Here is a 115343-nt window from a genome sequence, read left to right as displayed (position 1 = left end):
TAGGGGCTGCAGTTCGGCCTTACTTGTTCAGCTGCTTGGCGCGGGCGGCCGCGCGCTTGCGGTCGGTGGCAGACAGCTCGACCTTGCGCACGCGCAGGACCTTCGGGCCGACCTCGACGCACTCGTCGTTGCCACAGAACTCAAGGGCCTCATCCAGGGAGAGGGTCTTGGCCTTGGCCAGCGTGACGGTGGCGTCCGCGGTGGCGGAGCGCATGTTGGTCAGCTTCTTCTCCTTGGTGATGTTGATGTCCATATCCTCATCACGGTTGTTGGCGCCGACGACCATGCCCTCGTAAGCCTCCATGCCCGGCTCCACGAAGAAGTCGCCGCGGTCAGCCAGCTGCATCAGCGCGTATGCGGTGATCTGGCCGGAGCGGTCCGCCACGAGGGAACCAGTGGCACGGGATTTGATTCTCGCCGGCCCACACGTCGAGGCCGTCGGAGATGGAGTTGGCGATGCCGGAGCCACGGGTTTCGGTGAGGAACTGGGTGCGGAAGCCGATGAGGCCGCGGGCGGGGACGCGGAAGACCATGCGGACCCAGTCGCCCTCGCGCACGTCCATGGACTGCATCTGGCCCTTGCGGGAGGCCAGCAGCTGGGTGATGGCACCCTGGAACTCCGACGGGGAGTCGATGGTGAGCATCTCGTAGGGCTCCATGGTCTTGCCGTCGATGACCTGGGTGACCACCTGCGGCTTGCCAACGGTCATCTCGAAGCCCTCGCGGCGCATGTTCTCAATAAGCACGGAGAGAGCCATCTCGCCGCGGCCCTGGACCTCCCAAGCATCCGGGCGCTCGGTCGGCAGCACCTTGATGGACACGTTACCGATGAGCTCCTGGTCCAGACGGGCCTTGACCATGCGGGCGGTGAGCTTGTCGCCGCCGCCCTGGCCTGCCATCGGGGAGGTGTTGACGCCGATGGTCATGGAGATGGCCGGCTCGTCCACCTTGATGCGCGGCAACGGCTTCGGATCCTCCACGTCGGCGATGGTGTCACCAATCATGATGTCGGAGATACCGGAGATCGCCACGATGTCACCGGCGATGGCCTCGGTGTCCGGCTGGCGCTCGAAGCCGACGGTGCGCAAAAGCTCCGCCACCTTGACGGTCTTGGTGTGCATCTCGCCTTCGTCATCGTAGTGCATCCAGGCCACCTGCTGGCCCTTCTTGATGGTGCCGGAGTAGATGCGCAGCAGGGCGATACGGCCCAGGAAGTCATCGGAGTCCAGGTTGGTCACGTGTGCCTGCAGCGGGCCGTCCACCGACGCGGAGGGCTCGGGGAGGACGTCATAGATGACGTCGAAAAGCGCCTGCAGATCCTCGGAGGCCGGAACGTTGCCGTCGCCCGGGTTCTCGGTGGATGCCTTGCCCTCGCGGCCGGAGGCATAGAGGACCGGCAGGTCCAGCAGCTCCTCGGCGGCGGCAGCGGCCTCTTCGTCCTCCAGGCCGGCGGCGATCTCCAGCAGCAGGTCCTGGGACTCAGCAACAACCTCGTCGATTCGCGCGTCCGGGCGGTCGGTCTTGTTCACGCAAATGATGACCGGCAGTTTGGCCTCCAGCGCCTTGGTGAGCACGAAGCGGGTCTGCGGGAGCGGTCCCTCGGAGGCATCAACCAGAAGCACGACGCCGTCCACCATGGAGATACCGCGCTCGACCTCACCGCCGAAGTCGGCGTGGCCCGGGGTGTCGATCACGTTGATGATGAGGTCCTGGCCGTCCTTACCCAGGCCCTTGCGGTGGATGGCGGTGTTCTTCGCCAGAATGGTAATGCCGCGCTCGCGCTCCTGGTCATTGGAGTCCATGACGCGGTCCGTGTGCTCGCCATGGTCGCCGAAAGCGCCGGACTGCTCCAGCATTCCGTTGACGAGGGTGGTTTTACCGTGGTCAACGTGTGCGACGATGGCTACGTTACGGAACTCAGTGTTACTCACGTGTGGGGTGCTCCTTAAAGCAGAATGCGATGTGCGTGTGAACGGCCCTTAAATATACCCGCTGGTGCCCTCGCACGCAGCATCGAGGGTTGCGGGCGTCTCGACCGTGTGTAACGAAACGGTATCGGCGGCCGACATACCGGGCAGTAGCACCCATAGCGGGTTGACTACTCCGAAAAAGTGAATATTGTGACACCAGATATTAAAGTGACGGTTGTTGCTTTCTGTGATTCACTTTTCGCCCCCACACAAGGATTCTTCATGCCCATGTTCACCACCGCCCAGCGCTCTTCCAGCTCCGCCCCGCGCGGCGCAGCTGCGATCGCCGCTACCGCACTGATGGCGTTCATGAGCATCTCCCCTGCTCACGCGGACGCGCCGGATCTCTCCTCGCTGGCCGCGCTGAACGGCGAGGCCAGCAGCAATCCGCTCGACGGCCTGGGCCGGCCTACCCCGGAAACGCAGCAGCGCGTCCGGGACTTCGCCGCCCAGCCGTGGGTTCCGCAGGACGCGCGCTCCGCCATCCTGACCGCCCTCAACTTCGCCAGCGGCGGCGGCGAGGGTGGCGCGCCGTTGCCGGAGGGCAATAACCCGGCCTTCCGCCAGTTCTACTGGCCCACGGTCTCCGCGCAGTGCATCGGCGGGCAGGGCAACTCGGTGGGCTCCGCCATCGCAGTGCCCGGCCCCACGGATATGCCGGCGCCGGGCGCCGGGGAAGGTGAAACCGTCTTCCTCTTCACCGCCTTGGGCACCCCCACTGCTGCGGAAGAGCAGGGTTCCATGAACGTGCAGTGGTTCAACCTGGATACCTTCCAGTTTGGCACCACTCCCCTGGTCAACAACGGCATCAACACCGACGGCCCCACCACGGTCTCCGGCCGCGCCGCCACCGGCAAGGGCACCGTCGTCGCCGTACTGAGCGGTGCCGTCAACACCGCAGAATCCGCGTGCTCCTTCCCCCCAACCGCAGCCTTCCTCGAGGTGAACTAGTGAGCGTCGATCTGCACCCAGTCAAGCAAGAGACCTTTAACACCGCCGACAACATCAACGTCGACCCCAAGGGCTTCCTTCGTGAGGTAGACACCTACCGCGTCACCGACTTCGGCCTCTACATGGCCCGCGGGGCGAACCACCCGCGTTTTGGCTACCTCGAATCCTGGCTACTGCCGGAGCTCGGCCTGCGCGCCAACATCTTCCACTTCCGCGAGGACGTGGACGTGCACCAGGACTTCTACATCGACGTGGCCGATATTCACGTGGACGGGCACGTGTGGACCACCCGGGATCTCTACGTGGACCTCGTTACCACCTCCGGCGAGCCGGTGGACGTGCTCGATATCGACGAGCTGGCCGCCGCTACCTCCACTGGGCTTATCAGCGCCGAGGAGGCAGAACGCGCGATGGAGCGCACGCTGACCGCCGTGGAGGGCATCACGCGCTACGGCGATGACGCCATGAGCTGGCTGCGCGCCCTCGGCATCGACCTCACATGGGCTGAGAAGGTAGAGTTAGTTCCTGCTGAATAACTCTTAAAAGGATGTGATCTCACCGTGGCAGGAGGCCTCTTTGCCCTGCTTGACGACGTTGCCCTGATTGCCCGCTCCGCCGCTTCCAGCGTGGACGACGTGGCTGCCCTCGCGGGCAAGACTTCGATGAAGTCCGTGGGCGTCGTCGTGGACGACGCCGCAGTCACCCCGCAGTTTGTCGATGGTGTCAAACCCCAGCGTGAGCTGCCGATAATTTGGCGCATCACCAAGGGCTCCCTGATCAACAAGCTCATCATCATTCTGCCCATCGCGCTCATCCTCTCCTGGATTGCGCCCTGGGCACTGACTCCGATCCTCATGTGCGGCGGTACCTACCTCTGTTTCGAGGGTGCCGAGAAGATCCTGCACTTCCTCTTTCACCGCGGCGAGGAGGAGAAGAAGCCCGTCCGCGAGTCGGGCGGGGATGCCGAAGATTCGCTGGTGCGCTCGGCCATTACCACGGACCTGATTCTCTCCGCCGAGATCATGGTCATCTCCCTCAACGAGGTCATTGACCAGCCTTTCTGGATGCGCCTGGCCTCCCTCATTATCGTGGGCATCATCCTGACCCTCGGCGTCTACGGTGCTGTCGCTGTCTTGGTGAAGATGGATGACATCGGTATGGGACTGCTCAAGCGCAACAACGGCGAGTCCGTCCTCGGCACCGCCCTGGTCAAGGGCATGCCGGTGGTGCTCGACATCATCGGTGTCATCGGCACCGCCGCCATGCTGTGGGTGGGTGGACACATCGTTATCAAGGGCCTCCACGACTTCGGTGCGGAGCAGCCCTACGGCTTCATCCACAGCGTGACCGACAACATCAGCAACGGCGCGCTGACCTGGCTGGCGGATACCGGCATGTCCATGGTCTTCGGCCTCATCCTGGGCACCGTCGTGGCCACCGTCATCATGGCGGTCAAGGCCACCGCAGAGCGCGTGAAGTAGACCCCACTTTTACATAAAGAGCATCAGCGACACCGCCATAATCGCCATACCGGCGATAAGGCCGTAGATAGCGTAGTGATGCTTTCCGGTCTCCTCCGCGGTAGGCAAAAGCTCATCGAGGGAGATGAAGACCATGATGCCGGCGATGGCGGCGAAGCTAAAGCCCATGGTCGCCGGCCCAATAAAGGGCATCAGGATAGCGAAGCCAATGAGCGCGCCGACCGGCTCGGCCAAACCGGAAACGGTAGCCCACCAGAATGCTTTCGTGCGTGAGCCCGTCGCCGCGCGCAGGGGCACCGCCACCGCAATGCCTTCCGGAATATTGTGGATAGCAATCGCCACAGCAATTGGGATAGCGATTTCGGGGCCGTCGAGGCCGGAGAGAAATGTAGCAAAACCCTCCGGGAAATTGTGCAGAGCCAGTGCGAAAGCGGTAAAAACACCCGTCTTCATGAGCCTCTTGCGGCGTGCTTCTTCTTCCGTCGTGGCCGGTTCGTGCGGGTTAATTTCCTCCGGCACCGCGCGGTCAATGATCGCGATGACCCCAATACCGGCGAAAAAGGCGGCTATACCCGCCCACGTTGCGGTCTTGTCCGTCTCGAAGGCTTCGCCAAGCTTGCCAATTCCTTCCGGGAGAATCTCCATGAAGGAGACGTAGAGCATCACTCCCGCGGACAGCCCCAAGGCAGCCGCCATAAACCCGGGCCCAGGTTCGCGCTTTCCTACGGCAAGGGCGCCTCCGATGGACGTCGACAAGCCGGAGAAAAGCACGAGGCTAAATGCAAACGCGAAGGTGGCTAGTTCCATACTGGGAAACTATAGCTTTTCTGCGTCCTCGTCCGAAGACGTCGCCAGAGACTCACCATCCTTCACAGTTGGGTCATCATCTGTGTACTCCCCCGTCTCATAGTCATAGCCAACTGCCTTTCCGTCCTCGTCAGTGCGCGCATACCACTCAGTAATCTCGGCCGCGGTGGAGTCGAACTCGGCACCGGTGGCGTATTCAGAATCGTCGTCCGTGGGCTGAATAGCCAAAGCGAAGTTATCGCCGTGCTCGCGCACGCCGTGGATGACGGCATTAGAGACGGCCTGTTCCTCGTAGAAGGACCGGATCGCGGCGGGATCATGGCGCAATTCCCGGATGAGCGAGATACACATGAGCACAATGATGACAGCGAACGGCAAGGCCGTGACCGTAATGAGGTTCTGCAGTCCCTGCAGCGCGTTGCGGCCACCGGCCAAGAGAATGACCACGGCGATGCCCGCCATGCACAGGACCCAGAAAATGGTCACCGCCGGCTTGGGGTTCGGGTTTCCGCGCTGGGTGAGCTGGGAGTTAACCAGCGAGGCGGAGTCCGCCGTGGTGATGAAGAAGACTACCAGCATGATCAGTACCAGCGGCGCCATGATCTGCGCGCCCGGCAGATGACCTAGGACGGTGAAGAAGATGTCCTCCGCTGGCGGCATGGAGTTGATGGTGCCGTCAGGGGCGATGTCGCCATCGCGGCGCTGCAGCCAGATGGTGGTGCCTCCCAGGATGGTGAAGGCGCACACGATGATGGCCGAAGGAATAAGCAGCACGCCCAGGATTTATTGGCGGATGGTGCGCCCGCGCGAAATCTTGGCCACGAACACCCCGACGAACGGCGCCCAGGACACCCACCAGGCCCAGTAGAAGGTGGTCCAGGAGGATAGGAAGGCCAGCATGTCCTCGCCTTGGCCCATGTTGGCGGAGAGCATGCTCGGCATCTCATCGAGGTATTCGATGATGACGGAGGGCAGCATGTTCATGAGGAAGGCCGTGGGCCCACCACAAAGAAGAAGACGGCCAGCCCGACCGCGAGGACCAGGTTGATGTTGGACAGCCACCGAATGCCCTTGGACACGCCAGAGACCGCGGAGAAGATGGTTCCGATGGAGAGCACCATGATGATCATCGCCGCCGTGTTGCCCGTGGTGGACCAGCCGCTGACAATCTCCACGCCGCGCCCGATCTGCAGGGCGCCGATGCCCAGCGTGGCCGCCGTGCCGAAGAGGGTGGCGATGATCGCCAGGCCGTCGATAATGCGCGCCGGCACGGAATCCGTATCGCGGTTGCCAAACAGCGGCATGAGGATGGAGCTCATCAGCGCCACGCGGCCGCGCCGGTAGGACACATACGCCACACACAGGCCCACGATGGCGTAGATAGCCCACGCGTTGATTCCCCAGTGCATCGCCGCCTGCGCCATCGCTCCCATCACTGCCTCATCGCTGGCGGCCTCGTAGGCGCCCGGGCGGGGCGAAAGGTAGTAGCTCAGCGGCTCAAAGGGGCCGAAGAAGATGATGCCGATGCCAATGCCGGCGCCGAAAAGCATGGCTGCCCAGCTCACGGTGGAGAATTCGGGCTTCTCGCCGTCCACGCCGAGCGGGATCTTGCCGTACTTTGAAAACACAAGGATCAGGAGCACGAACATGAGGAAGGTCGCCCGCGTGGTAAAGATCCACCCCAGGTTGCGCATGACCCAATCCAGCGCCGCGGAGGAGGCGTTAAACACCTGCTCGGGAGCGAAAATTCCCCACGCCACAAAGGCCACGATGAGGCTGCCGACCACGATAAGGATGGGTTTGTCCACTCCGTACTTGACCTTCTGGTCCTCAATGGACACGCCCGGCACCAGCGCCGGGTGAATGTTGTGAGGATAGATTATGTCCTTGAGTATTCGCTTGGCTTCGCGCGTGCGCTTTCTACTCTTGTCAGTATTGTTCACCGAACTTCGCGATTCCCCAGTAATAGCAGGTCACTTCTTCTGGTCGGTTGAAAGGTACTCCTTCGAACGTAACGAAGTTTCCGCTCTCCTGCGTAAGATTGATGTAGTACGTCTCTTCCCACGACCCGCACGAGGTGACTCCCCCGACCATGGCGCTGTACCCACTTGCCCCCTCCTACTTCGGCGTCGAGCACGTGGCGGTATTGGACCACGTCAGCCTCGGTACGGCGCTGAGCATCCCGGGGTTGGCTACGGAGCCCGCGCTTGTCGACGTCTCCCTGCTCCCCAACCCGGCCACCCACGGTTGGCGCGTGCACTCGCCCTTCGGCTTTCTCGGGGCCTTGGACGAGAGCGAGTCCGCCGAGTACCCGTCGCTCGCCCGGCTTCGCGCGGCCGGTTTTCACCCGGCGACACACGCCACGGTCGAGATCGTCGACGGCACGGTTGACGTCGCCGTGGCCCTCGGCCTCGATCCGTGGATGGTTCCCGCTTCCAATCAGCCGGAGGGCTCTGCCTTGCTCGCCGGCGGGCACGGCGCGCTGGTCGATGTCTCCGCGGGCCAGCTCACCGCCCACCAGCTGCGCGGGATGGGCACCCAGCAGTTCTTCGCCACCCTCGTGCGCTTGGAAGGCACAGTCCTCGCCACCCAGGGCGAGCTCGTCCTCGGCCCGTGCTTCTCCCTCGCCCCAGACGCCCCTGCCTCGGCTCCTGTCACTGCTCTCTCCGCCGCCTTTACTGCCGCGTCCCAGTCAGGCGTGTCTGTAGTGGCCCGCGCCTATTCTGCCGCAGGCCGCATCGCTGTCGATCTGCCTCTCGATCCCGCGGCCCCCTTCGCACCGGCGGTTCCTCCCCTGCCCTTGGCAGACAGCCAGCCCGTCATCCCGCCTACGCTCAATCTCTCCGCCGACTGGGAGTTCACCGCCCCGGGCGACCCCCTCGCCGCGCCCCTTCCCACCGGTGCACGCACCTTCGCGCACCCCACGAGCTCCAGGCCCCCAAAGGAACCTTCTCACTAGCACCTTATGCACCAAACCTTACGCACTGACCTGGGCTTTCTCTCCCGAAAGCCTGCACATGGTTCCTGTAGTTTGGTTCCTTTGCCCTCCACCGACTCCCCTATACCGCAGCCCGCGGCGCAGGTAGCCTAGAAGCAGCGCTCTACCTTCTCTCTCCGCGAAAGGCCCCTCCGTGAACCTGCCGCTCAATCCCTACTTCCACGTCACGCTGCAAAAGCTCGGCGACGATGCCATCTCCGCCTGGAACCGAGGCGATACAATAGCCGCGCACGTTCTCAGCCGCGAATTCTGGGAGGGCCTGCCCGCTCCCAAGGGCCGGTGGACAACCGTCGCCTCGGTGCCCGTGCTCTTTTCGTTTATCGCTGCGGTCCGGGGAGATTCCGAGTATGCGCGGTTGTGGCGGGATCGCAGCCGGGCGCTCTATATGGAGCCACATTGCGACATCAGCAATCCCGGTTTCGAAGGGATGCTGCTGTTCGTTGACGGGGTGCTTGCGTACGAGGAAGGCGATGAACGCGCCGCCGTAGCTGCCTTTGCAGAAAGCTACCTTAAGAGCAGCAGGCGGGCGTTTCGCGGGTCCGCTACGAAATACCTTGATCTCCTGCTTCCCCACATCACCCCGGATCTATATGGCATTGTCAACCCCGACGAGCTGTTTGATATGGGTAACGATGAATTGCTCAAGGGTAACTTCGCCGGGGCAATCGCCATCTGGGAGCATGCGCTCGACCTCCTCAAGGCGCCTTCGGTCAGCAGGGACAGCGCCACGTTCCATGCGGCCCTGGCCACTACCTTCTTCGTGCTCGGCCGCTTCGGCGAGGCCATCACTCACGCCCGCGCAGCCAACGACATCGGGGGAAGTAACACGGCCTTTATGTGGCTGCGAATAGGCCAGTGCCATTTTGAACTAGGCGACAACGATGCCGCCGCCGAAGCCCTAGGCAAGGCCGAGGCAGAGGGAGGACAAGGCATCTGGAAGGGCGAAGACCCCACGTACTACTACTTCCTCGCCGGGCGGCGCCAGGCCTAGCGCACCGTCCGCATTCCGTCCGACAGGCGGGTCACCCCGAGAGCGTCCAAGTGCTCCAGCAGCGGGACGGCAACCCGGCGCGTGGTGCCGAGTGCCTGGCGCGCGGCCGAGAGGGTAAAGGGCTGCTCTAACGCGGAGACGACGTCCTGGGCCACGCGCGGAGCCGTGGGCAGGAGCACTACCCCACCGGCCAGGCGCAGCAGGCGCCCGGCGCGCTCGGCGGCGGCCAATTCCTTGGGCCCGAGCCCCAGCTCCTTCAACTCGTGCGCTTCCGGGGCGGCGAAGGGCTGGCTGCGCAGGCGCTTTTCCACCTCGGCAACACCCTTCTCCGCCGGGCCCAGGTCCGCGGCATGGCCGGGCAGCCGCAGCACCCCGTCGACAGCTTCGACCTTAGACGCGGCCACCGCCAGGCCCAACAAGGCGGATTCACTGAGACCAAGCGCATCCATGGCGGCAGCGCGCGGCAAACCTGGAGCAAGCGGGTGCGCCGCCGCGTGCTCGGCCACCGCGCGCAGCAGCGCCATCTTCCACGTGGCTACCTGGCCGGCCGTAATCCACCACTCGCGGAACTCAATGATGCCGGCCGGCCGCTGCTGCACACAGAAGCCGTCGCGCATGAGGTTTTCTAAGCGGTCGTAACCGCAGCGGGCGAGCCAGTCGGAAGGCTCCAGTGGCGACACCTCTGCCAACTGTTCGGCCCTCCGCTTCGCGTCACCGCGCCGGGTGAGCTCTACCGGGTGCACGTCCACCACCTCTACCCCGGCCACGACGTGTCGCCCGCCGGGACTGCGCACCACGAATCTATCGAGGAGAGTAAGCGGCAGCGCCTCCTCCAGGGTTAGCCGAGCGAAGTCGCCTCCCAGCGGGCGCAGTCGCGCGCCCACTCCCGCGGTCCCGGTGTGGACCACGAGGTTCTGCGGGAGCTGCGCCAGTTCAGTACCGAAGGTTCGTCGCACGTCCACCGTGTCCAGCACCTCCCACTGACCGGGGCTGCACAGCGCATCGCCGCGATGGATCTCGTCAGCGTCGACGCCGCGCAGGTTCACCGCAACGCGGGAGACCGGCCCCACCGAGTCCGCGGACGTATTCTCACTCTGCAGGCCGCGGACCACGGCCTTTCGCTCCCCGATCGTGAGCTCATCGCCCACCGCGATAGTTCCCGCAGCCAAGGTTCCCGTCACCACGGTGCCTGCACCCTTGACGCTAAACGCGCGGTCTACCCAGAGACGCACGCGGGCGGTGCTATCCGGCGCTGGCAGGCCGGCGAGCACCGCATCCAGCGAGGCACGCAGCTTATCGACGCCCTCCCCGCTCTTCGCGGAGACGGTGACCAGTGGGGCGTCGGCAAGCGCGGTGCCCGCTAGCTCCGCACGCACCTGCGCAGTCACCTCAGCTCGCCGGTGCTGGTCCGCCCTATCGGCCCGGGTAAGCGCCACGATGCCGTGGCGGATACCCAGGGCGCGCAGGGCGTCGCGGTGGTCGGCGGACTGGGCCTGCCAGCCTTCGTCGGCCGCGACGACGAAGAGCACGACCGGCGCCGGCCCTACCCCGGCGAGCATGTTGCCCAAGAACTTCTCGTGGCCCGGCACGTCCACGAAGGCCACGTCCGCGCCCGATTCCAGCGTGGTCCACACGAATCCTAGGTCGATGGTGAGTCCGCGCCGTTGCTCCTCTTCCCAGCGGTCCGGTTCCATCCCGGTCAGCACCTTGACCAGGCTCGACTTGCCGTGGTCGACGTGGCCCGCCGTAGCGACGACGAACACCTACATCACCGCCCGGATAGCATTGATGAGCTCGCCGTCCTGGGATTCTGGCACGCAGCGCACGTCCACCAGGCAGCGCTCGTGGCTCACGCGCGCGATAACAGGAGTCTCCCCCAGCCGCAGCGGGCGCGCCAGTTCCTCCGGCAGCGAAACAGCCCACCCGGGAAGCGGCACCTCCGGGGCGCCGCCGCCGCCGACGCGGCCGTCGTGTTCAACGACCTGGGCACCCACGGCCGCCGCAATGGCTTCCGTGCGCTCCCTGTGCCGCGCGGGGTTAAGGTGCAGCGCCCGGTGCACCGCGTTGTCAGAGGTAGAAAGTGCCGCTTCCAAGGCGTTGAGACGCAGCTTATCTATGCGCACCGCGCGCGCCAGCGGATGCTTCTTGCACGCAGCGATTGCTTCCTTCGTGCCCACGAGCACCCCGGCTTGCGGGCCGCCCAGGAGCTTGTCGCCGGAGAAGAGCACCACGTCGGCGCCGTCGCGCAGGGCCTCGCTGGCGGAGGGCTCGTCCGGCAACGCCGAGTCTGGCGAGAGCAGGCCCGAGCCAATGTCCACGATGAGCGGCAGGTCCGTAAGTTGACGCAGCTGCGCCACCGTGACGGAGGAGGTGAAGCCGCTGATGAGAAAGCTTGAGGGGTGGACCTTGAGGATGGCACCGGTGTTCTCCCCCAGCGCGTGCTCATAATCCGCCGGGTGGGTGCGGTTGGTGGCGCCGACCTCGTGCAGGCGCGTGGGCGTAGATTCGATGAGCTCCGGCAGGCGGAAGCCCGCGCCGATCTCAATGAGCTCCCCGCGGGAGATGATGACCTCCTTGCCCGGCGCCAGGGCCGCGGTGGCCAGCAGTAGCGCGGAGGCGCCGTTGTTGACCACGAGGGCGTCCTCCGCGCCCGGGCACGCGGCCAGCACCGCCTCTACTGCTGCGCGCCCCCGGTCGCGGGAGCGCAGGCCGCTGCCCAGATCCATCTCCACGTCCGTGTAGGAGGCCGCGGCCACCAGCGCGTCGACTGCTGCCGGCGGCAACGCGGCGCGGCCCAAGTTCGTGTGCACGATAACACCCGTGGCGTTGATGACGGGGTGCAAGGAATACGGGCGCACATCGTCTAGCCGCGCGGTCAGCTCCTCCTCAATGCGGGATGGTGCGAGGGTGCCCGAGCGGGCGTCGGCAAGCACGGCGTCAATTACCGAGCGAACCCTGTGCGGCGCTAGGCGTTCGTGCGCGTGACGTACCGCCGGGTACTGGAGGATCTCATCCATCTTGGGAATGAAACGTCGGGGGTCTGGCGTCATGGGTCCTCCTAGCAGCGCGGATGGCGGAGACGGACAGGAATCGAACCTGCCAGACCGAGATGCTCGGCCTCACCGGTTTTGAAGACCGGGGCGCCCACCAGGACACGTACGCCTCCGAAAGGACACATTACACGGGCGTAAAATAGCACCTATGTCTGACATCAAACTCACGTCCTTTGCCGCCGGCGGCGGCTGCGCCTGCAAGATTCCCGCAGGCGAGCTCGAATCAGCTGTGGAAGGCCTCGTCGGCACCGCAGACCCCAACGTCCTGGTGGGGCTCGATGACGGCGACGATGCCTCCGCCGTGCGCATCCCAAACGGCCTCGCCGTCATCTCCACCGCGGACTTCTTCACGCCGATGCTCAACGACCCTTATGACTGGGGCCGGGTGGCGGCGGCCAATGCGCTTTCCGACGTCTACGCGATGGGCGGCACCCCCATCACCGCCATCAACCTGGTTGGCTGGCCCCGCGAGGTGCTTGGCCTCGACATTCTGCGCGAAGTCCTGCGCGGCGGCATGGACATCGCCACCGAAGCCGGCATCTCCATTACCGGCGGGCACTCCATTACCGCCCCGGAGCCGATGTATGGTTTGGCCGCCACGGGTATCGTCCACCCCGACAAGATTCTGCGCAACGACGCCGCCGAGGCTGGGCTGCCCATCACGCTCACCAAGCCGATTGGCGTGGGCATCCTCAACAACAAGCACAAGGCCACCGGCGAGGTCTCCCAGGCGGCTGTGGAGTCGATGACCACTCTCAACCGCGACGCCGCTGCGGCAGCCGTGGCGGCCGGCGTGCGCGCGGCTACCGACGTCACCGGCTTTGGTCTTTTGGGGCACCTCTACAAGATGTGCCGTGCCTCCGGCATCGCTGCCGAACTGGATTTCTCCGCCGTCCCCGCCATCGACGGTGCCAAGGAAGCGCTGGCGGAAGGGTTCATCCCCGGCGGCTCGCGCCGCAACCTGGACTGGGTCCGCCCCCACCTCGGCACGACCCTGAGTGAGGAGGAGCTCATCTTCCTCGCCGACGCGCAGACCTCCGGTGGCCTCCTCGTCATCGGCGAGGTCCCTGGCTACCCGGTGATCGGCCGCACCGTTCCGGGCGCCGGCATCACCATCCGCCCCTAGAAGCTCTAGAAGCTTAGGAGCGGGACTTCAGGATGTTCGCCACGCCGTCGACGCCGGCGTGCGTGAGGTGGTTGTACAGGTTGTGCGGTACGGCGTACTCGCTCACGCCCGCCACCCAGCGGATATCGTCGGGCGCGCACATGTTGTGGTCAATGCTAGCGCTGCGCAGATCCACGTAACGCGCGCCGGCGGCGTTGGCCGCATCCCACATCGAGGAATTAATACGGTCCTCACCCGCGCGGACGGCGCCGAGCACGTCGACATTGAGGCCGACCTGGCTGCTCTGCCGGGTGCGCACCGGGCACACGGCGCCATTGGAGGCGGAAATGGCCGGGTAGCCCACGAACGTAATGGTGGCGTTCGGTGCAACCTGGCGGATGCGGCGAGCGTTGTTGACCAGGGACTGCTTGTAGGTGTCGCCGTTGAACTCCGCCAGTAAGACTTCCTGCAGGTTGTTGGCGCCAAACTGCACGAAGACGTGCTTGGTATCGCCAGTGAGATCGTGGTTGGCCACGGCGCCATCGATCTGCTGCTGGAAGTTCTTTCGGTTGGAATCACCGATAGCCTTTGCCGAGGAGCAGGCGTAGTTCGCTACGGAGCGGCCCGTGATAGCACCGTACTGGTTGGCCACCGTCTTCTTTCCCTGCGGGCAGCCCTGCGGGGACGGCGCGCCGGGTTCCGATTCGATGTAGTGCTCGCTGCTCATGCCCTGGCGGGCAAGGTCTCCACGCCAGTCCCCCACCTGGAAGTAGGAGGGGTTAGCAAAGAAAGAGTCTCCAAAGAAGACGGCCTCGGTCCCGCCATACGGGGCGGCGGAAGCGGTGGGAGCGGCAACTGCTGCTGAGCTCACGGCCGTCAAGAATGCAGCGACGCCGACGGAGGAGCGCCGGGCGAAACGTAGAGACATATTTTCCTTTTTCAAATCTTAGAAGAGAATACCGTAGGAGAGTATCAACTAGTTTTTAACCGGTCAATTACCTGCGAATAACGCGCACTTTCCCTTCTAAAAATGCCCACGGGCTTCCGCGCATTCTCCCCTACCCGCCGGTTACTACCGACGTACTCAGGTCCGCGCGCGCCTGAGCGCGTCGCTTCTGCGGCCCAATCGTCGTCGACGGGTCCTTGACCGCCTCGCGCCCAGCATTGAGCACGCCGAATCGCGTGCAGGCCGAGCCCGCCATAAGCGCCAATCCCGACGCCACCGACACGGCACGGGACTTGGTCACCGCAGCCACCGCAGTTCCTACCCCGCCCGCGGCGATGAGCCACTCAGAGGCCCGCATGAGCGTGCCCGGCACGCCCTGGTGCAGCGGGCGCTTGGGCTCGGGCTCCATGTGGTCTTCCATGATGCGGGTGGCGGCGAGGTCACTGACCGCAGCCCCCATCCCCAGCGCACGGGCCGGACCGGCGTTCTCCACTGGGGTGAGAACCATGGCCGCGCCTGCCGACGCCGCCGCAGCCGACGACACGAACACATACGGCAGGTGCCGGCGCGCGTCATTCCACGTGGGATTCGAGGTATTGGCCAAAAGGACTGCGGTATAGCCGGCCAGCGGGCCGCCGAGGAGGCCAGCCAGCACTCCGGCCGGGCCCGCGGCGGCGTCGACAAGCCGGCGCCCCGGGAGCACCCCGCCTACGAGATCGTCTGCCTCTACCAGCGCTGGAAGCGCCGCCGAGCTGGCAAACGCGCCCAAGATCCACGAGCCGATGGACATCGGCGAGGTCACCTTGAACACGCGGAACATGTTGAGCAGGCGCTCGGGGCGTCCCAGGTCCAATACCAAGAACACCGAGCCTGCCGACGCCGCCGTGAACGCCGTCAGCCGCGTCGATCGCCGCAGCGCACGGTTCCCCGTTGCCTGCGCGCCCGCAGCCAGCAGCGCCGAGCCGCCCGACAGACCACCGAGGAACAGGTAGGCGCCAATGGGCCACTCCCACGGCGGGGCTTTGACCACGGGCTTTCCGTAATAGGAAGAGAACTCAAAGTCCTCTGCCATGCGCTCCTCTTTGGAACCGTCGACAGCACCGGCGCCTCGACGTTTCCGCTTACCGCGCTTCTTCTTTCCGTAGCGCCGCGGCTCCTGCGGCGGGCGGTACTCATCAAATTCGCTCACTTGCGTCCTCCCAACACAAACGCTCCGGCCACAGCCAACGCCATGCCACCAATTGCCTTGGCAGCGGTCTTGTACATCTGCGGAAGATCCGCTGTGGGCACGCGCGGATCCGGCGGCAAGCCGTAGACCTCGGGCGAATCCAGCAGCAGGAAGATGGAGCCGGTGCCGCCCACGCCGTCGTTGTGGTTCGCGCCGTAGAGGCGCGCCTCCGTCAGCCCCTGCTCATGCAGTACGCGGACCCGCTCCTGCGCCGCGGCGAGCATCTCCTCATAGGGCCCAAACTGGATAGAGTCCGTGGGACAGGTCTTGGCGCAGGCGGGCTGCTCACCGATCTTCAGGCGGTCATAGCACATGGTGCACTTCTGGGCGACGCCCAAATTCTTAATCGGCATCGTCTCCCCTGGCACGTGGTCCGGGCCCTGCGGCTTGAGCTGCTTCAGCTTGGCCAGCACGTTGATGCCGGCATGATCCGGGACGTCCTCCAGCGCGGTCTTGTCTTCCTTGAGGGTCACGCCACCGTCGTCGCGGCGCTCGATCACACCGAAGGGACACCCAGCGACGCACGTGCCGCAGCCGTTGCACACATCGTCCTGTACCACGACGGTGCCGTACTCGGTACGAAACAGCGCACCCGTCGGGCACACGTCCAAGCAGCCGGCATTGGTGCAGTGCTTGCACACGTCGGAAGACATGAGCCACCGAAAATCGTCGGTATCCGGCGGCGTCGTCGAGGGCGCTACCGTGGGCATGCCGAGCGAGATAAGCTGGCGGCCTTCCTCGCGGGCGCGCTCGATGCGCTCGTTGTTCTGCTCAATAAATGCCACGTGCCGCCACGTATTCGCGCCGAGGGAGCCGGTGTTGTCGTAGGAGTTTCCGGTAACCGCATAGCCCTCGACGGGGTTGCGGTTCCACTCCTTGCACGCCACCTCGCAGGCCTTGCAGCCAATGCAGATCGACGTATCGGTAAAGAACGCCATCCGCTCATAGTGCTCGTAGCCGTGCTTATCGGCCTTTTCCGTCAATGCATTCGCCACGGTTGCTAGCCTTCCTTACCTTCGTAATCAGCCACGTTGCCCGCGGTCGAATCGTCGCCCGTGTTTTCGTCGACAGACTGCGCGTGAGTGGTGAACTCATCAGAAACATCGAGGATCTGGTTACCGGACTCCACGGTCAGTTTTGCCCGCTTCTGGTACTCACGCAGAAGCTCTAGGCGTGCCTCTCCGCGCGGGCGCCGGCCCGGCTGGATATCGCACGCACCGACCTTGGAGTTCTGGATGAACACGTTCGGCTCGAGGGTCAGTCCCAGCAAATCGTTGGCACCGTCTCCCGCCACCGCGGTGGTGTCGGACTCGCCGTAGTGGTACGGCAGGCCGATCTGGTGGAACTCCTGGCCATTGATGGTGAGCATCTCCATTCGCTCCGTCACCAACACCTGCGCCTCGATAACCCCGCGCGGGGAAATGATGGTGGCCCACTCGCCATTAACCAACCCGCGCTTGGCGGCAAGATCCTTGTCCACCTCGCAGAACAGCCCCGGCTGCAGCTCCGCCAAGAAAGGCAGCCGGCGAGACATCGCACCCGAGGTGTACATCTCCGTCAGGCGGTACGTCGAGAAGACGAACGGGAACACGTCAGCACCGAATTCTCCCGGCTCTGGACGCGAGAGGTTATCCGCGCGCTTGATGGTCAACCGAGTCGGCGATTGCTGCTGCTTGTACAGTGCGTTGAGCACCGGGGACTCTTGGGGTTCGTAGTGGGTGGGCAGGGGTCCGTCGGAAAGCCCCTGCGGGGCAAAGAGCCACCCTAGGCCGTCCGCCTGCATGATGAACGGATCGTCGCCATCGAGTGCATCGGGACCCACCGCGTCCACGTCCGCTACGTAATCCGGGCGCTTGGTTGCCGGGAAATCGGGCACGTCATCGCCGACCCACTTCCCCTGGGCCTCATCCCACCAGATGTACTTCTTGCGCTCTGACCACGGAGTTCCGTCCGGCTTTGCGGACGCACGGTTGTACAGGATGCGGCGGTTCGCCGGCCACACCCAGCCCCAGTCCAAGGCAACCTCATTCTGCTCCGAGCCTGGCACCTTCTTGGCTGCGTGGTTGATGCCGTCCTTAAACACGCCGGTGTAGATCCAGCAGCCGCCGGAGGTAGTACCGTCGCTGCGCATTTCTGTAAACGCCGGCAAGAGCTCGCCCTTTTTAGGCCCATCGAGGTAGTAGCCGTTGATCTCGCGCAAGATCTCTTCAGAGTCCGGATCACCGTGCTCATCCTCGGTGTAGTCCCAGGTCACTGCCTGAACCGGCAGATCCCGCGGATCCGTGGAGTCCGCCAGGCGCTCCTTAATCTTCTTGCCCAGCTGGTAGAAGAACCACGCCTCGCTGCGCGCCTGCCCAGGCGGCGGAACCGCTTGGAAGCGCCACTGCACCATGCGCTGGGTCTGGGTAAACGTGCCAGACTTTTCCACGTGGGTAGCAGCTGGCATGAGGAAAACCTCGGTGGCGATGTCCTCAGTCTTGAGCTCGCCATTCTTGATCTCCGGCGAATCCTTCCAGAAGCTCGCGGTTTCAATTTCTTGGAAGTCACGCACCACCAGCCACTTCAGCGCAGCGAGGCCGCGACGCTGCATGCCACCGTTGGACTGCGCAACCGCCGGGTTCTGGCCGAAGACGAAGTACCCTTCCACCTCATGGCGCAGCATGGCCAGCAGCGTCTCATAGGTCGAGTGCGCACCGGAGAGCCGCGGCATGAGGTCAAAGCCCCAGTCATTCTCAGCGGTTGCGGCGTCACCCCAGTAGGACTTCATCAAGGACACCGCGTAGTTCTCGCCCTGCTGCCAAAAGCCCTTCTGGTCTTCCTTGCGGAAGGAATCGAGATAGTCGCTCCAGCCATCCTGGCTCACGTGCGGCATGGGCAGGTAGCCCGGCAGGGAGTTAAACAGCGTCGGGATATCCGTCGAGCCTTGGATCGAGGCGTGGCCGCGCAGCGCCATGATTCCGGAGCCCGGACGGCCCACGTTGCCCATGAGAAGCTGCAGGATCGCCGCGGTGCGGATGAACTGTGCGCCTAGGGTGTGCTGCGTAAAGCCCAAGGCATAGGCAAAGCAGGTGGTGCGCTCCGGCGTGGAGTTTTGCGCAATGGAGTCTGCCAAGTAGTAGAAGTCCTCCTGCGAAATACCGCAGGTTTCCTCCACCAATTCCGGCGTATAGCGCGAGTAGTGCCGCTTGAGAATCTGGAACACGGAATGAGGATGCTCCAGCGTCGGGTCCTTCTCCACGTTCCACGACGATCCCTCTGGCTTTCGCACATACTGCCACGAGTCGGTGACGTACTTACCCGTCTCCGAGTCGTAGCCGGAGAACAGACCCTCGAGGTCCTCGGTGTCCTGGTAGTCCGACGAAATGATCGACGCCGCATTGGTGTAGTTCACCACGTAATCACGGAAGTACAGGTCGTTGTCCAACACATACTTGATGATTGCGCCCAGCAGGACAACGTCGGTGCCTCCACGAATACCGATGTGACGGTTCGCGAACGCCGAAGTACGCGTATAGCGCGGGTCAACGTGAATGATGCGCGCACCGCGCTTCTTGGCCTCAACCACCCACTGGAAGCCCACCGGGTGACATTCCGCCATGTTGGAACCCTGAATGACGATGCAGTCCGCATTCGCCATATCCTGCAGCGGTTGGGTTGCGCCGCCGCGGCCAAACGATGTTCCTAGACTAGGAACAGTTGCGGAGTGTCATATGCGCGCCTGGTTTTCCACCTGAATCGCACCAGTGGCGGTAAAAAGCTTCTTAATGAGGTAATTCTCCTCATTGTCCAGCGTCGCACCACCCAGTCCGGCAATGCCCATGGTGCGGTTGAGACGACGCCCCTGCTTATCGACGTCTTGCCAGTGCTTCCTCCGCGCCTCCACGTAGCGATCCGCAATCATGTTCATCGCGGTTTCTTCATCAAGCTCCTGCCACTCAGTGGCATAGGGCGCACGGTACTTGATGGTGGTGATGCGTGAAGCCGAGTTAATCAGCTGTTCCGAGGCCGACCCCTTGGGGCACAGACGCCCACGGGAGATTGGCGAATCCGGATCACCCTCCACCTGGATGACCTTGTCGTCCTTGACGTAGACGCGCTGCGAGCAGCCCACAGCGCAATAAGGGCACACGGATTGCACTACGCGGTCAGCATCGACGGTACGCCCCCGCAGCTCTTCGCTCTGTGCCGACTGCGTAGACAGGTCGCGGCCAAAGGCATCTTTGCTTCGGATCTGGCGCACGACCGGCCAGTTCAGCGGACTAAAACGAGACATGCCTATTAATCTACTGGCTTCCGCCCCGCTTCGCTAGCAAACCGCCAAAACGGCCGAAAGGGCCTGGAGCATTTAAGCTCCAAGCCCTTTACGCTATCCCGAATTACTTGCGGGTGTCAGTGATACCGTCGGTATCGATCTGCTCCTTGCGCAGCTCCTCGGTGTGGGTCTCGGTGTCCTTGATGGTCTCCTTGGAGAGGTTGACCTTCTCGACCGGGACGGTCTTCTTGTCAACGTTCACGCGCTCCTCGTGCAGGGTGACGGAAGCCTCTTCGGTGTCGTTGTCACCGATGGTGCCGTTGAAGTTAGCAGCCTCGGCCTCAGAGATCGGGGTGCGCTCGACGCGAACCTCTTCACGCTCAACCGGAACCTCAACGGTCTCGGTGTCGGTCACGACGTACTTGCGCAGACGAGCCTCACCGGTAGCGACGCGCTCCTTGTTGACGTCCAGGCGCTCCTCGGAACGGATGATCTCACCGTTGTTGTCGGCAGCGTTGTTGCCGGTAGCAGCACCGGTACGAGCGGTGGTGTCGGTGTGGGTAGCGGTGGTGTCGGTGTGAGCAGCGCCAGCACCAGCAACGCCGGCACCTGCAACGCCAGCGCCTGCAGCACCGGTCTTCAGGTCAGCGTCACGACGCTGCTCAGCGTCGACGTTGCCGTCCTGGTAGGTGGTCACGTCCTGTGCGTTCTCCAGCTGGTAGTGCTTGAAGATGTCGGACTGTGCCTCCGGGGTCAGCGGCTTGTCGGAATCGAAGTCCGGAGCGTTCTCAATGCGGTCCTTGGAGAAAGCCAGCTTCAGGTCATCACCGTTGAAGTCGTGACCACGCAGCGGAACCAGGCTGGAGCTCATGCCGAACAGGCCGTGGTTGACCTCAACGAAGGTCGGCTGACCGGTCTGCTCATCAACGAAGACCTCCTTGACAGAGCCGAGCTTCTCGCCAGCCTTGTCGTATGCGGTTGCGTTGAAAAGATCCTTGATGTTCTTACCCATTGTTTCGCTAAACCTTTCTTTAATTGGTCTATCTTCGAGCGGCAAACCCTTCATAGCTTCAGCCACCCCCGAAGATCTTCATCCGGGGCGGGCGATTTGCTATTTCGTTTGCTCTGGTTCCCACGATACGGACAAATCAACATTTCGCCACCGGGCTACCCACACTTGCCACTATTTGCCCGCCTTAGTGCAGGTCATCACACTGATAACAATCTTATAACGGAAACGTTTTGCACCTTAGGGCGTTATCGCCCGTCGATGCCACCCATTTCGACACCACGCAGCCGCCGCCTGCACAACCCAAACCAAAGCGCATTCATAACACCTATCATCGCCACTCAAGGCGAACCGCCACCCCACTCACAGGCTCTTCTAATACAAGCTCGCTACCCCCGCCCCCTCCCAATCGAGAAAAAGGTCTAAACAACTTTCCGTTGTCGAATGTGAGCGGACAGGAATGACGTCGCCAAGCAGCGCCGCGTAACCAAAAAGTTCCTAGAGTTGTACAGGAATTTCCAGAGGACGTAACGTGTTGAGGTCTCTAGCGAACCGATCAGTTCAGCGCAAACGAACTATCCGGTTCATTTCTATACCACACTGTCTAGAAGGAATATCCCGTGTCCAACATTTCCTCTCGCGCACTGCCGAAATGGGCCACTGGCTTCGGCGCGCAAGTCATTGCCGGCCTCATCGTCGGCCTTATTCTCGGCTTCATCGCCTCCGGCATGGAGTCAACCTGGCTTTCTGACACACTCACAGGCGTCGGCGGCGCCTACGTTCAGCTCCTCAAGGTCATGGTTCCGCCGCTGATCTTTGCAGCGGTCGTTACCTCCGTGGCTAACCTGCGAAAAGTCACCAACGCGGCGTCACTCGCCATTTCCACCCTCGTATGGTTCGCCATCACCGCCTTCTTCTCGGTGCTGGCAGGCATCCTGGTTGCGGTGGTCATGAAACCCGGCGTGGGCACGACTGTCGACGCCTCCACGGCCGCCGACCCCTCCCACGTCGGCTCCTGGACCGCATTCCTCCAGGAACTCGTACCGTCCAACTTCATCGGCCTTAACGCTTCCTTCAGCGACGGCGAGGTATCCCTCGGCTTCGGCGCACTCCAGCTGCTGGTCATCTCCCTCGCTCTGGGCATTGCAGCCGTCAAGGCCGGCAAGGCTGCCGATCCGTTCCTGCGCTTCACCGAGTCCTTCCTCAAGGTCATCCAGGTCGTTTTGTGGTGGATCATCCGCCTCGCTCCAATCGGTACTGCAGCGCTCATCGGAAAGGCTGTATCTACCTACGGCTGGGATGCCCTGAGCTCCCTGGGCAAGTTTGTGCTCGCCATGTACGTCGGCCTCGCTCTGGTCATTGTCGTCATCTACCCGGCGGTGCTCGCGTTTAACCGCATTCCCGTCATGGGCTTCTACAAGCGCGTGTGGCCAGTCTTCTCCCTAGGCTTCGTAACCCGCTCCTCCATGGGCGTTATGCCGGTCACCGAGCGCTTTACCGAGCAGGCAATGGGCGTTCCGCGCGAATACGCTTCCTTCGCCATCCCCCTTGGCGCTGCCACCAAGATGGACGGCTGTGCATCGGTCTACCCTGCCATTTCCGCCATCTTCATCGCCCAGTTCTACGGCGTTGATCTCTCCTTCACCCAGTACCTGCTCATCATCTTCGTCTCCGTTATCGGCTCCGCCGCTACGGCAGGCACCACTGGCGCTACCGTCATGCTGACTCTAACGCTATCCACCCTGGGCCTTCCGCTGGCCGGCGTCGGTCTACTGCTGGCCATCGAGCCGATCATCGACATGGGCCGCACCGCCGTCAACGTCACCGGCCAGTCCCTCTGTGCCACCATCGTGGCCAAGCGTGCCGGCATCCAGGACCAAGCCGTGTGGGATGCTGCCGAAAACGGCGTCGCCGACATCATGCACGACGACGAGAAGGAGCACGTAGGCATCTCTGCCTAGCTTCTCCCCTTCGTCGTTCTCAACGACGACGAACTCAGTTGGCTCCTTCCTTAAGTCCTCCGTTGTGTGCGGGGGATTTTTTGTGTTTTCGTTGTGGCGGGCGACGTCGTCTTCTTCGACGTCGTTGTTTTCGACGGTGGTTTAGAAGGGGATGTCGTCTTTGGTGTCGGTGCCGGCTTCCCCGTCGGCTTCCTTTTCGGTGTTGGCTTGTTCTTCGGCTTGTTGTTCGGCGTGGTAGTCATCGAGTTGCTGTTTGAGGTACTGGGCTTGCTCGCGGGCGAATTTACGGTAGGCGGTGATGTGCTGGCCTACTGTTTGCACCCACCTTTTCATCCCGTCAGACAGCGGGCCTTCCGGGCTGGTGGTTGCCCAGGTGCTGTCGTCGAAAAGCCAGACAATATCCCCGGTATCCGGGTCCATGACATAGCCCAGCCGCCCATCGGTCTTCATGTTGTGATGATGCTGACACAAGCACGCCATATTCGACGGATGCGTCTTTCCACCCTCGGCATAGTTATGCCGATGATCCAACTGCGAATACATCGCCGGCCTGTCACACCCGCTCAACCGGCAGGTCTCATCACGGCCCTCAACAACGCTACGAATCATTCCCGATGGTTGGTAAGAATCAGACTCTTTCACCGGTGTAGTTAAGTCCCGCTTCTTCGTGTGTGGGATAGGCGCACTGCGCCACCCATAGCCGTTGATGTAGGTCGGGGCATTCTCTACATCACAGGCTTGGTAGGTGTGCAGCACAATGGTTGCTGGTGGTTCAATCGCCCCGGTCAGAAGCTTCTTTATCGCATCAGTAAGCGAAAGAACATGCTTGGTGGCGGTTTCCCGGATGAAGGCATCGATAGCAATGCCGGTTGCTTCATCCACGCCGAGTTCTAGCCAGGCTTTCGTGCCGTTGGACGAAAACGTGTAGGTGTCTTTCGGCCTAGTATCGCGAAAGGCAATGCTCGGGTCCAGGGTTTTGGCTAGGTCGCGGACCCGGCGGCGGATTTTGGCGGTGGTGGGAAAAACCTGATTCGGCTGGGTCGGGGTGAAGTAGGACACCAGGGTGGCATCGATCAGCGCGAGTGTTGCCGCATCCAGTCCGGCCAGGGCAGACAGGGGTTTATCGATGGCGATAAGCCCGTGGATATCGAGCAGGCAGTGGGTGTCCTGGAGGGCTTTGAGCCCGGGCAGGGTATCGAGGCGGAAAAGGGCGCGCAGCCCGGCGGTGATCAGTCCTTCGCCGAGGCCCCAGGTGTTGACTAGGGACAAGGCGGTGGTGTCGATGTCGGCATCCAACTGCGGTTGGGCGGCGCGCCAGCAGGCGAAGTCCGCGCGGCGGACGTCGTGACGGGCTTGGGCGAGTGGGTTGGTGGGGTTGGTGTGAGCGAAGAAGGCTGGTGGTGCAGGTGTAGTGGTGGTTGTCATTGTGCCCCCGAGGCAACTATAGAATAGGTGTTCTACCAACAACTATACCGGCACACCATCTAAATGACTATGGCCTGCAGTATTATTCTTTTCTGGTTGCTCATTTCGGGGGTGTTGAAGATTAGTTTAGGGTTTGTGTTCGAACCAGATCGAACAGGCACTTTACTACACCCCCTCCCTAACCACCACGGGGGTAAAACTGCGCGAAGGACGGCCAGCACCATGCCAACCGCCCCAAATTGCAGCCCGAATTATTCGTAGCGCACATCCCCACGAGCAACATCTTTCCGCCCATGCACAATAAAGTAGACCACCGCAGCTACGACCATAAGCGCTGCTAGGAGCCAATACATCATCGAGAAGCTGGTGGCAGAAATGATCTGGCCGAGGAGGATGGGGCCGAAGCCAATGCCGACGTCGAGAAGCAGGAAGAAGGTTGAGATACCTGCACCCATCTCATGCACTGGCACGAGGCGAACTGCAATGGCCTGCCCCGCCGGAAGGATGGAGCCGTAGCCGATGCCCACGAGCGCACCGGCCAGAACCACCTGCCAGTCCGCCGCAGCGGCGGCGAGAACACACAAGCCCGCGATGAAGAAAACCAGGGAGCTGTAGATAATAATGTTGTCACCGCGGCGGTCCTGGACCTTGCCCAGCACAAAGCGCAATACCAAGCTCACGAGAGCATAGGTCAGGAAGAAATAGCTCGCACCCTTCTCCAGTCCAGCGTCGGCGGAGTATCCATTCAGGTAGGTAATGATGCCGGTGTAGGCCACGCCCACGAAGAGGATAAACACGCCGAAGGGCGCGACACCCGGGTGCATGATGTTTCCCAAGGAGAAGGTCACGCTGCGAGTCTCGTGGGCCGGCGCCTTCACAATAAGCCCCAAGCACAGCGCCACCACAGTCAGAGTCAGAGCCACAACAAAGACGCTGTTGTAGCCTGCAGAATGAACAATTGCCAGGCCCGCCGCGGGACCAAAAGCGGTGGCCAGTGTGGTACCCAACGCAAAGTAGCCAGTACCCTCAGCACGGCGATGATCCGGAATGACCGACTGTGCCACCGCCATAACAGCTGTCGAGGCCACTGCATAGCCCAGACCGTGCAGAATGCGCACGCCGAACAATAGCGGCAGGGACTGCGCGGGGAAGTACAGCGCCATCGCAATGGTCACGACGATAAGGGAGACCACCAGCGAGCGCTTGCGCCCCATCGCGTCCACGATGTAGCCCGAAAAGAGGCGGGCAATCGTCGCGCCCACCACAAAGGCACTGGAGGCAAATCCGCCGGCAGTGTCTGAGGCCTGGAACTGCTCAACCGCGTACAGCGCCATGATGGTGACGAGCAGATAGAAAACCGAGAACTGTGCAAAGTTCACCAACCAGGCAAAAATAAAGGTCGGGGTAATGAGGGACTTCTTTTCGGCGGACGTTTCGGACACCTTCTTTGATAAACACTATGGAATTTGGACTTCAACACGCTATCAAAGATCAGAGACACTTTCGAATTGAGGAACGCTCCCCCTCCGGTTAGAACCACCTAGGAATTGAAGCAATATAGCAGGTTAAAAGTCACAAACGACGCCAGAAATCCTACAAACAACACCGTACGAGAAACCATAGAATCCTTTACAAAGTTGAGAAAACTCCTCCCCCGCGAGGTGCGCAACCAAGCGCCTCTAATGTAGACAGCATGAATGAACTCTCCCGGGACGAGCTGCTCGCTCGCCGGCTTATCGCCCAAGGTCTCGCGCCGTCGCAGGCGCGGCCTTCCATGGCGACGGCGGAAGACGTCGCCAAGCAGCTGCTTGCCCTACAAGGCCAAACCTACGACGCCGGTATCCGCGCACTCGCACTGCGTGCCGGTTGTACGGACGACGACGTCCTGCACGACATCGCGCGCTACCGGGTGGTGCGCTGCTGGCCGCAGCGCGGCACACTGCACTTCATGCCGGCTGCCGACGTCCGCTGGATGTCCCGCCTGCTGTATCCCCGAGTGGCCACCAGCCAGAAGTCCCGTCGGCCACAGCTGGGGCTAACGGAAGAAATGGTCGCTGCCAGCTCGGAGGCCCTCCACGCAGCGGCGACGAAGCCACTGACCCGCGCGGCGGTCTACGAGCTCTTCGCTGAATCGGGCGTGGACCCCACTGAAGGCCGGGGCTCGCACCTGCTGCGCGCTTTCGGCGGCGCCGGCGATCTAGTCCAGGGCCCCAAGGAGGGAAAACAAGAGACGTTCCTGCATGTCGATGCCCTACCCGTCGTCCAGCACAGCCCCGACGAGCCCCTGCGGGAGCTCGCCCAGCGGTACCTCACGGGCCACGGTCCCGTCTCAGTAGCAGACCTGCAGGCGTGGTCGAAGCTGAGCAAGTCCCAGGCCACCAAGGCCCTGGCGGCGGCCGATGGGATTAAGGCCCGCCACGCCGGCCACGACATCTGGATGGCGCGCTGGCAGGGCGACGTCACTGAGAAGGAAATCCGGGCTGCCCTCGCGCTGCGCATCGAACTGCCAGCGTTCGACGAGTACTTGCTGGGATATTCCCACAAGGATTGGATCGTCCCCGATGAAATTCGGGCACACGTTCTCACCCGAAACGGACTGAGCTGGCCGTGGGTGATGGAGGGCGGCCGCGGGGTGGCCAGCCTGCGCTAAATCACTAGGGCATCCGCAGGATGCGGCGGTGCACGGTGCCGGCGGGCTCGACATGGATAAACACCTCGGAGCCGGAGAAGAGCTCGTCGATGGCGTCCTCGATCCGGTCAGCGATGGTGTGGGAATGCACCACCGTCCACTCCCCCGGCACGTCCATGGTGAGATACACCAAGCGGTTGCGGCCGGAGGCTACGGTGCGGCGAGACGTAAACTCCACGTCGTGACGCTCTTCGAGCTCGTTGAGGAGGGCATCCAGCCGCGCGTGCTCTTCCTTCGGAAGGGATTCCGACAGCAGGGAGCTCAGGGATTCGGACAACAGCTTGTAGCCGGTCCACAGAATGTTAAGCCCCACCGCGAACGCAATGACGGGGTCCAGCCAGAGCCAGCCAGTCAGAGCTACGGCGGCGATGCCGATGAGGACGCCGACGGACGTCCAGACGTCGGTAAGCAAGTGCTTTCCATCCGCCTGCAGAGTGGCCGAGCGGGACTTCTTACCCGCACGCAGAAGGAGCAGACCAACCGCAAGGTTGAGCAAGGAGGCGAGCAGCGAGAGTAGGAGGCCAAGGCTCGGCTGCTCCAGCGGCTGCGGATCCAGAAGTCGACGAATGGCCGTATAGATAATCATCGCCGCAGCGACGAAGATCATTGCGCCTTCCACCAACGCGGAAACATATTCGGCCTTGCCGTGGCCGAACTGGTGATTCGCATCCGCAGGTTTGGCTGCGATCTTGATGGCCACGAACCCCACGACGGCAGCGACGAGGTTCACACCAGATTCCAGAGCGTCAGAGAGAAAGCCCACCGATCCCGTCACCGCAGCAGCGACAATCTTGAGCGCGATCGTAGCCACTGCAGTAGCGATGGAGAGCTTCATAAAGCGCTCGAGCAACAACTGCTCACTTGAAAGAGACATGTCCAGCCTTCGAGGAGAGATTTGTACAGCCCTTTAGAGTACCAAAGCCAGATGTGCACGCACTGTTCACTGAATGTTTACCGCGTGCGGTCGCGAAGTACATAAACCGTCGTTAGTTTGTACTTCATGTCCATAGACATAACTAGCCCAGTTCTTCTCTTCGATTTTGACGGGACCGTCAGCCTTGGCCACGGCCCCGTGCTGGCCTATGCGCACTTTATTGCAGAGAAAGCCGGGCACCCATCCATTGCTCATGACGCCGAAGCGCTGCTGAACTCCGATAACGTTGGCTCAGCACGCGACGGTTACCACCTCGTCCGTACTCTCGCCGCTGAACTCGACGTGCCGGAAGAGACCTGCCAGGAGGCATATATGGCTTCCCGGGAGAACCTCGCTGACACCGGCATCACCGCCCCTGAGGGGCTTGCCGAGTTCCTTGCTTCCTACCCCGGCCGCGCCATTCTGGCAACGAACTCTCCAGAGATTGGCCTGAGCGCTGCCCTTCACACACTGGGCCTCGACAGGTCCTTCGACGCCATCTACACCAGGGTAGGCAAACCCGAAGGCCTTACCCGCATTCTGGACACCGACCTGACCGGCACGGATCCGACTCACCTCATCTCCTTCGGCGATATTTGGGAATTCGACCTCGCACCCGTGGCCGCCGTGGGCGGACGTACCGTGCTCGTTGACTCCCCCTTCGCAACCTCGCCTGAGGCACACCCGACGTGGCGCGTCACCCGCGTCACCGACATCTTTCCCGAACTGACCTCCGCTTTTTAGAACACACGCACAGAAAGACATTCCTCATGCGCCGTTTCACCGCTCTTGCTACCACCGCCCTTGCCCTGTCCCTCTCCCTCACCGCCTGCTCTTCCGACTCCGACAACGGTTCCGATTCTGCCCAGGGCTCCGATGAAAAGCTCACCCTCGCGCTGATCCCAAACGAAAAGGTCAATGACCTGGTGACCACCGCGAAGCCGCTGACCGATTACCTCTCTGAGGAGCTCGGCGTGGAGGTTGAAGGTGTCGTCACCAAGGATTACCAGGCCGCTGTCGAGGCCATCGGCTCCGGCCAGGCTGACATCGCCATTGCCTCCGCTGCACAGCTAGCGTCCGCTGAAGACATGTACGGCGCCCACGCTGTGCTGCAGGATGAGCGCTTTGGTGCAGATTCCTACGCCGGCCAGTTCGTCACCAACAACCCGGACAAGTACTGCGAAGATGAGCCGGTTGCCTCCACCTACGCTGCCAACGGCGCTGAGTACCTCTACTGCAACGGCACCGCCACCGCAGACGACAACAAGGGACAGGGGCCGAAGGGCCTCGAGGCGCTAAAGAAGATCGATGGTGAGACCACTGTCGCGATGCTCGGCGCCACCTCCCCGGCCGGCTACCAGCTGCCCGTCATGGCGATGGAGTCCCAGGGTATCGACGTCGATGGCCTCAAGAAGGTCCCGGTAACCTCCAACGATGCGTCCATCATGGCTGTCTACAACGGCGACGCTGAGGTTGGCTTTAGCTTCTGGGACGCACGCTCCACCATCGACTCGTCCGAGGCTCCTGACTTGGCTGAGAAGCTCGTCGTCTTCGGCTACACCGAGATGTACCCCAACGGCGGCGTCGTCATTTCGGATGATGTCCCGGAGGAGCGCCGCAAGGAAATTACCGACCTCATGGACGGCTTCTCCGAGGTGGATCCAGACACCATGTCCGCCATCTTCGATATCACCGACTGGGTTCCGGCCAAGAAAGAGTCCATCGACATGGCGCGCAAGGTCAACGAGCGCTTCGCCCAGTAGGTTCGCGCTCCTCCACTGTCCATTTCCTACTCAGAAAGGTTCGCCATGACGGAGGAGAAGGCGTGGGGCATTCGCTTCGAGAATGTCTCGGTGCGCTACCCCAACGGAACGTTGGCGCTTGACGACGTCTCCGTGGACATCGCCCCCGGAGAATTCGTCGCTATCGTCGGTCTCTCTGGTTCCGGTAAATCCACGTTCATCCGCAGCATTAACGGGCTCGTTCAGCCAACGTCGGGAAAAATCTTCGTTGGTCCCCACGAGATATCCGCTGCGAAAGGCTCGCAGCTGCGTAAACTCCGTGGCCGCATCGGCATGATTTTCCAGGAGTTCAACCTGGCAGATCGCGCGAGTGTTTTCGCCAACGTGCTCGTTGGCCGCTTCTCCCACAACCCTGGCTGGCGCACGTTGCTGGGCGTCTCCACCTCGGAGGACAAAGCGATTATCGCCGAGGCATTGGAATCCGTGGGCATCCTCGATAAGGCATGGAACAAGGCCGGCGCCTTGTCTGGTGGACAAAAGCAGCGCGTGGCCATTGCCCGCGCCCTCTCCCAGAAGCCGGCCATTATGTTGGCCGATGAACCCGTGGCGTCCCTCGACCCGCCCACTGCGCACTCCGTCATGAAAGATCTACGCCGCATCAATACCGAGCGTGACCTCACCACGTTGGTGAACCTGCACCTTGTGGACTTAGCCCAAGACTATGCGACCCGCATCATCGGCATTCGCCACGGAAAGATCGTCTTCGATGGCCCCGCACACGGGTCCACCGTGGAGGATTTCGAGGCTATTTATGGCCGCCGGATCCGCGAAGAGGACCAGCTGGGGAGCCAAGGGAGCACAGTATGACAGCCGTGCTTCCTCCTCGTCAGCGCAACTGGCCCGGCATTCTCGGTGGGCTCGCCGCGTTCATCGCGCTGACCATCGCCACGTGCATCCCCGCCTGGGGTGGTATCGAGATTAACCTGGGGCAGATCGCGCGCAACTGGCGCAACGGCGCCGACCGTTTAGCGCTGATGCTCAGCCCAGATTGGTCGATCCTTCCGCGCACGTGGGAGCCTCTGCTCGAGACCCTAGCCATGGCCGTGGTGGGTGCCGCCATCTCCGCGGTGATTGCCCTTCCGCTGTCGTTGTGGGCCGCACGCCCAACGAATCCATCGACGCCGTGGCGCACACTCGTGCGCGGTATCGTCAACGTTGTCCGCGCGGTGCCCGATCTCGTGTACGCCACCATTCTCGTCGCCATGCTCGGAGTGGGTGCCCTCCCGGGCGTCATTACGCTGGTGCTTTTCGACGTCGGCATCGTGGTCAAACTCGTCTCCGAAGCCATCGACTCCGCCGATGACTCTTACATGGAGGCCGGCCGTGCCGCCGGCGGCACGCAAACCCAGATCAATCGCGTGACTGCTCTCCCCCAAACCTGGCCCGCCTTTGCCAGCCAGGTCATCTACTCCCTCGAGCTCAACGTCCGCATCTCCGCGGTCCTGGGCCTCGTGGGCGCGGGCGGTATCGGCTTACTGATCGACGAAGTCCGCGGTTTCTACCGCTACGATGCTCTCTCCGCCATCGTGCTGGAGTTGCTCATCGTGGTCATCGCCTTAGAAATCGTGTCCGTCAACCTGCGAAAGAAGCTGCGATGAGCACTACAACGATGACCACCGCCGTCCCCACCAGCACTCTGTCGCGGCGTTCTCGTGGCTGGGCATCCTACGCCTCCTGGGCCGGAATTCTTGTCATCTTGGCCTTGTCCTTTGGGTACATCGACGTCAACCTCTCGGCGTTAAAAGATCTGCCCACCAACATTTGGCACTACCTCGTGCTCATGTTCTCCAACCCGGACTGGTCAAAACTAGGCGAGGCCCTCCTCCAAACCTGGCGCTCCGTGGCTATGGCCTGGATCGGCGCCATCCTCGGCGTGGTGCTCTCAACTATCTTGGGTGTGCTGGCCGCCAATACCGTCTCCCCCGGCTGGGTATGCCTTCCATTACGTGCGCTTTTCGCCATCATCCGCGCGGTGCCGGAGATCATCATCGCGATCATCATCCTGACCGTCACCGGCCTCACGCCCTTCACGGGCGCGTTGGCCCTTGCCATTGGCGGTATTGGAACGCATGCCAAATGGACCTATGAAGCAATTGAGACCGCGCCGACCGGCCCAGCCGAGGCCGTCAAGGCGTCTGGCGGAACCCTCGCGGAAATGGTGCGCTGGGGAACCTGGCCCATCGTCCAACCTGAGTTGGCTTCCCTGGCGCTGTACCGCTTCGAGATCAACGTCCGCACGTCGGCCGTGCTGGGCCTCATCGGTGTGGGCGGCATCGGTGACATGCTCACGGGCTACACGCAGTACCGTCAGTGGGACGTCGTGGGCGTTCTCCTCATCGTCGTCATCGTCATCACCATGTCGATCGACGCGATCTCCGGAGCCATCCGCCGCCGGATCGTCGCCGCCAAGTTTGCCTAACACCTATGACAGATTTCGCCCCACCCTCTGCACACATCACTACACGCATGCCGAGCTTGCAGCCCATCGAGCAGCGCGTGGCTCAGTCCATCTTGGAGGACATGGACTTTGTCCTCCACGCCACCGCGGATCAGCTCGCGGCTAAAGTCGGTACCTCCCGCACCTCAGTCATCCGTACGGCGCAGGCGCTGGGCTACGACGGCTACCAGCAGTTGCGCGTAGCTCTCACGCAGGAGATTGCGCAACGCCCACGGCAGCTTCCCGGTGTCGATTCGACCTACGTCGGCCGCATGTCCGCCGAGATTGCCAGCTTCAGCAATTATCTGCACGGACTCACCACGCTGCTCAATGAGAAAGAACTGACGACAACGGTTGAATCACTTGTGGGAGCGAAGCGCGTCCTCATCGTGGGCAACGGACTATCGGCTCCACTTGCCCAAACCATGGCGCTGCGCCTTACCAGTATCGGACGCCCTGCAGAGTTCGTGGGAGAGGCCACGGGCCAGCACATCGCAGCAACGCAACTGGATTCCGAGTGCGTATGCCTCGTGGTCTCTGGATCCGGCTCGACCACGCTCACGCTCAAAGCTGCGACCGCGGCCCACGCGTCGGGCGCGGCCATCATCGCATTGACGTCGTTTACATCTTCGCCCTTGGCGGATCTTGCCACCTACACGCTGGTCATTCCCTCCCCCGATGGAACGTTCCGCGCTGAACTCGCGGATGCCTCTCGCGTGGCCTTCCTGCTGGTTTTGGAGGCACTCGTCACGCTGGTGGATTCCCACCTCGATGATTCCGCGGCGCGGCGCACGGTGCTCACTGTGCTGCAATCGGCGATGGAGAATTAATTACCCAAGTACGCGTAGGCCGCGGCGATGAGCGCCTGGGTCGCGGTGTTCAGCGTCGGCTGCAGCTCCGGCGCAAATCGCGGGTTGTGGTTGGGAATTGATGCGCCATCAGTTCGCCCGCCGAAGCCCCAGAAACAATAGGGGGCTCCGAAGGCATCGGGGATGCGAGAGAAATCCTCGGACGCCGTCCACGGCTCCATGTCGAGGACACTATCGCCACCGAGGACGTCGATAAGCTGCGCGCGCACTTTTTCGGTCGCGTCTTTATCGTTGACGGTGAGGGGGTAATTATCACTCTGTACAAACTCCGGCTCGCGCGGGGACATCGCTGCTTGGCACTCGGTCTCGATAATGCGGTGGATAGCCTCCACGATCTGTGCTCGGATGTTCTCGTCATAAGCACGAATGTTGATGCGCAGAGTGGCCGAATCCGGGATAATGTTGGCCTTGGTTCCTGCCTGCACGGCGCCGACGGTGAGCACCGCAAATTCGTGGGGATCGACCTCGCGGGAAACAACGGTCTGCAACCGCAGCACAATGGAGCTGGCCAGCACCACCGGGTCGACGCTCAAGTGCGGCATCGAGCCATGCGAGCCGTGCCCAAAGACCGTGACGGTCAGAGACGTCGCCGTGGACAGCACCGGGCCGGGAGCGATGAGGACGGTGCCGGCTGGGGCGTTTTCGTCGATGAAGATGTGCTGGCCTAGAGCCACGTCGGGAGTGGGAATTGTGTCAGTAAGACCTGCCTCCACCATGGACTGCGCGCCCTCAGCGGTTTCCTCGCCCGGCTGAAACAGGGCGATAAAGGTACCGGACCACGCATCGGTAGCCTTCGCCAGCGCCTCGGTCGCGCCCAGCAATCCGGTGACGTGGGCGTCGTGCCCGCAGGCATGCATGGCCTCACCCGTGGCGGCGTACTCCAACCCCGTGTCCTCCACGATGGGAAGAGCGTCAAAGTCGGCGCGCTCGAGAACCGTCGCGCCCGCGCCATTGCGCAGGATGCCAACTATTCCCCCGCCGAGCTCCAGCACCTCTACGCCGGGAAACTCGCGGAGTTTCTCCGCGATGACACCGCGGGTGCGCTCCTCTGCCATGCTGAGCTCGGGGTGCTGATGCAGGTCCTTGTACAGGACTTCTTGCCACTCAGTGGCGTCGGAGGCGTGGGCGAGAATATCGGCAATACTCATGCCCACAGGCTACACGGGACGGCGGAGGCTAGCCGCCGATCTTGAAGTCGCAGACGTCGCCGTCCTGCATGATGTATTCCTTGCCCTCCTGGCGGACCTTGCCGGCATTGCGGGCCTCAGCCATGGAACCGGCGGCATCGAGGTCATCGAAGGAGACGATTTCCGCCTTGATGAACTTCTTCTCGAAGTCGGTGTGGATGACACCGGCTGCCTGCGGCGCGGCGGAGCCCTGCTTGATGGTCCACGCACGGGCCTCCTTCGGGCCCGCGGTCAGGTAGGTCTGCAGGCCCAGGGTGGCGAAACCGGCCTTCGCCAACGTCGCCAAGCCCGGCTCTTCCTGCCCCACGGACTCCAGCAGCTCCAGCGCCTCGGCCTCGTCAAGCTCCAGGAGCTCGGTTTCGGTCTGCGCGTCGAGGAACACGCACTCGGCCGGGGCGACGAGCTGGCGCAGCTCGTCCTTCTTAGCGTCGTCGGTAAGCACTGCCTCATCGGAGTTGAACACGTAGAGGAAGGGCTTGGCGGTCATCAGGTGCAGCTCGCGAAGCAGCGACAGGTCGATCTCATTGCTCTTGGACGCGGCGAAGAGGGTGCGGTCATCCTCCAGGATGGCCTGCGCCTTCTTGGTCTCCTCCACGGTCTCGCCCAAGTCCTTGTTCTTCTTGGCTTCCTTCTCCAGGCGCGGCAGGGCCTTCTCAATGGTCTGGAGATCAGCCAGGATGAGCTCGGTGTTAATCACGGAGATGTCATGCGCTGGGTTAACCTCGCCGTCGACGTGGATGACGTTGTCATCGGCAAAAGCGCGCACGACCTGACAGATGGCGTCTGCCTCGCGGATGTTTGCCAGGAAGGCGTTACCCATTCCCTCGCCCTTGGATGCGCCTTCGACGATGCCGGCGATGTCCACGAAGGACACCGTGGCCGGGAGGATGCGCTCGGAGCTGAACATCTCCGCGAGGCGGTCCAGGCGGGAATCGGGCAGCTCCACGAGTCCGACGTTCGGCTCGATGGTGGCGAACGGGTAGTTCGCAGCCAAAATATCGGAACGGGTCAGGGCATTAAACAAAGTGGACTTGCCCACGTTGGGCAGGCCGACGATTCCTAGTGTAAGACTCACGGGGCCAATCCTAACGCACCCCGGATTTTATAAGGCAAGATGGTGGGGTGAGTTCCGAACAGCAATCCCCCCAGGCGTCCTCGCCAGAACTCGACGGGCGCTTCGACAGTACCGTTGACGCCGCCGCGCTTGACGACGTCTCCCCGCACCCGCCCGGCAACCAAGTCGACCGCTCCGTGGTGGTCGGCGAGGTCATCAAGTCCGCCTCACTCTGGGCGCTGCGGCTCTTTATCATTGGCCTCTTCCTTTATGCCTCCTTCCGTATGCTGGGCAACTTCTGGCGCGGCATCCTGCCCGTGCTCATTGCACTCATCATCTGCACGGTGCTGGCCCCCGTCGCCGGCTGGATGCGCACGAAGGGGCTACCCGCTGCTCTGGCGGCGGTGGTAACCATCCTGGTGTCCTTTAGTGCCGTAGGGTCGCTGTTTTTGTTCATCGCGCCCGACTTCGCCCGACAGTCCCAGACGCTCTACCTGCAAACCGTCGAAGGTATCCAGCGGCTGCAGCTGTGGGCCCAGGGTCCACCGCTCAACCTTGACCCGGACGACATGGGGCACTACATCGACGAGATCGCCCTGTGGCTGCAGCGCCAGGCCGGCTCCATCGCAGGCTCGGTCTTTACCGGCATCGGCACGGCGACCTCCATCATCGTCACGCTGCTCATCATCATGGTGCTGACCTTCTTCTTCTTGAAAGACGGCCACAACTTCCTCCCGTGGCTGCGCGCGGCCACGGGCCGGCGCACCGGCTGGCACCTCACCGAGCTGCTCACCCGCGCGTGGACGACCCTGGGAGGCTTCGTGCGCGCCCAGGCCATGGTCTCCTTCGTGGATGCCATCTTCATTGGCTTCGGTCTCGCCCTCATCGGCGTTCCCCTCGCCATGGCGCTGGCGATCATCACCTTTATTGCCGGCTTCATCCCCTTCGTCGGCGCCATCGTGGCCGGCGCGCTGTCCGTGACCATCGCACTGGTCTCGCTGGGAGTCACCAAGGCCCTGCTCGTCTTGGGTCTGGTGATCCTGGTGCAACAGCTCGAGGGCAACGTCCTCTCGCCGTGGCTGCAGTCCAAGGCGATGAACCTGCACCCGGTGGTCGTCCTCATCTCGGTGACGGTGGGCTCCGCCCTCTTCGGGCTCATCGGCGGCTTCCTGGCGGTGCCGACCGCCGCCACCATCGCCGTGGGCTACCGCTATTTCCAGGACATGATGATGCTGCAATCCGGCGAGAAGACTGCCGAGGACCTGAAGTTCTCCACGGTGGCTGGCTTCCTCATTGGACGCTATACCCAGGAACAGGGCGATCGTAAGCGCGAACAGTGGCTCGCCATCCCTGACCATGCCGCCCCCGGCGGCGCCGCCGAGGACGTAGCCACCGACGGCTCGAGCGAGCTGGACCGGCGAGTCGACGTCGACGCCGACCTCAGCGATAGCGAGTCCAGTGCCCGCGCGGGAATTCGCCGAGCCATCGGAACTCTCGAACAGATGTTGCAACCTAAGGACAACGGCAGCAAGTAGGTGTCCAAGGCGCATGCCAGGATGTGAGGCATGACGTCTTTCCTTCCCGTGTTCTTGATGTTTGTGGGCCTGATCTTGGGTCTGGTGCTGGGCTGGCTCGCCCGCGCCCACACCAACCAGCCTTCAGAGGAGCATCGCGCCCTCCAGGAGTCCCAGCGCCGACAGGCGGAACTCGCCCCGCTGGAAAAAGCCATGGACCGCCTCGGGCTGCAGCTCCAGGAGCTGGAGGCGGACAGAACCTCCTCCCTGGCAGCGCTGAGCAGTCAGGTGCAGGCAGTCACGCGTACTTCCTCGCAGCTCTCCGACCGCACAGACAAGCTGGTCGGCGCGCTCCGCTCCCCCAATGTTCGCGGCCGCTGGGGCGAGGTGCAGTTGGAGCGCGTCGTCGAGCTCGGCGGGATGCGCAAGCACGTCGACTTCGATTCGCAGGTCACCGCGTACCTCAACGGCACTGCCGTGCGCCCCGACCTGGTGATCCACCTGGCGGGCGGACGCAGCGTCATCGTGGACGCCAAGGTTCCGCTCAGCTCCTATCTGGACGCCATGGAGAGCGAGGACCCGGAGGATCGCGCGGGCTTCCTCCGCCACCACGCACACCTCATGCGCAGCCATGTTCAGGCCTTATCCGGCAAGGAATACATCGATGCCTTCGCCCCAACCCCGCAGTTCGTCGTCCTCTTTGTGCCGGCGGATACCTTTGTCGATGCCGCCTTGGGCGTGGACCCCGAACTGCTGGAGTTCGCCTTTGAGCGCAACGTCGTCATCGCCACCCCCAGCACCCTCTTTGCCCTGCTGCGCACAGTAGCGGTGAGCTGGCAGCACGAGGACGTGTCCGAGAAGGCCCGAGAGGTGCAGCGCTTGGGGCGTGAGCTCTACACGCGGCTGGGCACGCTCAATCAGCATTATGACAAGGTGGGGCGCAGCCTGGCCAAGGCCGTGGAGGCCTATAACGCGAGCCTGGCCAGCCTAGATTCGCGCGTCGGCGTGACTGCCCGGAGGCTGAAGGAGATGGACGTACCGGGGCGCGTGGACCGTCTCCCCATAGAGCCGCAGAGTGTGGATTCTTGGCCGCGGCGCGCGAGCAATGAATAACGTTTTGGTCACCGTAACCGGTAGACTCGTTCGGCGTGTCACTTGCCAAATTTCGAAGCCGCCCGCCCCGCCGCGGAATGCCGCTCGTCAGAGCGCTCCTCGTGGCGCTCGTCGTCGCGCTCGTGGCCATGGCGGTTTCGGGCGTCATGGGCAGCGTGGGGATAGCCTTCGCGCTGATTTTTGGCATCGGTAGCCTCGCCGCCACCTGGCTGGTGGAGACCCGCGGCCTGTACATGCTGGTCATCAGCTTGCCGCTTTTTTACGCGGTAGCCACCGCGGGCGCAGGCTTTATCAACTCTGCCTCCTCCCTTCCGGAGGGCGCGTCGCCGTTTTCTAAGACGGCACTGTTGACGTCGTTCTTCCCCGTGGTCCAGCACTTCCCCGTGCTCATTGTCACCGTGCTGGCTTGCGCACTGTTGGCCGTCATCCGCCTCTGGGGCAGCTCCGCCCAATCTAAAAACCGTCAGGCCGAGGCCCAGAAGAAGCGCCGCAACGACGCCGCCGCGGACGAGCGTAACCGCTCGGAGCGGCTCTCTGTGGCCGACCTAGTGGCCCGCGAAGGTGAGCGCAGCGGGCGCGTACGCGAGCGCGACCGCGAGGAACGACGCCGCGAACAGGCCGCCGAGTGGGACAAATACGAGAACGTGGAGTTCCCGGAGCCCCGCGAGAAGCGGCCGCCGCGGCTGGAGGAAAACCTCTACGACGAGGATTAAACCTCTTAGCGCGCGGTGCGTGCCGGGCGCAGGTCGCGCGGCAGCGAGAAGGTGATGGTCTCCGTAGAGGTGGTGACCTGCTCTACGTCGGAGTAGCCACGCTCATCCAAAAATTCGAGAACCTCGCGCACCAGCAATTCCGGAACCGAGGCGCCGCAGGTCACGCCCACGGTGTTCACTCCGTGCAACCATGCCTCATCGATCTCGGAGGCGAAGTCCACCAGATGGGAGGCCTTCGATCCAGCTTCCAGGGCAACCTCCACGAGGCGCTTGGAGTTGGAGGAATTCTGCGAGCCCACGACAATCATGAGATCGCAGGCTGGGGCGATATTCTTCACCGACTCCTGACGGTTCTGGGTGGCGTAGCAAATATCGTCTGACGGCGGGTTCTCCAGGTGTGGGAAACGCTCGCGCAGCTTGTTGACGATCTCAATCGTCTCATCCACCGACAGCGTGGTCTGGGACAGCCAGATGAGCTTTTCCTCCTGGAGAAACTCCGGCAGCTTGTCCACGCCTTCGACGCCGTCCACCAAGTGCGTGACCTCCGGGGCCTCTCCGGCGGTGCCCTCTACCTCCTCGTGGCCTTCGTGGCCGACGAGGAGGATGTGGTAGCCGTCGCGGTGGAAGCGGCGGGCCTCGTTGTGGACCTTGGTCACCAGCGGGCAGGTGGCGTCGAGCGTCAGCTGCTTGCGCTCCTGCGCTTCCGCGCGCACCGTGGGCGCAATGCCGTGGGCGGAGAAGACCAGGTGCGCACCTTCCGGAGCCTCGGAGGCTTCTTCAACGAAGACGACGCCGCGCTTTGCCAGGGATTCCACGACGTAGCGGTTGTGGACAATTTGCTTGCGCACGTAGATGGGTGCGCCGTACTTTTCCAGGGCCTTTTCAACGGTTTCCACCGCGCGGTCCACACCGGCACAGTAACCGCGGGGAGCCGCCAGGAGCACCTTCTTGGCAGTTTCAGTCATGGCTCCTAGAGTAACGAAAATTGTCCGCATACTGTAGTTACGTGCCCGCCACTACGCGTGTCCGAGCCACCTCATAGACTGGTCTCATCGGCTAACTCACCAGCCAACTGACAACTCGGTGGAAAGAGCCGGGCAGAATACCGTAGAGAGAAAGGACCGCGCGTGAACCAACCAGCCAATTCTGCGGAAACGCCGTGGCCCGTTGGCAAGGTCAACGAACAGGTCAAGGGCTGGATCGAACGCCTCGGCTTCTTGTGGGTAGAAGGGCAAATCACCCAGCTCAACATGAAGCCGACGTGGAAGCTGTCCTACATCACTTTGCGCGACGTGGAGCAGGAGAAATCGGTCCAGCTCACCTGTGCCACCTCACTTATCCGCAACGCGCCGTCCCCGTTGAAGGACGGCGACCGCGTGGTGGTCTACGGAAAGCCGGCGTTTTATGCCGGCCGCGGCAGCTTCTCCCTCTGGGTCACAGAGATCCGCCACGTCGGCATCGGTGACCTGCTGGCCCGCGTGGAGATGCTGCGCCAGCGCCTGCGGCAGGAGGGCTTGTGCAATCCGTCCCGCAAGCTCCCGCTTCCCTACCTGCCTAAAAAGATTGGTCTCATCACCGGGCGCGGTTCGCACGCTGAGCGGGATGTGCTCTCCGTGGCCGAGGACCGCTGGCCGGCCGTACAGTTTGAGGTCATCAATACCGCGGTACAGGGCGCTACGGCGGTCACGCAGGTAGTGGACGCACTACAGAAGCTCGATGCCGACCCGGAGGTCGATGTCATCATCATCGCCCGCGGCGGCGGTTCGGTGGAGGATCTGCTCCCCTTCTCCGAGGAGGCACTCCAGCGTGCGGTCGCGGCGGCGCGCACGCCGGTGGTGTCCGCTATCGGCCACGAGCCGGACCACCCGGTGCTGGACGACGTCGCAGATCTCCGCGCCGCCACCCCCACCGACGCCGCCAAGCGCGTCGTCCCGTCTGCTGCCGAAGAATACGCACTGATTGATGAGGCCCGCTCCCGGATGGCCGCCGCCCTGCGCGGCTGGGTCGAGCGCGAGCGCCGCGGGCTAGACAACATTCGTTCCCGCCCGGTGCTGGCGGATCCGATGGTGCCCATCACCGCGCGCCGTGAAGAGTTGGAGCGCAACGTGGTGGCCATTCGCCGGGTCATCAACCACCAGATCGATGGCGAGACGAACCAGATCGCATCGCTGCGCGCGCGAGTGTCCGCCCTGGGCCCCTCGGCCACGCTCGAGCGCGGGTACGCCATCGTGCAGGTGGTACCGCGCGATGGGAGCGGGCCAGAGGTGGTCACAAGCTTTGAGCAATCCCCACCGGGCTCGCAGTTGCGCATCCGCGTGGGCGATGGCTCCATCACCGCCGCAGCGATGGCCTCCCAGGCGGCCGACTAGCCCCAGAACACTGACTCTAACCACAACCCCCGTAGAAAAACCCTAAAAGAAGAGGAACACTATGACTAACACCATCGGAGCCGGACAGCCCGGCCAGGACGCCTTCCCGCCCATTGCGGAGCTGAGCTACGAGCAGGCGCGCGACGAGCTCATTGAAACCGTGAAGATCCTCGAACTAGGCCAGATGGGCTTGGACGAGTCGCTGAAGTACTGGGAGCGCGGCGAGGCCTTGGCCAAGGCCTGCGAGGAGCACCTCGACGGTGCCGCCAAGCGCGTGGAAGAGGCACTGAACAAGAGCGAGCAGAGCGAGGAGGCCTAAGTGAAGATTTACGGCTACCCGAAGGAACGCGTGGACTTCGTCTCCAAGTCTGGCGGCGCCGGATCCTTGGTCTTCGGGGATTCCCGCCAGTTGGCAGAAGAATTCTTCGGCACCCCGCACGCAGTAGAGGGCACCGACATCAGCTACTTCTCTGGTTCTCTCGTGCTTAGCTTTAGCGACGACGCACTGTCCGGCGTCACGATCTATCCGGCCAGGTCCCGGCACGAAAAGGTCGACGTCTACGTCGGCAAGACGCGGTTGAGCGAGGTAGATCCGCAGGACCTCGCCGCGGGAGTCGATGCCGTAGTCCGCGACGGCGCGGTGGAACAGGTCTCCTTTACTGGCTAACCACGCTGCCGTCTTCGGCGATGCGCAGCGGTGCGGCGTCAACGAACGCGGCCAGCGCCGTCTCGTAGTCGGCGTCAGCGGCTGAGCCCGTCAGCATCAGGCGGGCATCCCCCAGGTCGGTGATCCACAGCGGGCGCACGCCCTTGTCGTCACTGGTGAGCACCAGGACGTCGTGGCCGGCAACGTGGCGCTGCTCGGAGTTAGCACGATAGGTGGAATCGTAGGCCGCTGGGACGTCGTCAAGCGCTACCTGCGTCTGCACGGACTCGACGTAGCCCTCGTCCGGGGTGAGCCAGCTTACGACTGCGCCGGACTCCGCGCCCATCTGCATACGGCGCGCGGCGGTGGGCTGCCAGCCTTCCGGCAACTGCGGCTCCCGAATCACCGCGCCCTGTGTGCGCGCCTCCATCTCCAGGAAGGTCGAGGCGTCGACGTCCTGCACCGGCCCCGTCTTTTCCGGGTTGACGGTACATAGACCGGTCGCCCCCACGACGAGGAACATCATGATGAGGATGCCGCCTACCGTCAGGATGATGTCGCGCGCGCCCTCAAAAATCTTGGGTTTCTCTTCAGCTGCCACCCGCCCAGTATTTCACGCCGCCTATTCCCCGCGCGACACCGCCAGCCACCAGCGTTTTCTGCCCACACCACCCCCATCCCACATCTGGGGGAGCCATTCGGGCTTGAATCCACCACAAAAGTGGAACAATAGTGTGTGTATTCCGGGTTCACTACACCCCGGGTAGAGCCCCTCCTTACAAGAAAGGCATCGAGCACACATGTCCGATAACACGTCATCCATCCCAGACCGCAACCTCGCTATGGAGCTGGTGCGCGTCACGGAGGCCGCGGCCCTGGCCTCCGGTCGCTGGGTAGGCCGTGGAATGAAAAACGAGGGCGACGGCGCGGCGGTGGACGCCATGCGCAAGCTGATCAACTCCGTTGCGATGAACGGCGTGGTCGTCATTGGCGAAGGCGAAAAGGATGAGGCGCCGATGCTCTTCAACGGCGAGCAGGTTGGCACCGGCGAAGGCGCCGAGATGGATATCGCGGTCGACCCCGTGGACGGCACCCGCCTCATGGCGGAAGGCCGCCCGAACGCCATTTCCGTCATCGCCGCCGCCGAGCGCGGCACCATGTACGATCCCTCTGCAGTCTTCTACATGCAGAAGATTGCCGTCGGCCCCGACGCCGTGGGTTCCATCAACATCAACGAGTCGGTGGAATGGAACGTGCAGTCCGTGGCCAAGGCCAAGGGCATCAGGCCGGCTGATCTCACCGTCGTCGTATTGGACCGCCCGCGCCACGAGCAGCTCATCTCTGAGATCCGCCAGGCAGGCGCGAAAGTGCGCCTCATCATGGACGGCGACGTCGCCGGTGCCATCGCCACCTGCCAGGACAGCAACTCTATTGACCTCATGATGGGCATTGGCGGCACCCCAGAGGGCATTATCACCGCCTGCGCCATGAAGTGCATGGGCGGGGAAATCCAGGGCAAGCTGTGGCCGAAGGACGACGCTGAGGCAGAAAAGGCCCGTCAGGCCGGCCACGATTTGGATCGCGTGCTCACCACCGATGACCTGGTTTCCTCCGAGAACTGCTACTTCGCCGCCACCGGCGTGACCAACGGTGACATGCTGCGCGGTGTCTCCTACCGCAAGAACAGCGCGACCACCCGCTCCTTGGTCATGCGCTCCAAGTCCGGCACCATCCGCTACGTCGATTCCGTCCACCAGCTGCCCAAGCTGCAGGAATACTCCGTGGTGGACTACACCAACCCGCACGAGAAGTAGCAGTGCTACCGTGGCATGCAGCGCCGTGTCACGGCACACAAATCAAACAGTGATTCATTAGGCATCACAATTCATCACTATTCATCACAGAAAAGGTGACTTCATGACTGAATACCGCATTGAGCACGACACCATGGGTGAGGTCAAGGTCCCGGCAGACGCCCTGTGGCGCGCCCAGACCCAGCGTGCGGTGGAGAACTTCCCCATTTCCGGCCGCGGCCTCGAGTCCGCGCAGATCCGCGCGCTCGGCCTGCTCAAGGCAGCCTGCGCTCAGGTAAACAAGGACTCCGGCAAGCTGGACGCCGACAAGGCCGATGCCATCATCGCCGCCGCTACCGAGATTGCTGAGGGCAAGCACGATGATGCTTTCCCGATTGACGTCTTCCAGACCGGCTCCGGCACCTCCTCCAACATGAACACCAACGAGGTCATCGCCTCCATTGCCCACAACAATGGTGTGGAGATTCACCCGAATGACCACGTGAATATGGGCCAGTCCTCCAACGACACCTTCCCCACCGCCACGCACGTCGCGGCGACCGAGGCCGCAGTCAACGACCTCATCCCGGGCCTCAAGGTGCTCCACGAGTCCCTGACGAAGAAGGCCAAGGAATTCGCGGACATCGTTAAGTCCGGCCGTACGCACCTCATGGACGCCACCCCGGTAACCCTGGGGCAGGAGTTCGGCGGCTACGCCCGCCAGATCGAGCTGGGAATCGAACGCGTCGAGGCGACCCTTCCGCGTCTAGGCGAGCTGGCCATCGGCGGCACCGCCACCGGTACCGGCCTGAACACCTCCGCTGACTTCGGCGGCAAGGTGACCGAGGAGCTGAAGAAGCTCACTGGTGTCGAGCAGCTCACCGAGGCGAAGAACCACTTCGAGGCACAGGCGGCCCGCGACGCACTCGTGGAGTTCTCCGGCGCCATGCGCACCGTGGCGGTTTCCCTCAATAAAATTGCCAATGACATTCGTCTCATGGGCTCCGGCCCGCTGACGGGGCTGTCCGAGATTCACCTCAAGGACCTGCAGCCGGGTTCCTCCATCATGCCGGGCAAGGTCAACCCGGTGCTGTGTGAGGCCGCCACCATGGTGGTCAGCCAGGTTATCGGTAACGACGCTGCCGTGGCCTTCGGCGGCTCCAACGGCCAGTTCGAGCTCAACGTCTACATCCCGATGATGGCCCGCAACGTGCTCGAGTCCTCCCGCCTGCTGGCAAACGTCTCCCGCGTCTTCGCCGAGAAGTGCGTCGATGGTATCGAGGCCAACGAGGAGCGCATGAAGAAGTTCGCGGAGTCCTCCACCTCTATCGTGACCCCGCTGAACTCCAAGATCGGCTATGAGAACGCAGCGAAGGCCGCCAAGCACGCACTGCACGAGAAGATCACGGTGCGCGAGGCAGTCATCGACTTGGGCTTCGTCGACGGCGAGAACCTCACCGAGGAGGAGCTGGATGAGCGCCTCAACGTTCTCACCATGACCAACCGCGACCGCGACGAGTTCTAAACCCCGCCTCCTCCGCGCACGATACCGCTCTCCTATCGGAGGGCGGTTTCGTCGTTTTGAGCAGCCCCACCCCTCCACTGTGATCTCCTACATATATTCAATGACGCGTCTCTAAAATCACCGAACTTGCACTTGGTGCAAACTTGCACCGGGTGTAGTCTTGCACTCTGTGCAAGAAGAAATGTCATTACGCGAGCAGAAGCGCCTCAAGACGCGCTTGCGAATCGAAGACGCCGCCACCCGACTGGTGGACGAGCGTGGATTCGCCGACGTGACAGTAGAGGAGATTTGCGACGCAGCGGGTATTTCTCGGCGCACCTTTTTCAACTATTTCGATTCCAAGGATTCCGCCGTGCTCGGCGCCCCGAGCCACGAATTCACGGAGGATCAAAGAAGTACTTTCCTCGCCACCCCGACGGACAGCGTCTTCGGGTTGGCCGTAAACCTCGTGAAGGGCCACCTCGTTGGCCAACACGTCGATGACGTGATTACACAGCGCCGGCGCCGGATTTCCTCCGACGCTGACGCCGCGGCGGCGTCGTTAAGCCGAAAGCGTGCCAAGTCCAACGAGATCTTGAGCCTCATCACTGAGCGCCTTCATCAGGATCCCAGCTTGCGACAGTTGCCCGCGGTCTCGGCGGAGACGGAGGCCATACTCATCGCCTCCACCATCCGGGAAGCCTTCTGGATAGCTACAGCGTCGCCGGATTTCAGCTGCGACATTCCCTTTGAGCAACGCTTCGAATCTGCGCTCACACTCATTAACGATTTTTCGAAAGGACTGACATGGTAGATACCGCGGCTAAGCCGGTCTCACAGGCCGACGACGGCAAGCCCGATAACAACCTTGCCCTCGTTTTCTCCGCCCTTGTGCTCACCATGCTGATGAGCTCCCTGGGCCAGATGATTTTCTCCACCGCTTTGCCCACTATCGTGGGCGAGCTCGGCGGCGTGGACCACATGAGCTGGGTCATTTCCGCCTTCCTTGTCATGATGACGATTGCGATGCCGATTTCCGGCAAGCTCGGTGACATGATGGGCCGCAAGTGGCTCTACATTGGTGGCATCTGCATCTTCGTCATCGGATCCACACTCGGCGGCTTTGCCCACACCATGAACCTGCTCATCATCGGCCGTGCCGTGCAGGGCTTCGGCGCTGGCTTCATGATGATTTCCTCCCAGTCCATCATTGCGGAGGTCACCACCTCCCGCGAGCGCGGCAAGTTCATGGGCATCATGGGTGGCGTGTTCGGCCTGTCCTCCGTCCTGGGCCCGGTCCTGGGCGGCTGGTTCACGGACGGCCCGGGCTGGCGCTGGGGCATGTGGATGAACATCCCGCTCGGCCTGATCGCCATCACTGTGTGCACCCTGGTGCTCCACCTGCGCGTGGGCGACACCGATCTGCGCAAGTTTGACCTACTCGGCGCCATCTTCATCGCTATTACCACCGCTTCCCTGATCCTCATGACGACCTGGGGCGGGACCCAGTACGAGTGGTCCGACCCGATCATCATCGGCTTGGGCATCACCGTGGTCATCGGCGCCATCATCACCGTCTTCGTCGAATCTAAGGCCAAGGAGCCGCTCATCCCGGTGCAGCTGTTCAAGAACCGCAACATGGTTCTCACCACCGCAGCCGGCATGGTGCTGGGCCTAGCAATGTTCGGTGTCCTCGGCTACATGCCGACTTACCTGCAGATGGTCCACACCCTGACCCCGACCAAGGCGGGTCTCATGATGATCCCGATGATGGTCGGCATGATCGGTACCTCCACCGGCGTCGGCTTCATCATCGCCCGCACCGGTCACTACAAGCGCTACCCCATCATTGGCCTGGCCATCACCGCCGGCGCATTGTTCTGGATGTCCCGCCTGACCGCGGATACCTCCCTGTTCCACCTGGGTTGCGAGTTCCTCGTCTTCGGTATCGGCCTGGGCTTTGTGATGCAGGTTCTGGTTCTCATTGTCCAGAACTCCTTCCCGGTCTCCCTGGTGGGTACCGCAACCGCAGCGAACAACTTCTTCCGCCAGATCGGTTCCGCCATCGGCGCTTCCCTGGTGGGTTCCCTTTTCATCCACAACATGAAGGACGAGATGGCCGCCAACATGCCTGCCGCTATCAAGTCCATGGGTGAGGCTGGCAAGCCCTTCGCGGAGAAGTTCGCCAGCGCTGAAGGTGGTTCCTCCAACCTGACCCCGGCCCTCGTGGCGCAGATGCCGGATCCGATTAAGGACGTCATCCTCAACGCGTACAACGACGGCCTGACCCCGGTCATCCTGCTCATGGTTCCGATGGCCATCATCGCGCTCCTCCTCATCATTCCGGTCCGCGAGGAGCACCTCAAGGAGACGATTGACTAAATGTCACTCACTGCAGCTGGGACGTCCCGGCGGTCTAAACCTCGCTCGATGTGAGTTAAAAACTATCCTCGCCACAGCGCCCATAGCAGGCTGCGTGGCGAGGATATTTTTATGCGCTCTCTAGCGCATCAGCCCGAACTGGCGCACCACCTGGGAGGCCACACCGATGAGTGCAAGCACGGCAGAAATGATGCCAACGATGGTGCCGATATCGCTGCCGCTTGAGCTTCCGCCAAGAGACTTCTTGGTCACGTTTACGGTCTTGCTCACCTCTTTGCCCGACAGCTGCGGCTGGCCGTTGACCATGTCAAACGTCTTCAGCGTCACCGTCGCGGTGCCCTCGGACTTGGCCTCGTAGGTCCCGTCAGAGTTGACTTCGAAGACCTCCGGATCGGACGAGCTTGGCGACGCCACCGGGATACCAACCTGACCACCCCAGGCAAGCCCCAAGCTGCCGGTGCTCCCAAGGTTCGTGCCGCCAGAGGTAATGAGCTCTGCACGGTCAAGGCTGTCTTCCGGGATAGCGATGGGGAAGGCGTACCGGCCGTCCTGGAGGGGTTCCGGTTCGCCCGAGATATCGTCCCAGGCGTAGAGACCCGCAGTGGCCCCGCCCACCTGAGCCTGGGCGAACTTCGTGTGCGTGGGCTCCAGCATGTTCATGATGTGGCCAGTGCTCATTGTCCACGCACCATTGCGGGCAATGAGCTCATCCCACTCGCTGGAGCCGCGGGAACCTTGCGTGGACCACGAGGCCACAGCGTGCTCCATGTCCTCGTGCGTGAGATTCTCCGCTGCCACCATGTGGTCGATGACTTCCGGCGTATCTACCCCAACGGCGCGCACATGCGCGAACTTATAGTTCGCTTCCGCGGCTCGCTGGAGGGCGGCGTGCTCCAGCCCCGAATCCCAAGAGATGGCGTTGGCGTATGCCTCGCGCGAGGTTAGGCCGTGGGCCCGCGCCACGGACTGCACGGTGCTGTTCTTATAGGGAAGGTTCGCTTCCCAGGCCTCGGCGCGGAGAGCGCGCACCTGGCGCACAGCCAGGTCACGCTTGGATTTCATCACCGGGTCTGCGAAGACGTAGGCCAACGCACCGTCGGGCTGGTTGACGTCGAGCTGGGCCACCGGGACAGAGCCGGCCGACGGATATGATGCAGCCGTGGCGACAGGTGCGGTAAAGGCACCGGCCGTCACGGCTGCAGCGGTAGTAAGGGAAAGGATAGATGTACGAAGAGACATGTGACACCTTGCGAGAGAGTAGGAACGGGAACAGTCCTTACTCTAGCGCCACACGCTCCCCTATCCCGAAAATGTGAGGACTATTTCACGCTCTCGGCGGCGCGCGCCCGCTTCTCCTCCGGCTTCGGAAGGAGCAGTTCGTACACGTCCGTGTCGCGCCACTGGCCGGCCAGCTCGCCGTAGGTCATCTTCGCCATGTGAGAGTAGGTCCCCACCTTGACGAAGCCGCGGGACTTGTGCAGCCCAGCAGAGCCGGCATTCTCCGGGAAGATCCACGAGTGAATGGCCCACTTGTGCAGGTCCTGACACACCTCAATAAGTCGGTCCAACAGGGCGCCGCCGATGCCGCGGCCCTGGGCCTCCGTACCCAGATAGATAGAGTCCTCCACCACTCCGTGGAACACGGTGCGCGAAGAAATCGGCGCGGCGGACACCCAGCCCAGCACCTTGGAGTCGTCGTCTTCCTCGACGGCGACATGGACGGAGGCCATGATCTTCGCGGACTTAAACTCGTCGAAGGTCAACGAGCGGGTCTCATACGTGGCGTGGCCGGTGTTGAGGCCCTGCTCGTAAATTTCGCGCATCTGTGGGTAATCCGCTGCGGTGAACGGGCGGATGCGGAAATCCTTCTTTTTGTCTTTAGCGGTTTCGCTCATGCTCACCATTATTACTGGGCTAGTGGCATTTCTGCCAAGCTACACGGGGCGATGATCGCCACGTGCGAACGCGCTAGTTCTCGCCTTCCAGAAGGTCGGTGACCAGTTCCGCGATGGCAGAGCGCTCAGAGCGTTGCAGCGTCACGTGGGCGAACAATTCATGGCCCTTGAGCTTCTCAATGACCGCCTGCACGCCGTCGTGGCGGCCCACGCGCAGGTTGTCGCGCTGTGCGACGTCGTGCGTGAGCACCACGCGCGAGCCGCGACCCAGGCGGGACAGGACGGTGAGCAGCACATTGCGCTCCAAGGACTGGGCTTCATCCACGATGACGAAGGAATCATGCAGGCTGCGGCCGCGGATGTGCGTCAGCGGGAGCACCTCGAGCAGCCCCCGGTCCTGGACCTCCTCCATGACGTTGTCGGACACGAGGCCCTCCAGGGTGTCGTACACCGCCTGCGTCCACGGATTCATCTTCTCGCTCTCGAGATCCCGGCAAATAGCCCAAGGACTGCCCGCCCACCGCGTACATCGGGCGGAAGACCACGATGCGGCGGTGTTCACCGCGCTCCAGCACCGCTTCCAGTCCGGCGCACAGCGCGAGCGCCGACTTGCCGGTTCCTGCGCGCCCGCCGATGGACATGATGCCCACCGAGGGGTCCAGCAGCAGGTCGAGGGCAACGCGCTGCTCCGCGGAGCGGCCTTGCAGGCCGAAGACGTTGGCGTCCCCGCGGACGAGGCGCACGGCACCGTCGGCAGTAACGCGTCCCAACGCCGACTGCCCACCCGCCTGCAGCGTCACTCCACAGTGCACCGGCAGCTCCTCGGCGGCGGTCCCGGCATCGGTCACAGCGCCATCGATGAGGACTTCCCCATCGCGGTACAGCGCATCAATAACATCGGCCGAGGTCTGGACCGTGGCCATACCGGTGTAACCGGTGAGGACGACGTCCTGCGCGTGATACTCATCGGCCTGCAGGCCCACGGCCCCGGCCTTAACGCGCAGCGGCACGTCCTTGGTCACCAGAACGGTGTCTTTGCCCTCGTGCTGCAGGTTCAGCGCGCAGGCCAAGATGCGGTGATCACCCTCCGGACCGCGGAAGGCCGCCGGCAACAGGGACTGGTCCTGGTGGTTGAGCTCCACGCGCAGCGTGCCGCCCTCCTCCGTCACCGGTACGGGCTGATCCAGAGCCTCGTAAGTAGAGCGCAGGTCCTCCAAATAGCGAAGAGCTTGACGGGCGAACCAGCCAAGCTCCGGGTGATGACGTTTTCCTTCCAACTCGGAAATAACAACGATGGGCAGCACCACATCGTGTTCTGCAAACTTGCGCAGTGCCCAGGGATCGGAAAGGAGGACGGAAGTATCGATGACGTAGGTCTTAGTGGCCACGGCGGCCTCGTACGGCTGCTCGGTCAGGACGGAAGGAGTGGTCATAGCGGCAGGGTTCTCCCTTGTGGTGCCGCCCCAACTCATCGACCCGGGGCGGCGTGGTGAAGCTGGTGGTTTTCGAACTATCCGAAGAGGCTGTGGAAACCTCCGGACACGACCCAAACTAGAGACCAAAGGTTGAAATTACATGGGTGGAAGATGAACAGTACTAAAACGACAATCCCCGGCGTCACACCTCTCCCACGCGTTAAACGCGGGGGACGGTGAAGCGCCGGGGACAATCAGTGGGCAGATGAAGCCTTACTCGACGGTAGCCTCGTACTTGCCGGACTCACCCTTCATCCAGGAAATGGTGCCGTTGGTGAATTCCTGCACCCAGCCGTCGCCAGATTCCTGCTCCGGACCAGTCGGCAGACCAACCTTGTTCTGCAGGCCGCCGTCCTCAGTCCAGGTCTCAGCAATCTTGCCGATGATCGGCTGGGCACCAGCGTCCTTGCTGTAGGTCATCAGCTTGTCCTTGGCGAAGGTAGCAACGTCGCCGTCAGCGGAGGTCTCGATGGACTGCGGGTCGCCCCACTCGCCAGCCTTCTCCTTGATGGCGTCTGCGAAGTCAGAAGAGACCTCTACCTCACCGTCGGCGGTGGACACGCCAACCATGTCGCCCTCAGCGTCGGCGGACTCGGAGGAATCAGCACCCTCAGAAGAATCTGCACCCTCGGAGTCAGAAGCCTCAGCGGAATCGGAGGACTTCATGGAGTCCTTGGCATCGTTGGCAGCGGAACCAGCGGCGTCGGTGGCCTCGGTGGCGGCGGACTTGGCGGCGTCGCCAGCATCCTTAGCAGCGTCCTCAGCATCGGAGCAGGCTACAACGCCCAGGGACAGGGTTGCAGCGGCGATACCGGCAGCGAAACGACGAGTCATCTTCTTCATTACTTAAATCCTTTCTCAGTAACTTACGAGAACGGAACCCACCGTAAACACCCCACCACGCTATTCGCCACCAGCAACCCTATGATTCGACAACAAAATGTGGCCACTAGCGACGTTCACGCTGCTTAGAGGGCTTGTATCTTTTTGATAACGGTTTGGGAATCGCGCCTTTGTTCCCCTGTTTGTGGCTGGCGGCGCGTCGTGCTTGCTTGTCTTTCGCCTTCTGGCTGGCACTGCGTTTCGGCGCCGAATTGCGGGAGGAATTCTTAGTGCGCCCCTTCGTTACCCCAACAAAATCCTGAATTTCATCGTTGTCATCGACTTTGCGCCAGACCAAGGCGATCTCAGTGCGCGCCACCGTAGGATCAGCAAACCCTAACGGCACCACCTGCTTCTTGCTCAGCACCTTGAGCAGTGGACGTGGAGCAATGGCCACACCCACGTTGGCGGCCACGACTTGGAGGGCGGTGCGGACCGCGGCGACGTCGACAAGTGCGTCCAGCCCTATCCGATAGTTCACAATCTCATCCGCCACGTCTGCCGGAGCTACCTCCTCCCCGACCTCCGCGTAGACGGAGTCCTTGGGCACGGCGATTCCAGGGGCTTCCTCGTACAGGCGCACGGTGTGAAAGGACTCGTCGATGCGCGCATCCGGCAAGCGCATCAGCGCTAGATCTGCGTCACCGGAGAGGAGAACGGCGGCGGCATCGTCGGCGTCGACAGTCTGTAAAGCATCAGGCGCGTGCGAATCGCGGTAGCGGCGGAACCACTTTCCCGGTTCAGTTCCGGTGCAAAAGACGAGGCGAAGCATGCATCTCATAATACGGGGCTGCTACCGTGGTGGGCGTGACTGATACCACGAAAAATGACACGCAGCAGCCCTCCGGCACCGCAATGCGTGCGCAAACCGCCGCCAAGAAGCTAGGCATTTACCTGCCCGCGACGCCGGAAGAGTTTCAGGCCAACGCCGTAACCCACGCCGAGCTGCGCAACCTGCAAGACAACCCGCCCGAGTGGCTCGCCACCCTCCGCCGCGAAGGACCCCACCCCCGTCCCGTGGTGGCGCAAAAACTGGGTATTTCCGTGACCGCTCTGAAGAAGAACGACATGGACCGCCCACTGACCACCGCTGAGATCAAAGAACTCCTCGACGCGATGCCCGAGTGGCTCGAGGCCGCCCGTAAGGCTCACGCCGAGGAGCGCACGGAAAACACTCCGGGAGAGGCTTAGACCAGCTTCCAGTCCTCGAGGCCGTCATAGAGCGGGAAGTCCGCGGCAACCTTATCCACGCGGGCGCGCAGGGCCGCCACATCGGCATTCTTGCCATTCGCCAGCGCAGTTCCGATGATGTCCGCGACCTCGGTAAAGGCGGCGGAATCAAGACCGCGGGTAGCCAGCGCCGGGGTACCAATGCGCAGGCCGGAGGTCACCATCGGCGGACGCGGGTCATTCGGCACGGCGTTGCGGTTGACGGTGATGCCGACCTCGTGGAGGAGATCCTCTGCCTGCTGGCCATCGAGCTCGGAGTTACGCAGATCTGCCAACACCAGGTGTACGTCGGTGCCGCCGGTGAGAACGTCGACACCGGCCTTCCTGCAATCCTCCGCGGTCAGACGCTCAGCCAGGATACGAGCGCCCTCCAGCGTGCGCTCCTGACGCTCCTTGAACTCCTCCGTCGCCGCGATCTTCAGCGCAATGGCCTTGGCAGCCACGACGTGCATGAGCGGGCCGCCCTGCTGTCCCGGGAAGACGTTGGAGTTGATCTTCTTAGCAAAATCCTGCTTAGCCAGGATCATGCCGGAGCGCGGACCGCCCAGAGTCTTGTGCACCGTGGTGGAGACAACGTCGGAGTACGGGACTGGGGAGGGGTGCACACCGGCGGCGACGAGTCCCGCGAAGTGAGCCATGTCAGTCCACAGGTACGCGCCAACCTCATCAGCGATGGACCGGAATGCCTCAAAATCGATGGTGCGCGGGTAGGCGGACCAACCTGCGATGATGACCTGCGGCTTCTCCGCCAGGGCCTGCTCGCGGACCTTGTCCATGTCGATGCGCATGGTCTCCGGGTCAACCTCGTACGCGGCGACGTCGTACAGCTTGCCGGAGAAGTTTAGCTTCATGCCGTGCGTGAGGTGACCACCGTGGGCCAGGGACAAGCCCATGATCTTGTCACCCGGGTTGATCAGGGAAGCAAGCACCGCAGCGTTGGCCTGTGCGCCGGAGTGCGGCTGCACGTTAGCGAACTCGGCACCGAACAGGGACTTGGCGCGGTCACGGGCTAGGTCCTCCACCACGTCGACGTGCTCGCAGCCGCCGTAGTAGCGGCGGCCCGGGTAGCCCTCAGCGTACTTGTTGGTCAACACGGAGCCCTGCGCCTGCAGCACGGCGCGCGGAACGAAGTTCTCCGAGGCGATCATCTCGAGGGTGCCGCGCTGGCGGGCGATCTCGCCAGAGATGGCGTCGAAGACCTCGGGGTCAAGCTCGCGCATCTCTTGGTAGCGCACGTCAGCAGAGTTCGAAGTGGTCATGGAAGCGTGGTATCCCTTCTGGAGAATTGTCGCCTACAAAAGCTTGCTCCTCATCCTAACGCCCTCCTCCCCCGGCCGGGGGAATTTAGAGTCCCTTTAATTACATGGGCACGGCGTCACAATGGAACAATGACGGCATGGCGCGAATGACCGATGCGAGCCCGTACCTCGACTTCGACCGCGATACGTGGCGCAACCTGCGTAAATCCATGCCCCAGGTGCTCACGGAAACGGAAGTAGAAAAGCTCCGGGGCATCGGTGACCGCATCGATCTTACGGAGGTGGCGGAGGTCTACCTGCCGCTGTCCCGCCTCATCCATATGCAGGTCAAGGCGCGACAGAATCTCACCGCTGCCACCGAATCCTTCCTGGGCAACCCGCCCAGCCATGTACCCTTCGTCATCGGCGTGGCCGGCTCCGTAGCGGTGGGCAAGTCCACCACCGCGCGCCTGCTTCAGGTGCTGCTTCAGCGCTGGGAATCGCACCCCAAGGTGGACCTAGTGACTACCGACGGATTCCTCTACCCCACCGCGCACCTCAAAGAGCACGGACTGATGAAGCGCAAGGGTTTCCCAGAGTCCTACGACCGCCGTGCACTCATGCGTTTTGTCACCGACGTCAAGTCAGGCAAGCCCGTGGTCAAAGCTCCCCTATATTCGCACGTGACCTATGACATCGTGCCGGATGAGTTCCAAGAAGTGCACCAGCCCGACATTCTCATCTTGGAAGGTCTGAACGTTTTGCAGACCGGGCCCACCCTTATGGTCTCCGATCTTTTTGATTTCTCGGTCTATGTCGATGCGCGCGTGGACGACATTGAGCACTGGTACATCGACCGCTTCCTACAGCTCCGGCACACCGCCTTCCGCGAGCCCGGAGCCCACTTTGCCTCCTACGCCGACATGACGGATGAGGAAGCCTTCAATCAGGCGCGCGAAATCTGGCAGTCCATCAACCTGCCCAATCTCATCGAAAACATCCTGCCCACCCGCGTCCGCGCTTCTTTGGTGCTGTGCAAGGGTTCGCACCACTTGGTGGACCGGGTGCGGATGCGCAAGATCTAGCGGCCGAAGCGACGGGAGCGCTGCGTATAGTCGCGCAGCGCGCGAAGGAAGTCCACGCGCCTAAACGCCGGCCAGTAAGTGTCCGTGAACCAGATTTCGGAATAGGCCGCCTGCCACAGCAGGAAACCGGACAGGCGCTGTTCTCCCGAGGTACGAATAACCAGGTCTGGGTCCGGCAAGCCCTTGGTGTACAGGTTGCTGGTGATCGCTTCCGCCGTCACGCCTTGGGCGATCTCCTCGGCGCTGAGTCCCTTGCTGGCCTCGCTGCGGATGAGGTTTTGGACCGCGTCAACAATCTCTTGGCGTCCGCCGTAACCCACGGCGATGTTGACGATGACACCCTTGTGGTCCTCCGTGGCTTCGGCGGCGCACCGCATCTTAGCTGTCACTTCTTCCGGCAGCAGATCTAGGTGGCCCACCAAGCGGATTTGGCAATCGAGATCGCCCTCAGACAGGTGCGTGACCACGTCCGAGATGATGTCGAAAAGCAGCTGCACCTCTTGCTCGCTGCGCTTGAGGTTCTCCGTAGACAGCAGGTAGATGGTGACAACCTCAATGTCGGTGCCCTGGCACCACGAGATCATCTCACTAATCTTCCGCGCGCCTTGGCGGTGGCCGTGGCTGATATCCGTAAAACCAGCCTCCCGCGCCCACCGGCGGTTACCGTCCGCCATGATGGCCACGTGCCGTGGCTGCGGCTTGCCCTTAATTTCGCGCGCCAAGCGGGCCTCATAGAGGGGGTAGAGCGCTTGGCTCAAGAACTTCACGGTGCGTCAGCCTCCCCTCGCGCCTAGAAGATGGACTTCTTGCTGGTGTCGAGGATACCGGCTTGCTTCATCGCCGCGTCCACTGCGGCGTCGTCGAAAGGATCGATGCCGTGGTCCTGCGCAAACATGGTGCGACGGCGGAAGCGTGAATAGCGGCGGTGAAAATTCCACCCTGCAAAGATGACGGCCACGCCCATCAGAGCGAGGATGAGCAGGCCGATGGGTGAGGCCTTACCAAATTCCGGCCCCACCGGACCGCCTTGAGCTCCCTGTGCCAGCAGGGCGACGTCGTGCGCCGCAAGGTAATAAGCAGTCATGCTTTAAGACTCCCCTACTTCCGGGATTCCCGCAAATAAATCGTTTTCTGGGAGCTCCGTCGCCACGCGAGTCTTCGCCAGTTCGAATTCCTCGGTAGGCCACCGCTCCTGCTGAACACTCACCGGCGTAGCAACGAAGGCACCCGCCGGATCGATCTGCGTGGCGTGTGCGCGCAGAGCATCCTCGCGGTTCTGGAAGTACTCCGCGCACTCCACCTGGGTGGTCACGCGCGCCATGATGTCTCCCGAACGTGGTGTCCCACCGCGCCAACATAGGCTCATACGGGCTGGTCTTGCCCTCTTCCAGAAGGAGATCGTGGAAAATCTTCATCCGCTGGTACACAAAGCCATGCGAGTAGTAGAGCTTCTTCGGCTCCCACGGCTGACCTAGCTCCGGATGATAGTCGGCGTCCCCGGCCTTCTCCCACGCGATCATCGACGCCCTGTGCACCATCAAGTGGTCTGGGTGCGGGTAGCCGCCGTTCTCGTCATAGGTGACGATGACCTGCGGGCGGAACTCGCGGATGACCTTCACCAGCTCCTGGGCCACCTCGTCATCCTCCATGAGGGCGAAACAGCCCTCCGGTAGCAAGTCCTTGATATTGGGGGCCAGCGGATCGCCCGGCAGGCCGGAATCGACGTGGCCCAACCACTGGTGGTCCACCCCCAGCGCCTGCGCAGCCTTCGCCATCTCTGAGCCGCGGACGCTGCCGATGTTCTCCAATACGCCGGGACGATCCATCGCCGGGTTGATGATGTCGCCACGCTCGCCGCCGGTGCAGGTCACGATGAGGACCTCGCCGCCCTCAGCGGCGTACTTGGCGGTCGTGGCCGCACCCTTCGAGGACTCGTCGTCGGGGTGCGCGTGAATAGCTAGAAGCCGCTTGCTGCTCACTCGGTGAAACATCTCCCTCAGTCTGATCTAGAAACAGTGGCCCAGTGTAGTAGATGGCGCGGGTTTCCCTGCTGTCGGACGGACTGGATAGACTAAAGCCCATGACTTCTGCAGGTTCTGCTCGCCCCTCCTCGCGCTACGGCTCCGCCCCTTCTTCCAAGGGATCGTGGACCAACCGCGCCCTCGTCCTCGTCTTTGCCGCCATGCTCATCGCACTTGTCGTTTTCGGTGTGCAGTACTTCCGCTCCCAGCAGAAGGTCAACGCCAACATCTCGTACGTCACCCACGAGATCCTCTCCGATGACACCACGCGGGTGTGGGCGGACATCACTCGCAACCGCGTGGAGGAGCCCGCATACTGCATCGTGCAGGCCTTCGACTATTCCAAGGCGGAAGTAGGCCGCCGCGAAATCGCCGTCCCTGCCGGTGGCGAGGAGGCCCAGCGCATTGCGGTAGACATCCCCACCAACCACCGCGCCGTCGCCGGCGGCGTCTATGGCTGCTCCGGCAAGATCCCCGCTTATCTGGACATGAACACAATGGATACGGCGGACGTATCCGAGGACGCTTCGCAGGACGCTACGGCCGAGTAAACGCCCAGCTATGCTAGTATGTTGAGCGTTCAGAATAGGCCGCGCCACCTGCGTTTATGAGGCCTATTCTTCGAAAGATAGACCGTTACACGGAAGGTTGCACCATGGCTGAGCAGCAGAAGCAGTACATCACCCCGGAAACCAAGGCCAAGCTCGAGGCCGAGCTGCAGTCCCTCATCGACCACCGCCCGGTCGTCGCCGCGGAGATCAATGAACGCCGCGAGGAAGGCGATCTGAAGGAGAACGCCGGCTACGACGCCGCACGTGAGATGCAGGACCAGGAAGAGGCCCGCATCAAGCAGATTTCCGAGGTCCTGGCGAACTCCACCACCGAGCGCACCGCCGTCCAGGAGGGCGTTGCTCACATCGGTTCCGTGGTTCACGTGTACTACAACGGCGACGAGGAGGATCGTGAGACCTTCCTTATCGGTACCCGCGCCGCCGCTTCCGACAACAAGGATCTGGAGACCTACTCCGAGCAGTCCCCGCTCGGCGCTGCACTGCTGGGCGCTGCTGAGGGCGAGACCCGCGAGTACACCGCGCCGAATGGCAAGACCATTTCCGTCACCGTGGTCTCCGCCGCGCCGTACGATTCCGCAAAGGCCGCGACGCCGCGCGAGTCCTAATTTATACTGCTCTATATCACCGTATTTCTGAGAAAGAGTTTCATCCATGAAGAAGTTCACTCGTTTCGCTGCCGCCGGCCTCGTTTTCTCCGCCGGCCTCTCGCTCGCTGCCTGCCACCCTCCGAACCAGAAGGATTCTGAGGAAAAGATCGACACCGGTGCTACCTACACCGGTGAGGCCCCTGGCGCCGGCGCCGAGTCCAGCGTCGCCCCGGTCACCGAGACCGAAACTGAGGTAGCAACCAACACTGAGGTAGCGACCGACTCTGAGGTGGCCCCCTACACCACCCCGGTTCAGCAGTAACTCTCAAGAGCAGAGTCGAAACGGCGCCACGGTTATTTTCCGTGGCGCCGTTTCTTACTGTTCCCGTGCCCAGTCACCAATGACACCGGGCACCACCGCGGGCGACTCCCCCAGCAGGTCTCGTCGGTTCGGATCGCGCTCTACCTGCGTTGTCACCGATTTGATCCGCTTCTCGCCGTCACCGCCTCGGCCCGCGCCGCCCATCATGGGCATCATCCCGCGCATGCCACCGCCCCGCGCACCAGCCGCGGCGCTACCTCCGACAACGCTCTGCCTGCCACCGGTTACGGGAAGTGCAGCGCCTCCACCAGAGCCCGTGCTTGACGACGCCTTGCCTTCCTTCTGCCCCGCACCACCAGCCGCAGCACCGGGCAAGCCTCCGACGATGGGGTGAGTACCAGTACCTGCGGAAGCACCCGCAGCCCCTGCACCACTTCCTATTCCGGCCGCAGCCGTCGTCGGATTCGACGCCGGGTGTGCAGGTGCATTCACTGTGCCGCCAGGCAAGCGCCCTGCACCCCTCCCGATTACCCCGGCCCCGTCTGAAAGTCCGGCCGCACTCGGCGTTCCCACCGCACCCATAGACGTTGCACCTCCCGCCGCCCCCGCGACACCGTTCATCGGTCCGGGTGACAATGTTCCCGCAGTGGCGCTGGATGTGCTGAGCGACGAGGCGTCGATTGGCGCCAGCTCATCCCCAAACCCCAGTTCACTCAGCAGCGCACGCCCTTGGTTGCGCAGATCCGCGTGGAATTGGGCAATGTCTTCCGCACTCATCCCCAGCTTGTGCAGCCCCTGAATTTGGCCATTCGCCACGTCAAAGGAACCGGGCCCCATCTGGCCGCTCTTCATTGCTTCTTGGATTTCCCGCGGCCACGTCACGCCGTCAGTTGTGAAACGGGTGCCGTCGCCAGCCACCGCGCCAAACTCAGCGCTGGCGTCACCGCCGCCGCTCGGTGGCGCCGACTCCATAAGCGCATGCTGATAGGGCATCGCCGCAATCGCACCCCTTTGCAACATAGCCTGCATATGGGCCAGCGCCGCCTGCTCGGCTGCAGTTCGCACCGCGGGGTCTGGAATTGCCGTGATCTCCAGCGCCATCGCCCACGCCTTCGCTTGCGCGCCGATAAGGTGCGAATGGAAGCCAAACAGCTTTCCCTGCATCACCTGCGAATTCGCAATGAAGTGCGTGCCCGCCTGCGCGACTTCCCTAATCTTCTGCGCCGCCCGAGTCGTCGTCTCACTGTCATTGTCAGATTCGAGCGCCGTTGCAGACTCCTGGAGCCCCGCAACAATATCCATCACCTCGGCGCTCAGCTCATTCCACCGTGCCTTCGCCGAAGACACATGCCAGTAGTTGGTATTCGTTAAGTCAACCGCCAGTTTCACCATGTTGGTCCCCGGCTGCACCACCGGCACCACAAACCCGAAGGGGCTGTATCCAGGGTCCGGCTGGTTCATGATTGGCATTGATTCTTGTCCCCCGCCTCCCCCGGCGTCTGCTACGTCCAACCCCCGACTATTGAGCTCGTCCTGTGCTTCTAACCCCGCAAGCTCTCTTTGCAGCGTATCCCCCAGCCACGCTACCTGTTCCCGAAAGCGCTCCAGCGAATTCCGCGCTGAGCCTGGGTCGGTGGCGAGCACCCTTTGGTGAATCGTACCCACCTCGCTGAGCCCCGCGACTGGTGAGTATCCGCCGTCTAACGGGCTAACCGCTTGATGCGCGGCAGTTTCAAGCTTTTTGCCTTGCTCCGAAATCTTACCCACTTCCCGACGCAGTGAGTTCTGGTCAATTATCATCTCGTTAATACCCCACTTAGATTAAAGAATTCATCAATTTCTTCGACTCGATGCATTTCTCTTTCATAGACATATCAATTCCCAATTGTGTCCATGAGACCGAAAAAAGCCCCCTGGATGTTTCAACGTACGACGTACAACTGACGTTACGGATAAACGTATCCTCTACTGTGTAAACAACGTCAGCTGAAGAAGTTTCATCGACAAACTCATCCGGATAAGTCTCACGAATCGCATCCAACGTATGTTGTTGCGAAACCAACGCCACATCTGCCGGCTCTCCACTGGCAGATACAGCATCAAAATGACACGAGCGATAGCCACTCTCCCTCTCGGGCTCAGAGTTTGGCTCCAAACCCAATTCGGCGAGCACCTCGCTCGGTATCTCACTACACGGGTCAAAGACCCGAAACCCCGGTACAGTGCGGTCAAATGTGCCCAAAGGCGGCAGCACCCCTCTGCCTGTGTCGGCGTCGTCAGCCGCAGCGTCCGACTCCTCCACGGTCGTGGCGGTGACATCAGCGACCCCCGAGTCCGCTGAGCCACCGCCACTTTGCCCGTCGGCGAAATCATGAAGTCCCCCGGATTCACCACCATGAACGCGAGCACCCAGTCCACCTGGCAGCGCGCAGCTCGCTAGCACCCCTGTGCAAGCCACGGCTCCCAGCACCAGGCCCCCGATTCGCTTCATGGTTTCCCTTCAATACATTTCACCAACTTTTCGAAACCAGCTCTTGGAGTGTGACTCCGCCAGTGGCTTCTGCAACAAGAATGCACGAAACTTCCCGGCTTGTCGCGCCAAATTTTGACGCTTCGATGCAACCGAAATTTCACGCATCCTCACATATAAGAACTGTCTGTTAGAAATTTTTTAAATACCCGCTGGTTACACCCTGTGCGCCGACTGGATGCAGATTGGGAAAATTTTTCCAAATTTCGGTGAAAAAAATTTCATGGGTACACCCGAAATTACAAGCTTGTAAAGCTGTATCCTGGGGTTTTGTAAATTTACTACCGTCAACTTTGAAGCCAATTCGCCCACAAAATTCCCCGGTAAGTTACAGATCGACCCTGCAAATTCGTTAGCACCTTGTGGGTCAGAACGGAATATCTTCGCCGCGCTCCTTTCCGGCGTCGCCGCCGTCGACGCCACCCTTCACACTTGGCTTCGCCACCTCCTGCTCAATCTCCTCCTTGAGAGCCTGAGCCCGTTCGTGAGCCTTCGTACGGTTCGCGGTAATGAGCTGACCCACGGTCTGCGCCCAGCGCTTTACTTTCGGTGCCAAGGGCCCTTCAGCCTCGGTAATAAGCCACGTTCCGTCCTCGAACAGCCACACCACATCACCGGTGTCCGGGTCCAAGATATAGAACGCGCGGCCGTCAGTTTTCATATTGTGGTGGTGCTGGCATAGGGCCACCATGTTCGATGGATGCGTCTTTCCACCATCCCGGTAGTTGATCCGATGATCCAATTGCGACAGGTAGGCCGGCTGGTCACAGGTAGGAGCACGACAGGTTAAATCCCGTCCTTCAACGTATTTTCGCACGTCCTCGGACGGACCGTACCCTGCCGTTTCCTTCGGTGCTTCGCTAAAGTCCCGGTGCCGCTCTCGCTTGGCGGGGATATCTCCAATCATCCACCCATGGCCCTGCACGTACGTAGGGCCATTCTCAACGTCAGACGCACGATAGGAATAGATGACCACCTTCCCGGCCTCCGGTGTGACCGAGCCCGAAATCAGAAGCACGAGCGCTTCGGCGAGTGTTACCTGATGCTCCTTAGCCACCTGCGCCACAATCTCGTGCAACACCACCCCGTGAGCGGCTTCCACGTCAAGTTCAATGTAGGCTCTGCTGCCACTTACCGTGCACCGGTACGCATCTTTTTTCTGGGGATTATAGAAGGCAATGGTCGGGTCAAGCGCCCGGCAAATATCCCGCAGACGACGGCGAATCTTTCCCACAGTCGGGAACACCTGGTTCGGCTTGGTAGGCGTCAGATAAGCCGCTAGCAGGTTATCGATCTGCTCCAGAATATCCCCCTCAACCTTCCCCAACTTCGCCAGCACTTGGTCGATAGCCACCAAGGCTTGCATGTCTAGGATGAACCCCGCGTCCTGCAGCGCTTTGACTTTCGGCAGCTCCCCGAGCCGAAATATCGCCAAGACATTACGCGCTACCTGACTTTGTGTCTTCCCCGTCTTGCCGGCGATGCGACTAAAGGCAACGTCGGCGTCGTCGTCAAGCACTGGCACAACCGAACTCCAGAATTCGTACTCCACCCGACGCATGGCTATCCCTGCCGTGCAGACAGGATCCCGCGGATTCGAATGTGAGAAGTAAGGCGGTGGGTCTACCGCTGTCGTTGACGTTGCCACAATCGTGACACCCCCTTGAAGTCGGAGTCTCCCCAATAGAGAGTAGAACAGATTTTCTACCCTCGAGTTTAAACATCAACCCGGACATGCACCAGAGGTATATTTTTCACGCCCTCGACAGGCCCCCTAGACCAAATACACATTCGAACTTGAAACACACTTTTCCCAACTGGATTTATAAACGGCGGATTATACCCCACGATACCGCCAAAACGTGTTTAATATCACAATCGAGCCGCCGGAAGAGCATTCTTAGCAGCCTCCTTCAGCACGCCCCGCACAGCAAAAGCCCGCTCCCCTTCCCACAAAGTAGGAGAAAGAGCGGGCTCTACTTAAGTGTCGCTACAAGAGCGAATCCTAGTCCCTGAAGTAGCTCAGGAACCGCAGAATTTCGGTGTACAGCCACACCAGGGTCACGGCCAGGCCAAGGGCCACGCCCCAAGCGTACTTAGCCGGAGCACCCTGACGGATCAGGCGGTCAGCCTGGTCAAAGTCAGTCATGAAGGACAGGGCCGCGAGCACGATGCAGACCAGGGAGAAGATGATGGACAGGATGCCACCATCGCGCAGCGGGCTCATGCCAAAGAAGATGGCCAGCAGGAAGTTACCCAGCGCCATAATGGCGACACCGGCGATGAGGCCGAACATAATCTTGTTGAACTTCGGGGTAACCTTCACCGCACCGGTCTTGTAGACCATGAGCATGCCGATAAATACGCCGACCGTACCCATGATGGCCTGGCCAATAATCGCCATGCCATCGGAGTTACCGAAGGCCACGCCGGCAAACATCAAGGAGAAGCCGCCCACGAAGAGGCCTTCGAACACCGCGTAAATCAGAGTGACAGCGGCGGAGCCGTACTTCTTGCCAAAGGTCGATACCAGAACCGTGACAAAGCCACCGATTGCACCCACCAGAGTGAGAAGCATGGCGATTCCGGGATTGATCAAGGTGCCGATAGCGAAGTTCAGCACGGCCATCACAATGATGACGCCGAGGGTGATGCCGGTCTTGGTCACCACATCGTCAACAGTCAGCGGACGCTCCGAGGAACGGCCCTGTTCAGAAAATGGGTTATCGGCCTGTCCAAAAGGGCTGCCATCCTGGCCAAAGGGGTTGTTTCCCTGAACCTGGCCGTTGTTCTGATTGGAGGTGAGGGAACTCATGACGGGGTTGCTTGAACGCACGTGAATCCCGATTCCTTTCACAGTCTTTGTACATTTGTGGCCCGCACGCGGGCCGTCGTGATCATGGTCTCACAAGTGTTAACGCCTTGTACTCCAAGGAAGTTCCCACAAACTCCAAAGAAAGCAGTTTTTCTTAGCGGTACGTTGGCGGCGTCGCCAGTCATGGTCGGCAGCGGTTTATCCCAGCCGTCGGAAAGCACCGTGTCGCTGCGCAGAGAGACACCAGCCAGATTGTCCGGGGTGCCGACGTAGCACGAATCCTCTTATACATCCTGCGCCACCCGTCTGGGCAAGGCGATCTGTGAGGGCAGCACGGTGGAGGCGAGTCCGTGACCTGCACGCCGCGCAACCAGGTGTGGTCGGTAGCGCCGTCGGCCGTCCCCGGGGTAGCGACCGGTGGTCTCCGTAGCGAGCTCTTCGGCATCGGAGGAGGCAGTGCTTGACGACGCCTCCCCGGTCACCGTTGAACAAGCCGGCCAGGATGCGGCGACAGGAAAGCGAAAATACGAATGTGAGACCTCACGTCACTTTACGTAGGTGCCAAGAGTGTGCTTCCGCGCAAGGTAACGACGCATTTCCAGGGCGTTTACTGAGCACTTCCTGTACGTCCTGAGCTGGAGCAATGGTGCCCCCAGTGGGACTCGAACCCACACTGAATCGATTTTAAGTCGACTGCCTCTGCCGATTGGGCTATAGGGGCCAAGCGGCGCCCTATCATCTTAGGGCACCGCGGCTAGGGGCCTGACAATAGGGTCAGCCAGCGGCAAGGCCGGCGATAATGCCATCCAGGATGTCCTTCTCACTGATGAAGAAGGAACGGGCATCGCTGTTGCGCTCAATCATGGTCATGATGCCCTCCACGGCGACACTCCCACCACCAATGACGTCGGCGCGGCCGGGGTGAATCACCGGATTGAGGGCGCGCTCATCTGACGACATGCCGATGAGCTGCCGGGTGAGCACGCGCAAAGCGTCGAAACGCAACTCGGAGCCGTGGATAGAGTCGGCGTCGTAGCGCTCCATCCCCTGGGCCAGCGCGGAAAGTGTGGTAAACGTGCCGGCGCAGCCAACGAACGTGACCGCCTTGTCGATGGGGACGATCTTTTCCACATCCGCCATGCGCTCCGCCACGTAGTCCGTGGCGATCTCGATCTCCGCCTCGGTGGGCGGGTCGCTGCGCATGATGCGTTCGGTCAACCGCACGCAGCCCATCTGGGCGGAATGAGAGCCCAAGATGTCGCCGTCGATGGTGCCCACGACGAACTCGGTGGACCCGCCGCCCAAGTCAATGACGCAATAGGGCCCCTTCTCGGAGCTGAGGTCCGCCACTGCGCCGGTAAAGGACAGTAGCGCCTCCTCCTCGCCGGAAATGACCTCCGCGCGGGCGCCCTGCTGGACCTGGCCCAGCAGCTCCGAGGTCATGTCGAAGAACTCGCGGTGGTTCTTCGCATCGCGCGTCGCGGAGGTGGCCACCATGCGCACGCGCTCGACCTTTTCGAACTTCATCTGCTTGACGTAGCCCTCCAAGGCCACACGGGTGCGCTCCAGCGCATCGGGGGCAAATTCACCAGTGGCGTCGACGCCTTGGCCCAGTCGGACGATTTCCATGGTGCGAGAAATATCGCGAATCTTCCCGTCCTCCTGAATTTCGCTGATCAGGAGGCGGATGGAATTGGTTCCACAGTCGACAGCTGCAACACGAGTCATCTATGAGCCTTTCTGTAGTGCCGCTTCTTAGCCGGCGTTGGAAAAGTCGAACTGGGACATGTCGATCCCCAGGTCCTCCACGGTGGGCCAATCTTCCGGAATGGCGCTTCCCCGCAGGTTACCGTGCTCCGCTGCCATGGCGACGGCCTCGGTGCCGAAGCGTACTCGGCTCGGGCCCTCAGCCAGTGCGTATGCGATGAGCACGTGCAAGCACTTCACGCGCTCCGGCATCCCTCCCCCGGAGAACTCGGTGCCCAAGTCTTCCATGTCGTTGCGTACGGCCAGGTAGTGCTCGTGTGCGGCACGATAGTCTGCGGCCAAAGATTCATCCTCCCCTAACCGCTTTTCCATCCACTTCATCACGTGCGCGACCTCGAGGCGGGAAGCCTCCGCCGTCAGACGCGGGTCGGTGAGGTAGTACAACGTGGGGAACGGGGTGCCGTCGGGAAGCTTGGGCGCGGTCTTAATCACCGCGGGGGCACCGTCCGGGGTGCGGTAGGCAATGTCCACGACGCCGCGTGGGGTGCGGCCCAATTGCTCGCGGACGACGTCAAGGTCTGCATCAGTCACGGTCATGGAACCATTGTGACACGACGGGAAGGGCTTGACCTATTCAGCTGGTTGTTCCGCCGTCGGCTCCGTGGGCAGCTTCATCGACGTCTCCGGCGGCTCGACCTGCTCGTCTGGGTCGGCAACAGAATCCCACAGGACCGCATACCAGTCTCGGTCGTCCGTCTCTTCGCGGTGGTCCGACGTCACGGTGTCGCCGGAGTCCATGCGCGGGTCCATGATGCGGTAGGCGATCTCGCCCTCATCCATCACGCCGAAACGGCGGCGCGCCTCCTGCTTGATGTACTCCTCGGATTTGTACTTATCAATCTCCGTGAGTAGTTCATTCTTCTTTACCTGCTTTGCGACGATGGAAGATTCCAAGCGCGCAATCTCCGATTGCCCGTGGTAGTAGTTGCGCAGCGGCACCGCGATGGCCAACAGCACCAAGAGGAGCACGCCGATGATGACGCCTACGCCAAGGATGTCCAGACCCTTTGGCTGGTTCGGGCCACCCTTAGCCTTCAGAGACTTGTGGGATTTCGCACGCTGAGCATCTCGCGCACGCGTATGAACCGGAACGGTGGTCCGGCGTGTGCTGCGGGTGGAGGTAGTGCGTGCCATTGTTGTGCCATTCTATCGCCCGTGCGCTCGCTGACTAGACGGCGCGCTCACAAGTCACAAAAATAACAGGTGTCACAGTTTCCCGTGACACCTGTTATCTCTAATGCGAATCTAGGGAATTAGCCCCGGAAGCGCGGGAAAGCGGAGCGGCCGGCGTAGACGGCAGCCTCGCCCAGCTCCTGCTCGATGCGCAGCAGCTGGTTGTACTTGGCAACGCGCTCGGAACGAGCCGGTGCACCGGTCTTGATCTGGCCGCAGCCCAGAGCGACAGCCAGGTCAGCAATGGTGGTGTCCTCGGTCTCGCCAGAGCGGTGGGACATCATGGTGCGGTAGCCGTTGCGGTGAGCCATATCGACGGCGTCGAAGGTCTCGGTCAGGGTACCAATCTGGTTAACCTTCACGAGCAGAGCGTTAGCGGCCTTCTCCTCGATACCCTTGGCCAGACGCTGCGGGTTGGTGACGAAGAAGTCATCGCCGACGATCTGGACCTTGTCGCCGATGGTCTCGGTGAGCTTGGTGTAGCCCTCCCAGTCATCCTCCTGCAGCGGGTCCTCGATGGAGACGATCGGGTAGTTGGCAATGAGGTCCTCGTAGACCTTGGCCATCTCCTCAGCGGTGTGCTCGCCGCCCTCGAAGTGGTACTTGCCGTCCTTGAAGAACTCGGAAGAAGCAACGTCGAGCGCCAGGGCAACGTCCTTGCCCGGCTCGAAACCAGCCTTCTTAATAGCCTCGATGATGAGGTCCAGAGCAGCCTTGGTGGACTCAGCCTCCGGGGCGAAGCCGCCCTCGTCGCCCAGACCGGTGGACAGGCCCTTTGACTTCACCACGGACTTCAGTGCGTGGTACACCTCAGCGCCCATGCGCAGGGCTTCCTTGAAGCTCTCTGCACCGATCGGTGCAATCATGAACTCCTGCACGTCAACGCCGGAGTCAGCGTGTGCGCCACCGTTGACAATGTTCATCATCGGAACCGGCAGGACGTGAGCGTTCGGGCCACCAACGTAGCGGTAGAGCGGCAGGCCAGCGGACTCAGCGGCAGCCTTTGCAGCGGCGATGGACACGCCGAGGATGGCGTTAGCGCCGAGGCGGGACTTGTTCTCGGTGCCGTCCAGGTCAATGAGGGCCTGGTCGATGAGGCGCTGGTCATCAGCCTCGAAGCCAGCGATCTCGTCGGCGATCTCCTCGTTGACGTTCTTCACCGCGTTGAGCACGCCCTTACCCAGGTAACGGTCGCCACCGTCACGCAGCTCGTGAGCCTCGTGAACACCGGTGGAGGCGCCGGACGGAACGCCAGCGACGCCGTGTGCGCCGTCGTCCAGGAAGACCTCTGCCTCAACGGTCGGGTTACCTCGGGAATCAAGAATTTCGCGTGCCATTACGTGGATGATGTCAGCCATGCTGCTTTCACTCCTATTGAGCCAAATTGATTTTGGGTTTGTGCTTCGGGAGTTGGTCCCAAACCACTTGGAGCCAATTGTTCCAGAAAATCTCGGACCGTGTCGGGCAGAAACGGGCAACGTGACAAAGATCTAGGCTGCGCTAGGACGTCGCCGGCTGCTGGATGGCATAAGAATTCGCCGCAGCAGCCACTTTACGCAGGTAATCCTCGGATTGATTGTAGTTCATCACCGCAGCACGCCAGCCCTCTTCGGTGGACAAATCTCGGTCCCCGAAACATAGTAGGGCGGCCGCACCTAGTGCAGCATCGTCGATTTGGTTGGGATCGGCGTCGCCGTCGCCGTTGGCATCGCGCCCTAAATGTTCCCACGAGGAGGCGATGAATTGCATGGGGCCGACTGCCCGATCAAACTCGGTGTCGCCGTCAATCGCGCCGCCGTCGCTATCCGGAACGACGGTGGTGTTGTTCGAGCCATCGAGGGCAATTCCCACAATCGGCGGCTGGGGGTAGCCCCCTTCATCCAGTGAAGAACGGTGGAAGAGGTTTCCGTTATATGTGCCGTGCCGGGTTTCCACCCAGCCGATTCCGGCCAGGGTATTCCAACGCAGGTTACACTTCGGCCACGACTCACGCGCGATGAGCTCGGCGTTGCCGTACGCGCGCAGCGCCTGGTCAGGAATGCTGGTGTCATTCGCCAGCCGCTGCGACCACCACGTCAGCTTGTCCGACGTACGCCCCGGGGCATCGACGTTGATATCCGGAACCTCTGCCCCACCCACCGGCGGCAGCGCCTCCGGAACGGGATCAAGCTGCTGGAATGGCGTGGGCTTATCCAAGAAAGAAAGCGCCCATCCCACCATGGAGATGATCAGGATGATGGCCAGAACGATGGCGAGGCCACAGCCCCCGATTCTTCGCATCCCCTTGGTCATACCGAGGAATAGTACAGGCCAACCCTGCAGCCGACGGGATGCGACACCGCCCAATGTTGTCAAAACGTTATGTCATAGAATTCCCATCCTTAACACCATGGATTAGACTGCTCCGGTGAGCGGCGCCCTACGTCCTCGCCGTTCGCACCTTAAAGTCATCTGTCGTTTCACGTCGGGATCCGGAGTATCCCCCCGCAAGCACCAAGGAGTTCTATGTCCATCCGCCGAATTGCCGCCACCGCGGCCGCAGCCCTCACCCTGGGCGCCGCTGCCCCTGCTTCCGCCTCTGCCGCGTCTCTCGACGAGCTGGGCGGCGTCCTGTCCCAGGGCATCGAGACCGTAGACTGCAACACCCTGCGCAGCACGCTGAACCTGATTGACGCCTCCACTGAGGGCGAGCTCCTCACGGCGGACACCACCCGCAACCAGCTCTCTCAGAACCTCTCCGGGCTGGGCGCCACTCAGGATCTGGGCCCGCTCGGCTTCGTCGCTATCAAGTACGCGAGCCAGACTGCTGACCGCGCTCAGGAGTGCAAGATCGTCAAGGAAGATACCCTCCTCACCGGCGGCACCGGCCTGTCCTCCAAGATCGCGGACTACGCCCCGATGCTCTCCTCCATGCTGACGAAGAACTAAGCGTTCTCTCGGGCCTTCCCCTCGACCCACAGGCGCTCCTGCTCCTCTACCCCGACGACGTCCTCCGTACCGTCGAAAAGGTAGGGCGCGCGGGAGCGCATTTTTGTTACAAAGGCCTGGGCCACGTCATCAAGCGTGAAGGCGCCACGCCGTGCGGCGATCTCGGCGTGGAACAGCACCTGCAGAAACACATCCCCCAGTTCCTTCACCAGTTCGGCCTCCTCGGCTCGGCCCCGGACTGCCTGGATGAACTCCGCGGATTCCTCCTCTAGGTAAGGCAGGAGGCTCTCATGAGTTTGCTCGCGCTCCCACTCACCAATGCTCCGCGCCCGCGACATCACCGCGCGCGCCTGCCACAGCGGATCCTGCCGAGAGGGCGCCTCGATAACGTCCACGTTGGCGTCGATAAGCGCCCGCACCTGCGGATCAGTGGCGTCTGTGCTAACCAGCACACCCTCGCCCTGCGGATCCTCACCGCACAATAAATCGTCGAAATTCCAGCGCACTTTCACCGGCACCTCGCCAGTAAAAACCACAGGTCCGCGCAGCTTTCCGTAGGCTTCCATGGGGATCATCGTGGGCCAGCGCGGATCGAGCAACAGCACAGTCATAAGCCCTTAGTATAAGCTGTGCCCTACCGAGGCTTCCCCACGGTTACGCACCAGCCCGCCATAAAGGGTATTTTTGACCCATGACCACTACACCCATCACCGAATCGCCGCGTCCGCACTCCGTGACGCTGTGGACGCTTGTTGCGCTCATCATCGGTTCCACTGTGGGCGCCGGCATTTTCTCCCTGCCGCAGAACATCGCCTCCGTGGCCGGCCCCGGCGCCATGCTGCTGGGCTGGTTTATCGCTGGAGTGGGCATGCTCTCTGTCGCCTTCGTCTTCCAGATCTTGGCGCACCGTAAGCCGCACCTGGATTCCGGCGTGTACTCCTACGTGCGCGCCGGCTTGGGAGACTTCATTGGTTTTACTTCCGGCTGGGGCTACTGGCTTGGTTCTGTCATGGCGCAGGTGGGCTACGCCACCCTGTTCTTCAACACCATCGGGCATTACGTTCCCTTCTTCGATGCCGACCACCAGTGGGTGTCCGCCATCGCCGTCTCCCTGCTATCCTGGGGAATCTTCGCCGTGCTAGCCTGCGGCATTAAGCAGGCCGCCATCATGAATATGGTGACCTCGGTGGCCAAGATCGTGCCCATCTTGGCGTTTATCGTGCTCATCGCGTTCATTGGGTTCAGCTGGGACAAGTTCACTCTGGATTTCTGGGGCGAGCGTTCCGGAAAGCCCCTGTTTGAGCAGGTCCAGGGCATCATGCTCTTTACGGTGTGGGTGTTCATCGGCGTGGAGGGCGCGTCCGTGTATTCCAAGCAGGCGCGCACGCGAGCCGACGTCGGACGCGCTACCGTCATCGGCTTCATTAGTGTGCTCGCCCTCCTAGTTTCCGTCTCTACGCTGAGCTTCGGCGTGCTCACCCAGGAAGAGCTGGCGGCGCTTCCGGATAATTCCATGGCCTCCGTGCTCACCGCTGCCGTCGGTTCGTGGGGCGGCGCGCTCATCTCGCTGGGCCTGTGCCTTTCCGTGCTCGGCGCCTACGTCTCGTGGCAGATGCTCTGCGCGGAACCGATTGTCATGATGGCCATCGATGGCCTGCTCCCCCGCAAGATTGGCACCATCAACGTCGCCGGCGCGCCGTGGGTGGCCCAGCTGATTTCCACTCTGGCTATTCAGCTCCTCGTGCTCGTCTTCTTCCTCAACGAGACGTCCTATAACGCCATGGTGCAGCTGGCTACCATCATGTACCTGCTGCCCTACATCTTTTCTTCCCTGTACCTTCTGCTGCTCACGGTGCGTGGCACGGGGCTCAGCCACCCGCAGGCGGGAGTGCAGTTTGATCTGTCCGGACCGGAGATCAGCCGCCGCGACAATCGACGCCACCTGGGCATCGCCATCATCGCCTTCGTCTACTCCCTGTGGCTCATCTACGCCGCCGATCCGGTCTACGTGCTCCTGGGCGCGCTGGCCGTCGTACCGAGCATGGTGCCGTACGTGGCCACGCGCCTATACAAGAAGGAGCGGGTGTTCAACTCCTTCGAGTGGGTCGTCGTCGTCCTCGTCATCGCCGGTGCCGTCGCTGCCGTCTGGGGCTTGAGCACCGGCCGACTTACGCTCTAGCTCCTAGTAGCGAATGACGCGACGGCAGGCCGTTGAACACGATGGTGCTGCCCTTGCGCGCCATGCCGATGGCCTGGCCAAAGGCCTGCGGGTGGACCGCGGTCACCAATACGCCATGAGCGCCGCCCTGGGTGTAGGCGGTGACCGCCTCAGCCGGGTCCTGCTCCTTCGCATTCACCACAAACTCCGCGCCGTGTTCCTTGGCCAGGGCCAGCTTGTCCTCGGCGATATCTACCGCAATGACGCGCATGCCCATGGCCACCGCGTACTGCACCGCCACGTGGCCCAGACCGCCGATACCGGAAATGACCATGAACTCGCCGGGGCGGGTATTGGCTTCCTTCAGCCCCTTGTACACCGTCACGCCGGCACACAGAATGGGCGCGACCTCAAGGGGGTCGGAGCCTTCCGGGATCCGGGCGCAATAGCGCGTGTCCACGAGCATGTACTCGCCGAAGGAGCCGTTGACGGTGTATCCGCCGTACTCCGCGTTGGGACAGTAGGTTTCGCGGCCGGTGCGGCAGAATTCGCAGGTACCGCACGCGGACCACAGCCACGCGTTGCCCACCATGTCACCGACCTTGACGTCGTGCTCACCGGGGCCCAGCTTGACCACTTCGCCGACACCTTCGTGGCCGGGAATGAAGGGCAGCGGGGGGCTTGACGGGCCAATCTCTCCCCCCGGCGGCGTGCACGTCAGTGTGGCAAATTCCCGACGCCACATTCTTGACCAGTGCCCGGAAGCGGCCAGGCTCGGGAAGATCCTCTTCACGGATGGTGAGGGTGGGGCCGAATTCCTCCACGACTGCCGCGGTGAGTTTCTCAGACATGTGATGTCTCCTTTCCAGAAACGACCCTGCGACCCCGTTCTTACGCCGCGTTGTCCCAGCTTTCGGGCGTTTTCGGGACTCGGCGCGACTGTACGGCCCACATCACACAACAGACCACCCACCCCAGATGGCCCGCCACCGACACCGCGAGCCCGACGTTGACAAAGGCCCCGCACGTATCCGGTCCACACCACGGCGGATAAAAGGTGGTCGGCATGTCACCGGCGTCCGGCATGCTGGTGATAAAGACCAGAAAACCTAAGAAGGACAGCGCGCAGAAGAGATAGCCCACGCGCGGGCGAAACACAAAGCCGCTGCGGATAAGAAACGGCAGCGCCGACAACGCCACCCAGAACGCGACAGGGATAAATGCCCCCAGCCCGAGGAGGAGCCACAGCCAACCGCCGTTCTGTGTCAGCAACTTGATGAGAAGGGCGAAGGGAATGACAACCAGGGAGCACACTAACCAGGTGATAAACAGCCACAGTCTGTGGTTAACAGGTCTCACGCCCTTAGTATGTCATTCCCTCGACACTGAGGGCGTTCTTTTTCACCTTTCCACCGGCCACGTCCACGCGGTCCAGCCATCCACAGGCGGCAGTGAAGTTCGAACTCGACGGCCCGGGGAACAGCTGCCGCGACAATCGACGACGCCTGGGCGCACTAAAGGGGATGCTCTACAGCGCTTCTGGCTTGGAGCGCGAGCGGACCGCGTAGAAGAGACAGGAGCCAATCCACAGAAGGTGGCCTACGACGCTGATCCCCAGGCCAACGCAGGCTGTGACAACAGCAGCCTTCTCATTTCCAAACCACCAGGCAGGAACCGAGACGGGTCCATAATCACCAAAATCAGGCATGTTCGAGTAGAACACCGCGAAGCCGATGAAGGTCATGACTAGCCCCGCCCACGCCCACGCAAGCTTGCTAGGGAATTCTCTACGAATAAGTAAGGGGAGTAAGCCCAGAGCAATCCAGATGCCTACGATAAACAATCCGTAGAACAGCACAACGATGACTAGCCATCCCCCACTTTTACCCAACAACTTCACTGCAATCGAGAGCGGAATAGTCAACACAGCTGCAACCATCCACACTGCCAGCAACACGATGCGGAGGTTGGCCGCCTTCATTACTTCTCCCCTACGCTAATGACGTTCTTCTCGGCTTTTCCGCCGGTCACGTCCACGTGGTCCTGCTCAAACATCGAGCTCAAGAAGTTCGCCATCCACTGCACCAACTCGACGTCGCGCAGCTTCGGGTCGGTGACGTTGCGCCCGGCCTTGGGGAAGCTGAGCTGGATCGCCTTGGCCGCCGCGCGGTAGTTGGAGCCCGGGAAGAGGCGCTTGAGGCGAATCTGCTTGGAATCCGCCAGCTCCACTGGGTGGACCTTGATGCGCGTGCCCTGCACCGTGATGTCGGAGACTCCGGCCCGGCGTGCCTGGTGGCGCAAGCGGGCCACGGCCAGAAGGCGCTGCACCGGCTCTGGAACGGGACCGTAGCGGTCCTCCATCTCCTCCACTGCCTGTTGCAGGTCCTTGTCGTCCTTGGACGCCGCCAGCTTGCGGTAGACCTCGAGGCGCAGGCGCTCGGAGTTGATGTAAGACTCCGGAATGTGCGCGTCAACAGGCAGGTCGATGCGGATTTCCTTCGGCCCCTCGTCCGTGACTGCTGGGGCTTCTCCCCTGGCCAGTGCTTTGAAGGTCTCCACGGCTTCGCCCACGAGGCGAACGTAGAGATCAAAGCCCACGCCGGCAATGTGGCCGGACTGCTCCGCACCTAAGACGTTGCCGGCACCGCGCATCTCCAAATCCTTCATGGCCACGGCCATGCCGGCGCCCAGGTCGTTGTTCTGCGCGATGGTGGCCAGGCGGTCGTAAGAGGTCTCGGTCAGCGTGGCGCCCTTGGGGTACAGGAAGTAGGCGTAGCCGCGCTCGCGGGAGCGGCCAACGCGCCCGCGCAGCTGGTGGAGCTGCGACAGGCCCATGTGGTGGGCGTTTTCCACGATAAGCGTGTTGGCGTTGGCAATGTCCAGGCCGGTCTCCACGATGGTGGTACAGACCAGCACGTCGAACTCGCGGTCCCAGAAGCCCTGCACGGTCTGCTCCAGGACCTCCTCATTCATCTGGCCGTGCGCCACCACGATGCGCGCCTCCGGCACGAGATCTCGTAGCTCGCGGGCCTTCTTTTCAATGTCCGCGACCTTGTTGTGGATAAAGAAGACCTGGCCATCGCGCAAGAGCTCGCGACGAATGGCGGCGGCTACCTGCTTGTCCTCGTAGGCACCCACGTAGGTGAGGACCGGGTGGCGGTCCTCCGGCGGGGTGAGGATGGTAGACATTTCGCGGATGCCCGCCATGGACATCTCCAAGGTGCGGGGAATCGGGGTGGCGGACATGGTGAGCACGTCGACGGACGCCTTGAGCGCCTTGATGTGTTCCTTGTGCTCCACGCCGAAGCGCTGCTCCTCATCGACGACGATGAGTCCTAAATTCTTCCACTGCACGCCGGTCTGCAGCAGGCGGTGGGTACCGATGACGATGTCCACGGAACCATCCGCCAGGCCGGCGAGAATCTCCTTGGACTCCTTGGTGGAGGTAAAGCGCGAGAGCACCTCGATGTCTACTGGGAAGCCCTGCATGCGCTCGCGGAAGGTGTCGGTGTGCTGCTGCGCCAGCAGCGTGGTGGGCACGAGCACCGCAACCTGCTTGCCATCTTGGACAGCCTTGAAGGCAGCGCGCACGGCCACCTCCGTCTTGCCGTAGCCCACGTCGCCCACAACGACGCGGTCCATGGGCACCGTCGATTCCATGTCGTGCTTGACCGCATCGATGGCCAGCATCTGGTCCTCGGTCTCGACGAAGGGGAAGTTATCCTCCATCTCCGCCTGCCACGGGGAATCCGGGCTGAACTGGTGGCCAGGCGCGGCTTGGCGCTTGGCGTAGAGCTCCACCAGCTCGCCGGCGATTTCGCGCACAGCGGCGCGCGCCTTCTTCTTCGTGTTCTTCCAGTCGGAGCCGCCCATCTTAGACAGCGTCGGTGCCTCGCCTCCGGTGTACTTGCTCAGCAGATCCAGCGAATCCATGGGGACCCAAAGCTGATCGGCCGGCTGGCCGCGCTTGGAGGCGGCGTACTCCAGCACGATGTACTCGCGGCGCGAGGTTTCATCACCGGATTGGATGGTGCGCTCGGCCATCTTGAGGAATTTGCCGATGCCATGTGTCTCGTGCACGACATAGTCACCCTGCTTGAGCGCCAGCGGATCGACGCGGTTGCGGCGCTTGGCCGGGCGGCGCTTGGCACCGGCAATATCGCCCACGCGGTTACCGGTGAGATCCGTCTCCGTGACGACGACGAGCGGGAGCGCCTCGGCGTCCTTGAGCTTGCGCACCTTGGGGAAGACCAGACCCGCGTGACTCAGCGCCTGGTAGAGGGTGACCTCGCCGGGGCTGGGCTCCCAGCCGGGGGTGGCCACCTTGGTGGGAATTCCCTTCTCCGCGAAGCGCTCCACCATGCGCTTGATCGCACCTTGGGCGGGGGCGATGAAGGCGGCGCGCCCACCCGCGGTGGTGTGGGCAAGCAGCTGCGCCATCATGGCGTCGATCTGCTCGATGTCGCCGCGCGGGGTGGGTCCTGGCTCAAAGTCCAGCGGCAGGGTTTCGGACTCGGCGGCGGCGAACATCCCCGGGGGCGCGAAAGTCCACAGCGGCGCATTGATGGCAGCGCACGTGGCCTCCAGGGACTCGTAGGAGCGGTAGCTGGAGGCCTCAGTATCCAACCCTTCGGCAGCCAGCGGGCCGTCCGCACCCATAGCCGCGGCTTCCCAACCGGCGGCCAGGAATTCGGAATCGGTGGATTCCAGATCTGCGATACGGGTACGGATCTTCTCCGGCGCCACGAGCAGCACGTGCGTGCCGGTGGGAAGCAGCTCGGGGAGGGTGACAAAGGAGCCTTCGGCCAGCACTGCCAACAGGGCCTCCATGCCATCGGCCGGAATGTGCTCGCCTACCTTGGTGAGCAGCTCCGCCAGCGCCGCGTTGCCGCCAAACTTCTGCGACAGCTCGCGCGCGCGGGCTGCGACCTCGTTGGTGATGGGCAGCTCGCGGGCCGGGTAGATGGCTACCTCGCCGACCTCAATCTCACTGAAGGCGCGCTGGTCCGCCACGGAGAATTGACGGATATCCGTAATCTCGTCGCCCCAGAACTCCACGCGCACCGGGTAATCCGAGGTGGTGGGGAAAATATCGAGAATGCCGCCGCGGGTGGCGTACTCGCCCCGCTTGGCCACCATATCCACGTGTTTGTAAGCACGAAACTCCAGCTCAGAGACGATATGGGAGAACTCGTGCTCCTCTTCTTCCTTGAGGAAGATGGGAGCGCGGCCCTCGACCTCACTGAGAACCGGCTGGCAGTAACCGCGCGCGGAGGTCACCACCACTTGGGCTTTGCCTGCGCCGACGAGGTCCAGCACACGCGCGCGCTTGCCGACGATATCCGGAGCCGGCGAAAGCCTCTCATGCGGGAGGGTCTCCCATGCGGGGAAGTACGCCACCTTATCCCCCATCATCGCGGACAACTCAGCGGAGAGATCCTCTGCTTCACGCCCAGAAGCGGTGACGACGAGGACGGGCGCGTGGTGCGCCACGGTGCCAATGGCCCAGGGACGCGCCTGGTCAATGCCCGTAATGTGCAGGGACTGGGTGCCTACCTGCGAAGCCAGTCCCTTCAGCTTCGGATCGGAGGCGGCGACTTTCAGCAGCCCGCCCAGCATCGGGGTGGTCATTTAGTTTTCTCCCTTCAGCTTCGGCGCGGCTTGCATCCCGGACAGGCCGTTCCAGCACAGATTAACAATGTGCGCCGCGACAGTTTCGCGCGACGGTTCGCGCTCATCCAACCACCACTGCGAAGTAGTGGCAACCATGCCTACGAGCGCTTGGCCATACAGCGTGGCCAGCTCTGGGTCCAGACCGCGGTGTTCGAAGGCTTCTCCCAGAATGTGTGCGACCTGATTGACTGCGGTATTAAGCAGCGTAGAGAAGCTGCGCTCATCCCCCGGCTTGGAATCCCTCACAAGGATGAGGAAGCCATCCGTTTGTTCCTCCACGTAGGTGAGGATCGCCACCACGGCGCGCTCGATGCGCTCGCGCCACGAGCCGGTTTCCAGCGACTCCGTAATAACCTTTTCCAAGGCCACCAGCTCGCGGTCGATGACAACGGCATAGAGGCCTTCTTTGCCTCCGAAGTGCTCGTAGACGACGGGCTTGGACACGCCCGCCCGCGCAGCGATTTCTTCCACGCTGGCGCCATCGAATCCGAGCTCAGCAAACGCCGCCCGGCCGACGGAAATCAACTGTTCACGGCGCTCGCGGCCGGTCATCCTCTGTCGAACCATGCCCCTACTGTATATCCCCCGCCGGACGCGCCCTGTGGGGTGGAGGCGTTTAGGTCTGTTCGCCCCGCGTCAGGTAACATGTCCCCCAGCGCTCGCGCAGAGTGCTGTTTCCCCATGGTGTAATCGGCAACACTACGGTTTTTGGTACCGTCATTCTAGGTTCGAGTCCTGGTGGGGAAGCTTTTTGCGTTTTCCATGCCCCCGCCGAAAGCCCTTACGCTCCGCTTTCTTCGCAATGGCAGCGACCTGGGCCGCTGTGTAGTTCACCGGCGCCACGCCCGCGCGCGGCAGCACCCACCCGCGCCAATAGGACGTGATGGCCATGCCGCTGCCCACAATCGGCGCGATAACCATGCCCAGGGCAAAGTGATCAAAGTGCGCGAACCCGACCATCACCACGCCGGTGAGTACGGCGGGAACGGCGTAGAGCGGCGTGCCGCCGAAGACGGCGGGGATCATCCCGGAGGCCACGTCCCGCACCATGCCGCCGCCCACCGCGGTAAGCACGCCTAGGAAGACGCAGGCGATGAGCGGCATGCCGTTGGCCAGCGCCTTCACGCAACCGGTGGTGGACCACACGCCCAGGATGATGGCGTCGCCGTGCTCGCGAAAGATCTCCCAGGCCTTACCCTTCAAATCCGTAAGGAAGGCAATGAGCGCGCCCACACAAGCAAGCGTGAGGTAGAGCGGGTCGGAAATAGCCGCCGCCGGACCGCTGGCGATGAGCATGTCACGAATCATGCCGCCGGCGAGGCCAGAGAAGAGGGCGAGGAAGACAAAGCCGATGATGTCGAACTCCCGGCGGCGCGCAATGGTGCCGCCGATGATGCCGTTGAGCACCACGCCGATGAGGTCAAAGGCTTGGTAGAGAGAGTTGATGAGTGGGTCGACGTCCTGAATCACAGGTATTGACCATAGCGTAATTATGGCTCCGCGCGGGAGGGTGACAACCGGCGAAAACTGCCGAGTAACGCCAAAGATCCACCTTTCGCGCGTGGTCTCCTCGGCAGGTTTCTGCGCTGGGCTAGGCCCCACCCTCCGGGGAGGCATACGGGCTGCGGGAAGAATCCACGACCTGGCTGGCGTGTCCGGCGTGACCGCCGGCGTCCTTGTCGAAGACTAGGGCTCCGGGCTTGACGCGCACGTCGGGTTTCTCGCCCTTGTCCACGATGACGTACTGCCCCATCATCCCCTGGTCCTCATGCAGCAGCATGTGGCAGTGATACATGTAGGAGATGGTCTTGTCGGGGAAGTGCCCGAATTCCACCAGCAGCCGGGCAGTGACCTTGGGCGGCAGGTTGACAATGTCCTTCCAGCCGGAGTTGAAGACCTTCATCTTCTCCTCCCCATCCCAGTCCAGGACCTGGAAGCGGGCGTTGTGGATGTGGAAGTTGTGCGGCCAATCGGAGTTTTCGTTCGTGACGGTCCAGACTTCCGGGTCGGCGTGGTCAATGACGGTATCGACCCGCGTCATGTCCATCTGTTCGCCGTTGATCATGAAGGTATTGAGGACGAACTCGCGCTCGGTGAGTCCCTCCGGCGAGGGAGTTTTAGCCGCTGCGGGGTCCAGCTGGGTAGGCAGTTCTGGCGGCTCGGGAGCGGTTTCGTCGGGCCCGGCAATGCTGAGCAGATCGAAGGAGTCGCGGAAGCCGAAGTCGGCGGCGTTGTCGTCCTTCGGAACACCGAAGTTGTCCTTGCGCGGAACCGAGCGCAGCTGCACGTCCTTCCCCGGCTCCAGGTCCACCACCACCTCGGCGCGCTCGCCGGGGCCGAGCAGAAGGGAGTCGACCTCCACGGGGGCGTCGAGAAGCCCGGCGTCCGTCGCAATAACGTGGAATGGCTCCTGCCCCAGCTCCAGGGTGTAAAAGCGCATGGACGCACCGTTGAGCAGCCGCAGGCGCACCCGGCGCGTCGTTGCTTCGAAGCGGGCGTTGGTGATGCCATTCACCAGCGGGGTCGTGCCCAGAAGCCCCAGCGTGCCATCGCTTTCCTCATCCAGCTGGCCATCGTCAGTGAACTTCGCGTCCATGATGACCACGGGGATATCGTCCACGCCGTACTCGTGCGGCAGGTCAAGGCCGTCGGAGACGTCGTCGTCAAGGATGAACATGCCGGCGAGCCCGCGGTAGGCGTGGGTGGCCGTGGCCAGGTGCGGGTGCGGGTGGTACCAGACCGTGGCGGCCGGTTGGATTATCTCCCACTCGGGCTTCCACGTGTCCCCTACCTGGATGGGCGAATGGGGGCCGCCATCGCAATAGGCAGGCAGCTGGATCCCGTGCCAGTGGACTGTGGTCATCTCTTCCAGGTCGTTGCTGATTTCCGCGCGAATCTTCTCTCCGCGGCGCGCCCGCAGCGTTGGGCCGAGAAAGGGTCCGTTAAAGCCCCACGTGCGAGTGCTGTTGTTGCCCGGCAGAATCTCCGAGTGGCCAGCTTGTGCGGTGAGGGTGAAGACTCGGATATCACCGTCCATCACTCCCTCCTCAACAGGTGGGATGGGCAGGGCGCGCGGCTCGCCGTCGAACCCTTGGGGAGCAGGCTGATCCGCGGAGCTCGAGCACGCGGCGAGGGCGACGCCCGCCGCGCTAAGAACCGTTCCCTGGACAAATACACGACGTGAGACAGACATGTCTCCCACGTTAGGCGGTCAGGTAATCCTTAATCCACGCTTTGACCGCACCGGGCTTAAGATCACAGCCATGTCTCTTCCTGCACAGGAATCCGCCAATGCCCGTCGCTTCATTTGGTCTAACGGCCTGCAGGGCGTGGGTGATCAACTTCTCTCCGGCAAGACAGTACTGCCCTGGCTGTTCAGTGCTGCGGGCGTGCCTGGCTTCTTCACCGGCCTGCTCGTCCCCTTGCGCGAGTCCGGGTCCATGCTGCCCCAGGCTGCACTGACCCCGTGGGTGACCTCGCATCCGGCACGCAAGCGCCTGTGGATCCTGGGTTCGGTGGGCCAGGGCGTGTGCGCAGCCGTGATTGCTGCGGCTGCAGTGCTGGTCAGTGGTCCACTGCTCGGCGTCATCGTGTGCGTCGCGCTCGCCGTGCTCGCTCTGCTGCGAGCCCTGTGTTCCTTGACCGGCAAGGACGTGCAGGGACGTACCATTTCCAAGGGCAGCCGCGGCCTGGTTACCGGGAGGGCTACCCAGTTGGGCGGCGCCGTCACTCTGGTGACCGGCGGCGTTTTGGCCTTCCTGGGGAGCTGCCCCGCTGGGGCCTGGCACTACTGCTGGCCATTGGCGCGGTCACCTGGATTATTGCGGCGGCGGTCTTCCGCCACATTGACGAGCCCGTGCCGGAGGACGCAAGCCACCAGGGCCTGGATAAGAGCTGGTGGAAGGACACGTGGCAGCTTTATACCGAGGACGCGCGCTTCCGCAACTTCGTCAACGTGCGCGCGCTGCTGCTGGTTTCCGCGCTGTCGACGTCCTTTATCGTGGTGCTCTCCCAGTCCGTTGGTTCGCAGACGCTGAGCGGGCTCGGTGGCTTCGTCTTGGCCTCCGGCCTGGCCAGCCTTGTCGGCGGGCGCGTCTCAGGCGTGCTCTCTGATAGGTCCTCGCGCTTGGTGATGTCCTTCGCAGCTGGAGCCGCAGCGCTCATCCTCCTGGCAATTGTGGCGTGTGCGGCGTGGGCGTCGGCGTCGGTAAGCGCCTGGGCCTTGCCCGTGGGATTCTTCCTGGTAAACCTCGCCCACGCCGCTATCCGCGTAGCCCGTAAGACCTACGTGGTGGACATGGCCGGTGAGGACAAGCGCACCCGCTACGTGGGCGCGGCGAACACCATGATGGGCGTCATCCTGCTCGTAGTCGGCGGTATTTCCGCGGTCATTTCGCTGGCTGGCCCATCTGCCGCCATCCTCTTTCTGGCCATCGTCGGGTTGCTCGGAGCGTGGCGTGCCCGGGCCCTGCCGGAGGTCTCGCACGGAAAGTGATACATACGCGTTATGATGTTTGTTTGTAAGTCCTGACACCCAACTACAGGAGACGCACACACCCGTGGCTGAAACTACTGACTGCGCCGCACTTGTCCTTGCTGCCGGCGCGGGCACCCGCATGAAATCCTCGACCCAAAAGACGTTGCATGAGATTGGCGGGCGGTCCCTGCTTGGCCACGCGCTCCATGCCGCGGCGGGTCTAAACCCGCAGCACCTCGTGGTCGTCGTTGGCCACCAGCGCGACCAGGTCTCCCCCGCCGTCGAGGCCATCGCGCAAGAGCTGAACTGTGAGGTATCCCAGGCCGTTCAGGAAGAGCAGAACGGCACGGGCCACGCCGTCCAGTGCGGCCTGACCGCCCTGCCGGATTTCACCGGCACCGTCATCGTCACCAACGGTGACGTCCCGCTGCTGCGCCCGGAGACTCTGCGCCAGCTGCACGAGGCTCACACTTCCCAGGGCAACGCGGTCACGGTGCTGTCGATGTCCCTGGAGGATCCGACCGGTTACGGGCGCGTGCTGCGCGCCGAGGATGGCTCGGTGACGGCCATCGTGGAGCAGAAGGATGCCACCGAGGAGCAGCGCGCAGTGCGCGAAGTTAACTCCGGCGTCTTCGCGTTCGACGGGGCTGTGCTGCGTGACGCCCTGACCAAGCTCAACTCCGACAACGCACAGGGCGAGCTCTACATCACCGACGTGCTCGAGATTGCCCGCGAAGGCGGCCACAACGTGGGGGCACACGTCGCCGCGGACCCGGATGAGCTTTCCGGCGTCAACGACCGCGTGCAGCTCGCCGCTGCCGGCCGCATGCTCAACCGCCGAGTGGTGGAAGAAGCCATGCGCGGCGGCGCCACGATTGTGGATCCGGAGACCACCTGGATCGGCGTCAACGTCACCATTGGCAAAGACGTTGTCATTCACCCCAACACGCAGCTGTGGGGTGCCACCTCCATTGCTGATGACGCCGAGATCGGCCCCGATACCACCCTGACCAACATGCAGGTGGGCAAGGGAGCCAGCGTCGTGCGCACGCACGGCTTCGATTCCGTCATTGGCACCGACGCACAGGTTGGCCCGTTTACCTACATCCGCCCGGGCGTCATCGTGGGCCAGGAAGGCAAGCTCGGCGGCTTCGTGGAGGCCAAGAAGGCGCAGATCGGCCGCGGCACCAAGGTTCCACACCTCACCTACATCGGTGACGCCACCGTGGGTGACTACTCCAACATCGGCGCGTCCTCCGTCTTCGTCAACTACGACGGCGTGAACAAGCACCACACCACCATTGGCAGCCACGTGCGCACCGGCTCCGACACCATGTTCATTGCGCCGGTCACCGTGGGCGATGGCGCGTACTCCGGGGCGGGTACAGTAATCAAGGACGACGTTCCTGCGGGAGCGCTCGCGGTCTCCGGTGGCAAGCAACGCAACATCGAGGGCTGGGTCCAGAAGAAGCGCCCGGGCACGCCGGCGGCGGAAGCCGCCGACAAGGCACAGGGTGCTGCAGCAGACGACGAGACCACTAACTAACAACAAGCAAAGGGATATGTACTGATGACTGGCAAGGTTACCGGCAGCAGCAAAAACATGAAGCTCTTCACCGGCCGCGCACACCCGGCGTTGGCTGAGGCTGTGGCTAAGGAGCTCAACACCGAATTGGTTCCGACCACCGCCCGGGACTTCGCCAACGGCGAAATCTTCATCCGCTTCGAGGAGTCCGTGCGTGGCGCCGATTGTTTCGTGATGCAGTCCCACACCCAGCCGCTCAACAAGTGGCTGATGGAGCAGCTCATCATGATTGATGCGCTCAAGCGTGGTTCCGCTAAGCGCATCACCGCCATCCTGCCGTTCTACCCCTACGCCCGCCAGGACAAGAAGCACCTGGGCCGCGAGCCCATTTCCGCCCGTCTGGTGGCAGACCTGCTCGCCGCCGCCGGCGCGGACCGCATTGTGTCCGTGGACCTGCACACCGACCAGATCCAGGGCTTCTTCGACGGCCCGGTGGACCACATGCACGCGCAGCCGATCCTGACGCGCTACATCAAGAACAACTACTCGCTGGACAACCTGGCGGTGGTCTCCCCCGATGCCGGCCGTGTCAAGGTGGCGGAGAAGTGGGCGCACGAGTTGGGCGATGCCCCACTGTCCTTCGTTCACAAGACCCGTTCCAAGACCGAGGCCAACAAGACGGTGTCCAACCGCGTGGTCGGTGACGTTGAGGGCAAGGATTGCGTGCTTCTCGACGATATGATTGACACCGGTGGCACCATCGCCGGCGCGGTCCGCGTCCTCAAGGAGGCCGGCGCAAAGTCCGTCATCATCGCCTGCACCCACGGCGTGTTCTCCGACCCGGCACGCGAGCGCCTGTCCGAGTGCGGCGCGGAGGAGGTCATCACGACCGATACCCTGCCGCAGTCCACGGAGGACTGGAGCAACCTCACGGTGCTCTCCATCGCCCCGCTGCTGGCAAAGACCATCCACGAGATCTTCGAGAACGGTTCTGTCACCACCCTCTTCGAGGCTCACTAGTTACCACCGTGGTGGCTGCGGCTTGTCACTGCGCGGCTAGAATTTAGTGAATTTTTGAGCCAAAAAGTGTCCACTACCTTCACCAGTAGTGTTAGATTAAGCACATGCTCACTTACGCTAAAACCTCGCTGCGCACAGCTCTCATTGCCGCAGCCACCACGTCTCTCTTTGCTGGCGCAGTCGTCGCTGCCCCGGCAGCGCACGCCGCCGAACCCTCCACCGTGTCCACTGGGTGCAAGGTCACCCAGTCCCACTTCAACGACTACGGGGTCGATGTCACCGCTTACGACACCCCCGACGAGCTTCTCCAGGCCACGCTCGACGCCGTGGGCTACACCGAAGGCAAGGTTGGCGCCAAGGTCCAGCTGAACTGGTGGACGGCCCGCGTGGGCGAGGCCACCTCGTGCGGCTTTGTCACCGACCCCTCTACCCCGCCGGAGGACGCGCCCACCGAGAAGCCCACCGAGAAGCCCACCGAGAAGCCGGCGGACAAGCCAGCTGATAAGCCTGCCACCCCGGCTGAAGATGAGCCGGCGCTCAAGCCGCTGTGCAAGCTCAACAAGAGCCAGTTCTCCGCCCACGGCGTGGACGTGGATGACTACACAAACGATTCCGCCCTGCGCACCGCCATCCTCGACGCCGTGAACTACCAGCGCGGCGAGACCGGTTCCGCGGTACTGCGCAACGTCTGGGAGGACCGCCTGAACAAGGCCGTGGACTGCGGCTTCGTCACCACCGACGTGCCAAAGCTGAACAAGCCGGGCCTCAACGCAATCGTCCCGTGCGGCACGCTCGATGACGCCCTGCGCAAGTCCGGTATCGATACCGCCGAGTACAACCACGCAGAACTCTCCAAGAAGCTGCGCCGCACGAACATGTCGGAGGAGCCGATTGGCAAGCTGATCGGTGCCGAGTACTTCGATGACATTGCGGACCGCGCCCAGGATTGTGGCCTGGTCACGGCTACCCCGCGCGGATCCCTGGCTGGCAGCTCCAAGGGCTTTGATCAGGCGGCGGCTGGCGCTGACCTCATGAGCTCGTTGAGCTCCAAGGACGGCGATCCGGATAAGCCGGCCTCCAGCGGTGACGATCTGCAGACTGGCGTCATCGTGGGCGGCGTCATCGCCGCCATCCTCGCCCTCTTCGGTATCGGCTCCGTCGTTGGCCCGCAGCTGGTCAAGTTGCTGCCGCCGCAGCTGGCTGGCCTGCTGCCGCACTAGAGAGAAGTTTGCTTCTTTCCCCTCGTCCGTGCTAGATTTTTATGGTCTCGGCGAGGGAGAAATCCGTTATCGACGCGATTACATAAGTTAAGCAGTGAATTCTTGTTGAGGAATTCTTTTCAAGCCTGCGATGACTCGTCCAAGACGTCCATCGGCAGGCTTTTGTCGTATCTATACGGCTTTAAAAGCCCTCGCCGCACCGAATACTTCAAGGAGATTACACATGGCTAACACCCGTCCTGTTCTCAAGGCTGAAGCTCGTACTGAGTTCGGCAAGGGCTTCGCTCGCCGCCTGCGCGCTGCCGGCAAGATCCCGGGCGTTGTCTACGGCCACGCCGTCGACGTTCTGCACTTCGCCGTTGACCGCCTGGAGATGACCGCTCTGGTCCGCAACAACGGTGTCAACGCCGTCTTCGAGCTGGAGCTCGAGGGCGAGCAGCACCTCGTCATGGTCAAGAACATTGACCAGAATGTTCTGACCTTCAACATCGACCACATCGACCTGCTCTCCATTAAGCGTGGCGAGAAGGTTGAGGTTGAGGTTCCGGTCGTCCTCGAGGGCGAGCCGGCTCCGGGCCTCATGTCCATCCAGGATGCGGACGTCCTCCTCGTCGAGGCAGACGTTCTCAACATTCCGGAAGAGCTCACCGTGTCCATCGAGGGCCTCGAGGATGGCGCTGTCGTCACCGCTGCCGATGTCACCCTGCCGGAGGGCACCACCCTGGCCGCCGAGGAAGACACCGTCATCGTCTCCATCTCCGAGCCGGAGGTTGATGAGGAGCTCGAGGCAGCTGCTGAGGCCGCCGAGGACGGCGGCGCTGAGGCTGGCGCCGAGTCCGCTGACGACGACGCAGAGGCTTCCGAGGAGAAGGGCGACGAGGAGTAAACCTCTCCCCTCCTACCCGCACCGCGCCGCTGCTTCCCTATCGTGGGAGGCGGGGCGCGGTTCGCCGTTTTCACCCACCCGCTGTTTAGAATGGGCGGCGTGAGTGATTCTTCTTTCCTTGTCGTAGGCTTGGGCAACCCCGGCCCGAAGTACGCCGGTACGCGCCACAACATTGGCTTCGATGTGGTCGATGAACTGGCCCACGAACTCTTCGCGTCCTTCTCCGTGCACAAAAAGACCAACACGGACGTTGCCGAGGCACGCCGCGGTGCGGCCAAGGTCATCATTGCCAAGCCGCGCAGCTTCATGAACCTCTCCGGCGGGCCTATCAAGGCCCTCGCCCAGTATTTCCACATCGCCCCAGGACACATCATCGTGGTGCACGACGAGCTGGAGCGCGACTTCGCCACCATCAAGCTCCGCGTGGGCGGCGGCGACCACGGCCACAACGGCCTGCGTTCCACCACGAAGTCCCTGGGAACCAAGGACTACCAGCGCCTCTCTGTGGGCATCGGCCGCCCGCCTGGCCGCATGGACCCGGCCTCCTTCGTGCTCAAGCAGTGGACCAAGCAGGAGTCTCAGGAGATTCCCATTATGTGCGCAGACGCGGTCGATGAGATTCTGCGCGCGTTAGACTGACCGCTATGAAGCTTGCTACCCTACGCACCAGTTTTGGTACCTCCGCAATCCGCATCGACGGCCCGAATGTGGGCACGGAGTTGGACTACGAGGACGTCGGCAAGCTCTTGGCCAGCCCGGACTGGCGCAAGGCCGCGCAACTGTCGGGCGAGCCCGTCGTGTTCGACAACGCCGACCTTGCCCCCGTCGTTCCGAATCCCGGGAAGATTATCTGTGTGGGCGTCAATTACGCCAAGCACGCCCGGGAAATGGGCCGCGAGCTTCCCACGCAGCCCACACTGTTCATCAAGTTCCCGGAGGCGCTCACCGGGCCTTACAACGATGTCTATGTGCCCGACTTTGCCACGCAGAAGCTGGACTATGAAGGCGAGCTCGCCGCAGTGATAGGCACCCGCGCGCACCGCGTGCGCGTGGCGGAGGCGCTGCACCACGTCGCCGGATACGCCATTATGAATGACTACACGCTGCGTGACTATCAGCGTGCCACTACGCAGTTCCACGCCGGGAAGTCCTTCTACCGCACCGCTGGTTTTGGGCCGTGGCTTACTACTGCCGACGAGTGGGCACCTGGGCGCGGGGCACGGCTCACCACGACTGTCGATGGCGACGTGCGCCAGGACGATAACACCGATGACCTCATCTTCTCCGTGGCCGAGCTCATTGCCTTCTGCTCCTCGCTGTACCCACTCAACCCGGGCGATGTCATCGCCACCGGCACCCCGGAGGGCGTAGGTTTTGCGCGGGGCGAGGACGCGCTGCTGGGCGACGGCTCCGTGACCCACATCAGCATCGAGGGCCTAGGCGCAATCGAGAACACCACCCGCTTTGGCGAGCCGCCCGCCGGCGGATGCGGCCCGAACTGCACCTGTACAACGGACTAGACCTTTTATTAATTCTGCGGCACACGAGAAGTATCGATACTGTAGGGAACCACATTTTCCCCGATCTAGAAGGATGAGCCTTTTATGACTCTTCGCACGAGCTTCACCGCTATCGGCATCGCTGTCACCGCCGCGGCTGCCCTCTCCGCGTGCTCCTCGCAGGACTCCTCTGACGCCACGACGGCGGCCACGACGACGGTGAAGGAAACCGTGGCTGAGCAGAACACCACAGCCAACACCGCCACTGCTAACACCGACGACGCTGACGACACCAACGACACCGCAGCTGCTGCGCCAGCCGGAAATGACCAGGCGGCACAGAGCTCGCCGCAGGTTAGCCGCGAGGACGCCCTTGCCAAGGCCTACGCCCAGGCCGGTGTCCAGGAGTCTGATGTTTCCGAGCTGGAGCAGGAACTGGATGACGGCGACGACGGATTCGGCCCGCACTGGGAGATCGAATTCAAGGCCAATGGCCAGGAGCATGAGTTCGACGTGGACGCCGCCACCGGTGAAGTCCGCAACCACGAGATTGACTAGGTAGCCCAACCGCCCCCGTGTGGGAGAACCCCCACGTACCGCACTCCGACGGTTTAGGGATTTTCCCTGGTAGGGGGTAGCGTTGAGGGTATGAGTTCAACGTCAAAGAAGTCCCCCTCTACCCCTCCGAAGCTCGACAAGGAGGCCTACGAGCGCGAGCTCAAGCGCCTGCAGGCGGAGCTCGTGGAGATGCAGCAGTGGGTGGTAGAGACCGGCGCGCGCGTGGTCATCATCATGGAGGGCCGCGACGCCGCCGGCAAGGGCTCTGCCATCAAGCGCATCACGCAGTACCTCAACCCGCGCTCCTGCCGCATTGAAGCACTACCCAAGCCCACGGACCGCGAGGCTGGCCAGTGGTACTTCCAGCGCTACGTCGAAAAGCTGCCCACCGCTGGCGAGATCGTCATCTTTGACCGCTCCTGGTACAACCGTGCCGGTGTAGAGCGCGTCATGGGCTTTTGCTCCCAGCAGGAGTACGTGCGCTTCCTCCACCAGGCCCCCATCCTGGAGCGCATGCTGGTTGAGGACGGCATCATCCTGCTTAAATACTGGTTCTCCGTTTCCGATGAGGAACAGATTGCCCGCTTCAAGTCCCGCCGCAATGACCCGCTGCGCCGCTGGAAGCTCTCCCCTATGGATCTGCAGTCCATCACCCGTTGGGAGGACTACTCCCGCGCCAAGGATGAGATGTTCGTCCATACCGATACCCCGATCTCGCCGTGGTACACCGTGGAGTCAGAAGACAAGAAGCGCTCCCGTATTAATGTCATCAACCACATCTTGAAGACTGTCCCCTACCAGCACGTGGAGCAGGACGTCCCGAAGATCCCTCAGCGCCCCGACCTGGAGGCCGAGTACGTGCGCCCGCCGCGCAACGAGTTCGCCTACGTTCCGGATGTCGCTGCCGACTTGGAGCGTGCCAAGGTCAACGGCGACGGCAAGAAGCAGGGCAAGAAAAAGAAGTCCAAGAAGGACAAAAAGAAGAAGTAGTACTTTCTGTATGTACTACCATGGCCGTCTATGAGCTTTTCCCGCACCGCGCGCGCCTTCCTGTCCTCGGTGCGTTTGGGTGACGCGCTGCTCGCAGGAGTCGCGGGGCTCGTAGCGGCCTTTTATTGTGCCTTGGCGTTTCCCTCTGCCGGAACGGTGGAAATTCTCCAGGCTCTCTTGTCGCTGCTGTTCATACCGCTTTTCTTAGTGTGGCGCTCGAGGCCAATCGTGAGCGCAACAGGCTTCTTAGTTCTTCTCCTGGCCTGGGCTGTCATATGGATGAGCCAGCTTCCTACTAATAGCGGCTTGACGCCTTGGGCATTAACCGCCCCGATGGCCGTGTACACCACCTCACGGTACATAAACCACAGGCTACTTCCTCGGGCGGTCCTCCTCATCACTGCGCTCGGTACCTTCATCTCCCCCTTCATGTGGCGGATCGATGCTGAGTCCTATCTTCTGCGCTATGAGGTTGACACACCCTTCCTTGCTATGGTTGTGGCTCACTGGACGGTACTAGGAAGCACATATTTCATTGCTGCCCGCTATTTCGACCGTGATCGCCAACGAGAAGTACTGGCCCGCGAGCGCTTCCACCAGGCACAAGAAGAAGAACGCCTCCTCATTGCGCGGGAGTTACACGATGTCCTCGCCCATTCCCTCACATTGATTAAGGTTCAGGCTAATGCAGGCATCGTTGCAGCGACTGCGGACTCCGGCGCGGCTGAAGAAGCACTTGTTTCTATCCGCGATAATGCGGATACCGTCCTGGGCGAGGTTCGCGGAATCGTCGCTGCCTTGCGCTCACCCGGTCCCACGGCTCTTGAGCCTGCTCAACAGCTTGAGCACATCGAAGGGATCCTCGAAGGCTTCCGCGCTGCAGGGCTAAAGGTGGACGCCAACCTCCCGCCTGAATACGCCGTTCCATCGTTGGTGCAGATGGCTTTGGTACGCATTATCACGGAAGGATTGACGAATGCTCTGCGCCATCAGGGCGTCGGCACGCGCGTCTTCGTTGAGCTTGTACTTGATGACGCCGCCACGCTCACCCTCACCTCCACCAATCCTCATCCCACACCAAGCAACGTCGCGGGAAGCGGCGTGGGCTTAGTCGGAGTGGCGGAACGAGCCCGTTCGCTCGGCGGTCGCCTCGACTATTCCGGCGATGCTCATTCCTTTTCCTTGCATGCACAGATACCGATGAAGGAGACCAAGGATGCATCCCAGCAGCTCTAGAATCCGCGTCTTATTGGCCGATGATCAAGCAATGCTGCTCTCAGCGTTGTCTACCATCCTCACTGCGCAAGAAGACATCGAGGTCGCGGCCACCGCGGCCACGGGGGCGGACGCCGTGACAGCAGCGCTGAGCCACCACATTGATGTGGCTATCCTCGACATTCGCATGCCCGGTATGGACGGCATTGCAGCGGCTCAGGCCATACTCGAACGCAAGCCCGAGTGCCGCATCATCATGCTCACCACATTCAATGATGAAGAGCTCGTGGCGCGATCCATCTCCGCTGGCGCCCACGGTTTCCTGCTGAAGGATGCCGACCCAGAGGTTCTTGTGTCCGCCGTTCGCAACGTGGCGCAAGGAGAATCGGTGCTGGCCGCCGAGGTAACCGGCCCAGTGCTGGAAGCTTATCGCTCGGCGCTGACGCGCGAAAACCTCAGCGCCCAGGAACGCCAAGGACTCAGCCTCGTAACGCGCCGCGAGATGGAAGTGCTTTCGCTCATCGCGCGTGGTGCTACAAATGCGGAGATAGCCGCCGACATGGTCATCGCAGAAACCACGGTGAAAACTCACGTCTCCGCACTCATGTCTAAACTCGCCGCACGTGACCGAGTGGCCCTCGTTCTCTTAGCGCAGCGTGCTGGGGTTGCCTAAGCTCCTACCACGGTAGGAGGTCTGCTCACTGAAGACCATCATGCAGGCGGATTACTTTATGATGCGCCCCGGCGATACTGCATTCTATGAATTGCGATATCTCTTTTGAGCACATTTCGAAATCTTTTGGTCGGCAACGAGTCCTCGATGATGTTTCCTTCCGCATCTCCCCGGGCCGCGTGCATGCACTGCTCGGGCGCAACGGGGCAGGAAAATCGACGCTCTTTTCCATCCTCTTAGGTCTCCTGCCGCCTGACTCGGGCTCCATCAACGTGGCGGGCCAACCTTGGAACCGCAATGTGCTTCGCCGTATTGGTGCCACTGTGAACGGGCCAGCTTTTTATGGTCATCTGTCTGTCACGGCGAATCTTCGCGTTCACGCTCGACTTCTGAGCCTTCCTGATTCCGAGATTGATCGGGTTCTCTCCATCGCTGGGCTCAGCGGCGTAGGCACTAAGAAGGCGAAATCCTTTTCCACCGGTATGAAGGCCCGCTTGGCTTTGGCACAAGCACTCCTCGGTGATCCAGAGATTCTTGTCCTTGATGAGCCTCAGAATGGCCTCGATCCCCAAGGCATCATGGAGTTGCGGGAGCTACTACAGCAACTGGCCGCGGCTGGGCACACCGTTATCGTAAGCTCCCACCAGCTTGGTGAAGTTTTGCATCTTGCACATGACATCACGGTCTTGGCCGAGGGCAGGATTCGATATTCCGGTTCCCTGCACCAGCTAGCACCCCGTGGCCAGTTGGAAGAGGAATTCTTCCGGCTTACCTCACCGGGTCATGCCTCCCAAGCACCTACCTCTCGGGAAGGGGAATCACGTGCCTAAGCACACCACAGCACCTCGCCCGAGTTACCTTTCGGCAGAACTACTACGCAGCCGCGGAAGTGCCCTACAGTGGTTGCCTTTGCTGGCGCTACCGCTGGTCATCATGACAATCATTTTCTCCTTAATGGCCTCAGCACGCACTGATGCCACGGGCGTCTTGGCTTGGCAATCCTTGTTTGTTACCGGCATGTATGCCCCTCTTACTGGGCTGTTCGCTGCCATTCCAGAACGCCGCGAGACCATCACTCGCAGCGGCGGAACGCAATGGAGAAACCTCAACCCGCGTCTCGAGAATGCTGCCCGCTTTATCGTTGTCATTGTCAGCCTTGCGGTCTTCCATATTCTGAACTTTGGTGTTTCCTGGTTCGTTGTCGCTGCCCAGGGGCGCGAGAATCATGAACTTATCCTCGTAGCTGGGCTCTACTCCTTCCTTGGTGCGCTTGGCATTGCTGGGCTTTCCGCAGCCTGTGCCCGTCGACTGGGCTTCGCATTAGCACTCGTGGCAGCGGTCCTGTGGCAAATAGTCAGCGTCCTTCCGAGCACTGTCGAAACAGGCAGGTGGTGGGCCTTTCCACCAGCATGGCCGCAACGGCTTCTTTTGCCCGCACTGCGTATTCATCAGAACTCGGTGCCTCTTGAGCCACACGACCCACTACTGACCAGCAGTCCGTTTCCAGCTCTCGTTTTGTGTGTCATCCTTGCCCTGCTTGGGTCATTAGCTGCGGTCTTCACGCCGCGTCGATACCGGCCAGTGTTCCCGCTGCGTTTCACCGTCGCACGGTCTACGGCGACGCGGACTAATGCCACCGTGGAAGAAGCCCAATCATGGAAACCAACGGAACATTCCCGTGCCGCAGCGCAGTCCTCGCCGTGGTCCACATTGTTGGGGCTGCACCACGCGGCTTTTAGCCCAGCGGTGTTATCTTGCCTGTTGCTCAGCGTTTCCACGCTCGGTTTTGTAGCTCTGCATCCCGCTAACTACGTCGAAGGTTTCTTTCACTTCTTTCTGCTTCCGGTCGGCGCAGGTATCTTGCCGGTCCTCGTTTGGCCCCGTGTAGCTGATTCATGGCCGTTGGTCCATATGGAAACACGGTTCGGCACATCCGGGATTCTCCTCTGGTTCCTGTGTGTCATCCTGGCGGTATGCGCTGCCGCTTACCTGGCCAGTGCGCTCGCAGGTGGCAATGTCGCTGCCCAGCTTTCGGCATTCCCCCTTGCAGTTGGGGTGGGCTTTGTCATCGCGGCTGTGTCACTCGTTTTGGTTATTCGCTTCGGCACCGTGAGCGCTATCGCCCTCACCATCGTAGGCACGATCGTCTCCGTCACCTTGGGCGGCGATGTCTTGGCAGAAACCAGCCTCTGGCTCCTTGCCTTCCCTGCTTGGCCCTTAGTTGCGCACTCGCCTCTGCGCTACGCCATCGCCATGGCGCTGACCGCGGTGCTCTGTGTGGTTGCCGCGTTGCTCGCACGGCGTCTGCTCCACACGCGTGCGCTGTCTCCCCGCTAAAACTGACGAATCTGACAAAAGCAGTCTAGATTTTTCGATCTTGGCCCGTACTTTTGGCAGATCGGGCAGTTGCGCGTTTGAAGCATCCTGGCAAAGCTAGCTCGCAGACCGAGCAGGACCCTAAAACAGCGAAACACCGCCCGCGCTGCATGGTGTGGGCGGTGTTCGTTTTCTAGCGCTTAGAGCTCAGAGACGTCAACGCGCTTGGGGTAGACCTCCGGGCGGGCACCGGCGATGTCCTCCACAATGCGGATGACCTGATTGGAGTAGCCGAACTCGTTGTCGTACCAGACGTAGAGCACGAGGTGCTTGCCTGAGGCAATGGTGGCCAGTCCGTCAACCACGCCGGCGTGGGTAGAGCCCACGAAGTCGGAGGAGACGACCTCCGGGGAGGCAATATAGGAGATCTGCTGGCGCAGGTTGGAGTGCAAGGAGACGTTGCGCAGGAAGTCATTAACCTCGTCGCGGTCTGCTTCCTTCTCCAGCTCCAGGTTGAGCACCGCCATCGACACGTCCGGGGTAGGAACGCGGATAGCGTTGCCGGTGAGCTTGCCCTCAAATTCCGGAACGGCCTTGGCCACGGCCTTTGCTGCGCCGGTCTCCGTGAGAACCATGTTGAGGCCGGCGGCGCGGCCGCGGCGATCTCCCTTATGGAAGTTATCGATGAGGTTCTGGTCGTTGGTGAAGGAGTGAGCGGTCTCCACGTGGCCGTGGACAACACCGTAGCGGTCATTGATGACCTTGAGTACTGGGGTGATGCCGTTGGTGGTGCAGGATGCGGCAGAGAGGATCTGATCGGTGTCGTCGATGTCACCGTGGTTGATGCCGTAGACGATGTTCTTCAGGTCGCCTTTGCCCGGCGCGGTGAGCAGCACTCGGGACACGCCCTTGGCTGCAAGGTGCTGGGACAGGCCCTCACGGTCGCGCCACACGCCGGTGTTGTCGACAACGATGGCGTTGTCGATGCCGTACTGGGTGTAGTCGATCTCCGCCGGGTCGTTGGCGTAGATCATCTGGATCTTGGTGCCGTTGGCCCAGATGACCTCGTTCTCCTCGTCCACGGCGATGGTGCCGTTGAAGGCACCATGGACGGAATCGCGGCGCAGGAGGGAAGCGCGCTTGAAGATGTCAATGTCGCCCTTCTTGCGCACCACGATGGCACGCAGGCGCACTCCACCGTAGGCGGCCTCGCGGGCGATGAGGATGCGGGCGAGGAGGCGACCGATGCGGCCGAAGCCGTACAGGACCACGTCGGTGGTCTCCTTGTCTACGCCGGCACCGACGAGATCCACGAGGGTCTCCTCCAGGTACTTGCGCAGGTTGTCGGAACCGGACTCGGCAAAGCCTGTGGCCAGGCGGCCCAGGTCGACGGACGCGGTACCCAGGTTCATCGCGCACAGTTCTTTGAGGATGGGCAGGGTCTCCGCGGTGGAAAGCTCACGCTCGGCGATACGGCGGGCGTATCGGTGCGCCTTGATGATGTCGATGTCCGTCACGCCGATGAGGAGGCGACCGTAGATGGAGGTCACGACATTGTTGTTGCGGTGCAACTGGTGGATGAGCGGAATCATCTCCTGGGCCAGCTCCAGGCGCTCGTTCCAGTCCTCGTGTCCAATGTGCGCGTTCGCAGTCACGTGTTGTGTTTCCTTTTCTAATTAATAAGGGGGTGTATAACTCTGTCCAACCGTAAATATTAACCATTAAGGATGTCCGTTTGGGCACAGTTGCGCGAGGATCTGCGCCACACTACCCCCGTTGATTTTCTCCACCTCGGTGCCGACAAGGCAGTAGTCCACCTCCGGATCGTGGGCGGCACGACGCGGCTTGAGCAGCGCGTTGAGGTAGGGGTACACCAGCGGCAGCTCCGCGTGGGCGCGGGTGTAGGGGGTCTCTAGGCCGCGGGCATAGCGCCCGGAGAATGCGCGGGTAGATACAGTGGCGCCACCCCGGCGCAGCAGCGCGCGGTTGTGGGGGCTGGTTCCGGCCTCGTCGGCCAGCAGGAAGGCCGAGCCACAGCTAACCGCACGAACTCCACTCCACGACAGGGCGCGGGCCACGTCCTCCCTGGTCCGCAGCCCACCCGCAGCAATGAGCGGCAAGTCCACCACTGCGTGCACGGCGCTCACGAGCTCTGCCAGCGGGCGCTGGTCCGGCTCCGCACCCGGGTCCCACACTCCGCGGTGGCCGCCGGCCTCCGGGCCTTGAACGCACAACGCGTCGACGCCGCGCTCGGCGGCACTACGCGCCTCCTCCGGGGTAGTCACCGTGGTCCACGCCTCCGCGCCTTGTGCATGGATGCGCTCGACCTCCTCGGCGCTGAAGGTGCCGAACATGGACCACAGAACCGCTGCCCCACCGGTGAGTGCCGCGGTGAGCTTGTCGTGCCAGCCGAAGTCCAGGGAGACGTTGCCGGGCACGGCGCCCTCGTGGTCCGCTAGGTCGCGCACGGCCGCCATCTCTGTAGCAGTAAGCGCGCGCTGCGGGTGGAAGAGGTTGACGCCGAAACGAGTACCCCCGCAGGCGTGAATGGACTCCTGCGCCGAGGCTACGGTGGCGCTTCCCAGCCCCAGAGTGCCGAAGGAACCGGCGGATTCCGCGGCGCGCACGAGCGCCGGTGTGGTGGGCCCACCGGCCATCGGGGCAGGTAGGACGGGGCAGGTGATAGTCTCAAGAAGCTGGCTCATGGCCCCAAGCTTAAAGACAATCCCTGAAGGGAGTAGTTGTGTCCACCCTCCGTGACTTCTTCACCCGCCTCTTCGGCGGCTCCGCTGGTTCCGCTGGATCCACGGCGTCCTCTCGGCGCGCAGATTCGGGCATCGATCCGGCGTCCCTGAGCGCCGAGTGGATCGTCGTGGGCCTGGGCAACCCCGGCGCGAAGTACGCGGCGACCCGCCACAACGTGGGTTACATGGCACTAGATGATCTGCTGGCGGAGACGGGCGACGTGCTCGAGCCGGTCACGGGCCACCAGCTCAGTGCCGCGCGCATCGATGTCGCCGGCACCCCCGTTGTCGTACTGCGCTCGCACACCTACATGAACTTGTCCGGGGATCCCATCGCTCCCCTAGCCCAGCAGCTGGGAGTGCCAGCGGAGCGCATCATCGTCATTCATGACGAGCTGGATCTGCCCGCCGGCACGGTGCGCGTGAAAAAGGGCGGAAACGAAAACGGCCACAATGGGCTCAAGTCCCTCACCGAGCGCCTGGGCACCCGAGACTACCTGCGCGTGCGCGTAGGCATCGGCCGCCCGGCCAAGGGCGGCTCCATTTCGGACTGGGTGCTAGCGCCTGTCGACGCCACCCCGGAGTTCGATGCCTCCATCGCCACTGCCGCCCAGGCCGCGCGGTTTATCATCGCCCAGGGGCTGGGCAAGGCCCAGAACGAGATCCACTCGCGGCGTTAAAGCCGTCAAAGCCGTCAAAGCGCAGTAAAGCCACGGCGAGTTCGGTGAGTTCGCCCTAAACTGGACAACTATGAGCCACCTCCCATCCTCCCCGCACGAACCCCGCACCATCGTCATCACCGGAGCCTCTGGCGGCATTGGAGCATCCGCCGCGCGCATCCTGCGCCAACGCCGCCCGCAGGACACGCTCGTGCTCGTTGGCCGCAACCCGGAGAAGATTCAGGCCGTGGCAGATGAGGTTGGCGCCAGCTATCACGTGGCGGACTTCGAGTCCTTGGGCCAGGTGCGGCGCTTGGCTGAGGAATTGGGCAGGTACGACCGGATCGATGCCATGGCTAACAACGCCGGCGGCATTTTCGACGGCCCCTTTGCCACCGCCGATGGCTTCGAGCGCACCTGGCAGGTCAACGTGGTGGCCCCGTTCCTGCTGACGTCCCTGCTGCGGGATACTCTGCGGGATAGCGACGCCACCGTGGTGCAGACCTCCTCGGTGGCGAACATGCTCATGTCCTCTTTCGATCCGGGTGATCCCAACACGTTTGAGAAGTTCACTGCGGAGCGCGCCTACGGCAACGCCAAGCTGGGAGATATTCTGCTCACCCGCTACCTGGATTCGCACGGGTTGACCGCCGTGGCCTTCCACCCGGGTGTGCTGAAGACGGGGTTCGGGACGACGTCGACAAGCGCCACCAGCAAGCTCTACGCCAGCGTGGTGGGCAAGCGCTTTGGCAAGGCCGAGGAGGGCGGCGAGAACCTCGCGTTCTTCCTTACCGGCACTCCCGGCATCCACTTCGAGTCCGGTGAGTACTACACCAACAAGCGCAAGCCGGGACTGCGGCGCCCGATTGCGAAGAAGCTCTCCGTGGCGCGCCGCATCTTTGATGATCTGGGACGCCAGCTCGATGTGGAGTGGTAGCACCCAGCGGCTAAACTAGCCCGCATGAGTATTGCCTCCGAAGCTTCCCGCCGCCGCACATTCGCCGTCATCGCCCACCCGGATGCTGGTAAGTCCACGCTGACGGAGGCGCTGGCGCTGCACGCCCACGTTATTAATGAGGCCGGCGCGGTGCACGGCAAGGGCAACCGCAAGTCCACGGTCTCTGACTGGATGGAGATGGAGAAGGACCGCGGTATTTCCGTGGCCTCCTCGGCGCTGCAGTTCGAGTACGCCCCGGAGGGCCACGAGGGCGAGCCGTACATGATCAACCTCGTCGATACACCGGGCCACGCGGACTTCTCAGAGGATACCTACCGCGTGCTCACCGCAGTCGACGCGGCGGTCATGCTGATCGACGCCGCGAAGGGCCTCGAGCCCCAGACCCTCAAGCTCTTCCGCGTGTGCAAGGCGCGCGGGCTGCCCATCATCACCGTGATCAACAAGTGGGACCGTGCGGGCCGGGAGCCGCTGGAGCTTGTCGACGAGATCGTGAACGAAATCCAGCTGCAACCTACGCCGCTCTACTGGCCGGTGGGTATCGCCGGCGACTTCCGCGGGCTAGCCCACATCAATGATGACGGCGAGGCCGACGAATACGTTCACTTCCTACGCACCGCCGGTGGTTCCACCATTGCCCCGGAGGAGCACTACGCGCCCGCTGCGGCCGCGGACAAGGAAGAGGACGCGTGGGAGACCGCCGTGGAGGAAGCGGAGCTGCTGGCTGCCGATGGCGCTCTGCACGACCAGGAGCTCTTCGAGCAGTGCGTGACCTCCCCGCTCATCTTTGCCTCCGCCATGCTCAACTTCGGCGTGCACCAGATTTTGGATACGCTGTGCGCCATTGCCCCGCAGCCGCACTCGCGCGAGTCTGATCCGAAGGCCATTGAGGCCGCGTCCTCCGCCATCGATGAGACCCGTGAGGTCACCGACGAGTTCTCCGGCGTCATCTTTAAGGTGCAGGCGGGCATGGACCGCAAGCACCGCGACAACCTGGCGTTTATGCGCGTCGTCTCCGGTGAGTTCGAGCGTGGTATGCAGGTCAGCCACGCCCAGTCCGGCCGCAGCTTCTCCACCAAGTACGCGCTGACGGTCTTCGGCCGCACGCGTGACACCGTGGAGTCCGCCTACCCGGGTGACATCGTGGGCCTGGTCAACGCCGGCTCGCTGGCCCCGGGTGACACCATCTACACGGGCAAGAAGGTGCAGTTTAAGCCGATGCCGCAGTTCGCACCGGAGGCCTTCCGCATTCTGCGCGCGAAGTCCTTGGGCGATTACAAGGCCTTCCGTAAGGGCCTGGATCAGCTGGCCGCCGAGGGCGTGGTCCAGATCCTGCGCAACGACACCCGCGGCGACGCCGCCCCGGTCATGGCCGCCGTCGGCCCCATGCAGTTCGAGGTCATGCAGGCCCGCATGGAGGTCGAATACAACGTGGAGACCGTCACCGAGCCCATCCCCTACTCCGTGGCGCGCCGCACCGACGCCGAGTCCGCCCCCGAGCTGGGTCGCCAGCGCGGCGTAGAAATCTTTACCCGCAGCGATGGCGAGCTCATCGCCCTCTTCGGCGATAAGTGGAAGCTGGCCTTCGTGGAGAAGGAGCACCCGGAGCTCACCATCGACACGCTCGTGGCGGACTAGTCCGCCACCGAGGGCGTACTTATCCGCTACAGCGTCAGCATGATGGGAATAATCGCAATCTTGACTACCTGCGCCACCACGATGGTGGCGGCGTAGCCGGTCATGATGCGGGAATCGGAGCTTATCTCTGTGGCGTAGTTGACCACGGCGGGCTGACCAAAGACGCCGGAGATACCGCCAGCGGTGCGGGTCTCCGACTGGCCCAGCACGCGGCTGGCCCCCGCAAAGATGGCAATGGCTGCCACCGTGATGATCGCGGCGAGCACCATGCACTTCAGGCCCGTCATGGAGAAAGCCGTGGAGAGGAAAGCCTCACTGGAGGCAAGGCCCACAGAAGACAGGAAGATCACCAGGCCCCACTGTTGGAACGCGGTGTTAATGGAGGCCGGCACCTTCCACGGCACACGTCGCGTGCGATGCAGCGCGCCGAGGATGAGGCCGACAATGAGCGGGCCGAGCGCGAAGCCCAGCTCGAAGGACGTGCCGCCCGGAAGGGGAACCACGACGAGTGCGAGAAGGTAGCCCAGGAACAGGCCGCCGCCGACGGCCACCCAGTTCAACTGCGAATAGGCCTGGACCGAGTCACCAAAGTAATCGCGGATATCGCCCAAGCGATCCTGCTGCACAATGAGGTCGACGCGGTCACCGGCGTCCAGGTGGGTATCCATGGAGGCGAGGAACTCGTCGTCGCCGCGGTGGATGCGGATGATGCGGCCGCCGTAGCGTTTAAATAGGTCGAGCTCCTCCACGGTGTGTCCGGCGATATCCGTGTTGGAGACGACGACGGTTTCGATGGTGAGACGCTTGTCCACGAAGGGCACCTGCGGCTGGCGCTTGCCCAGGGCGTTGGTAAGCTCATGCCGCTTGGCCTTGGTAACAAGCACGCGGAGGATATCTCCCTTGCGGATCTCCGGGTGATCACCGGCCACGCGCACCGAATTGCCGCGGCGAATCGTGGCGATGACAAAGTGATCCTCAAAGCGCTCCACCAGCTCCTCGTAGGAAATGTTCTTCGTCACGCGAATGGTCCGCGAGCGGAAGATCTCTTCTGCAGAGGTGTCCTTGTCCTTGGTGCCGGGCCAGGACTGCTTGAGCAGTACTGCCACGAGCAGGATGGCCACCGCCACGCCCACGGGGTAGCCCAGGGAGTAGCCCACGGCGGGAAGATCCTCGCCGGTCTGCTGCTGAGCCACAGCGAGCGACGCCGTCGACGTCGTGGCGCCGGAGAACACACCGACAGACGCCAGCGGCGATAGCCCCAGCCAGCCGCCCGCGAGCAGGGCCATACCGGCGGCGGTGACGACCGCGACTGCCGCAGTGATCATGTGCTTGAGCTGCTCCGAAAAGCCCTTGAAGAACCTCTCGCCGGCAGCCAGGCCCTGCATGTAGATGAAGAGGCCCAGCCCCATCTCCTGCAGGCTGCTTAGGATCGTGCCATCGAGGTCTATAAAGGCGCCGATGGCCAAGCCGACAAACAGCGTGCCCGCCGCGCCAAAGCGCAGGGGGCCGAAGGGAATCATTCCAAATAGCGTGCCGAGCAGAGCAATAAAGAAGATGCTCAGCCAAATATTTCCATCAAATATTGACAACACGGAATAATATTCTAGGAAATCCGCCCGCCCCCTCCACACTGGCAGGCCCCACTTGGTTTTCTGCTAGGAAGTGAGGAACTCCCGCCACGCCGGCCACTCCGCATAGGTCTGCGCGCGGCCGGCTTCAAAGTTGGAGCGGAGCTTGGCCACGTCGCGCTCGGTGGAAGCAACCTGCATGTCCTCGGGGAAGAAGAGCTGGGCCTTGCCCTGCTTCTCCAGTTCCACGAGCCGGTCCTTGGACGCGTTGTACTTGGCGGGGCGCGCAATCATGGCCTCCGCCACGGCCGGATACTTGCGGAAGATGCGGCGCAGCGCGGTGGGGCGGCCCGCCTTCGGGCGGACGTAGCCGCGGGGCTTGGTGCCGAGGAAGAGAAACTTCTCAAAGCCGGCCTCCTCCGCCTGCTCGATGAGGAGTCCCCCGGATTCGCCCATTGCGCCGTCGACGTACGGGGCGCCGTCGATAATGCGCATGGGCATGATAAGCGGCAGCGTCGAGGATGCGCGCACGCGCACCATAAGGTCGTCCTGCGTTGGCATGTCCTCGCGCCCCCAATAGACCGTCTCCCCGGTATCGGCGCGGGCAGCGGAGATGCACACCTGCGCCGGATTGCTGCGGAAGGCCTCCCAGTCAAAGGGCATGTCCTGATCGGCGGCCTTCTCGTAGATGTATTCGGCATTGAAATAGCCGGTGCCGCGCAGCAGCGAGCCGAGGCCGCCGAAGCTGGGGTTCTTGGCAAAGTCCACGAAGGAGTCCTCGGAGCGGATTGGGTCGCGCGAGAGGAAGTTCACGGTGTGGGAGGACCCGGCGGATACGCCGCCGACCCAGCCGAACTCCACCTCTTCCTGCAGAAGCTTGACAATGCAGGCGGCGGTGTAGGAATTGCGCATCCCGCCGCCTTCGATGACCAGTGCTGTATCTTTCGCGTCAATCACAGTCAACGATGGTACCCGCGGGCTAGGATCGCGCCATGGGTCTCTTGTCAGCTCTGAAGAATCTGGTGTCCACGCCCGGCGCACGCTTAGCCTCGCCCGATCCGCATGCGGTGCAGGTGGAGGTGGATTCTTTGACCGTGCATACCGCAGAGGACCTCATCATCCTGGTGACCTCCCCGGCCGAGGCCCGGGTGCTGGCGGAAGTGGGGCGCGCTGGCGAGCCAGCGCGGCTGCGCGGGCCGCAGACCACCGTGCATCTCTCCCCCACCGGCGCACAGGAGCGCGCGGTGCATGATCCGTCAAAAGGCTGGGTCATTCCGCTGAACGCCGGCGAGCAGCAACGGCTGGCAGAGCTTAGCGCTGCACCCGGCGACTATGAAATCTCTAACACCCTTGCCGTATCGATCGAGGCCGCCTAGGCCGTCAGGAGGGACACCACACCCATGATGATGAGGAAGGCTGCCACGCCGTAGCCACTCCACAGCGAGACGGCGGTGGAGTTCTCACGCGCCCAAGAAAAGGCGCGCCCGGCCCAGGAGTGCGGCTTGGCCCGCACCACCGCGATGAACAGGCCGCACAGGGTGGGCAGGGAGAGCGCGAAGGTGGCGTAGAAGAAGAGCCCGCCGTATTTCACGGTGCGGCTAAAGTCCCCGGCGGCCAGGTGCATCAGCCCGTAAAAGAAGGGCACGGAAGTCAGGGACTGGATAACGCCCATGAGGTAGCCCACCACCACGGTCTTCGGGGACGGGGTGCGCAGCGGGCCGAGGAGTTTGTGCACCATCTCGTTCGGCTCGCCCTTCGAGCGCCAGGCCAGAAGGCCCAAGGCCGCACCGATGACGATAAGCCCAAAACCAATGAGCGGTGACCCCAAGGCGGCGGCGACCTTGTCCTGGATGCCGACGAAGATGAACATGACCACGGCGGCGGCGGTGAGCACGCCGAACCAGTCCCCCACGATGACCAGGGCGGCGATCTTCCGGTAGCTGCCGCGCGGGAGCATGATGCCGATGGCCACGAGGATGCCGATGAGCAGCGCGTTGACGGAATCGGCAAAGGCATTGAGCACGGCTTCAAGCATGCGGGCCAGTCTACAGCGCGACCGTGACGTGCCGGCACGGGGTCCGAGCAACCACGTTCAAGTTGCACCCACCCCGCAAACTTACATATACTGCGCAAAGTTTCATTGATACTGAAATTTCCCATCGCGTCTGCAAAGGACTATCCAATGTCAACCTTCCTCTACCGCCTGGGCAGCTGGTCATACCGCAAGGTATGGCCCTTCCTTGCCTTCTGGTTGGTACTACTCATCGCCCTCGGCGGCCTCGCCGCGGGTTTTGCCAAATCCCCTAACCCCAACTTCTCCATGCCGGACATGGACTCCACCGTCACCCAAGAGGAGATGATGGAGCGCTTCGGCACCGAGACCGATGCCATGAGCGAGCCGTCGGGCTCCGTGCTCATCCAGGCTCCCGAGGGAAAGACTCTGGAGGACCCGGAGGTTGCGGGGGACGTCGACAAGCTGCTCGGTGAGCTCAAAGACACCGGGGTTCTCACCGATACTGACGCTCTGGTCAGCCCCGTCATGGCGGCCGCCGGAATGCAGCAGCAGATGAGCGAGAAGATGGCCGCGCAGGGCATGCCGCAGGAGCAGATTGAGAAGAACCTGCAGCAGCTCTCCCCGCTCAGCGCGGACAAGCGCACCGGCACCGTGTCTGTGACCTTTGATTCCGAGAATGTCATGGACATTCCGGACGAAGACCTCACCGCAGTCACCGACGTGCTCAAGGACTTCGATGGCGAGGGCAGCGATCTCACCGTGAAGTACTCCGGCAACGCCTTCAACGGCGCGGCCGAGGGCATGAACGGCTCCGCCGAAATCATCGGCCTCATCGTCGCCGCCGTGGTGCTGCTCATCACCTTCGGCTCCTTCGTCGCCGCCGGCATGCCGCTGCTCTCCGCCGTAATCGGCGTCGGCGTGGGCATCCTGGGCGTGCAGCTGTGCACCCTGTTTACGGATTCCATCTCTGATATGACCCCGACCCTGGCCTCCATGATCGGCCTGGCCGTGGGCATTGACTACGCCCTGTTCATTGTGAACCGCTTCCGCAACGAGCTCATTACCTCCTCTGGCCTCAATAACCTGAGCCCGAAGGAACTGGCTCAGGAGCTGAAGAAGATGGATAAAGCCACCCGCGCGCACGCCATGGGCATCGCGCTGGGTACCGCCGGTTCCTCCGTGGTGTTCGCCGGCATCACCGTGGTCATTGCTCTTGCCGCCTTAATTATCATCGGCATCCCCTTCCTGTCCACCATGGCGCTGGCCGCGGCCGCCACCGTCATCATCGCGGTGTGCGTGGCGCTGACGTTCATTCCGGGCCTGCTCGGCCTGCTGGGCACGAAGATCTTTGCTGGCCGCGTTCCCGGCCCCAAGGTCCCGGATCCGGAGGACGAGAAGCCGACCATGGGCCTGCTCTGGGTGCGCCGCATCCGTGCTCACCCGTGGCTGCATCTCATCGCGGGCGTGGTCCTGCTGGGTATTCTCACCATCCCGGCCGCGCAGCTGCGCCTGGCCATGCCCACGGACGGCACCGCGAAGCTCGGCACGCCGCAGCGCGACGCCTACGAGATGACGGAGGAGGCCTTCGGCCCTGGCCGCAATGCCCCGATGATCGCGTTCGTGGACGTCGCCAACGTGGCCGAGCAGGACCGCATGCCGGCCTTCCAGGAGCTGCTCACCAAGATTCAGGGCACCGAGGGCGTGGAGAACGCCCAGATTGTCCAGACCACGGAGAACGGCGACGCCGCCCAGGTCATGATCACCCCGACCACTGGCGCTACTGACCCGGCCACCACCGAGACCCTCAACCACCTGCGCGACTACCAGCAGGAGTTCGAGGATTCCACCGGCGGCAGCTACGGCATCACGGGCATTACCCCGATCTTCGACGACATTTCGCAAAAGCTGAGCGACGTCCTGGTCCCCTACATCGCCATCGTCCTGGGCCTGGCCTTCCTCGTGCTCATGCTCGTCTTCCGCTCCCTGTGGGTACCACTCATCGCCGCGGCTGGCTTCGCTATGTCCATGGGTGCTGCCTTCGGCGTGACCGTGGCCATCTTCCAGGAGGGCATGCTGGGCATCATTGACGACCCGCAGCCGCTGCTGTCCTTCCTGCCCATCATGCTCATCGGCCTCACCTTCGGCCTGGCCATGGACTACCAGGTCTTCCTGGTCACCCGCATGCGCGAGGGCTATGCGCACGGCAAGACGGCGGGCAACGCCACCTCGAATGGCTTCAAGCACGGTGCCCGCGTGGTGACCGCCGCCGCCCTGATTATGATTTCGGTCTTCGCCGCCTTCATCCTCATGGATGAGCCCTTCATCAAGACCATGGGCTTTGCCCTGGCGGTGGGCGTGCTGTTCGACGCCTTCGTGGTCCGCATGCTCATCATCCCGGCCACCATGTTCATCCTGGATTCCCGCGCGTGGTACTACCCGAAGTGGCTGGACAAGATCACCCCGAACCTCGACATCGAGGGCGAAGCCCTGTCCCGCAACCGCGACGAGCTCCTGGCCTTCCAGCAGGAAAAGGTGCGCAATGGCTAGCCTGCGCGAAACCAAGAAGGAGGCAACGCGCCGCGCGCTGGCCGATGCCGCCGCAAGCCTCGCACTGAGCGGTGGCAGCGATTCGGTCACCGTCGGCGCCATCGCCGAGGCCGCCGGGGTGTCTGCGCGCACTTTCCACAACTACTTCACCTCCGCGGCCGACGCGCTGCTGTATTCCACCGCGGACGTCCTTGAGCAGTTCAGCGCTGAGGTGCCGGACCTCTTCCCGGAGGCACGCGGTATCACCGAGCTCTTCGAATCCATCGTCCTCGACTCCCTCGGCGACCAACAGACGGAGCTGCATTCTCTGCCTTCCCTGTTTCGCGTCGGCGAGGCCCTGGAGAACCTCAGCACCTCTAGCGAGGAGAAAAGGAAGTACGACGCTGTGGCGCACGGCGTCCTGGATGCCTTCCACGCACGCTTCCCCGCGCGTGACTCCTTCGAGGTAGCAGTTCTCCTGCAGGCCAGCGCCGGTGCCGCCATCGTGGCGCTGAAGGAATGCACCACGCACCAGCTCACCAATGACTCGGTCGGTGCCGAAGAATTGGTCAAGCGAGCGTTCTCGGCCCTGCGCACTGTCTCTCCTGCGCCCTAGGCGCACGTATTTTCTACACCCTTAGGAAACATTCACTCACTGTTTACCCGCCGGGCCCTCTCAGGAGGCGCCCGGCGGGTATCGTTTCTAAAAGTGTGCCTGCCGCCGCGGCGTGGATCTTCCACATCCGGCGGCTAGTTCTGTATCGCCCCACTCCCCTCTGTCCGGGAGCAAAACGGCGGAGCACAAGGCGCCGTAGGTAATGCCCCCCGACCAAGTGATGTGGAGAAAACAAACAGTGAAGGTAGCGATTTTCGGCGGCGACGGTTTCTGCGGCTGGCCCGCCTCCCTCTATCTCTCCGACCAAGGCCACGAGGTTACAATCGTGGACAACCTCTCCCGCCGCGCTATCGACACGGAGCTGGGTGCTGAGTCCCTCACCCCCATCGTGGGCATCGACGAACGCCTTGCCGCGTGGAATGAAGTGACCGGCAAGACCATTAGTTTCCGCAACATCGACGTAGCGCAGGACTACGATGCCCTGCTGGATTTCTTGTCCACCGAGCGCCCTGACGCCGTTGTGCACTTCGCCGAACAGCGCGCCGCGCCGTACTCCATGAAGTCCTCTCGCACCAAGCGCTACACGGTGGATAACAACATCAACGCCACCCACAACCTGCTCGCCGCCATCGTGGAGTCCGACCAGGACATTCACGTTGCGCACCTGGGCACCATGGGCGTCTACGGCTACGGCACCGCCGGCATGAAGATCCCGGAGGGCTACCTGGACGTCCAGGTGGATACCGGGGATAACGGCGTGGTGGAGCAACAAATCCTCTACCCCTCCAACCCGGGGTCGGTCTACCACATGACGAAGGTGCTGGACCAGCACCTGTTTGCCTACTACGCCAAGAACGACGAGCTGCGCATCACCGACCTGCACCAGGGCATTATCTGGGGCACCCACACCGAGCAGACCGCGCGCGACGAGCGCCTCATCAACCGTTTCGACTACGATGGCGATTACGGCACGGTGCTCAACCGCTTCCTCATCCAGGCAGGTATTGGCTACCCCCTCACCGTCCACGGCACCGGCGGCCAGACCCGCGCGTTTATCCACATCCGGGACATGGTGCGCTGCATCGAGCTAGCACTCAACAACCCGCCGGAGCGCGGCGACCGAGTCAAGATCATCAACCAGATGACGGAAACCCACCGCGTGCGCGATCTGGCCGAGCTGGTGTCCAAGATCTCTGGCGCGGAGGTGGCCTACGTGCCGAATCCGCGCAAGGAGTCCGCGGAAAACGAGCTTTTCGTATCCAATGACACGTTCCTGTCCTTGGGGCTTGAGCCCACTACCTTGTCGGAAGGCTTGCTCCATGAGGTCGAAGAAGTTGCCCGCAAGTACGCCGACCGCGCGGACCGCTCCAAGATTCCAGCACAGTCCCTGTGGACCAAGCAGCAGCATGCGGGCCTGCCCGGCGCGGCGGAGGCTTAAGTCCCTCCATGCGCATCGCCATTGTTACTGAGGTCTTCCTCCCCAAAATCGACGGTGTGGTCACGCGCCTCACGCGCACGCTGGACCAACTCGCTGCCCTCGGGCATGAGGTCCGCATCTTCGCCACGGGCCAGGCTCCGGCCACCTACGCCGGATTCGAGGTCACCCGCATTCCGAGCCTATCTCTGTGGGTGTACCCGGAAATCAAGTTCGGTCTCCCCTCCTGGACTTTCTTTAAGGAGATCCGGGACTTCGATCCGGACGTCATCCATGCGGTGAACCCGATCTGGACCGCTGCCCTGGGCGTCTTCGCCGCGCAGCGCGATGCCGTTCCCCTGGTAGCGAGCTTCCACACCAACGTTCCGGAGTACGTGGACGCACTCGGCATTGGGTGGACCCGCCCGCTGACGGAAGCCGCGTTGAAGTACCTGCACAACCAGGCTGCGGTGAACCTGTGCACGTCGGGCCCCATGGTGGACAAGGCGCGTGCGGTGGGAATCCGCAACGTGAAGCTGTGGCCCAAGGCGGTGGACACGCAGGCCTACCAGCCTTCCCGTGCCACCGCGGCCATGCGTGAGCGGCTCACTGGCGGCAATCCCGAGGCACCGCTGCTCACCTATGTCGGCCGCGTGTCCAAGGAAAAGGACTTGGAGCGTCTCAATCACGTCATGCAGCTAGTACGCGCCGAGCATAGCGACGCCCGCCTGGCCATTGTCGGCGACGGCCCCTCCCTGGAGGAGCTCAGGAACTCCTTCGACCCCGCCTACACGGTCTTTACTGGCTACCTGTCGGGCGAGGAACTAGCCGCGGCCTTCGCCGTCGGCGACGTGTTCCTTTTCCCTTCCGCCACGGAGACGCTAGGCCTGGTGGCCCTGGAGTCGTTTGCATCCGGTGTGCCGGTCATCGGCACCAATGCCGGCGGCATCCCCTTTGTCATCGAGGAGGGAGTGACCGGGCACCTCATCGCAGACGAGGCTGACGATTCCGCCTGGGCGAACGCCGCGCTGGGCCTTCTGCGCGATCCATCCCGGCGAAAGGCGATGGGAGATGCGGCTCGACGCGAAGCGGAGAAGTACTCCTGGGTAGAATCCACCCAAGCCCTCCTTGCCGCCTACGAGGAGGCGATTGAGCACCCGTTCCGCCGAGACCACTAAGGACCGCTAAGACTAGTCATGGATACCGCGATGAGCACCTATTCGGACTGCGCATTCATCCAAGCCGGGGTGGATCTGGCCTTCTCAGACCGCCTTGGCCGGGTCACCAGCGTGGAGGTCAACTTCGACGGCCCCAGTGACCCCTCCGTGCTGGACCAGGCTGCCACGGTCCGGATTACTTCGGATCGCGGCGTGAGCGACTTTCAGGGCCTGCGCCTCGCCGTTCTCAAGGACGGCGAGTTCCACTGGGCAACTGCCCTGAAAGACTCCTCCCAAAATTCCCCGCAGCCGGACTCCGACCTCGTGCGGGGCCTGGCGCGCCGCCTGGTGGACAATCGCCCCGCTGTCCTGGTGGCGCAGGGCGAACACGAGGCACTCGTGGCAGTGGACGTCCTCGACATCTACCCGGATCCGCGCCCCAGCATCCTGGCCGGCTTGGAAAAGCACAGCGGCATGGTCGATGAGCGGCGCGCGGTGGCGGGGCTGGCAAACTACCTGGGCATTCCTGCCGCGCAGCGGGATTCGCTGGCGCTTTTCGACGGCTCCCATATCGCCGATCTGCCGGGCGGGCTGTCTGCCCGCGACGTGTTGGCTGACGCGCACTTCCTCGCCGCCGAGCACAACTTCTTCCTTGAGGCGCGCTTCCCGCAGCTCACCGCGGACCTCGATCCCGGTTCGGCCCGCACCGTGGTGACCACGGCGCATGGTTCGGTGACGGTCATGTCCCATCTCATCGCCACGCTCAGCGGCGACACGTTTACCTGGGCCTGGGCCGACCGTGCTTTCTCCGCCAGCCCCGCGGCAGCGGCCGCGGCCAACCTGCGCCGCTTTGGCTATGACCACGCCGTGCCGGAACTACTGCGCCCACGCGTTCCTATTGCCGTCGCCCGCCGCAGCCGCCTGCCGCAGCTGGCCATGCCCATCACCAACCTGTGGACGCTCATTCCGGTGCGCCTGCCGGATTCGCGCCAGGGGCTCGCGCTGTCCGACGCCCCAGCGTTCCGCCTTCCCGCGCCCACCCCTGCGGCCACGCAAGGAACGCTCGAGGTACCGGTGCCGCCGGGCGTGGACGAACAGCGCGCTCGCGCCGCCTACCAGCGCCTGCGCAATCAGTTCTAGGCGTTCAACCTAAGCCTTCAGGACAGCCCGAAACTCCTCCGGGTCAACCTCCGCGGTAGTACCGGGGGCAAACTGCGCGTCGTGGGTCTTGTCCACGAGGACTGCGCGCACGCCCTCGGCAAAGTCGGGGCGGCGGTACATGTGCATGCCGAGCTTGAGTTCGAGCAGCAGCGCCTCGCGGATGTCCTCCAGCTGCGCCTCTGCCTCGAAGAGTGCGTTGGCCGCCACCACCGACGCCGGGCACGCTCTTTCCATCAGCCGGCGGACCTCACCGCCAATCTGCGGGCGCTTATCCAGCTCCGCGGAAATCTCCTCCCAAGTGGGCAGCGCAAAGGTCTCCTCTAGGTCGTGGGCGACCTGCGCCAGCGGCGCGGGCTCGGCGGGCGCGGGGAGGGCAAGCTCCGCTACTGCGGAATCGATACCATGGGCAAGTGTGGCGTCGATAAACGCCCCGGCGTCCTTGACCACGTGTGTAGCCACGCCGGTCCACAGCATGTCCGCGGCGTACATCCGGTAGCCGGTCAACCCCCAGAACTTGGCCAAGCCTGGGGAGGCCACCCCGCGGGTGCCCACCATGCGCTGGGCGGCAAATGCCACGCCGACGTCCGTGACGTAGCCAATGTTCATCTCCGGCATGGCGGCAAACGCACGCTCGGTGACCACACGGTGCGAGCCGTGCAGCGAGATGCCCAATCCGCCGCCCATAGCCACACCATCGATGACCGCGATGAAGGGCTTAGGAAACTCCGCGATATCGCCGTTGGTGAGGTACTCCGTGGCAAAGAATTCATCGACGGCCTCGAGCTGACCAGACTCGATCCCCTCGCGCGCGTGGCGAACGTCCCCGCCCGCGCAGAATGCCTTCGGGCTAGCGGAATGGATCAGCACCTGTTCGATAGCCGGATCCTCGCGCCATGATTCAAGGGCGCGACGGATGATGTTGATCATCTCCGGGTTCAGGGAATTAAGCGCCTGCGGGCGGTTGAGCTCGAGTACTCCGGTATGGTTACGTACGGAAACGAGTACTGGGTCAGTCGTAGTCATACGCACCAGTGTTCCACATCACAAAGCTTCCGGCTACCTCATATTTCTGTTCAGGACGGTGTGTTTTTGCTCCCTCAGCTCGTAGCCCTCGACATGGATGGCACGCTTCTTAACGCCCACGGCCAGCTGCCCGCTGACTTCCCCGAGCTTTCCGCCCTCGCCGCCCAGCGCGGCTGCGAGCTCGTGCCGGCCTCGGGCCGCCAGCTGGCCACATTGCAGGACATGTTCCCCAACGGGGGCACATTTATTGCAGAAAACGGCAGCGTCGTGGTCCACGCTGGAAATCTCATTGCCACCTCCCCCATTGATGAGGACACGGTGGCCGCCGCTCGCGCCGCCGCGGCTGACATCGCGGAGCCACACACCACCGTGCTGTGCACCCCGGAGACCGCCTTTGTGGCCGAGGACGCTGACGCCACCGCGCGCGCAGAGATTGCCAAGTACTACAAGGCCGTCACGTGGGTCCCTTCCTTGGACGTGGTCCCCAACACGGGAATCATCAAGATCGCCATTTTCTGTGCGGCCGGCACGGAAGCACACATCTATGGCCCTATCTCGCGGGCGGTGCCGAACGACAACGTGGCAATTTCCGGCAAGGTGTGGCTCGACGTCATGGCGCGTGATGTGGACAAGGGCGCAGCACTCACGCAGTTGGCGGAGCTTATCGACGTCCCCATTTCCCGCACCGTGGCCTTTGGTGACTATCTCAATGACCTGCAGATGCTTCGCGCTGCCGGCACCGCCGTGGCGATGGAGAATGCTCACCCGCAGCTGAAGGAAGTAGCGGACATCATCGCCCCCGCAAATACAGACAACGGCGTCAGCGTTGTTCTGCGCCGTCTACTGGGCGAGTCCGACGTCAACTAATACTTATATTTCTAACACGCAGACCTAGCACGTTCGCGTCCCTCACTGGGCTGGGGAGTAGTATTACCGAAGTTCAGTGCCCGGGATGCTCGTTTGTGGAGTGAGTTGTGAAGAACCTCTTGAAGTCGATATTGCCTCGCCCTTTGAGGCGCACGAAGCCGACGACAAAACACCCCACGCAACCGGCGACATCCGCGACGCGCCCGGCCCCCTCGCCAAAGCCGGCCACCCCTGCCCCGGCAGCCGCCAAGACCGCGGCGGCTACCCCGGCGAAGACCGCTGCGAAGAACCCAGCACAACCTGCTGCTAAAGCGTCGACGCCGACTAAGGGCGCTACACCCTCTACACAAAAGCCCGCCGCACAGAAGCCGGCGGCGAAGAAGCCCTCTGCGAAGCCAGCCGCCACAAAGAGCGGCAAGGCTGCACCGCACCCATCCCGCAAGCCTGCGGCACCGAAGCCGCACCGCGACCGCGACAATTCTCTGGAGTTCGTTCCCGGCGCCCTGCCCAAGGCTTCAGCCGTGAAGAAAGCCAAGCTAGCCAAGACTCGCGACGATTCCACGACGCCCAAGCCCGGCGGCACTCCTGCATCCCGACGCAAGCCACGCCGCGACGCTTCCGCAGTTCGTACTCCCCGCCCCTCCACCACCCCGGCACGATCGCAGAAGTCCAAGGCCGCACAGCCGGCACAGAAGCAGACCCCCAAGCAGCCGCGGTCGCAGACGCAGCCCAAGCAAGCTGCTCAGAAGCAGACCCCGGCGAAGCCAGCTGCTCAGCAAAAGCAGCAGAAGCCTCAGCGCCCCCAGGCCACGACGCCCGCGAAGCCGGCACAAGCACAACGACCAGAGCCGAAGAAGCCGGCACCCAAGCAGCCACAGCCACAAGCGCAGCCCAAGCAAGCTGCTCAAAAGCAGACCCCGGCAAAGCCAACTGCTCAGCAAAAACAGCAGAAGGCCCAGCGCCTCCAGGCCACAACACCCGCGAAGCCGGCACAGAAGCCGGCTCCCAAACAGCCACAGTCGCAGCCGCAGCCCAAGCAAGCCGCCCCGAAGCAGACCCCGGCAAAGCCAGCTGCCCCGCAGAAGCAGCAGAAGCCTCAGCGCCCACAGCCGAAGCCGTCAACTGCGGCGGCGAGTGCTGCCGGGGTGGCGTCGGCAAGCGCGGCTTCTGCAGCTGCCGCGCAACGTGCTTCACAGCGCCCCGAGCCAAAGAAGTCGGCCCCCAAGCAGGAGCCGACCACGAAGCCAGCGACACAGCAGCCGGCTGCACAGCGTCCTGCGCCCGCACAGAAGCAGAAGCAGCCTCAGCGCCCCGCACCGCACAAGCCTGCGTCCGAAAAGCCTTCTGCACCCCGCCAGGATTCTGCGCCGAAGACCGCTCAGCAGTCGGTCAAGCAGCCGCCGCAGCAGCGCCAAGCGCCACAGCAGCGACAAGCTCCGCAGCAGCCGCAGTCGGGACACAAGCCCACGGCACAGTCGGCGCAGGCGGCACCGGCAACGCCATCAGCACAGAAGCCGCACTCTGACCAAGAGATCGCTCAGGCGCTCGCGCGACGCTCCCAGTCCGTGGGAACGCCGTCCTCCAAGCAGCTCAAGGCCTCCAAGCCCACGCGGGAACAGCGCCACCCTGCGCGCCAGCAACCGACAGAGCCTAAAGCTGCACCGCAGGCATTCGCTCCAGCCCCGGCAGCCAAGCCCGCAGCGGTACCTGCTGCCCCACCGGAAGCGCACCACCACACTGACGTTCTGGCTGTGCCGAAGGAGTCCGCGGCGGTAAAGCGAGAGCGCCGCGCACGCTTGCGTCAGGTCCCAGGACTGGACGGTCTGCGTGGTCTCGCCGTTCTGGCCGTGGTGATCTATCACTTCTTTGGTGATCTCCTCCCCGGCGGCTACTTGGGCGTGGACATGTTCTTCGTCCTCTCCGGATTCCTCATTACGTCCCTGCTTGTTCGTGAATTCAACGTCTCGGGACGCATCAGCCTCAAGGACTTCTGGATCAGGCGTTTCCGCCGCATCCTTCCCGCTGCGCTCGTGGTGCTCATTGTGTGTACGGCCATTGTGTCTGCCATTGGCGGCGATCTCGCCGTGGGCATTCGCGAGCAGTTCCTGGGCACCTTCTTCTTTGTCAACAACTGGACGCAAATTGCCACCAGCCAGACGTACTTCGCCCCCAATGAGGTACAGGTTTTCGCTCACTACTGGTCCCTGGCCGTGGAAGAGCAGTTCTACCTGATCTGGCCACTGTTGGCCTATGGTGCCTTTGTGATTTCGCGGCGCCAGCCCAAGCGCCTGCCTAGTGCACTAGCGATCTTCTTGGCTGTGGCTTCTGCCGTCGCTATGGCGCTGCTCTTCGTGCCGGGTGAGGACCCCACGCGCGTGTACTACGGCACCGATACCCACGCCTTCGGATTGCTCATCGGCGCGCTCCTGTCCTTCCTGTTGACCTCCCCGGCCAACGACCCGCGGGCGGATTCCTGGCCCACACGCAGCAAGGGTCGTCTCGCTGGAACGGTGGGCGCCCTGGCGCTGATTGCCTACGTTGTGCAGCTGTTCATGATGGGTGCAGACCTCGACTTCACCTACCGCGGTGGCTTGGTCCTCACCAGTGTTCTGGGCGCGGCCATGATCTGGGGAACCGTGCGTGAGGCCGGCCCGCTGAAGTGGATTTTCAGCACCCGGGTGATGCGGTGGCTGGGCCAGCGCTCCTTCTCCCTGTACCTCTGGCACTGGCCGGTCGTGATGATTCTGCGGGAGCTGTTTGACGCACCCGGGTGGGTCCTCGGACTCATTGCACTCGCCCTCTCCTTCGTGCTGGCGGAAATCTCCTACCAATTCGTGGAGAACCCTTTCCGCCGCGGCGGCTACCTCAAGACGTGGCGCGGGTTCTGGGCGGCACGCCCGACGCTGCACGAGCTCAAGGAAGGCTTTGGCAAAACCATGTGGCCGCTGGTGCCGGTGCTCGTCATCCTGTCCTTGGTGGGAGTTGGCTACGGCCTAGTGACGTCGAACGATAAGACGGAGCTGGAGCAGGAGCTGGAGCGCATGGCGCAGTCGAATCAGCAGGCTGCCGAGTCCGCTGCCCCGGCGCCGTCCACGACGCAGCCGCCGAC

Annotated in this window: 98 protein-coding genes, 2 tRNA genes and 6 pseudogenes (1 of these 106 running past the window's edge); 55 read left to right on the top strand and 51 right to left on the bottom strand. The window is 62.6% G+C overall.

The features are described 5' to 3' along the window. Positions 1-19 precede the first annotated feature (19 nt). A pseudogene (typA, locus tag ACKFR8_RS01180) lies at positions 20-1931 on the bottom strand (translational GTPase TypA). Positions 1932-2192: 261 nt separating this feature from the next. Here typA and ACKFR8_RS01175 point away from each other — a divergent pair. The 3 genes from ACKFR8_RS01175 to ACKFR8_RS01165 are packed head-to-tail and all read left to right on the top strand — an operon-like array spanning position 2193 to position 4402. Next, the gene (locus tag ACKFR8_RS01175; RefSeq protein WP_408930362.1) at positions 2193-2921 is read left to right on the top strand and encodes an Rv1157c family protein; all 729 of its coding nucleotides are present in this window, start codon (positions 2193-2195) and stop codon (positions 2919-2921) included. Next, positions 2921-3457, top strand: coding sequence for a DUF402 domain-containing protein (locus ACKFR8_RS01170; protein ID WP_296133764.1), 537 nt, complete (start codon positions 2921-2923; stop codon positions 3455-3457). The genes ACKFR8_RS01175 and ACKFR8_RS01170 overlap by 1 nt, the downstream gene beginning before the upstream one ends. Before the next feature lie 24 nt (positions 3458-3481). Continuing rightward, the gene (locus ACKFR8_RS01165) at positions 3482-4402 is read left to right on the top strand and encodes a DUF808 domain-containing protein (RefSeq protein WP_296133762.1); all 921 of its coding nucleotides are present in this window, start codon (positions 3482-3484) and stop codon (positions 4400-4402) included. 9 nt (positions 4403-4411) lie between these two features. Here the strand turns inward: ACKFR8_RS01165 and zupT are convergent, their stop codons facing one another. Then, positions 4412-5209, bottom strand: coding sequence for a zinc transporter ZupT (zupT, locus tag ACKFR8_RS01160; RefSeq protein ID WP_296133761.1), 798 nt, complete (start codon positions 5207-5209; stop codon positions 4412-4414). Between the two features lie 9 nt (positions 5210-5218). Further along, positions 5219-7104: pseudogene (locus ACKFR8_RS01155) on the bottom strand (BCCT family transporter). 197 nt (positions 7105-7301) lie between these two features. Here ACKFR8_RS01155 and ACKFR8_RS01150 point away from each other — a divergent pair. Beyond that, entirely contained in the window at positions 7302-8168 is an 867-nt protein-coding gene (locus tag ACKFR8_RS01150; protein ID WP_408930361.1) for a hypothetical protein, read from the top strand. Between the two features lie 172 nt (positions 8169-8340). Continuing rightward, positions 8341-9198 (top strand): tetratricopeptide repeat protein, encoded by an 858-nt coding sequence (locus tag ACKFR8_RS01145; protein WP_296133757.1) that lies wholly within the window; start codon positions 8341-8343, stop codon positions 9196-9198. Here ACKFR8_RS01145 and selB read toward each other — a convergent pair. The 3 genes from selB to ACKFR8_RS01130 all read right to left on the bottom strand — a co-directional run bounded on the left by selB (position 9195) and on the right by ACKFR8_RS01130 (position 12364). Further along, positions 9195-10961, bottom strand: coding sequence for a selenocysteine-specific translation elongation factor (gene selB / locus ACKFR8_RS01140; protein ID WP_296133755.1), 1767 nt, complete (start codon positions 10959-10961; stop codon positions 9195-9197). The genes ACKFR8_RS01145 and selB overlap by 4 nt on opposite strands. Continuing rightward, positions 10962-12248 carry an L-seryl-tRNA(Sec) selenium transferase gene (selA, locus tag ACKFR8_RS01135; protein WP_296133754.1) on the bottom strand — a complete coding sequence of 429 codons (1287 nt, stop codon included), beginning with the start codon at positions 12246-12248 and terminating at the stop codon, positions 10962-10964. A gap of 21 nt (positions 12249-12269) precedes the next feature. Continuing rightward, positions 12270-12364 (bottom strand) — tRNA-Sec (locus tag ACKFR8_RS01130). Positions 12365-12399: 35 nt separating this feature from the next. On the opposite strand from ACKFR8_RS01130, the gene selD reads away from it, so the two are divergent. After that, positions 12400-13377, top strand: coding sequence for a selenide, water dikinase SelD (gene selD / locus ACKFR8_RS01125; RefSeq protein ID WP_296134537.1), 978 nt, complete (start codon positions 12400-12402; stop codon positions 13375-13377). 13 nt (positions 13378-13390) lie between these two features. Here selD and ACKFR8_RS01120 read toward each other — a convergent pair whose 3' ends face one another. The 5 genes from ACKFR8_RS01120 to ACKFR8_RS01100 all read right to left on the bottom strand — a co-directional run bounded on the left by ACKFR8_RS01120 (position 13391) and on the right by ACKFR8_RS01100 (position 20794). Beyond that, positions 13391-14284, bottom strand: coding sequence for a GDSL-type esterase/lipase family protein (locus ACKFR8_RS01120; RefSeq protein ID WP_296134541.1), 894 nt, complete (start codon positions 14282-14284; stop codon positions 13391-13393). A 130-nt stretch (positions 14285-14414) separates the two neighbouring features. Next, positions 14415-15491, bottom strand: coding sequence for an NrfD/PsrC family molybdoenzyme membrane anchor subunit (nrfD, locus tag ACKFR8_RS01115; protein WP_408930360.1), 1077 nt, complete (start codon positions 15489-15491; stop codon positions 14415-14417). Next, entirely contained in the window at positions 15488-16525 is a 1038-nt protein-coding gene (locus ACKFR8_RS01110; RefSeq protein ID WP_408930359.1) for a 4Fe-4S dicluster domain-containing protein, read from the bottom strand. The genes nrfD and ACKFR8_RS01110 overlap by 4 nt, the downstream gene beginning before the upstream one ends. 5 nt (positions 16526-16530) lie before the next feature. Next, positions 16531-19803, bottom strand: coding sequence for a formate dehydrogenase-N subunit alpha (gene fdnG, locus ACKFR8_RS01105; protein WP_408930358.1), 3273 nt, complete (start codon positions 19801-19803; stop codon positions 16531-16533). Positions 19804-19906: 103 nt separating this feature from the next. Further along, on the bottom strand, positions 19907-20794 hold the full coding sequence (locus tag ACKFR8_RS01100) for a PRC and DUF2382 domain-containing protein (RefSeq protein WP_296134549.1): 888 nt from the start codon (positions 20792-20794) through the stop codon (positions 19907-19909). 617 nt (positions 20795-21411) lie between these two features. Between ACKFR8_RS01100 and ACKFR8_RS01095 the strand changes: the two genes are divergently transcribed. After that, positions 21412-22752: a dicarboxylate/amino acid:cation symporter gene (locus ACKFR8_RS01095; protein WP_408930357.1), complete on the top strand. Its 1341-nt coding sequence runs from the start codon at positions 21412-21414 to the stop codon at positions 22750-22752. 141 nt (positions 22753-22893) lie between these two features. On the opposite strand, the gene ACKFR8_RS01090 is transcribed toward ACKFR8_RS01095, so the two are convergent. Together ACKFR8_RS01090 and ACKFR8_RS01085 are read right to left on the bottom strand one after the other, a co-directional pair. Next, positions 22894-24177 carry an HNH endonuclease signature motif containing protein gene (locus ACKFR8_RS01090; protein WP_408930356.1) on the bottom strand — a complete coding sequence of 428 codons (1284 nt, stop codon included), beginning with the start codon at positions 24175-24177 and terminating at the stop codon, positions 22894-22896. A gap of 251 nt (positions 24178-24428) precedes the next feature. Beyond that, positions 24429-25619, bottom strand: a complete 1191-nt coding sequence (locus ACKFR8_RS01085; RefSeq protein WP_408930355.1) for an MFS transporter — start codon at positions 25617-25619, stop codon at positions 24429-24431. 251 nt (positions 25620-25870) lie between these two features. Between ACKFR8_RS01085 and ACKFR8_RS01080 the strand changes: the two genes are divergently transcribed. After that, on the top strand, positions 25871-26827 hold the full coding sequence (locus ACKFR8_RS01080; RefSeq protein WP_306508300.1) for a winged helix DNA-binding domain-containing protein: 957 nt from the start codon (positions 25871-25873) through the stop codon (positions 26825-26827). A 4-nt stretch (positions 26828-26831) separates the two neighbouring features. Here ACKFR8_RS01080 and ACKFR8_RS01075 read toward each other — a convergent pair whose 3' ends face one another. Beyond that, positions 26832-27740, bottom strand: coding sequence for a cation diffusion facilitator family transporter (locus ACKFR8_RS01075; RefSeq protein ID WP_408930354.1), 909 nt, complete (start codon positions 27738-27740; stop codon positions 26832-26834). A 126-nt stretch (positions 27741-27866) separates the two neighbouring features. Between ACKFR8_RS01075 and ACKFR8_RS01070 the strand changes: the two genes are divergently transcribed. From ACKFR8_RS01070 to ACKFR8_RS01045, 6 genes are read left to right on the top strand one after another with little or no spacing between them, the layout of a single operon-like run. Next, the gene (locus tag ACKFR8_RS01070; RefSeq protein WP_408930353.1) at positions 27867-28523 is read left to right on the top strand and encodes an HAD family hydrolase; all 657 of its coding nucleotides are present in this window, start codon (positions 27867-27869) and stop codon (positions 28521-28523) included. Positions 28524-28549: 26 nt separating this feature from the next. Beyond that, positions 28550-29542 carry a phosphate/phosphite/phosphonate ABC transporter substrate-binding protein gene (locus ACKFR8_RS01065; RefSeq protein ID WP_408930352.1) on the top strand — a complete coding sequence of 331 codons (993 nt, stop codon included), beginning with the start codon at positions 28550-28552 and terminating at the stop codon, positions 29540-29542. Between the two features lie 45 nt (positions 29543-29587). Next, positions 29588-30388 carry a phosphonate ABC transporter ATP-binding protein gene (gene phnC, locus ACKFR8_RS01060; RefSeq protein WP_408930351.1) on the top strand — a complete coding sequence of 267 codons (801 nt, stop codon included), beginning with the start codon at positions 29588-29590 and terminating at the stop codon, positions 30386-30388. Positions 30389-30393: 5 nt separating this feature from the next. Beyond that, on the top strand, positions 30394-31179 hold the full coding sequence (gene phnE, locus ACKFR8_RS01055; RefSeq protein ID WP_306508305.1) for a phosphonate ABC transporter, permease protein PhnE: 786 nt from the start codon (positions 30394-30396) through the stop codon (positions 31177-31179). Further along, positions 31176-32000 (top strand): phosphonate ABC transporter, permease protein PhnE, encoded by an 825-nt coding sequence (gene phnE, locus ACKFR8_RS01050; RefSeq protein ID WP_408930350.1) that lies wholly within the window; start codon positions 31176-31178, stop codon positions 31998-32000. The genes phnE (ACKFR8_RS01055) and phnE (ACKFR8_RS01050) overlap by 4 nt, the downstream gene beginning before the upstream one ends. A 5-nt stretch (positions 32001-32005) precedes the next feature. Beyond that, a complete protein-coding gene (locus tag ACKFR8_RS01045; protein WP_408930349.1) occupies positions 32006-32848 on the top strand; it encodes a MurR/RpiR family transcriptional regulator in 843 nt (280 codons plus the stop codon). Here ACKFR8_RS01045 and ACKFR8_RS01040 read toward each other — a convergent pair. Together ACKFR8_RS01040 and ychF are read right to left on the bottom strand one after the other, a co-directional pair. Next, positions 32845-34035, bottom strand: coding sequence for an amidohydrolase (locus tag ACKFR8_RS01040; protein ID WP_408930348.1), 1191 nt, complete (start codon positions 34033-34035; stop codon positions 32845-32847). The two genes, ACKFR8_RS01045 and ACKFR8_RS01040, sit on opposite strands and share 4 nt — an antisense overlap. Before the next feature lie 28 nt (positions 34036-34063). After that, positions 34064-35149, bottom strand: coding sequence for a redox-regulated ATPase YchF (gene ychF / locus ACKFR8_RS01035; RefSeq protein ID WP_408930347.1), 1086 nt, complete (start codon positions 35147-35149; stop codon positions 34064-34066). 47 nt (positions 35150-35196) lie between these two features. On the opposite strand from ychF, the gene ACKFR8_RS01030 reads away from it, so the two are divergent. Genes ACKFR8_RS01030 through ACKFR8_RS01020 form a run of 3 tightly spaced genes read left to right on the top strand, consistent with a single transcriptional unit; the run spans position 35197 to position 38468 of the window. Beyond that, the gene (locus ACKFR8_RS01030; protein WP_296132424.1) at positions 35197-36663 is read left to right on the top strand and encodes an AI-2E family transporter; all 1467 of its coding nucleotides are present in this window, start codon (positions 35197-35199) and stop codon (positions 36661-36663) included. A gap of 30 nt (positions 36664-36693) precedes the next feature. Next, positions 36694-37755, top strand: coding sequence for a DNA recombination protein RmuC (locus ACKFR8_RS01025; RefSeq protein WP_296132427.1), 1062 nt, complete (start codon positions 36694-36696; stop codon positions 37753-37755). 35 nt (positions 37756-37790) lie between these two features. Then, positions 37791-38468, top strand: coding sequence for a DUF6542 domain-containing protein (locus ACKFR8_RS01020; protein ID WP_296132429.1), 678 nt, complete (start codon positions 37791-37793; stop codon positions 38466-38468). A gap of 5 nt (positions 38469-38473) precedes the next feature. On the opposite strand, the gene ACKFR8_RS01015 is transcribed toward ACKFR8_RS01020, so the two are convergent. Next, on the bottom strand, positions 38474-39433 hold the full coding sequence (locus ACKFR8_RS01015; protein ID WP_296132432.1) for a 4-hydroxy-3-methylbut-2-enyl diphosphate reductase: 960 nt from the start codon (positions 39431-39433) through the stop codon (positions 38474-38476). A gap of 162 nt (positions 39434-39595) precedes the next feature. Here ACKFR8_RS01015 and xseA point away from each other — a divergent pair, with 162 nt between their 5' ends. From xseA to ACKFR8_RS01000, 3 genes are all read left to right on the top strand, one after another. After that, complete coding sequence (gene xseA, locus ACKFR8_RS01010; RefSeq protein WP_408930346.1) at positions 39596-40837, top strand: exodeoxyribonuclease VII large subunit; 1242 nt, start codon at positions 39596-39598, stop codon at positions 40835-40837. A gap of 61 nt (positions 40838-40898) precedes the next feature. Further along, on the top strand, positions 40899-41156 hold the full coding sequence (locus ACKFR8_RS01005) for an exodeoxyribonuclease VII small subunit (RefSeq protein ID WP_408930345.1): 258 nt from the start codon (positions 40899-40901) through the stop codon (positions 41154-41156). Continuing rightward, positions 41157-41504: a hypothetical protein gene (locus tag ACKFR8_RS01000; RefSeq protein WP_408930344.1), complete on the top strand. Its 348-nt coding sequence runs from the start codon at positions 41157-41159 to the stop codon at positions 41502-41504. Here ACKFR8_RS01000 and ACKFR8_RS00995 read toward each other — a convergent pair. Next, on the bottom strand, positions 41494-42084 hold the full coding sequence (locus tag ACKFR8_RS00995; protein ID WP_408930343.1) for a DUF4245 domain-containing protein: 591 nt from the start codon (positions 42082-42084) through the stop codon (positions 41494-41496). The two genes, ACKFR8_RS01000 and ACKFR8_RS00995, sit on opposite strands and share 11 nt — an antisense overlap. Before the next feature lie 199 nt (positions 42085-42283). Between ACKFR8_RS00995 and glpX the strand changes: the two genes are divergently transcribed. The 4 genes from glpX to ACKFR8_RS00975 all read left to right on the top strand — a co-directional run bounded on the left by glpX (position 42284) and on the right by ACKFR8_RS00975 (position 47162). Further along, positions 42284-43297: a class II fructose-bisphosphatase gene (gene glpX / locus ACKFR8_RS00990; protein WP_296132445.1), complete on the top strand. Its 1014-nt coding sequence runs from the start codon at positions 42284-42286 to the stop codon at positions 43295-43297. 103 nt (positions 43298-43400) lie between these two features. Next, positions 43401-44801, top strand: a complete 1401-nt coding sequence (locus tag ACKFR8_RS00985) for a class II fumarate hydratase (protein ID WP_296132447.1) — start codon at positions 43401-43403, stop codon at positions 44799-44801. 181 nt (positions 44802-44982) lie between these two features. Beyond that, positions 44983-45594 (top strand): TetR family transcriptional regulator, encoded by a 612-nt coding sequence (locus ACKFR8_RS00980; protein ID WP_296132449.1) that lies wholly within the window; start codon positions 44983-44985, stop codon positions 45592-45594. After that, a complete protein-coding gene (locus ACKFR8_RS00975; RefSeq protein ID WP_408930342.1) occupies positions 45588-47162 on the top strand; it encodes an MDR family MFS transporter in 1575 nt (524 codons plus the stop codon). Before ACKFR8_RS00980 ends, ACKFR8_RS00975 begins: the two co-directional genes overlap by 7 nt. Positions 47163-47282: 120 nt before the next feature. Here the strand turns inward: ACKFR8_RS00975 and ACKFR8_RS00970 are convergent, their stop codons facing one another. The 5 genes and pseudogenes from ACKFR8_RS00970 to ACKFR8_RS00950 form a co-directional block, all read right to left on the bottom strand. Continuing rightward, positions 47283-48401: a hypothetical protein gene (locus ACKFR8_RS00970; protein WP_408930341.1), complete on the bottom strand. Its 1119-nt coding sequence runs from the start codon at positions 48399-48401 to the stop codon at positions 47283-47285. Between the two features lie 80 nt (positions 48402-48481). Further along, complete coding sequence (locus ACKFR8_RS00965; protein ID WP_373692301.1) at positions 48482-49066, bottom strand: GNAT family N-acetyltransferase; 585 nt, start codon at positions 49064-49066, stop codon at positions 48482-48484. 64 nt (positions 49067-49130) lie between these two features. Further along, a pseudogene (locus ACKFR8_RS00960) lies at positions 49131-50490 on the bottom strand (PhoH family protein). 255 nt (positions 50491-50745) lie between these two features. Then, positions 50746-51375 (bottom strand): LGFP repeat-containing protein, encoded by a 630-nt coding sequence (locus ACKFR8_RS00955; protein WP_296132464.1) that lies wholly within the window; start codon positions 51373-51375, stop codon positions 50746-50748. 106 nt (positions 51376-51481) lie between these two features. Continuing rightward, entirely contained in the window at positions 51482-52186 is a 705-nt protein-coding gene (locus ACKFR8_RS00950) for a LysR family transcriptional regulator substrate-binding protein (protein ID WP_408930340.1), read from the bottom strand. An 83-nt stretch (positions 52187-52269) separates the two neighbouring features. On the opposite strand from ACKFR8_RS00950, the gene ACKFR8_RS00945 reads away from it, so the two are divergent. Then, entirely contained in the window at positions 52270-52605 is a 336-nt protein-coding gene (locus ACKFR8_RS00945; protein WP_408930959.1) for a DUF5997 family protein, read from the top strand. Here ACKFR8_RS00945 and glyA read toward each other — a convergent pair. Then, entirely contained in the window at positions 52602-53903 is a 1302-nt protein-coding gene (gene glyA / locus ACKFR8_RS00940; RefSeq protein ID WP_408930339.1) for a serine hydroxymethyltransferase, read from the bottom strand. The two genes, ACKFR8_RS00945 and glyA, sit on opposite strands and share 4 nt — an antisense overlap. A 137-nt stretch (positions 53904-54040) precedes the next feature. Here glyA and coaA point away from each other — a divergent pair, with 137 nt between their 5' ends. Next, the gene (coaA, locus tag ACKFR8_RS00935) at positions 54041-54967 is read left to right on the top strand and encodes a type I pantothenate kinase (protein ID WP_408930338.1); all 927 of its coding nucleotides are present in this window, start codon (positions 54041-54043) and stop codon (positions 54965-54967) included. On the opposite strand, the gene ACKFR8_RS00930 is transcribed toward coaA, so the two are convergent. The 3 genes and pseudogenes from ACKFR8_RS00930 to mca form a co-directional block, all read right to left on the bottom strand. Further along, the gene (locus ACKFR8_RS00930; RefSeq protein ID WP_408930337.1) at positions 54964-55734 is read right to left on the bottom strand and encodes an isoprenyl transferase; all 771 of its coding nucleotides are present in this window, start codon (positions 55732-55734) and stop codon (positions 54964-54966) included. The genes coaA and ACKFR8_RS00930 overlap by 4 nt on opposite strands. Positions 55735-55757: 23 nt before the next feature. After that, on the bottom strand, positions 55758-56051 hold the full coding sequence (locus ACKFR8_RS00925; protein WP_296132473.1) for a hypothetical protein: 294 nt from the start codon (positions 56049-56051) through the stop codon (positions 55758-55760). Between the two features lie 3 nt (positions 56052-56054). After that, positions 56055-56946, bottom strand: a pseudogene (mca, locus tag ACKFR8_RS00920) (mycothiol conjugate amidase Mca). Positions 56947-57047: 101 nt separating this feature from the next. Between mca and ACKFR8_RS00915 the strand changes: the two are divergent. From ACKFR8_RS00915 to ACKFR8_RS00905, 3 genes are all read left to right on the top strand, one after another. Continuing rightward, positions 57048-57539 carry a DUF4307 domain-containing protein gene (locus ACKFR8_RS00915; RefSeq protein WP_408930336.1) on the top strand — a complete coding sequence of 164 codons (492 nt, stop codon included), beginning with the start codon at positions 57048-57050 and terminating at the stop codon, positions 57537-57539. Positions 57540-57643: 104 nt separating this feature from the next. After that, positions 57644-58165, top strand: coding sequence for a transcription elongation factor GreA (gene greA / locus ACKFR8_RS00910; RefSeq protein WP_296132478.1), 522 nt, complete (start codon positions 57644-57646; stop codon positions 58163-58165). Between the two features lie 46 nt (positions 58166-58211). Then, positions 58212-58469: a hypothetical protein gene (locus ACKFR8_RS00905; RefSeq protein WP_408930335.1), complete on the top strand. Its 258-nt coding sequence runs from the start codon at positions 58212-58214 to the stop codon at positions 58467-58469. 54 nt (positions 58470-58523) lie between these two features. Here ACKFR8_RS00905 and ACKFR8_RS00900 read toward each other — a convergent pair whose 3' ends face one another. The 10 genes from ACKFR8_RS00900 to ACKFR8_RS00855 form a co-directional block, all read right to left on the bottom strand. After that, entirely contained in the window at positions 58524-59930 is a 1407-nt protein-coding gene (locus tag ACKFR8_RS00900; RefSeq protein WP_408930334.1) for a hypothetical protein, read from the bottom strand. A gap of 355 nt (positions 59931-60285) precedes the next feature. Further along, complete coding sequence (locus ACKFR8_RS00895) at positions 60286-60960, bottom strand: DUF3558 family protein (RefSeq protein WP_408930333.1); 675 nt, start codon at positions 60958-60960, stop codon at positions 60286-60288. A gap of 406 nt (positions 60961-61366) precedes the next feature. Next, positions 61367-62560, bottom strand: coding sequence for an HNH endonuclease signature motif containing protein (locus tag ACKFR8_RS00890; RefSeq protein ID WP_408930332.1), 1194 nt, complete (start codon positions 62558-62560; stop codon positions 61367-61369). Positions 62561-63004: 444 nt separating this feature from the next. Next, positions 63005-63835 (bottom strand): Bax inhibitor-1/YccA family protein, encoded by an 831-nt coding sequence (locus ACKFR8_RS00885; protein WP_408930331.1) that lies wholly within the window; start codon positions 63833-63835, stop codon positions 63005-63007. A 623-nt stretch (positions 63836-64458) separates the two neighbouring features. Further along, positions 64459-64535: transfer RNA gene (locus ACKFR8_RS00880), tRNA-Leu, on the bottom strand. A gap of 53 nt (positions 64536-64588) precedes the next feature. Then, positions 64589-65542, bottom strand: a complete 954-nt coding sequence (locus tag ACKFR8_RS00875) for a Ppx/GppA phosphatase family protein (protein WP_296132495.1) — start codon at positions 65540-65542, stop codon at positions 64589-64591. Positions 65543-65569: 27 nt separating this feature from the next. Beyond that, positions 65570-66118: a DUF501 domain-containing protein gene (locus ACKFR8_RS00870; RefSeq protein WP_296132498.1), complete on the bottom strand. Its 549-nt coding sequence runs from the start codon at positions 66116-66118 to the stop codon at positions 65570-65572. A 33-nt stretch (positions 66119-66151) separates the two neighbouring features. Beyond that, positions 66152-66715 (bottom strand): septum formation initiator family protein, encoded by a 564-nt coding sequence (locus tag ACKFR8_RS00865; protein WP_408930330.1) that lies wholly within the window; start codon positions 66713-66715, stop codon positions 66152-66154. Between the two features lie 119 nt (positions 66716-66834). After that, positions 66835-68112 (bottom strand): phosphopyruvate hydratase, encoded by a 1278-nt coding sequence (gene eno, locus ACKFR8_RS00860; protein ID WP_296132505.1) that lies wholly within the window; start codon positions 68110-68112, stop codon positions 66835-66837. Between the two features lie 142 nt (positions 68113-68254). Further along, on the bottom strand, positions 68255-69046 hold the full coding sequence (locus ACKFR8_RS00855) for a hypothetical protein (protein ID WP_408930329.1): 792 nt from the start codon (positions 69044-69046) through the stop codon (positions 68255-68257). A gap of 213 nt (positions 69047-69259) precedes the next feature. On the opposite strand from ACKFR8_RS00855, the gene ACKFR8_RS00850 reads away from it, so the two are divergent. Beyond that, positions 69260-69682 carry a hypothetical protein gene (locus ACKFR8_RS00850; protein WP_296132510.1) on the top strand — a complete coding sequence of 141 codons (423 nt, stop codon included), beginning with the start codon at positions 69260-69262 and terminating at the stop codon, positions 69680-69682. Here the strand turns inward: ACKFR8_RS00850 and ACKFR8_RS00845 are convergent. Next, complete coding sequence (locus tag ACKFR8_RS00845; RefSeq protein WP_306508192.1) at positions 69679-70293, bottom strand: MazG nucleotide pyrophosphohydrolase domain-containing protein; 615 nt, start codon at positions 70291-70293, stop codon at positions 69679-69681. The two genes, ACKFR8_RS00850 and ACKFR8_RS00845, sit on opposite strands and share 4 nt — an antisense overlap. 80 nt (positions 70294-70373) lie before the next feature. Between ACKFR8_RS00845 and ACKFR8_RS00840 the strand changes: the two genes are divergently transcribed. Next, a complete protein-coding gene (locus ACKFR8_RS00840; RefSeq protein ID WP_296132515.1) occupies positions 70374-71861 on the top strand; it encodes an amino acid permease in 1488 nt (495 codons plus the stop codon). A gap of 22 nt (positions 71862-71883) precedes the next feature. On the opposite strand, the pseudogene ACKFR8_RS00835 reads toward ACKFR8_RS00840, so the two are convergent. From ACKFR8_RS00835 to ACKFR8_RS00805, 7 genes and pseudogenes are all read right to left on the bottom strand, one after another. Continuing rightward, a pseudogene (locus ACKFR8_RS00835) lies at positions 71884-72691 on the bottom strand (zinc-dependent alcohol dehydrogenase); the annotation flags it as partial. A gap of 40 nt (positions 72692-72731) precedes the next feature. Further along, on the bottom strand, positions 72732-73199 hold the full coding sequence (locus ACKFR8_RS00830) for a hypothetical protein (RefSeq protein WP_296132519.1): 468 nt from the start codon (positions 73197-73199) through the stop codon (positions 72732-72734). 169 nt (positions 73200-73368) lie between these two features. Then, positions 73369-73821 (bottom strand): hypothetical protein, encoded by a 453-nt coding sequence (locus tag ACKFR8_RS00825; RefSeq protein ID WP_296132522.1) that lies wholly within the window; start codon positions 73819-73821, stop codon positions 73369-73371. Further along, the gene (gene mfd, locus ACKFR8_RS00820; RefSeq protein ID WP_408930958.1) at positions 73821-77459 is read right to left on the bottom strand and encodes a transcription-repair coupling factor; all 3639 of its coding nucleotides are present in this window, start codon (positions 77457-77459) and stop codon (positions 73821-73823) included. Before mfd ends, ACKFR8_RS00825 begins: the two co-directional genes overlap by 1 nt. 12 nt (positions 77460-77471) lie before the next feature. Next, complete coding sequence (locus tag ACKFR8_RS00815) at positions 77472-78080, bottom strand: TetR/AcrR family transcriptional regulator (RefSeq protein WP_408930328.1); 609 nt, start codon at positions 78078-78080, stop codon at positions 77472-77474. Positions 78081-78230: 150 nt separating this feature from the next. After that, positions 78231-78980, bottom strand: coding sequence for a trimeric intracellular cation channel family protein (locus ACKFR8_RS00810; RefSeq protein ID WP_408930957.1), 750 nt, complete (start codon positions 78978-78980; stop codon positions 78231-78233). Positions 78981-79104: 124 nt separating this feature from the next. Further along, on the bottom strand, positions 79105-80706 hold the full coding sequence (locus tag ACKFR8_RS00805; protein WP_408930327.1) for a multicopper oxidase family protein: 1602 nt from the start codon (positions 80704-80706) through the stop codon (positions 79105-79107). Positions 80707-80776: 70 nt separating this feature from the next. Here ACKFR8_RS00805 and ACKFR8_RS00800 point away from each other — a divergent pair. The 13 genes and pseudogenes from ACKFR8_RS00800 (at position 80777) to ACKFR8_RS00740 (ending at position 93913) form a co-directional block, all read left to right on the top strand. Beyond that, positions 80777-82008, top strand: a pseudogene (locus ACKFR8_RS00800) (MFS transporter). 64 nt (positions 82009-82072) lie between these two features. After that, positions 82073-83536 carry a bifunctional UDP-N-acetylglucosamine diphosphorylase/glucosamine-1-phosphate N-acetyltransferase GlmU gene (gene glmU, locus ACKFR8_RS00795; protein ID WP_296132535.1) on the top strand — a complete coding sequence of 488 codons (1464 nt, stop codon included), beginning with the start codon at positions 82073-82075 and terminating at the stop codon, positions 83534-83536. A gap of 24 nt (positions 83537-83560) precedes the next feature. Continuing rightward, the gene (locus tag ACKFR8_RS00790; protein WP_296132537.1) at positions 83561-84535 is read left to right on the top strand and encodes a ribose-phosphate diphosphokinase; all 975 of its coding nucleotides are present in this window, start codon (positions 83561-83563) and stop codon (positions 84533-84535) included. A gap of 104 nt (positions 84536-84639) precedes the next feature. Next, a complete protein-coding gene (locus tag ACKFR8_RS00785) occupies positions 84640-85755 on the top strand; it encodes a hypothetical protein (RefSeq protein ID WP_408930326.1) in 1116 nt (371 codons plus the stop codon). 223 nt (positions 85756-85978) lie between these two features. Continuing rightward, positions 85979-86641 (top strand): 50S ribosomal protein L25/general stress protein Ctc, encoded by a 663-nt coding sequence (locus ACKFR8_RS00780; RefSeq protein ID WP_296132543.1) that lies wholly within the window; start codon positions 85979-85981, stop codon positions 86639-86641. Positions 86642-86731: 90 nt separating this feature from the next. Then, positions 86732-87280: an aminoacyl-tRNA hydrolase gene (gene pth, locus ACKFR8_RS00775; RefSeq protein ID WP_408930325.1), complete on the top strand. Its 549-nt coding sequence runs from the start codon at positions 86732-86734 to the stop codon at positions 87278-87280. Positions 87281-87285: 5 nt separating this feature from the next. Beyond that, positions 87286-88161 carry a fumarylacetoacetate hydrolase family protein gene (locus tag ACKFR8_RS00770; protein WP_408930324.1) on the top strand — a complete coding sequence of 292 codons (876 nt, stop codon included), beginning with the start codon at positions 87286-87288 and terminating at the stop codon, positions 88159-88161. Positions 88162-88245: 84 nt separating this feature from the next. Beyond that, positions 88246-88698 (top strand): PepSY domain-containing protein, encoded by a 453-nt coding sequence (locus tag ACKFR8_RS00765; protein ID WP_408930323.1) that lies wholly within the window; start codon positions 88246-88248, stop codon positions 88696-88698. Between the two features lie 90 nt (positions 88699-88788). Beyond that, the gene (gene ppk2 / locus ACKFR8_RS00760) at positions 88789-89688 is read left to right on the top strand and encodes a polyphosphate kinase 2 (RefSeq protein WP_408930322.1); all 900 of its coding nucleotides are present in this window, start codon (positions 88789-88791) and stop codon (positions 89686-89688) included. 30 nt (positions 89689-89718) lie between these two features. Further along, on the top strand, positions 89719-90924 hold the full coding sequence (locus ACKFR8_RS00755; protein ID WP_296131954.1) for a sensor histidine kinase: 1206 nt from the start codon (positions 89719-89721) through the stop codon (positions 90922-90924). Then, positions 90905-91576, top strand: a complete 672-nt coding sequence (locus tag ACKFR8_RS00750) for a response regulator (RefSeq protein ID WP_408930321.1) — start codon at positions 90905-90907, stop codon at positions 91574-91576. Before ACKFR8_RS00755 ends, ACKFR8_RS00750 begins: the two co-directional genes overlap by 20 nt. Positions 91577-91662: 86 nt before the next feature. After that, positions 91663-92406, top strand: a complete 744-nt coding sequence (locus ACKFR8_RS00745) for an ATP-binding cassette domain-containing protein (RefSeq protein WP_408930320.1) — start codon at positions 91663-91665, stop codon at positions 92404-92406. Between the two features lie 79 nt (positions 92407-92485). Then, positions 92486-93913, top strand: a complete 1428-nt coding sequence (locus ACKFR8_RS00740; RefSeq protein ID WP_408930319.1) for a hypothetical protein — start codon at positions 92486-92488, stop codon at positions 93911-93913. 179 nt (positions 93914-94092) lie between these two features. Here the strand turns inward: ACKFR8_RS00740 and ACKFR8_RS00735 are convergent, their stop codons facing one another. Both ACKFR8_RS00735 and ACKFR8_RS00730 read right to left on the bottom strand, forming a co-directional pair. Next, the gene (locus tag ACKFR8_RS00735) at positions 94093-95547 is read right to left on the bottom strand and encodes a glyceraldehyde-3-phosphate dehydrogenase (protein WP_296131968.1); all 1455 of its coding nucleotides are present in this window, start codon (positions 95545-95547) and stop codon (positions 94093-94095) included. A 66-nt stretch (positions 95548-95613) separates the two neighbouring features. Continuing rightward, complete coding sequence (locus ACKFR8_RS00730) at positions 95614-96597, bottom strand: NAD(P)H-dependent flavin oxidoreductase (RefSeq protein WP_408930318.1); 984 nt, start codon at positions 96595-96597, stop codon at positions 95614-95616. A 38-nt stretch (positions 96598-96635) separates the two neighbouring features. Here ACKFR8_RS00730 and pth (ACKFR8_RS00725) point away from each other — a divergent pair, with 38 nt between their 5' ends. The 3 genes from pth (ACKFR8_RS00725) to ACKFR8_RS00715 all read left to right on the top strand — a co-directional run bounded on the left by pth (ACKFR8_RS00725) (position 96636) and on the right by ACKFR8_RS00715 (position 99888). Next, positions 96636-97316, top strand: coding sequence for an aminoacyl-tRNA hydrolase (gene pth, locus ACKFR8_RS00725; protein ID WP_408930317.1), 681 nt, complete (start codon positions 96636-96638; stop codon positions 97314-97316). Between the two features lie 70 nt (positions 97317-97386). Beyond that, positions 97387-98232, top strand: a complete 846-nt coding sequence (locus ACKFR8_RS00720; protein ID WP_408930316.1) for an SDR family NAD(P)-dependent oxidoreductase — start codon at positions 97387-97389, stop codon at positions 98230-98232. Between the two features lie 24 nt (positions 98233-98256). Next, on the top strand, positions 98257-99888 hold the full coding sequence (locus ACKFR8_RS00715) for a peptide chain release factor 3 (protein WP_408930315.1): 1632 nt from the start codon (positions 98257-98259) through the stop codon (positions 99886-99888). A gap of 26 nt (positions 99889-99914) precedes the next feature. Here ACKFR8_RS00715 and ACKFR8_RS00710 read toward each other — a convergent pair whose 3' ends face one another. Together ACKFR8_RS00710 and ACKFR8_RS00705 are read right to left on the bottom strand one after the other, a co-directional pair. Next, positions 99915-101480, bottom strand: a complete 1566-nt coding sequence (locus ACKFR8_RS00710; RefSeq protein WP_296131984.1) for an aspartate-alanine antiporter-like transporter — start codon at positions 101478-101480, stop codon at positions 99915-99917. Between the two features lie 63 nt (positions 101481-101543). Further along, a complete protein-coding gene (locus ACKFR8_RS00705) occupies positions 101544-102413 on the bottom strand; it encodes a patatin-like phospholipase family protein (protein WP_408930314.1) in 870 nt (289 codons plus the stop codon). 35 nt (positions 102414-102448) lie between these two features. On the opposite strand from ACKFR8_RS00705, the gene ACKFR8_RS00700 reads away from it, so the two are divergent. Then, a complete protein-coding gene (locus tag ACKFR8_RS00700; RefSeq protein WP_408930313.1) occupies positions 102449-102832 on the top strand; it encodes a hypothetical protein in 384 nt (127 codons plus the stop codon). Here the strand turns inward: ACKFR8_RS00700 and ACKFR8_RS00695 are convergent. Next, positions 102829-103491, bottom strand: a complete 663-nt coding sequence (locus ACKFR8_RS00695; protein ID WP_408930312.1) for a hypothetical protein — start codon at positions 103489-103491, stop codon at positions 102829-102831. The genes ACKFR8_RS00700 and ACKFR8_RS00695 overlap by 4 nt on opposite strands. 147 nt (positions 103492-103638) lie before the next feature. Between ACKFR8_RS00695 and ACKFR8_RS00690 the strand changes: the two genes are divergently transcribed. From ACKFR8_RS00690 to ACKFR8_RS00670, 5 genes are all read left to right on the top strand, one after another. Then, positions 103639-106017, top strand: coding sequence for an MMPL family transporter (locus ACKFR8_RS00690; RefSeq protein ID WP_408930311.1), 2379 nt, complete (start codon positions 103639-103641; stop codon positions 106015-106017). Beyond that, a complete protein-coding gene (locus ACKFR8_RS00685) occupies positions 106010-106612 on the top strand; it encodes a TetR/AcrR family transcriptional regulator (RefSeq protein ID WP_408930310.1) in 603 nt (200 codons plus the stop codon). The genes ACKFR8_RS00690 and ACKFR8_RS00685 overlap by 8 nt, the downstream gene beginning before the upstream one ends. Before the next feature lie 238 nt (positions 106613-106850). Beyond that, entirely contained in the window at positions 106851-108050 is a 1200-nt protein-coding gene (locus tag ACKFR8_RS00680; protein WP_408930309.1) for an NAD-dependent epimerase/dehydratase family protein, read from the top strand. Positions 108051-108058: 8 nt separating this feature from the next. Then, entirely contained in the window at positions 108059-109204 is a 1146-nt protein-coding gene (locus ACKFR8_RS00675) for a glycosyltransferase family 4 protein (RefSeq protein ID WP_408930308.1), read from the top strand. A gap of 30 nt (positions 109205-109234) precedes the next feature. Beyond that, positions 109235-110323, top strand: a complete 1089-nt coding sequence (locus ACKFR8_RS00670) for a DUF6882 domain-containing protein (protein WP_408930307.1) — start codon at positions 109235-109237, stop codon at positions 110321-110323. Positions 110324-110332: 9 nt separating this feature from the next. Here ACKFR8_RS00670 and ACKFR8_RS00665 read toward each other — a convergent pair whose 3' ends face one another. Then, positions 110333-111367: a 3-hydroxyisobutyryl-CoA hydrolase gene (locus ACKFR8_RS00665; RefSeq protein ID WP_408930306.1), complete on the bottom strand. Its 1035-nt coding sequence runs from the start codon at positions 111365-111367 to the stop codon at positions 110333-110335. Positions 111368-111427: 60 nt separating this feature from the next. On the opposite strand from ACKFR8_RS00665, the gene ACKFR8_RS00660 reads away from it, so the two are divergent. Together ACKFR8_RS00660 and ACKFR8_RS00655 are read left to right on the top strand one after the other, a co-directional pair. After that, on the top strand, positions 111428-112234 hold the full coding sequence (locus ACKFR8_RS00660) for an HAD family hydrolase (RefSeq protein ID WP_408930305.1): 807 nt from the start codon (positions 111428-111430) through the stop codon (positions 112232-112234). A 143-nt stretch (positions 112235-112377) separates the two neighbouring features. Then, positions 112378-115343, top strand: partial view of an acyltransferase family protein gene (locus ACKFR8_RS00655; RefSeq protein ID WP_408930304.1) — the 5' portion only. Its footprint extends 538 nt past the window's final position; the window shows 2966 of its 3504 coding nt (coding positions 1-2966); it begins with the start codon at positions 112378-112380; its stop codon lies beyond the right edge, outside the window.

It is taken from the genome of Corynebacterium axilliensis (genome assembly GCF_046097495.1).
GTDB lineage: Bacteria > Actinomycetota > Actinomycetes > Mycobacteriales > Mycobacteriaceae > Corynebacterium.
The sequence above is the reverse complement of the archived record's forward strand: the minus strand, read 5'-3'. Positions and strand labels throughout refer to the sequence as shown.

Excerpts from the sequence above, each read along its gene's own strand:
- ACKFR8_RS00845 (WP_306508192.1), bottom strand. The coding sequence starts at position 70,293 with ATGACTGTGCTGTTGCTCGATCCGCGCTGGCCCACGATGATCCCCATG.
- ACKFR8_RS00870 (WP_296132498.1), bottom strand. The coding sequence starts at position 66,118 with ATGACCGTGACTGATGCAGACCTTGACGTCGTCCGCGAGCAATTGGGC.
- selA (WP_296133754.1), bottom strand. The coding sequence starts at position 12,248 with ATGACGCCAGACCCCCGACGTTTCATTCCCAAGATGGATGAGATCCTC.
- ACKFR8_RS00915 (WP_408930336.1), top strand. The coding sequence starts at position 57,048 with ATGACTTCTGCAGGTTCTGCTCGCCCCTCCTCGCGCTACGGCTCCGCC.
- ACKFR8_RS00895 (WP_408930333.1), bottom strand. The coding sequence starts at position 60,960 with ATGAAGCGAATCGGGGGCCTGGTGCTGGGAGCCGTGGCTTGCACAGGG.
- ACKFR8_RS00675 (WP_408930308.1), top strand. The coding sequence starts at position 108,059 with ATGCGCATCGCCATTGTTACTGAGGTCTTCCTCCCCAAAATCGACGGT.
- ACKFR8_RS00790 (WP_296132537.1), top strand. The coding sequence starts at position 83,561 with ATGACTGGCAAGGTTACCGGCAGCAGCAAAAACATGAAGCTCTTCACC.
- ACKFR8_RS01040 (WP_408930348.1), bottom strand. The coding sequence starts at position 34,035 with ATGAGTATTGCCGATATTCTCGCCCACGCCTCCGACGCCACTGAGTGG.
- ACKFR8_RS00945 (WP_408930959.1), top strand. The coding sequence starts at position 52,270 with ATGCGTGCGCAAACCGCCGCCAAGAAGCTAGGCATTTACCTGCCCGCG.
- ACKFR8_RS01025 (WP_296132427.1), top strand. The coding sequence starts at position 36,694 with ATGACGTCTTTCCTTCCCGTGTTCTTGATGTTTGTGGGCCTGATCTTG.
- ACKFR8_RS00685 (WP_408930310.1), top strand. The coding sequence starts at position 106,010 with ATGGCTAGCCTGCGCGAAACCAAGAAGGAGGCAACGCGCCGCGCGCTG.
- phnE (WP_408930350.1), top strand. The coding sequence starts at position 31,176 with ATGAGCACTACAACGATGACCACCGCCGTCCCCACCAGCACTCTGTCG.
- ACKFR8_RS00730 (WP_408930318.1), bottom strand. The coding sequence starts at position 96,597 with ATGAGCCAGCTTCTTGAGACTATCACCTGCCCCGTCCTACCTGCCCCG.
- ACKFR8_RS01150 (WP_408930361.1), top strand. The coding sequence starts at position 7,302 with ATGGCGCTGTACCCACTTGCCCCCTCCTACTTCGGCGTCGAGCACGTG.
- ACKFR8_RS01120 (WP_296134541.1), bottom strand. The coding sequence starts at position 14,284 with ATGTCTCTACGTTTCGCCCGGCGCTCCTCCGTCGGCGTCGCTGCATTC.
- ACKFR8_RS00765 (WP_408930323.1), top strand. The coding sequence starts at position 88,246 with ATGACTCTTCGCACGAGCTTCACCGCTATCGGCATCGCTGTCACCGCC.
- ACKFR8_RS00905 (WP_408930335.1), top strand. The coding sequence starts at position 58,212 with ATGAAGAAGTTCACTCGTTTCGCTGCCGCCGGCCTCGTTTTCTCCGCC.
- ACKFR8_RS00840 (WP_296132515.1), top strand. The coding sequence starts at position 70,374 with ATGACCACTACACCCATCACCGAATCGCCGCGTCCGCACTCCGTGACG.
- ACKFR8_RS00720 (WP_408930316.1), top strand. The coding sequence starts at position 97,387 with ATGAGCCACCTCCCATCCTCCCCGCACGAACCCCGCACCATCGTCATC.
- pth (WP_408930325.1), top strand. The coding sequence starts at position 86,732 with ATGGGCGGCGTGAGTGATTCTTCTTTCCTTGTCGTAGGCTTGGGCAAC.
- ACKFR8_RS01100 (WP_296134549.1), bottom strand. The coding sequence starts at position 20,794 with ATGGGTAAGAACATCAAGGATCTTTTCAACGCAACCGCATACGACAAG.
- ACKFR8_RS01070 (WP_408930353.1), top strand. The coding sequence starts at position 27,867 with ATGTCCATAGACATAACTAGCCCAGTTCTTCTCTTCGATTTTGACGGG.
- ACKFR8_RS00980 (WP_296132449.1), top strand. The coding sequence starts at position 44,983 with ATGTCATTACGCGAGCAGAAGCGCCTCAAGACGCGCTTGCGAATCGAA.
- zupT (WP_296133761.1), bottom strand. The coding sequence starts at position 5,209 with ATGGAACTAGCCACCTTCGCGTTTGCATTTAGCCTCGTGCTTTTCTCC.
- ACKFR8_RS00745 (WP_408930320.1), top strand. The coding sequence starts at position 91,663 with ATGAATTGCGATATCTCTTTTGAGCACATTTCGAAATCTTTTGGTCGG.
- ACKFR8_RS01080 (WP_306508300.1), top strand. The coding sequence starts at position 25,871 with ATGAATGAACTCTCCCGGGACGAGCTGCTCGCTCGCCGGCTTATCGCC.
- ACKFR8_RS00975 (WP_408930342.1), top strand. The coding sequence starts at position 45,588 with ATGGTAGATACCGCGGCTAAGCCGGTCTCACAGGCCGACGACGGCAAG.
- ACKFR8_RS00755 (WP_296131954.1), top strand. The coding sequence starts at position 89,719 with ATGAGCTTTTCCCGCACCGCGCGCGCCTTCCTGTCCTCGGTGCGTTTG.
- ACKFR8_RS00900 (WP_408930334.1), bottom strand. The coding sequence starts at position 59,930 with ATGAACCAGCCGGACCCTGGATACAGCCCCTTCGGGTTTGTGGTGCCG.
- phnC (WP_408930351.1), top strand. The coding sequence starts at position 29,588 with ATGACGGAGGAGAAGGCGTGGGGCATTCGCTTCGAGAATGTCTCGGTG.
- selD (WP_296134537.1), top strand. The coding sequence starts at position 12,400 with ATGTCTGACATCAAACTCACGTCCTTTGCCGCCGGCGGCGGCTGCGCC.
- ACKFR8_RS01090 (WP_408930356.1), bottom strand. The coding sequence starts at position 24,177 with ATGACAACCACCACTACACCTGCACCACCAGCCTTCTTCGCTCACACC.
- mfd (WP_408930958.1), bottom strand. The coding sequence starts at position 77,459 with ATGCTGGGCGGGCTGCTGAAAGTCGCCGCCTCCGATCCGAAGCTGAAG.
- ACKFR8_RS00815 (WP_408930328.1), bottom strand. The coding sequence starts at position 78,080 with ATGGTTCGACAGAGGATGACCGGCCGCGAGCGCCGTGAACAGTTGATT.
- ACKFR8_RS00825 (WP_296132522.1), bottom strand. The coding sequence starts at position 73,821 with ATGAAGGCGGCCAACCTCCGCATCGTGTTGCTGGCAGTGTGGATGGTT.
- ACKFR8_RS00670 (WP_408930307.1), top strand. The coding sequence starts at position 109,235 with ATGAGCACCTATTCGGACTGCGCATTCATCCAAGCCGGGGTGGATCTG.
- ACKFR8_RS01045 (WP_408930349.1), top strand. The coding sequence starts at position 32,006 with ATGACAGATTTCGCCCCACCCTCTGCACACATCACTACACGCATGCCG.
- ACKFR8_RS01015 (WP_296132432.1), bottom strand. The coding sequence starts at position 39,433 with ATGACTGAAACTGCCAAGAAGGTGCTCCTGGCGGCTCCCCGCGGTTAC.
- ACKFR8_RS00770 (WP_408930324.1), top strand. The coding sequence starts at position 87,286 with ATGAAGCTTGCTACCCTACGCACCAGTTTTGGTACCTCCGCAATCCGC.
- ACKFR8_RS00805 (WP_408930327.1), bottom strand. The coding sequence starts at position 80,706 with ATGTCTGTCTCACGTCGTGTATTTGTCCAGGGAACGGTTCTTAGCGCG.
- ACKFR8_RS00925 (WP_296132473.1), bottom strand. The coding sequence starts at position 56,051 with ATGACTGCTTATTACCTTGCGGCGCACGACGTCGCCCTGCTGGCACAG.
- ACKFR8_RS00780 (WP_296132543.1), top strand. The coding sequence starts at position 85,979 with ATGGCTAACACCCGTCCTGTTCTCAAGGCTGAAGCTCGTACTGAGTTC.
- ACKFR8_RS00665 (WP_408930306.1), bottom strand. The coding sequence starts at position 111,367 with ATGACTACGACTGACCCAGTACTCGTTTCCGTACGTAACCATACCGGA.
- ACKFR8_RS00970 (WP_408930341.1), bottom strand. The coding sequence starts at position 48,401 with ATGTCTCTTCGTACATCTATCCTTTCCCTTACTACCGCTGCAGCCGTG.
- ACKFR8_RS00950 (WP_408930340.1), bottom strand. The coding sequence starts at position 52,186 with ATGCTTCGCCTCGTCTTTTGCACCGGAACTGAACCGGGAAAGTGGTTC.
- glpX (WP_296132445.1), top strand. The coding sequence starts at position 42,284 with ATGTCCGATAACACGTCATCCATCCCAGACCGCAACCTCGCTATGGAG.
- ACKFR8_RS00865 (WP_408930330.1), bottom strand. The coding sequence starts at position 66,715 with ATGGCACGCACTACCTCCACCCGCAGCACACGCCGGACCACCGTTCCG.
- ACKFR8_RS00695 (WP_408930312.1), bottom strand. The coding sequence starts at position 103,491 with ATGCTTGAAGCCGTGCTCAATGCCTTTGCCGATTCCGTCAACGCGCTG.
- ACKFR8_RS01175 (WP_408930362.1), top strand. The coding sequence starts at position 2,193 with ATGCCCATGTTCACCACCGCCCAGCGCTCTTCCAGCTCCGCCCCGCGC.
- ACKFR8_RS00965 (WP_373692301.1), bottom strand. The coding sequence starts at position 49,066 with ATGGTGAGCATGAGCGAAACCGCTAAAGACAAAAAGAAGGATTTCCGC.
- ACKFR8_RS01005 (WP_408930345.1), top strand. The coding sequence starts at position 40,899 with ATGACTAACACCATCGGAGCCGGACAGCCCGGCCAGGACGCCTTCCCG.
- ppk2 (WP_408930322.1), top strand. The coding sequence starts at position 88,789 with ATGAGTTCAACGTCAAAGAAGTCCCCCTCTACCCCTCCGAAGCTCGAC.
- greA (WP_296132478.1), top strand. The coding sequence starts at position 57,644 with ATGGCTGAGCAGCAGAAGCAGTACATCACCCCGGAAACCAAGGCCAAG.
- ACKFR8_RS01075 (WP_408930354.1), bottom strand. The coding sequence starts at position 27,740 with ATGTCTCTTTCAAGTGAGCAGTTGTTGCTCGAGCGCTTTATGAAGCTC.
- ACKFR8_RS00850 (WP_296132510.1), top strand. The coding sequence starts at position 69,260 with ATGTCCATCCGCCGAATTGCCGCCACCGCGGCCGCAGCCCTCACCCTG.
- eno (WP_296132505.1), bottom strand. The coding sequence starts at position 68,112 with ATGGCTGACATCATCCACGTAATGGCACGCGAAATTCTTGATTCCCGA.
- ACKFR8_RS00855 (WP_408930329.1), bottom strand. The coding sequence starts at position 69,046 with ATGACCAAGGGGATGCGAAGAATCGGGGGCTGTGGCCTCGCCATCGTT.
- ACKFR8_RS00955 (WP_296132464.1), bottom strand. The coding sequence starts at position 51,375 with ATGAAGAAGATGACTCGTCGTTTCGCTGCCGGTATCGCCGCTGCAACC.
- glyA (WP_408930339.1), bottom strand. The coding sequence starts at position 53,903 with ATGACCACTTCGAACTCTGCTGACGTGCGCTACCAAGAGATGCGCGAG.
- ACKFR8_RS00690 (WP_408930311.1), top strand. The coding sequence starts at position 103,639 with ATGTCAACCTTCCTCTACCGCCTGGGCAGCTGGTCATACCGCAAGGTA.
- ACKFR8_RS00715 (WP_408930315.1), top strand. The coding sequence starts at position 98,257 with ATGAGTATTGCCTCCGAAGCTTCCCGCCGCCGCACATTCGCCGTCATC.
- ACKFR8_RS00700 (WP_408930313.1), top strand. The coding sequence starts at position 102,449 with ATGGGTCTCTTGTCAGCTCTGAAGAATCTGGTGTCCACGCCCGGCGCA.
- ACKFR8_RS00750 (WP_408930321.1), top strand. The coding sequence starts at position 90,905 with ATGCATCCCAGCAGCTCTAGAATCCGCGTCTTATTGGCCGATGATCAA.
- coaA (WP_408930338.1), top strand. The coding sequence starts at position 54,041 with ATGGCGCGAATGACCGATGCGAGCCCGTACCTCGACTTCGACCGCGAT.
- ACKFR8_RS00875 (WP_296132495.1), bottom strand. The coding sequence starts at position 65,542 with ATGACTCGTGTTGCAGCTGTCGACTGTGGAACCAATTCCATCCGCCTC.
- ACKFR8_RS00890 (WP_408930332.1), bottom strand. The coding sequence starts at position 62,560 with ATGCGTCGGGTGGAGTACGAATTCTGGAGTTCGGTTGTGCCAGTGCTT.
- ACKFR8_RS00785 (WP_408930326.1), top strand. The coding sequence starts at position 84,640 with ATGCTCACTTACGCTAAAACCTCGCTGCGCACAGCTCTCATTGCCGCA.
- ACKFR8_RS01065 (WP_408930352.1), top strand. The coding sequence starts at position 28,550 with ATGCGCCGTTTCACCGCTCTTGCTACCACCGCCCTTGCCCTGTCCCTC.
- ACKFR8_RS00985 (WP_296132447.1), top strand. The coding sequence starts at position 43,401 with ATGACTGAATACCGCATTGAGCACGACACCATGGGTGAGGTCAAGGTC.